Origin of the sequence: Citrobacter sp. Cpo015 (assembly GCF_030333035.1) — a bacterium.
GTDB classification, from domain to species: domain Bacteria; phylum Pseudomonadota; class Gammaproteobacteria; order Enterobacterales; family Enterobacteriaceae; genus Citrobacter; species Citrobacter portucalensis.
In genome coordinates, this window is the sequence record NZ_JAOWGS010000035.1 from 124,274 (window position 1) to 227,498 (window position 103,225).

Annotated in this window: 105 protein-coding genes, 1 rRNA gene, 1 other RNA gene, 2 pseudogenes and 1 other annotated feature; of the genes and pseudogenes, 80 read left to right on the forward strand and 29 right to left on the reverse strand. The window is 51.6% G+C overall.

Annotation, left to right across the window (positions count from 1 at the left end):
• The 26 genes from OGY67_RS14600 to OGY67_RS14725 all read left to right on the forward strand — a co-directional run.
• Positions 1-388 (forward strand): DUF2514 domain-containing protein (locus OGY67_RS14600; protein WP_286497469.1); only part of this gene is annotated, 388 nt, incomplete at its 5' end.
• Entirely contained in the window at positions 385-615 is a 231-nt protein-coding gene (locus OGY67_RS14605) for a hypothetical protein (protein WP_088903340.1), read from the forward strand. The genes OGY67_RS14600 and OGY67_RS14605, both read left to right, overlap by 4 nt.
• 351 nt (positions 616-966) lie before the next feature.
• Positions 967-1,404: a hypothetical protein gene (locus OGY67_RS14610; RefSeq protein ID WP_071667536.1), complete on the forward strand. Its 438-nt coding sequence runs from the start codon at positions 967-969 to the stop codon at positions 1,402-1,404.
• A 252-nt stretch (positions 1,405-1,656) separates the two neighbouring features.
• Positions 1,657-2,145 carry a DUF1441 family protein gene (locus OGY67_RS14615; RefSeq protein WP_137348429.1) on the forward strand — a complete coding sequence of 163 codons (489 nt, stop codon included), beginning with the start codon at positions 1,657-1,659 and terminating at the stop codon, positions 2,143-2,145.
• Positions 2,145-4,247, forward strand: coding sequence for a phage terminase large subunit family protein (locus tag OGY67_RS14620; protein ID WP_286574082.1), 2,103 nt, complete (start codon positions 2,145-2,147; stop codon positions 4,245-4,247). The genes OGY67_RS14615 and OGY67_RS14620 overlap by 1 nt, the downstream gene beginning before the upstream one ends.
• Positions 4,244-4,459: a DUF6148 family protein gene (locus tag OGY67_RS14625; RefSeq protein ID WP_001082414.1), complete on the forward strand. Its 216-nt coding sequence runs from the start codon at positions 4,244-4,246 to the stop codon at positions 4,457-4,459. The genes OGY67_RS14620 and OGY67_RS14625 overlap by 4 nt, the downstream gene beginning before the upstream one ends.
• Positions 4,456-5,964 (forward strand): phage portal protein, encoded by a 1,509-nt coding sequence (locus OGY67_RS14630; protein ID WP_286574083.1) that lies wholly within the window; start codon positions 4,456-4,458, stop codon positions 5,962-5,964. The genes OGY67_RS14625 and OGY67_RS14630 overlap by 4 nt, the downstream gene beginning before the upstream one ends.
• Positions 5,891-7,924 carry a ClpP-like prohead protease/major capsid protein fusion protein gene (locus OGY67_RS14635; RefSeq protein WP_353622379.1) on the forward strand — a complete coding sequence of 678 codons (2,034 nt, stop codon included), beginning with the start codon at positions 5,891-5,893 and terminating at the stop codon, positions 7,922-7,924. The genes OGY67_RS14630 and OGY67_RS14635 overlap by 74 nt, the downstream gene beginning before the upstream one ends.
• A gap of 91 nt (positions 7,925-8,015) precedes the next feature.
• Entirely contained in the window at positions 8,016-8,342 is a 327-nt protein-coding gene (locus OGY67_RS14640; protein ID WP_048217461.1) for a DUF2190 family protein, read from the forward strand.
• Complete coding sequence (locus OGY67_RS14645) at positions 8,335-8,610, forward strand: ATP-binding protein (RefSeq protein ID WP_286574084.1); 276 nt, start codon at positions 8,335-8,337, stop codon at positions 8,608-8,610. The genes OGY67_RS14640 and OGY67_RS14645 overlap by 8 nt, the downstream gene beginning before the upstream one ends.
• Positions 8,611-8,622: 12 nt before the next feature.
• Positions 8,623-9,177, forward strand: a complete 555-nt coding sequence (locus OGY67_RS14650) for a phage tail protein (RefSeq protein ID WP_103849301.1) — start codon at positions 8,623-8,625, stop codon at positions 9,175-9,177.
• The gene (gene gpU / locus OGY67_RS14655) at positions 9,174-9,572 is read left to right on the forward strand and encodes a phage tail terminator protein (protein ID WP_008784478.1); all 399 of its coding nucleotides are present in this window, start codon (positions 9,174-9,176) and stop codon (positions 9,570-9,572) included. Before OGY67_RS14650 ends, gpU begins: the two co-directional genes overlap by 4 nt.
• A gap of 7 nt (positions 9,573-9,579) precedes the next feature.
• The gene (locus OGY67_RS14660) at positions 9,580-10,317 is read left to right on the forward strand and encodes a phage tail tube protein (protein ID WP_048240898.1); all 738 of its coding nucleotides are present in this window, start codon (positions 9,580-9,582) and stop codon (positions 10,315-10,317) included.
• A 36-nt stretch (positions 10,318-10,353) separates the two neighbouring features.
• Positions 10,354-10,761 (forward strand): phage tail assembly chaperone G, encoded by a 408-nt coding sequence (gene gpG / locus OGY67_RS14665; RefSeq protein WP_286574085.1) that lies wholly within the window; start codon positions 10,354-10,356, stop codon positions 10,759-10,761.
• Positions 10,762-10,811: 50 nt separating this feature from the next.
• Positions 10,812-11,090 (forward strand): phage tail assembly protein T, encoded by a 279-nt coding sequence (locus OGY67_RS14670; RefSeq protein WP_008322441.1) that lies wholly within the window; start codon positions 10,812-10,814, stop codon positions 11,088-11,090.
• Complete coding sequence (locus tag OGY67_RS14675; protein WP_286574086.1) at positions 11,068-13,584, forward strand: phage tail tape measure protein; 2,517 nt, start codon at positions 11,068-11,070, stop codon at positions 13,582-13,584. The genes OGY67_RS14670 and OGY67_RS14675 overlap by 23 nt, the downstream gene beginning before the upstream one ends.
• 3 nt (positions 13,585-13,587) lie before the next feature.
• On the forward strand, positions 13,588-13,935 hold the full coding sequence (locus OGY67_RS14680; protein WP_048216155.1) for a phage tail protein: 348 nt from the start codon (positions 13,588-13,590) through the stop codon (positions 13,933-13,935).
• Positions 13,932-14,687 carry a phage minor tail protein L gene (locus OGY67_RS14685; protein ID WP_048216156.1) on the forward strand — a complete coding sequence of 252 codons (756 nt, stop codon included), beginning with the start codon at positions 13,932-13,934 and terminating at the stop codon, positions 14,685-14,687. The genes OGY67_RS14680 and OGY67_RS14685 overlap by 4 nt, the downstream gene beginning before the upstream one ends.
• Position 14,688: 1 nt before the next feature.
• Entirely contained in the window at positions 14,689-15,399 is a 711-nt protein-coding gene (locus OGY67_RS14690) for a C40 family peptidase (RefSeq protein WP_182279951.1), read from the forward strand.
• 31 nt (positions 15,400-15,430) lie between these two features.
• Positions 15,431-15,853, forward strand: a complete 423-nt coding sequence (locus OGY67_RS14695; protein WP_003826218.1) for a hypothetical protein — start codon at positions 15,431-15,433, stop codon at positions 15,851-15,853.
• 35 nt (positions 15,854-15,888) lie between these two features.
• Complete coding sequence (locus OGY67_RS14700) at positions 15,889-16,479, forward strand: tail assembly protein (protein WP_048217469.1); 591 nt, start codon at positions 15,889-15,891, stop codon at positions 16,477-16,479.
• A 54-nt stretch (positions 16,480-16,533) separates the two neighbouring features.
• Positions 16,534-19,719 (forward strand): TipJ family phage tail tip protein, encoded by a 3,186-nt coding sequence (locus tag OGY67_RS14705; protein WP_286574087.1) that lies wholly within the window; start codon positions 16,534-16,536, stop codon positions 19,717-19,719.
• Positions 19,719-20,033 carry a hypothetical protein gene (locus OGY67_RS14710; protein WP_181510865.1) on the forward strand — a complete coding sequence of 105 codons (315 nt, stop codon included), beginning with the start codon at positions 19,719-19,721 and terminating at the stop codon, positions 20,031-20,033. Before OGY67_RS14705 ends, OGY67_RS14710 begins: the two co-directional genes overlap by 1 nt.
• Positions 20,034-20,708, forward strand: coding sequence for a hypothetical protein (locus OGY67_RS14715; protein ID WP_180566173.1), 675 nt, complete (start codon positions 20,034-20,036; stop codon positions 20,706-20,708).
• Between the two features lie 108 nt (positions 20,709-20,816).
• On the forward strand, positions 20,817-21,053 hold the full coding sequence (cor, locus tag OGY67_RS14720) for a phage exclusion lipoprotein Cor (protein ID WP_286574088.1): 237 nt from the start codon (positions 20,817-20,819) through the stop codon (positions 21,051-21,053).
• A 63-nt stretch (positions 21,054-21,116) separates the two neighbouring features.
• Positions 21,117-22,484, forward strand: a complete 1,368-nt coding sequence (locus tag OGY67_RS14725) for a phage tail fiber protein (RefSeq protein ID WP_286574089.1) — start codon at positions 21,117-21,119, stop codon at positions 22,482-22,484.
• A gap of 134 nt (positions 22,485-22,618) precedes the next feature.
• On the opposite strand, the gene OGY67_RS14730 is transcribed toward OGY67_RS14725, so the two are convergent.
• On the reverse strand, positions 22,619-22,861 hold the full coding sequence (locus OGY67_RS14730; protein WP_038642073.1) for a DinI family protein: 243 nt from the start codon (positions 22,859-22,861) through the stop codon (positions 22,619-22,621).
• A gap of 77 nt (positions 22,862-22,938) precedes the next feature.
• On the opposite strand from OGY67_RS14730, the gene OGY67_RS14735 reads away from it, so the two are divergent.
• Complete coding sequence (locus OGY67_RS14735; RefSeq protein ID WP_008784491.1) at positions 22,939-23,358, forward strand: translesion error-prone DNA polymerase V autoproteolytic subunit; 420 nt, start codon at positions 22,939-22,941, stop codon at positions 23,356-23,358.
• 1 nt (position 23,359) lies between these two features.
• The gene (locus OGY67_RS14740) at positions 23,360-24,628 is read left to right on the forward strand and encodes a Y-family DNA polymerase (protein WP_286574090.1); all 1,269 of its coding nucleotides are present in this window, start codon (positions 23,360-23,362) and stop codon (positions 24,626-24,628) included.
• Here OGY67_RS14740 and OGY67_RS14745 read toward each other — a convergent pair.
• From OGY67_RS14745 to OGY67_RS14765, 5 genes are all read right to left on the reverse strand, one after another.
• Positions 24,621-25,292 (reverse strand): SOS response-associated peptidase, encoded by a 672-nt coding sequence (locus tag OGY67_RS14745; protein WP_048241101.1) that lies wholly within the window; start codon positions 25,290-25,292, stop codon positions 24,621-24,623. The genes OGY67_RS14740 and OGY67_RS14745 overlap by 8 nt on opposite strands.
• 325 nt (positions 25,293-25,617) lie before the next feature.
• The gene (locus tag OGY67_RS14750; protein WP_079223055.1) at positions 25,618-26,538 is read right to left on the reverse strand and encodes an AbiTii domain-containing protein; all 921 of its coding nucleotides are present in this window, start codon (positions 26,536-26,538) and stop codon (positions 25,618-25,620) included.
• Positions 26,539-26,862: 324 nt separating this feature from the next.
• A complete protein-coding gene (locus OGY67_RS14755; protein ID WP_286574091.1) occupies positions 26,863-27,831 on the reverse strand; it encodes a hypothetical protein in 969 nt (322 codons plus the stop codon).
• A gap of 1 nt (position 27,832) precedes the next feature.
• Complete coding sequence (locus OGY67_RS14760) at positions 27,833-28,852, reverse strand: phage integrase (protein WP_230121690.1); 1,020 nt, start codon at positions 28,850-28,852, stop codon at positions 27,833-27,835.
• Complete coding sequence (locus OGY67_RS14765; RefSeq protein WP_286574092.1) at positions 28,849-29,427, reverse strand: phage repressor protein CI; 579 nt, start codon at positions 29,425-29,427, stop codon at positions 28,849-28,851. Before OGY67_RS14765 ends, OGY67_RS14760 begins: the two co-directional genes overlap by 4 nt.
• Positions 29,428-29,578: 151 nt before the next feature.
• Between OGY67_RS14765 and OGY67_RS14770 the strand changes: the two genes are divergently transcribed.
• The 11 genes from OGY67_RS14770 to OGY67_RS14820 all read left to right on the forward strand — a co-directional run bounded on the left by OGY67_RS14770 (position 29,579) and on the right by OGY67_RS14820 (position 35,424).
• Positions 29,579-29,767 carry a hypothetical protein gene (locus tag OGY67_RS14770; protein ID WP_230121688.1) on the forward strand — a complete coding sequence of 63 codons (189 nt, stop codon included), beginning with the start codon at positions 29,579-29,581 and terminating at the stop codon, positions 29,765-29,767.
• 57 nt (positions 29,768-29,824) lie between these two features.
• Complete coding sequence (locus OGY67_RS14775; protein WP_286574093.1) at positions 29,825-30,328, forward strand: phage regulatory CII family protein; 504 nt, start codon at positions 29,825-29,827, stop codon at positions 30,326-30,328.
• Between the two features lie 9 nt (positions 30,329-30,337).
• Positions 30,338-30,565: a phage filamentation protein Fil family protein gene (locus OGY67_RS14780; protein ID WP_286574094.1), complete on the forward strand. Its 228-nt coding sequence runs from the start codon at positions 30,338-30,340 to the stop codon at positions 30,563-30,565.
• Complete coding sequence (locus OGY67_RS14785) at positions 30,555-30,983, forward strand: hypothetical protein (protein ID WP_071257801.1); 429 nt, start codon at positions 30,555-30,557, stop codon at positions 30,981-30,983. Before OGY67_RS14780 ends, OGY67_RS14785 begins: the two co-directional genes overlap by 11 nt.
• Positions 30,983-31,384, forward strand: coding sequence for a hypothetical protein (locus OGY67_RS14790; protein ID WP_114675665.1), 402 nt, complete (start codon positions 30,983-30,985; stop codon positions 31,382-31,384). Before OGY67_RS14785 ends, OGY67_RS14790 begins: the two co-directional genes overlap by 1 nt.
• Before the next feature lie 67 nt (positions 31,385-31,451).
• Positions 31,452-31,685: a DUF2732 family protein gene (locus OGY67_RS14795; RefSeq protein WP_032950234.1), complete on the forward strand. Its 234-nt coding sequence runs from the start codon at positions 31,452-31,454 to the stop codon at positions 31,683-31,685.
• Complete coding sequence (locus OGY67_RS14800) at positions 31,676-32,005, forward strand: DUF3850 domain-containing protein (protein WP_114675664.1); 330 nt, start codon at positions 31,676-31,678, stop codon at positions 32,003-32,005. Before OGY67_RS14795 ends, OGY67_RS14800 begins: the two co-directional genes overlap by 10 nt.
• Positions 31,995-32,864, forward strand: coding sequence for a DNA adenine methylase (locus OGY67_RS14805; protein ID WP_286574095.1), 870 nt, complete (start codon positions 31,995-31,997; stop codon positions 32,862-32,864). Before OGY67_RS14800 ends, OGY67_RS14805 begins: the two co-directional genes overlap by 11 nt.
• Positions 32,861-33,073: a hypothetical protein gene (locus tag OGY67_RS14810; RefSeq protein WP_286574096.1), complete on the forward strand. Its 213-nt coding sequence runs from the start codon at positions 32,861-32,863 to the stop codon at positions 33,071-33,073. Before OGY67_RS14805 ends, OGY67_RS14810 begins: the two co-directional genes overlap by 4 nt.
• A 1-nt stretch (position 33,074) precedes the next feature.
• The gene (locus OGY67_RS14815; protein WP_286574115.1) at positions 33,075-35,090 is read left to right on the forward strand and encodes a replication endonuclease; all 2,016 of its coding nucleotides are present in this window, start codon (positions 33,075-33,077) and stop codon (positions 35,088-35,090) included.
• A gap of 136 nt (positions 35,091-35,226) precedes the next feature.
• Entirely contained in the window at positions 35,227-35,424 is a 198-nt protein-coding gene (locus OGY67_RS14820) for a hypothetical protein (RefSeq protein ID WP_001742468.1), read from the forward strand.
• On the opposite strand, the gene OGY67_RS14825 is transcribed toward OGY67_RS14820, so the two are convergent.
• The 3 genes from OGY67_RS14825 to OGY67_RS14835 are packed head-to-tail and all read right to left on the reverse strand — an operon-like array spanning position 35,398 to position 38,551.
• On the reverse strand, positions 35,398-35,721 hold the full coding sequence (locus tag OGY67_RS14825) for an Ogr/Delta-like zinc finger protein (protein ID WP_012602735.1): 324 nt from the start codon (positions 35,719-35,721) through the stop codon (positions 35,398-35,400). The genes OGY67_RS14820 and OGY67_RS14825 overlap by 27 nt on opposite strands.
• Positions 35,718-36,779: a phage portal protein gene (locus tag OGY67_RS14830; protein WP_286574097.1), complete on the reverse strand. Its 1,062-nt coding sequence runs from the start codon at positions 36,777-36,779 to the stop codon at positions 35,718-35,720. The genes OGY67_RS14825 and OGY67_RS14830 overlap by 4 nt, the downstream gene beginning before the upstream one ends.
• The gene (locus OGY67_RS14835; RefSeq protein ID WP_048225943.1) at positions 36,776-38,551 is read right to left on the reverse strand and encodes a terminase large subunit domain-containing protein; all 1,776 of its coding nucleotides are present in this window, start codon (positions 38,549-38,551) and stop codon (positions 36,776-36,778) included. Before OGY67_RS14835 ends, OGY67_RS14830 begins: the two co-directional genes overlap by 4 nt.
• Before the next feature lie 161 nt (positions 38,552-38,712).
• On the opposite strand from OGY67_RS14835, the gene OGY67_RS14840 reads away from it, so the two are divergent.
• From OGY67_RS14840 to OGY67_RS14950, 24 genes are all read left to right on the forward strand, one after another.
• Positions 38,713-39,516 (forward strand): GPO family capsid scaffolding protein, encoded by an 804-nt coding sequence (locus OGY67_RS14840; protein WP_000018794.1) that lies wholly within the window; start codon positions 38,713-38,715, stop codon positions 39,514-39,516.
• A gap of 61 nt (positions 39,517-39,577) precedes the next feature.
• Positions 39,578-40,600 carry a phage major capsid protein, P2 family gene (locus OGY67_RS14845; RefSeq protein WP_003838043.1) on the forward strand — a complete coding sequence of 341 codons (1,023 nt, stop codon included), beginning with the start codon at positions 39,578-39,580 and terminating at the stop codon, positions 40,598-40,600.
• A gap of 3 nt (positions 40,601-40,603) precedes the next feature.
• Positions 40,604-41,305, forward strand: coding sequence for a phage terminase small subunit (gpM, locus tag OGY67_RS14850; RefSeq protein ID WP_032950218.1), 702 nt, complete (start codon positions 40,604-40,606; stop codon positions 41,303-41,305).
• 96 nt (positions 41,306-41,401) lie between these two features.
• Entirely contained in the window at positions 41,402-41,854 is a 453-nt protein-coding gene (locus OGY67_RS14855) for a head completion/stabilization protein (protein WP_024143839.1), read from the forward strand.
• Positions 41,851-42,357, forward strand: a complete 507-nt coding sequence (locus OGY67_RS14860; RefSeq protein ID WP_048225937.1) for a phage tail protein — start codon at positions 41,851-41,853, stop codon at positions 42,355-42,357. Before OGY67_RS14855 ends, OGY67_RS14860 begins: the two co-directional genes overlap by 4 nt.
• A complete protein-coding gene (locus tag OGY67_RS14865; RefSeq protein WP_048998139.1) occupies positions 42,354-43,061 on the forward strand; it encodes a hypothetical protein in 708 nt (235 codons plus the stop codon). Before OGY67_RS14860 ends, OGY67_RS14865 begins: the two co-directional genes overlap by 4 nt.
• On the forward strand, positions 43,058-44,185 hold the full coding sequence (locus tag OGY67_RS14870) for a DUF2586 domain-containing protein (RefSeq protein ID WP_239042701.1): 1,128 nt from the start codon (positions 43,058-43,060) through the stop codon (positions 44,183-44,185). The genes OGY67_RS14865 and OGY67_RS14870 overlap by 4 nt, the downstream gene beginning before the upstream one ends.
• A complete protein-coding gene (locus OGY67_RS14875; RefSeq protein ID WP_000044253.1) occupies positions 44,182-44,637 on the forward strand; it encodes a phage protein in 456 nt (151 codons plus the stop codon). The genes OGY67_RS14870 and OGY67_RS14875 overlap by 4 nt, the downstream gene beginning before the upstream one ends.
• 9 nt (positions 44,638-44,646) lie before the next feature.
• Positions 44,647-44,940, forward strand: coding sequence for a phage holin family protein (locus OGY67_RS14880; protein WP_048225932.1), 294 nt, complete (start codon positions 44,647-44,649; stop codon positions 44,938-44,940).
• A complete protein-coding gene (locus OGY67_RS14885) occupies positions 44,937-45,278 on the forward strand; it encodes a M15 family metallopeptidase (RefSeq protein WP_000175561.1) in 342 nt (113 codons plus the stop codon). Before OGY67_RS14880 ends, OGY67_RS14885 begins: the two co-directional genes overlap by 4 nt.
• Positions 45,278-45,658: a hypothetical protein gene (locus OGY67_RS14890; RefSeq protein WP_000017542.1), complete on the forward strand. Its 381-nt coding sequence runs from the start codon at positions 45,278-45,280 to the stop codon at positions 45,656-45,658. The genes OGY67_RS14885 and OGY67_RS14890 overlap by 1 nt, the downstream gene beginning before the upstream one ends.
• Positions 45,588-45,776, forward strand: a complete 189-nt coding sequence (locus OGY67_RS14895) for a hypothetical protein (protein ID WP_286574098.1) — start codon at positions 45,588-45,590, stop codon at positions 45,774-45,776. The genes OGY67_RS14890 and OGY67_RS14895 overlap by 71 nt, the downstream gene beginning before the upstream one ends.
• A complete protein-coding gene (locus OGY67_RS14900) occupies positions 45,763-46,020 on the forward strand; it encodes a putative phage tail assembly chaperone (protein WP_001738732.1) in 258 nt (85 codons plus the stop codon). Before OGY67_RS14895 ends, OGY67_RS14900 begins: the two co-directional genes overlap by 14 nt.
• A gap of 47 nt (positions 46,021-46,067) precedes the next feature.
• A complete protein-coding gene (locus OGY67_RS23805) occupies positions 46,068-46,211 on the forward strand; it encodes a DUF6890 family protein (protein ID WP_370922079.1) in 144 nt (47 codons plus the stop codon).
• Positions 46,208-48,268, forward strand: a complete 2,061-nt coding sequence (locus tag OGY67_RS14905) for a phage tail tape measure protein (protein WP_286574099.1) — start codon at positions 46,208-46,210, stop codon at positions 48,266-48,268. The genes OGY67_RS23805 and OGY67_RS14905 overlap by 4 nt, the downstream gene beginning before the upstream one ends.
• Positions 48,265-48,594, forward strand: a complete 330-nt coding sequence (locus tag OGY67_RS14910) for a DUF2590 family protein (RefSeq protein ID WP_000004502.1) — start codon at positions 48,265-48,267, stop codon at positions 48,592-48,594. The genes OGY67_RS14905 and OGY67_RS14910 overlap by 4 nt, the downstream gene beginning before the upstream one ends.
• Positions 48,591-49,775 carry a baseplate J/gp47 family protein gene (locus OGY67_RS14915; protein ID WP_230121676.1) on the forward strand — a complete coding sequence of 395 codons (1,185 nt, stop codon included), beginning with the start codon at positions 48,591-48,593 and terminating at the stop codon, positions 49,773-49,775. Before OGY67_RS14910 ends, OGY67_RS14915 begins: the two co-directional genes overlap by 4 nt.
• Positions 49,768-50,355: a phage tail protein gene (locus OGY67_RS14920; protein ID WP_003838073.1), complete on the forward strand. Its 588-nt coding sequence runs from the start codon at positions 49,768-49,770 to the stop codon at positions 50,353-50,355. The genes OGY67_RS14915 and OGY67_RS14920 overlap by 8 nt, the downstream gene beginning before the upstream one ends.
• A 10-nt stretch (positions 50,356-50,365) precedes the next feature.
• Positions 50,366-52,459, forward strand: a complete 2,094-nt coding sequence (locus OGY67_RS14925) for a phage tail-collar fiber domain-containing protein (protein WP_286574100.1) — start codon at positions 50,366-50,368, stop codon at positions 52,457-52,459.
• A gap of 12 nt (positions 52,460-52,471) precedes the next feature.
• On the forward strand, positions 52,472-53,005 hold the full coding sequence (locus OGY67_RS14930; RefSeq protein ID WP_286574101.1) for a tail fiber assembly protein: 534 nt from the start codon (positions 52,472-52,474) through the stop codon (positions 53,003-53,005).
• Positions 52,995-53,720 (forward strand): hypothetical protein, encoded by a 726-nt coding sequence (locus OGY67_RS14935; RefSeq protein ID WP_286574102.1) that lies wholly within the window; start codon positions 52,995-52,997, stop codon positions 53,718-53,720. The genes OGY67_RS14930 and OGY67_RS14935 overlap by 11 nt, the downstream gene beginning before the upstream one ends.
• Positions 53,692-54,237 (forward strand): baseplate complex protein, encoded by a 546-nt coding sequence (locus OGY67_RS14940; RefSeq protein WP_137397120.1) that lies wholly within the window; start codon positions 53,692-53,694, stop codon positions 54,235-54,237. Before OGY67_RS14935 ends, OGY67_RS14940 begins: the two co-directional genes overlap by 29 nt.
• Positions 54,237-55,940 carry a hypothetical protein gene (locus OGY67_RS14945; protein ID WP_286574103.1) on the forward strand — a complete coding sequence of 568 codons (1,704 nt, stop codon included), beginning with the start codon at positions 54,237-54,239 and terminating at the stop codon, positions 55,938-55,940. Before OGY67_RS14940 ends, OGY67_RS14945 begins: the two co-directional genes overlap by 1 nt.
• A gap of 570 nt (positions 55,941-56,510) precedes the next feature.
• Entirely contained in the window at positions 56,511-57,101 is a 591-nt protein-coding gene (locus tag OGY67_RS14950; RefSeq protein ID WP_286574104.1) for a hypothetical protein, read from the forward strand.
• A gap of 62 nt (positions 57,102-57,163) precedes the next feature.
• Here OGY67_RS14950 and OGY67_RS14955 read toward each other — a convergent pair whose 3' ends face one another.
• The 7 genes and pseudogenes from OGY67_RS14955 to smpB all read right to left on the reverse strand — a co-directional run bounded on the left by OGY67_RS14955 (position 57,164) and on the right by smpB (position 75,556).
• A complete protein-coding gene (locus OGY67_RS14955) occupies positions 57,164-57,901 on the reverse strand; it encodes a hypothetical protein (RefSeq protein ID WP_286574105.1) in 738 nt (245 codons plus the stop codon).
• An 86-nt stretch (positions 57,902-57,987) separates the two neighbouring features.
• Positions 57,988-58,351: a transfer-messenger RNA gene (gene ssrA / locus OGY67_RS14960) on the reverse strand.
• Between the two features lie 72 nt (positions 58,352-58,423).
• On the reverse strand, positions 58,424-59,587 hold the full coding sequence (locus OGY67_RS14965; protein WP_085951585.1) for a beta-barrel domain-containing protein: 1,164 nt from the start codon (positions 59,585-59,587) through the stop codon (positions 58,424-58,426).
• A gap of 7 nt (positions 59,588-59,594) precedes the next feature.
• On the reverse strand, positions 59,595-61,781 hold the full coding sequence (locus OGY67_RS14970; protein ID WP_286574106.1) for a type I secretion system permease/ATPase: 2,187 nt from the start codon (positions 61,779-61,781) through the stop codon (positions 59,595-59,597).
• A complete protein-coding gene (locus OGY67_RS14975; RefSeq protein WP_286574107.1) occupies positions 61,778-63,187 on the reverse strand; it encodes a TolC family outer membrane protein in 1,410 nt (469 codons plus the stop codon). The genes OGY67_RS14970 and OGY67_RS14975 overlap by 4 nt, the downstream gene beginning before the upstream one ends.
• 100 nt (positions 63,188-63,287) lie before the next feature.
• Positions 63,288-74,489: pseudogene (locus tag OGY67_RS14980) on the reverse strand (BapA/Bap/LapF family large adhesin).
• Between the two features lie 584 nt (positions 74,490-75,073).
• Positions 75,074-75,556 carry an SsrA-binding protein SmpB gene (smpB, locus tag OGY67_RS14985; RefSeq protein WP_003031211.1) on the reverse strand — a complete coding sequence of 161 codons (483 nt, stop codon included), beginning with the start codon at positions 75,554-75,556 and terminating at the stop codon, positions 75,074-75,076.
• 154 nt (positions 75,557-75,710) lie between these two features.
• Between smpB and ratA the strand changes: the two genes are divergently transcribed.
• Both ratA and OGY67_RS14995 read left to right on the forward strand, forming a co-directional pair.
• Entirely contained in the window at positions 75,711-76,154 is a 444-nt protein-coding gene (ratA, locus tag OGY67_RS14990) for a type II toxin-antitoxin system toxin RatA (RefSeq protein ID WP_003826396.1), read from the forward strand.
• Positions 76,138-76,434, forward strand: coding sequence for an RnfH family protein (locus OGY67_RS14995; RefSeq protein ID WP_008785525.1), 297 nt, complete (start codon positions 76,138-76,140; stop codon positions 76,432-76,434). Before ratA ends, OGY67_RS14995 begins: the two co-directional genes overlap by 17 nt.
• A 50-nt stretch (positions 76,435-76,484) precedes the next feature.
• Here the strand turns inward: OGY67_RS14995 and bamE are convergent, their stop codons facing one another.
• The 3 genes from bamE to nadK all read right to left on the reverse strand — a co-directional run bounded on the left by bamE (position 76,485) and on the right by nadK (position 79,604).
• Positions 76,485-76,829 (reverse strand): outer membrane protein assembly factor BamE, encoded by a 345-nt coding sequence (bamE, locus tag OGY67_RS15000; RefSeq protein ID WP_008785524.1) that lies wholly within the window; start codon positions 76,827-76,829, stop codon positions 76,485-76,487.
• Positions 76,830-76,978: 149 nt separating this feature from the next.
• Entirely contained in the window at positions 76,979-78,640 is a 1,662-nt protein-coding gene (gene recN / locus OGY67_RS15005) for a DNA repair protein RecN (protein WP_286574108.1), read from the reverse strand.
• Positions 78,641-78,725: 85 nt separating this feature from the next.
• Positions 78,726-79,604: an NAD(+) kinase gene (gene nadK / locus OGY67_RS15010; protein ID WP_003826406.1), complete on the reverse strand. Its 879-nt coding sequence runs from the start codon at positions 79,602-79,604 to the stop codon at positions 78,726-78,728.
• A gap of 122 nt (positions 79,605-79,726) precedes the next feature.
• Here nadK and grpE point away from each other — a divergent pair, with 122 nt between their 5' ends.
• Positions 79,727-80,320: a nucleotide exchange factor GrpE gene (gene grpE, locus OGY67_RS15015; RefSeq protein ID WP_003826408.1), complete on the forward strand. Its 594-nt coding sequence runs from the start codon at positions 79,727-79,729 to the stop codon at positions 80,318-80,320.
• A 49-nt stretch (positions 80,321-80,369) separates the two neighbouring features.
• Here the strand turns inward: grpE and OGY67_RS15020 are convergent, their stop codons facing one another.
• Both OGY67_RS15020 and OGY67_RS15025 read right to left on the reverse strand, forming a co-directional pair.
• Positions 80,370-81,659, reverse strand: a complete 1,290-nt coding sequence (locus OGY67_RS15020; protein ID WP_008785520.1) for an HlyC/CorC family transporter — start codon at positions 81,657-81,659, stop codon at positions 80,370-80,372.
• Positions 81,660-81,677: 18 nt separating this feature from the next.
• Positions 81,678-82,469, reverse strand: coding sequence for a cytochrome C assembly family protein (locus tag OGY67_RS15025; protein WP_003031224.1), 792 nt, complete (start codon positions 82,467-82,469; stop codon positions 81,678-81,680).
• A 165-nt stretch (positions 82,470-82,634) separates the two neighbouring features.
• Between OGY67_RS15025 and ffh the strand changes: the two genes are divergently transcribed.
• The 8 genes and pseudogenes from ffh (at position 82,635) to OGY67_RS15060 (ending at position 88,372) form a co-directional block, all read left to right on the forward strand.
• A complete protein-coding gene (ffh, locus tag OGY67_RS15030; protein ID WP_003031226.1) occupies positions 82,635-83,996 on the forward strand; it encodes a signal recognition particle protein in 1,362 nt (453 codons plus the stop codon).
• A 249-nt stretch (positions 83,997-84,245) separates the two neighbouring features.
• On the forward strand, positions 84,246-84,494 hold the full coding sequence (rpsP, locus tag OGY67_RS15035) for a 30S ribosomal protein S16 (RefSeq protein WP_286574109.1): 249 nt from the start codon (positions 84,246-84,248) through the stop codon (positions 84,492-84,494).
• Between the two features lie 18 nt (positions 84,495-84,512).
• Positions 84,513-85,061 (forward strand): ribosome maturation factor RimM, encoded by a 549-nt coding sequence (gene rimM, locus OGY67_RS15040; protein WP_003031230.1) that lies wholly within the window; start codon positions 84,513-84,515, stop codon positions 85,059-85,061.
• A 44-nt stretch (positions 85,062-85,105) separates the two neighbouring features.
• Positions 85,106-85,873 (forward strand): tRNA (guanosine(37)-N1)-methyltransferase TrmD, encoded by a 768-nt coding sequence (gene trmD / locus OGY67_RS15045; protein ID WP_003031232.1) that lies wholly within the window; start codon positions 85,106-85,108, stop codon positions 85,871-85,873.
• A 39-nt stretch (positions 85,874-85,912) separates the two neighbouring features.
• Positions 85,913-86,260, forward strand: a complete 348-nt coding sequence (gene rplS, locus OGY67_RS15050; protein ID WP_002914145.1) for a 50S ribosomal protein L19 — start codon at positions 85,913-85,915, stop codon at positions 86,258-86,260.
• Positions 86,261-86,776: 516 nt separating this feature from the next.
• Entirely contained in the window at positions 86,777-86,953 is a 177-nt protein-coding gene (locus tag OGY67_RS23810; protein WP_459208802.1) for a YdcA family protein, read from the forward strand.
• 18 nt (positions 86,954-86,971) lie between these two features.
• A pseudogene (locus OGY67_RS15055) lies at positions 86,972-87,328 on the forward strand (tyrosine-type recombinase/integrase); the annotation flags it as partial.
• Between the two features lie 51 nt (positions 87,329-87,379).
• Positions 87,380-88,372 carry a GTP pyrophosphokinase gene (locus OGY67_RS15060; protein ID WP_080685931.1) on the forward strand — a complete coding sequence of 331 codons (993 nt, stop codon included), beginning with the start codon at positions 87,380-87,382 and terminating at the stop codon, positions 88,370-88,372.
• Positions 88,373-88,648: 276 nt separating this feature from the next.
• Here the strand turns inward: OGY67_RS15060 and OGY67_RS15065 are convergent, their stop codons facing one another.
• The 4 genes from OGY67_RS15065 to OGY67_RS15080 all read right to left on the reverse strand — a co-directional run bounded on the left by OGY67_RS15065 (position 88,649) and on the right by OGY67_RS15080 (position 91,414).
• Positions 88,649-89,131 carry an OmpA family protein gene (locus OGY67_RS15065; protein ID WP_032944605.1) on the reverse strand — a complete coding sequence of 161 codons (483 nt, stop codon included), beginning with the start codon at positions 89,129-89,131 and terminating at the stop codon, positions 88,649-88,651.
• A gap of 12 nt (positions 89,132-89,143) precedes the next feature.
• Positions 89,144-90,370: a diguanylate cyclase DgcN/YfiN gene (gene dgcN / locus OGY67_RS15070; protein ID WP_003826449.1), complete on the reverse strand. Its 1,227-nt coding sequence runs from the start codon at positions 90,368-90,370 to the stop codon at positions 89,144-89,146.
• Positions 90,363-90,881, reverse strand: a complete 519-nt coding sequence (gene yfiR, locus OGY67_RS15075; protein WP_003826451.1) for a regulatory sequestration protein YfiR — start codon at positions 90,879-90,881, stop codon at positions 90,363-90,365. The genes dgcN and yfiR overlap by 8 nt, the downstream gene beginning before the upstream one ends.
• A 158-nt stretch (positions 90,882-91,039) precedes the next feature.
• Positions 91,040-91,414, reverse strand: a complete 375-nt coding sequence (locus tag OGY67_RS15080; protein WP_008785516.1) for a DUF2799 domain-containing protein — start codon at positions 91,412-91,414, stop codon at positions 91,040-91,042.
• 215 nt (positions 91,415-91,629) lie between these two features.
• On the opposite strand from OGY67_RS15080, the gene aroF reads away from it, so the two are divergent.
• Both aroF and tyrA read left to right on the forward strand, forming a co-directional pair.
• A complete protein-coding gene (aroF, locus tag OGY67_RS15085; RefSeq protein ID WP_008785515.1) occupies positions 91,630-92,700 on the forward strand; it encodes a 3-deoxy-7-phosphoheptulonate synthase AroF in 1,071 nt (356 codons plus the stop codon).
• A 10-nt stretch (positions 92,701-92,710) separates the two neighbouring features.
• Complete coding sequence (gene tyrA / locus OGY67_RS15090; protein WP_003826456.1) at positions 92,711-93,832, forward strand: bifunctional chorismate mutase/prephenate dehydrogenase; 1,122 nt, start codon at positions 92,711-92,713, stop codon at positions 93,830-93,832.
• A gap of 96 nt (positions 93,833-93,928) precedes the next feature.
• On the opposite strand, the gene pheA is transcribed toward tyrA, so the two are convergent.
• The 4 genes from pheA to bamD all read right to left on the reverse strand — a co-directional run bounded on the left by pheA (position 93,929) and on the right by bamD (position 96,685).
• A complete protein-coding gene (gene pheA / locus OGY67_RS15095; protein ID WP_003826458.1) occupies positions 93,929-95,089 on the reverse strand; it encodes a bifunctional chorismate mutase/prephenate dehydratase in 1,161 nt (386 codons plus the stop codon).
• Positions 95,090-95,111: 22 nt separating this feature from the next.
• Positions 95,112-95,237 (reverse strand) — a sequence feature (Phe leader region).
• The gene (gene pheL / locus OGY67_RS15100; RefSeq protein ID WP_100250063.1) at positions 95,189-95,236 is read right to left on the reverse strand and encodes a pheA operon leader peptide PheL; all 48 of its coding nucleotides are present in this window, start codon (positions 95,234-95,236) and stop codon (positions 95,189-95,191) included. Its footprint overlaps the feature before it by 48 nt.
• Positions 95,238-95,339: 102 nt before the next feature.
• Entirely contained in the window at positions 95,340-95,678 is a 339-nt protein-coding gene (gene raiA / locus OGY67_RS15105) for a ribosome-associated translation inhibitor RaiA (RefSeq protein WP_003031244.1), read from the reverse strand.
• A gap of 269 nt (positions 95,679-95,947) precedes the next feature.
• Positions 95,948-96,685 carry an outer membrane protein assembly factor BamD gene (gene bamD / locus OGY67_RS15110; protein WP_003826460.1) on the reverse strand — a complete coding sequence of 246 codons (738 nt, stop codon included), beginning with the start codon at positions 96,683-96,685 and terminating at the stop codon, positions 95,948-95,950.
• Positions 96,686-96,816: 131 nt separating this feature from the next.
• Here bamD and rluD point away from each other — a divergent pair, with 131 nt between their 5' ends.
• From rluD to OGY67_RS15130, 4 genes are all read left to right on the forward strand, one after another.
• Complete coding sequence (rluD, locus tag OGY67_RS15115) at positions 96,817-97,797, forward strand: 23S rRNA pseudouridine(1911/1915/1917) synthase RluD (protein ID WP_003826464.1); 981 nt, start codon at positions 96,817-96,819, stop codon at positions 97,795-97,797.
• Positions 97,794-98,525 carry a purine nucleoside phosphorylase YfiH gene (gene yfiH, locus OGY67_RS15120; RefSeq protein WP_286574110.1) on the forward strand — a complete coding sequence of 244 codons (732 nt, stop codon included), beginning with the start codon at positions 97,794-97,796 and terminating at the stop codon, positions 98,523-98,525. The genes rluD and yfiH overlap by 4 nt, the downstream gene beginning before the upstream one ends.
• A gap of 129 nt (positions 98,526-98,654) precedes the next feature.
• A complete protein-coding gene (gene clpB, locus OGY67_RS15125; protein ID WP_020996274.1) occupies positions 98,655-101,228 on the forward strand; it encodes an ATP-dependent chaperone ClpB in 2,574 nt (857 codons plus the stop codon).
• Positions 101,229-101,671: 443 nt separating this feature from the next.
• Positions 101,672-103,213: ribosomal RNA gene (locus OGY67_RS15130) — 16S ribosomal RNA — on the forward strand.
• The last annotated feature ends 12 nt before the right edge of the window (positions 103,214-103,225 follow it).

Genomic DNA, 103,225 nt, shown 5'->3' on the forward strand with positions numbered 1-103,225 from the left:
AACAGCGAACGCGCAGACCGCCGCCCGCATGATTGAGCAAGGGCGCATAATTGCCCGTGATGAGGCTGTAAAAGATGCACAAGCGCAAGCCGCTAAATCTGCTGCCACTGCTGCTGGCCTGTCTGCCACTGTTAACCAGCTGCGTACCGAAGCAACAAAGCTTGCCACCCTCCTGGACGCCGCAAAGCATACCGCAAATCTTGCCACTGCCGTCAGAAGCAAAACAGCCGGAGCCGACGCCGCAGTGCTCGCCGACATGCTTGGACGCCTTGCAGAAGAAGCTCGATATTATGCTGAACGATCTGACGAACGCTACCGGGCAGGAATGACGTGTGAGCGCATTTACGACTCAGTGAGGCAGTCAAACAACAACAGGGTTAGACGATGAACGCAGAAAACCTAAGTGAAGCGTATTACCTCAATAACGATATAAAAGAACTACAGCGTCAGAAAAGCATACTGGAAAGTGGTGCCGGACTTGGTGTGACAATCCAGTCTACCTATCAGGATAACGCCTTTCTTGATGCCATACGACCGCATGCAGTGACCGAACTGGATAGACGCATTCAGCAAAAGATAGAAGCGCTTGCGATACTCGGGGTGACATTCACTTAAAGGTTTTGTTGCTGTAGCGTTTAGTGAGTTCAAGGGTTATCCAAAAGCATATTACATCAATGATTTTCTCAATGTGTGGAGCGTATGCAAGTGCGAGTTCGAGCGCGATTTGGTGATTCATTTTATCTCCTTGGCTATATATGAGGAGATAGTCACGGGTCGCCATCTCCCATTGTAGCGTCTAAAGCTCGCACAGCAGGTAGAAGCAGCAGTCTAGTGTACTAGACTGCTTGAATACTCTGAATCAACTAAACACTTAAGCCCGACTGGATTGGCATTACAGCAGGCATTCACTGAGTGCGCGCGATATTTACTTACGATAAAATAGCTCCTCATTCCAAGGAGGTTTTCATGTTGCAAGTCGTCTATAACTGGCCCTGGGCAACTATATGGGCGGCGGCATCCGCATTATTTACTGCTACAACTGCCTTTATTGCTTTTTGGGCAATGAGGGTATGGCGTCAGCAAGAGGCTCTGAAGGCTAAAATGGCTTTAAAAATGGCTGTGGCTGAATATTCAAATTCACTTTCCCAGCTACCTGTAAACTTTGGCTCAGCTGCAATACGCATTGAAAAAAGGGCAGAGTTAAGAGAATTAAGGCATAAACTAAATGCCATTTTAAATGCTGTTCTAATTTGCGAGCAAATGCTGGAAGAATATCCTCGGGTAGTCAGTTGCTGCCGTTCTTTACCAGAGGCTCATAAAGACTATGTTAGGGGGCTGGATAACAATATCCACGTGAAATATTGCTGTCACCTTATCCTTTCTCAACAATTCGTTTTCAAATAAAAATGGATTGCATGGGAATATTTGAGAGCCGCCTTCGGGCGGTTTTTTGTTGCTCGCCATTCACTATTGCAAGTGAAAATCATTATTATTTAACGGGTCCTCCCGGCGGTGCGGCCTGCCACGGGGCGGGAGCGGCGCGGAAAACGGCTAGTTTTTCGGATCTAAGGTCATCATCATCATTTGCGCAGGTTATTGATCTAATTAGAGGCTATTTCGCGCAGATGTCGAATCGTTTAAAAAGTGTTCACCATCATGGACCAGGAAATTGCCGCTTTAAAACTGAACATCAACCAACTGGCAGGGATTACTGGCGTACACCGTCAGACGGTCGCCGCCAGGCTGAAAAATATTGAACCGGCCCCAGGTAGCAACAGCAAATTAAAGCTTTACCTGATAACCGATATTCTGACCGAACTGATGATCCCCACTGTGTCAGCCAATATCGATGATATGCCGCCATCGGACAGGCTTTCCCACTGGAAAGCAGAGAATGAGAGACTCAAGTTCGAGCAGGATACGGGGCAGCTCATTCCCGCCGATGAAGTTGCGCGTGAATTCTCATTGATGGCGAAAGCCGTCGTCATGGTACTTGAAACCCTCCCTGATGTACTTGAGCGTGACTGTGCATTAACGCCTGTTGCGGTTTCTCGCGTGCAGAGCGTTATTGATGACCTACGCGATCAGATGGCGGAGAGGGTGCAGGACGCTGAAGCAGAGGAGGAAGAGCCAGAGGAGGACTGATGGCAAAGCGGGCATCCGCCAGAGGCATCCGCCGCGATGTTTCCGGTATCTTACGTGCCCCGCGTCGAATGCAGGTGGCCGATGCGGTCAGTACTTATATGCGCGTGCCAATGGGGGCTGGTAACTCTGTTCCATGGGATCCGGATCTGGCACCTTACGTGATTGAACCGATGAACTGCCTGGCATCGCGTGAATATGACGCGGTAGTGTTTGTTGGTCCGGCGCGAACGGGTAAAACCATTGGTCTGATTGACGGCTGGATTGTTTACAACGTTGTCTGTGATCCGGCTGATATGCTCCTGATTCAGATGACTGAGGAAAAGGCGCGCGAGCATTCCAAAAAGCGTCTTGATCGTACATTCCGTTGCAGCCCTGAAGTGAAATCCCGACTGAGTCCGCGACGTAATGATAACAACGTATATGACCGCACGTTTCGTGCCGGTAACTATCTGAAAATAGGCTGGCCATCGGTCAATATCATGTCCTCATCGGACTATAAGTGCGTCGCACTGACCGACTATGACCGTTTCCCGGAAGATATTGATGGGGAAGGTGACGCATTTTCCCTGGCATCAAAGCGAACAACAACGTTCATGTCGTCAGGTATGACACTGGTTGAGAGTTCGCCGGGCCGCGATATACGTGACACAAAATGGCGCCGTAGCTCACCGCATGAAGCACCTCCCTCAACGGGGATTCTGGCGCTGTACAACCGCGGTGATCGCCGTCGCCTTTACTGGCCGTGCCCACATTGCGGTGAATATTTCCAGCCTGAAATGGACAATATGACAGGTTACCGCGATATCGCGGACCCTGTTCAGGCCAGCGAGAAAGCCTGTCTTCAATGCCCTGCCTGTAAAGAGCATATCACTCCGGATATGAAGCGTTCGCTGAATATGAAAGGGAAGTGGCTGCGGGATGGGCAAACCATCGACAACGATGGTGTTATCACTGGGGAAGGGAGACGCTCGCGCATTGCCTCCTTCTGGATGGAAGGCCCTGCCGCCGCGTACCAGACATGGGCGCAGCTCATCTATAAATTTCTTACCGCTGAGCAGGACTATCAGGCTACTGGCAGCGAGGAAGCACTGAAGACGGTAATCAACACCGATTTTGGGCGTCCGTATCTTCCCCGCTCCAGCATGGAACAGCGCAAGAGTGAACTTCTTGAGCAGCGTGCGGAGGTTGTACCAAAGCGCGCTGTTCCGGACGGGGTTTGTTTCCTAATGGCGACCGTCGATGTTCAGGCGGGCCGCAACCGGCGTTTTGTTGTTCAGGTTACTGGCTACGGCAGCATGGGAGAGCGCTGGCTGGTGGACCGCTACAATATCCGGCAGTCGATGCGCTATGACGCCAATGGGGAGAGCCAGCAGATTGACCCGGCAAGCTATCCGGAAGACTGGGATTTATTGCTGACCGATGTGTTTAACAAAGCCTGGCCATTGGCATCGGATCCTATCCGGTGTATGCGACTGATGGCGATGGCCGTTGACTCCGGCGGTGAGGATGGTGTGACCGACAACGCTTATAAATTCTGGCGTAAGTGTCGTCGTGAAGGACTCGGAAAACAGATCTATCTGTTCAAAGGCGACAGTGTCCGCCGTTCAAAACTCATCTCCCGAACCTTTCCTGATAATACCGGACGTTCAAGCCGGCGGGCACAGGCTTCTGGTGACGTCCCGCTTTATCTGATCCAGACCGATGCTCTGAAAGACCGGGTGAACAACGCTTTGTGGCGTGATTCACCAGGCCCTGGCTATGTGCATTTCCCTGACTGGCTCGGCAGTTGGTTTTACGATGAACTGACCTATGAGGAGCGATCGACCGATGGCAAATGGAGTAAGCCTGGACGTGGTGCAAACGAAGCATTTGACCTGCTGGTCTACGCAGATGCGCTCGCCATTCTCCACGGCTACGAGAAAATCAAATGGCCCGCTGCTCCTGAGTGGGCGAGGCGGGAAACCTGGCTGGAGAACGCGCCGCCGGAAGCTGGCGAAGCGTCATCCCAGACACCAGAACCAGTACCCACCAAAAAACGGAAGCGGAAAAAGCCCGTAACCGATGATGCTAACCCCTGGAGTACATCAGGAGGATGGTTGTGAACCGTGTTGATATTGAAGCCATGATCCAGCGATATACCGAAGCAGAAATGGCGGTACTGGATGGCAAAACTATTCGTTTCAATGGGCAGGAAATGACGATGGAGAACCTGTCGGAAATCCGAAAAGGGCGTCAGGAGTGGGAGCGTCGGCTCTCTTCTCTTATTTCTCATCGCCGCGGGCGACCCGGTTACCGACTGGCGAGGTTTGAATGAGCCTTTTAGATGATGCGATTGGGGTCTTTTCGCCTGGCTGGAAAGCAGCCCGTCTGCAGGCGCGCGCGAAAATCAGGGCATATGAAGCCGTTACCCCGACCAGAACGCACAAAGGGCGCCGTGAAAATCGTTCAGCTGATCAGCTCAGCAAAATGGGGGCGGTATCACTGCGGGAGCAGGCCCGGTGGCTCGATAACAATCACGATCTGGTGATTGGGGTGTTCGATAAGCTGGAAGAGAGGGTGGTGGGGAAAGCCGGAATTATTGTTGAACCCCATCCCAAACTGATGAACGGTAAAATCGCCAAAAAGCTGGCAGATCAGATCCGTAATAAATGGGCAGAATGGTCTGTCAGGCCTGATGTCACGAACCAGTTTACCCGCCCGATGCTTGAGCGCCTGATGTTGCGCACCTGGCTGCGGGATGGCGAAGTGTTTGCCCAGCTTGTCAGTGGAACCGGGAATGGTCTTACGCCAGCAGCCGGTATCCCCTTCTGGCTTGAAGCGCTTGAACCAGATTTTATTCCCATGAACAGCGATGCTGCCAGCCAGCTTAATCAGGGGGTATTCGTCGACAACTGGGGCAGACCAAGGAAATATCAGGTTTATAAAAGCCTGCCCATTTCAGGCCGTCAGCTTGATACCAAAGAAGTGGATGCGGAAAACATGCTGCATCTTAAATTTGTCCGCCGTCTGCACCAAACCCGGGGCGTATCGATGCTATCCGGTGTACTGATGCGTCTGAGCGCACTTAAAGAGTATGAAGATGCTGAGCTCACCGCCGCACGTATTGCTGCTGCGCTGGGTATGTACATCAAAAAGGGGGACGGGCAAAGCTTCGAAGAGAGTAACAGTTCTTCCGATGATGATGATCGGGAAGTGATGATTCAGCCAGGCATCATTTATGACGATCTGAAGCCTGGTGAAGATATCGGCATGGTGAAATCTGACCGGCCCAATCCTAACCTTGAAACCTTCCGTAATGGGCAACTTCGCGCTGTCGCAGCAGGCAGCCGACTCAGCTTTTCAAGCACAGCCAGAAACTACAACGGCACCTACAGCGCGCAGCGGCAGGAACTGGTGGAATCAACAGATGGCTATCTCATTTTACAGGACTGGTTTATTGGCGCGGTGACCCGGCCAATGTACCGCGCCTGGCTGAAAATGGCGGTGGCTGCTGGCGAGATTAAATTACCCCGCGGTCTGGATATGGAGTCGCTGTACTCGGCGGTGTATTCCGGCCCTGTTATGCCGTGGATCGATCCGGTTAAAGAGGCCAATGCCTGGAAGTTACAGATCCGGGGCGGAGCGGCAACGGAATCCGACTGGGTCCGCGCCAGCGGACGTAACCCGAACGATGTGAAGGCGCGCCGGAAGGCAGAGATCGACGAAAACAAAGAGATGGGGCTGGTGTTTGACACTGACCCTGCCAATGACAAAGGAGGCACAAGTGCCGAAGCCAAAGAACCGGGCGTACCACCGTCCGAAAGCCAGCGCAAAAAGTAATTCCTGGTTCCGTATGCAGGCCAGCGCCGACAACGAAGCGGATATTTATATCTACGACGAGATCGGCTACTGGGGGGTGACGGCGCGCCAATTTGTGAATGACCTTAAGGCGCTGGGCGACATTACCCATATCAACCTTCACATCAATTCGCCCGGTGGTGATGTCTTTGATGGCATCGCCATTTTTAATGCCCTGAAGCATCACGGCGCGGCGATCACCGTTCACATTGATGGTCTGGCAGCTTCAATGGCTTCGGTGATTGCGATGGTTGGCAACCCGGTAATTATGCCGGAAAACACGATGATGATGATCCACAAACCATGGGGATTCGCAGGTGGCGATGCCAACGACATGCGGGATTATGCCGATCTGCTGGATAAGGTCGAGTCTGTCCTGATCCCGGCGTACGCGGAGAAAACAGGAAAAACGACCGATGAAATCGCCACCATGCTGGACGATGAAACCTGGATGGATGGTAAAGAATGCCTGGCGCATGGCTTTGCTGATCAGGTCACAACATCTCTGCAGGCGATGGCCTGTATTCAATCAAAACGTATCGAGGACTTTGAAAAGATGCCAAACAGCATTCGTAACATGATCACCCCGCCGCGCAATACAACCCAGCGCGAACCGCAACCACAGGTGGTGGCAACGACGACCACAACGCCAGCGACCACTTCTGATGAGGCCACTATCCGTGCACAGGTGCTTGCCGAGCAAAAGAACCGTGTTAACGCGATTAACGATCTCTTTGCGATGTTCGGCGGCAAGCATCATGAGCTGCAGAATAAATGCATCGCGGATCCGGAATGCACCGTTGCACAGGCAAAAGATGATTTACTGGCGGCGCTGGGTAAAACTGCCACGCCGTCGAATAAAACCACCGATGCGCACATTTACGCCGGGAACGGTAACTTTGTTGGTGATGGTGTCCGCCAGGCGCTGATGGCGCGTGCAGGCTTCGAAAACATGGAACGTGATAACGTCTATAACGGCATGACGCTGCGCGAATATGCCCGTATGGCACTGACCGAACGCGGCATCGGCGTTTCCAGCTATAACCCGATGCAAATGGTCGGCATGGCTCTGACGCACAGCACGTCTGACTTTGGTAATATCCTGCTCGACGTTGCTAATAAAGCGTTACTGCAGGGCTGGGAGGAAGCAGCAGAAACTTTTGAGCAGTGGACCAAGAAAGGCCAGTTGTCTGACTTTAAAACGGCGCATCGTGTCGGTCTGGGCGGCTTCTCATCCCTGCGTCAGGTACGCGAAGGTGCTGAATATAAGTATGTGACCACCAAAGATAAAGGTGAAAGCATCGCGCTGGCCACCTACGGTGAAATCTTCTCTATTACCCGTCAGGCTATCATCAACGACGATTTGAGTCAGTTAACCGATGTACCTATGAAGATGGGCCGTGCGGCAAAAAGAACGATTGGCGATCTGGTGTATGCCGTCCTGACCGAGAACGCGAAATTATCTGATGGTAAGCCGTTGTTCCATGCAGATCACAACAACCTGTCCGCGGGTGCCATTTCGGTTACCAGCCTTGATGATGCACGCAAGATGATGCGTCTGCAGAAAGATGGCGAGAGCGTTCTGAATATTCGTCCGGCATATATGCTGGTGCCGGTGGCGCTGGAAACTCTGGCAAACCAGACGATCAAGTCTGCCAGCGTAAAAGGTGCGGATATTAACTCCGGAATTAATAACCCGATTCAGAACTTTGCTGAAGTTATCGCGGAACCGCGTCTTGATGCCAAAGACCCCAGTGCCTGGTATCTGACCGCCGCTAAGGGCACGGACACCATCGAAGTGGCTTACCTGAACGGCGTTGATACTCCGTATATCGATCAGCAGGAAGGCTTCACGACCGACGGTATTGCCACCAAAGTGCGCATCGATGCCGGTGTATCTCCTCTGGATTATCGCGGCCTGGCGAAATCAACCGGGAAATAATCCCTTCCACTCAAGCAGCACATCACAGCCCATAAGGGCTTTTTTTGTATCTGAATTCGGCCCCGTACGGGGCTGGTTGGAGACTGAATTTATGGCGAAGAATTTTGTACAGCATGGCAAAACTATTGAGATTGCCAACACGGGCAGCGGTGCGATCCTGAGTGGTTCGCCGGTGATGGTGGGGAAAGTCGTGGCGATTGCCATTACTGATATTCCGGCAGGCCAGACGGGGGACGGTTTTGCCGAAGGGGTTTTCCTGCTTCCTAAGCTGACTACCGATGCGATCACCATCGGTGAGCAGGTTCATATCAAAGATGGCAAAGTGCAGAACGATGCGACAGGAGCCGATCTGGCCGGGGTAGCCTGGGAAGATGCTGCTGCCAGTTCCGCAATTGTAGCCGTGAAAATCAATGCTTAATCCCTTTGACAGACTTGTCAGCCGCATGGATGCGGTCACGGTAAACAAAATGGGCAAGCCAGCGATCATCAACGGGGAGCCCATGATTGTTATTCCGGCTGAGTTTCTGGAAGAAATGGGGCCTTTGAGCGGAACAGGGCGATCGCTGGTGGTGTTTACTGCAGGATACAGGCCGCGTCGTAATGACGTGGTGATTTTTGAAGGGGAGGAATTCCATCTTACCCGTCACGAACGCTTTAACGGCAAACCGCGCATCTTTATCGAGTAAGCAGGAGGGAGTATGTCGATTAAGGGGCTGGAGCAGGCCATTGCTAATCTGAACAGCATCAGTAAAAGAGCTGTACCGCGCGCTTCCGCCCAGACGGTGAATCGTATCGCCACGCAGGCGGTCAATCGCAGTGTGTCCGCTGTCGCGAAATCAACCCGCGTTCCCCGAAAACTGGTCAGGCAGCGTGCACGGATACGTCGGGCTACGGTGGAGAAGCCGCGCGCTCTGATTCGCATAAACCGCGGGAATCTTCCCGCTATCAAACTGGGACCATCCAGTATGCGTCTGTCACGGCGTAAACGTGATAAGTCAGGTACGAACAGTGAGCTGCGTGTGGGGCGTTTTCGTTTTCCCGGGGCCTTTATTCAACAACTGGCAAACGGTCGCTGGCATGTCTTGCGGCGTACCACAAAGAGTCGGTATCCCATTGAAGTGGTAAGTATTCCCCTTTCCGTTCCTCTGACCGAAACGTTCCGGGCTGAAGTGCCAAAACTTATGGACGAACGTATGCCGCAAATTATGCGACAAAACCTGTCTAACCAACTGAGGCTGATCCTTAAACGATGAAAAACAGTGATATCCGCAAAGCCGTACTAACCGCGCTCCAGCGCAATATCTCAGATGCAGTGACATGGTTCGATGGTCGTCCTGGGTTTCTGGATGAGCAGGATCTTCCGGCGGTTGCGGTTTACCTTTCTGACGCCCGAGCCTCGGATGAAAGTGTTGATGAAGATATGTGGACAGCCGTGCTGCATGTTGAGGTGTTTCTAAAAGCCACGGCTACAGACAGTGCTCTGGATTCCTGGATGGAGGACCGCATCTATCCGGCAATGGCTGATGTTCCCGAACTGGCAAATCTTCTCGAATTGATGGCGGCTCAGGGGTATGACTATCAGCGCGATGAAGAGGCCATGACGTGGGGATCTGCCGACCTCAGTTATTCCATCAGCTACATTATGTGAGGACGTAATGACTACACCAAACCCACTGGCGCCGGTAAAGGGTGCCACCACCACGCTCTGGATTTATTCCGGATCGGGTAACCCGTTCGCTAACCCATTATCGGATGTTGACTGGACGCGCCTGGCAAAGATTAAAGACCTGCAGCCCGGTGAACTGACTGCCGAATCAAACGACGACACCTACCTGGACGACGAAGATGCCGACTGGACTGCTACCGCGCAGGGGCAGAAATCGGCGGGGGAGGCCAGTTTTACGCTGGCCTGGAAACCTGCCGAGAGCGGGCAGCAGGATCTGGTTCGCTGGTTTGATGACGGTACCGTGCTGGCGTACAAAATCAAATACCCGAATGGCGCCATCGATGTGTTCCGTGGATGGGTAAGTAGCCTGGGTAAAACGGTGACGGCAAAAGACACCATTACCCGCTCTGTCAAAATCAGCAACAACGGCAAACCAGGTCTTGCTGAAGACAGCGCTGCTGCAGCGATTGCCGTAACCGGCGTCAGCCTGGATAAATCGACCACCACTGTTGCGGTTGCTGCCACCACCACGCTGAATGTCACCGTGGCGCCAGCCAGCGCAAGCGATCCATCTTTCCGGGCCACCACCACGGATGCAGGCAAAGCCACGGTGACTGTCGCTGGTACGGTTCTTACGGTAACCGGCATTGCCACCGGAACCGCCGACATTATCGTGATGACCAACGACGGGCTTTTTGTCGCGACCTGTAAAGTCACCGTTTCCTGACTTCCGGGGCTGTGGCCCCGCTTTCTGGAGTAATGCATGTTTTTAAAAAGTGAGCCGTTCGAACGCAACGGCAAGACCGTCACGCTCTACGAACTGTCGGCGCTGCAGCGTATTGAGCATCTTGAACACCTGAAGACGCTGGAAAGTATCACCGATGCCGACATGCAGGCGGCGATGGATATGACGATTAAATCCGGCGCACTGCTGGTGGCCATGTCTTTATGGCATGGACATCCCCTGAAAGGGGCGCACAAAACGCCGAAAGAAGACGTTGAACAGATCCAGAATGAAGTGCTGATGACCTGGCCGCTGGAGATTGTTTCCGCAGCAGAGTACAGCGTGAAGCTGTTATCCGGCATGGTGCCGCTGCAGGAAGCGAAAGATCCGGAGGATGTTGCTGTGACTGAGCCGGTCAGTCTGGAAAAGTCCTCGCCAGCGAGCTGACATTCGTCCTGAAACTGGCGCGTGAATTTCGCCGCCCGGACTGGCGCGCCATGCTTGCTGGTATGTCGTCAACGGAATACGCCGACTGGCGAACGTTCTACCAGGACAATTTTTTTAATGATGTGCAACTGGATGCACATTTTTCCTCGCTGATGCATATCGTCATTACCGCGCTTGACCCCAAAACCACATCAACCCCTGCCAGCTTCAGTCTTCTTTCACCTTCTGCGGAGGATATTGCCGACGATGAACCCGGTGACGCTGTGCTGATGGCAAAGGCCGAGGGCATTTCAGGAGGTGTTCGCTATGGCCCAGACGGCAGTGGGTGACCTGGTCGTTAATCTTGATGTTAACTCGTCAAAGTTCAACGAGCAGATGGAGTACGTAAAAAGGCAGTTTAAGCAGACGGGTGACGCAGCGAATGACTCTGCGCTGAAGGTACAGCAGTCATTTACCCGCCAGGAGAGCGCCGCGAAGAAGGCCGGTATTTCAGTCGGCCAGTACAACGCGGCGATGCGTATGCTGCCTGCGCAGTTTACGGATATCGCCACCCAGCTGGCCGGTGGGCAGAGTCCGTGGCTTATCCTGCTGCAGCAGGGCGGTCAGGTGAAAGACTCCTTCGGTGGTATTATTCCGACCTTTCGGGCGCTGCTGGGCACCATATCGCCGGTGATGGTAGGTGTTGGCGCGCTGGCTGCCGCCACTGGCGCGGTGGTTTACGCCTGGTATCAGGGCTCGTCCACGCTGTCTGATTTCAACAAAACGCTGGTTCTGTCCGGTAATACTGCCGGGCTGACCTCAAACCGCATGCTGGTGCTGGCGAAATCCGGCGAGCAGGCGGGACTCACGTTTAACCAGACCAGCAGCGCGCTGACGGAGCTGGTCAACGCCGGAGTGCGCGCCGGTGCCCGGTTCGATGAGATGAGTCAGGCGGTAGCGAAATTTACCGATGCGTCGGGTGTGCCGGTCGATAAGGTGGCGGCGGCATTCGGCAAACTGACGAACGATCCGACCTCTGGTCTGATTGCCATGGCGCAGCAGTTCCACAACGTTACCGCGGAACAGATTGCTTATGTGGCGCAACTGCAACGCGCCGGGGATGAAGCCGGGGCGCTGCAGGCAGCTAATGATGCGGCGACGAACGGTTTTCGTGAGCAGACAAAGAGCCTGCGCGACAATATGGGGTCGATTGAGTCTGCTGCCGACAGCCTGAAGCGTGCCTTTAAATCGATGTGGGATGCGGCGCTCGATATCGGGCGGCCTGACACCACGCAGGAGATGGTTGCCAAAGCGGAAGCGGCCTTTAAGCGGGCGGATGAAATCTGGAATCTGCGTAAAGGTGATGGTTATGTCAATGATGATGCGCGCGCCAGCTACTGGAACGATCGGGAATCTGCCCGCCTTGCACTGGAAATGGCGCAACAGCAGGCCAGTGTGGCAAAGGCAACTGAGGATAACGCCGCGCGCGAGGCGGTGATTGAATCTGACCGCCAGAAGTATGCCGCGCAGGCGCAGTCGAATTATGCAAAGACGCAGACTGCGCTGGAGAAGTACACGGCCCGTCAGAATGAACTGAACAAAGCGCTGAAAGACGGTCGGATCCTCCAGGCTGACTACAACATCAATCTGGAAGCTGCGAAAAAAGAATACGACGACTCGCTGAAGAAACCCAAAGCCCCTTCAGCGGTAAAAACACCCGCAGGTGTAAAAAGTGTCGATACTGCCAGCGCACAGACGCTGGAGCTGGAGGCGCAGTTACGCACTCTGCAGGAGCATAAGAGCATCACAGATACCATCAGCCAGCAGCGGCAGGAATTGTGGAAACAACAATCCCGCTTTTCGGTGCTGGAAGAGGCCGCCAAAAAGCGCGCGCTGACCGCCGATGAAAAATCGGTGCTGGCGAACAAAGACGAGGTACTGGCGCGGGCCGAAGTGAATGCCCGGTTGGGCGATCAGATTGTTGCTCAGGAACGGTTAAACCGTCTGCAGGACAGCTCGCAGAAGTACGTTACCCAGATTGGGGAGAAAACTCGAGCGCTTGTGGCCGGGGGCAGCATGAGCAGTCGCGGCGCGCAGCGGCAAAACGAAGAGGCACAGCTGCGGCAGGGCTGGATGAATGCCGGCGGTACGGACACCGATCAGGGTTATCAGAACGAACTGGATGCACTGAAGAAATATTATGCCACACAGGACGAGCTCCGCGGCAACTGGCAGGCCGGGGCGAAATCAGCGTGGGCTGACTATGCCGATTCAGCAGCTGATGCCTATGGCTCGATGAAGTCCGCTGCTTCAGCCACATTCGATGGTATCAGCCAGAATATGGCCGATATGCTGACGACAGGGAAAGCAAACTGGGCAGATTTCACCCGTTCCACGTTGTCGATGCTGACGCAGATCCTGATGAAGCAGGCCATGGCCGGCCTGGTCAGTTCTGCCACGTCAGCGCTGGGTTTTGCTGGTGGTGGTTATACCGGGTCCGGCGGCAAGTATGAGCCTGCAGGTGTGGTGCACCGTGGAGAGTTTGTCTTTACTCAGGAAGCCACCAACCGAATCGGTGTCGGCAACCTTTATCGCATGATGCGCGGCTATGCGACTGGTGGTCTGGTTGGGGGGAGTGGCGGTGGCGTTGCTTCTCCTTTTGGTGTCAGCGTGTATGCGCCGGTTTCGGTTACAACAGGCCAGGGGGATTCCGGTCAGCAGAAAGGAAGCGGCGATGCGCTGGGGAAAGCCTATCAGCAGGTGATCAATAGTTCCATCAGGGAAGGTATCACCAGAGAGGTCCGGCCCGGCGGCATTATCTGGAATGCAACAAAACAGAGGTAAGCAATGGCGATCGAGCATTTTGCGTGGCGGATTAAAGCATCCAGCCAGCCGACCTTGAAAAGTAAGGATACCGTCCGCACGGCACAGTTTGGTGATGGCTATAAGCAAGTATCAGGGGCCGGGATGAATGATGAAACGCTCAGCTATGAGTTTTCATTTACCGGCGAACCGGGAACCGTCAAGGATATCTATGCTTTTCTGCGGCGCCATAAGACGAAATCATTTTCGTTTACCCCACCAGGCGGTGATCTGGCGCTGTGGCGCGTTGAGGCAGACAGCCTGCAGCGCGTCACCAAAAGTAAAACGGTGGAAACCGTATCAGCCACCTTTGAACAGGCGTTTGCACCATGAGCTTAAACAGTGATTATCAGAAACTTGAGCCGGGCAATGTTGTCCGGCTTTTTGATGTCGATGGCACCGCATTTGGTGTTTCCGACGTTCTCCGCTTCCACGCCCACAATATTGCCCACACTCCCGATGAAATTGCCGCTGCTGGTGGAGATGAAAATAAGCTACCGGCGAAATCGATCTGGTGGCAGGGGCAGGAATATAAAGCCTGGCCCTGCCAGATCGAGGGTATTGAGACGGCGACCGACGGGACCAGCGCGCAGCCGACGCTGTCGGTCGCTAACCTGGACAGTTCCATTACGGCGCTGTGTCTTGCTTATGATGACCTGCTGCAGGCAAAGGTCACGATTCATGACACGCTGGCGCAGTATCTGGATGCGAAAAACTATCCGGAGGGCAACCCGTCAGCGGATCCGCAGCAGGAAAAGCTGAAGGTGTTTTACATTGACGCCAAGAGCACTGAAACCAACGAGGTGGTGGCGTTTACGTTGTCCAGTCCAATGGACCTGCAGGGGTTGATGATCCCGACGCGCCAGCTACATTCGCTTTGTACCTGGTGTATCCGTAACAAATATCGCTCAGGTGATGGATGTGACTATGCCGGAACGCGTTATTTCGACAAGCACAACAACCCGGTTAACGATCCGTCACTCGATGAATGTCCCGGTACGCTCACTGCGTGCAAGTTGAGGCATGGCGAGGGGAACGAGTTGCCGTTCGGTGGCTTCCCTGGCACATCCCTGATCAGGAGCTGATATGCGTCAGAAAATTATCGACACCATTATGGCGCATGCTGCTGCTGAATATCCGCGTGAATGCTGCGGCGTAGTGGTGCAAAAAAGCAGGGTGCAGCGGTACATTCCCTGCCGTAATCTGGCAACCGATCCGACAGAGCATTTCCACCTGTCGCCGGAAGATTACGCCGCTGCTGAAGACTGGGGAACAGTGATTGCCATTGTCCACAGCCACCCGGATGCCACGACGCAGGCGAGCGAACTGGATAAGGCACAGTGTGACGCTACGTTACTTCCGTGGCACATCGTCAGCTGGCCGGAGGGGGATCTGCGTACCATTCAGCCGCGGGGCGAGCTTCCGCTACTGGAGCGCCCATTTGTGCTCGGTCACTTCGATTGCTGGGGGCTGGTGATGAGCTATTTCCGGCAAACGCACGGCATTGAGCTGACGGATTACCGCGTGGATTATCCCTGGTGGGAAGACAGTTATCCCGAAAACTTCTACCACGATTGCTGGTATGAATGCGGATTCCGTGAATTCAGTGGCGTACCGCAGCCAGGTGATATGGTTATCATGCAGGTCCAGGCTAATAAGTGGAACCATGCAGGGATCCTGCTGGAAGGCAATATGCTACTCCACCATCTTTATGGCCATTTGAGTCAGCGTGTGCCTTATGGCGGCTACTGGCAGGAACGGACGATGAAGGTTCTACGGCATAAATCTCTGTGCTAACCTTTATGGACGTTTACTCAGGGAATGGATTATGAACAAAATACTTTTAGTCTTGTCTATTGCGTTATTGTCTGGATGTTCAACTGAGGTGGTTCCTCCAAGTAAAGCAAAACTTGCTCCGGCAAATCAGCTCTATAAATTTCAAGAGACTAATCCGAATGATGGTGTACTTACTGTTGTGCGTGACAGCGGATTTATCTCTGCAGGCTGTGCAGCAAGTTTGTATATCAACGGTGAGAAAGCCGCAATTTTAAACCAGAAGGAAAAGGCTATTTTTCATCTGCCTCCAGGTGAATGGGCGGTCGGAGCTACATTTGATGGGAAAGGTATGTGTAACTCCGGAATTGAAAGGCAAGAACGCTATATAAATATAAAAACTGATGATAGTAAGACTGTCAGAATATATATAGACAATGATGCCAATGTAGATATAAAACCTACTACAGTGCAATGAAACCACCTCCTGGTGGTTTTTTTTATGGAGCGATTATGTCTGAGGTTATGACGCAAATAGAATTAGGTGGTGTTCTTGGGAAAACATTTGGTAAACAACACTATCGATTAGTCGGAAGCACATCCGAAGCAGTAAGAGCCCTATGCTGTACAATTAATGGATTCGAAAAGTTTCTGAATTCAAGTAAGCTGCGTGGTCTTACTTATGCGGTGTTCAAAGGTAAAAAAAATCTGAGTGAATCTGATCTTGGATATCCTGTTTCAGGTGAGGTTATTCGCATTATTCCTGTCGTTATAGGCAGTAAAAAAGCTGGCGTGTTACAAACCATATTGGGAGCAGCTTTAGTTGTAGTTGGTGCTGTAGCAACATATTTTGGGGGCGGCGCTGTTGGCGTGCCTATGATGAAAATTGGTGCGGCAATGGCACTTGGCGGCGTTGTTCAGATGCTCTCACCTCAACCGTCAGGTCTTGCCAGTAAGCAAAGTGCAGATAACCACGCTTCATATGCTTTCGGTGGGGTGACAAATACTGCCGCACAAGGTTATCCGGTCCCGCTGCTTTATGGTCGCAGACGCATTGGCGGGGCGATCATCTCTGCTGGTATATACGTCGAAGACCAGCAATAACAAAATAATCTTCCTTTCAGGCTACCTTATGGTGGCTTTTTTTATGGGCGCAATATGGCTACAGCAACCCCGATTAAAGGCCGCAAGGGCGGCAGTTCCAGTTCACGAACCCCTACCGAACAGCCTGATGATCTGCAATCTGTAGCGAAGGCCAAAATCCTCGTTGCGCTTGGGGAAGGGGAATTTGCAGGGCAATTAACCGGAAAAAATATCTACCTGGACGGCACGGCGTTGGAAAACTCCGATGGCTCCCAAAACTTTAGCGGCGTGACGTGGGAATTTCGCGCGGGAACTCAGGCACAAAATTACATTCAGGGCATTCCCGGTACCGAAAACGAAATCAACGTTGGAACTGAAGTATCAAGCGCAACAGCCTGGACGCGTACTTTCACCAACACCCAACTATCAGCCGTTCGCCTGCGACTGAAATGGCCTTCTCTGTTTAAGCAGGAGGACAACGGCGATCTGGTAGGGTATTCCATCAATTATGCAATAGACCTGCAAACTGATGGTGGGACCTGGCAAACCGTTCTTAATACCAGCGTAACCGGCAAAACGACGTCTGGTTATGAGCGCAGCCACCGTATTGATTTACCGCAGGCTGGCAGCACCTGGACAATCCGACTGCGTAAGATTACCGCTGACGCAAACAGCGCCAAGATCGGCGACACGATGACGCTGCAAAGCTTCACGGAGGTGATTGATGCCAAGCTGCGCTATCCGAACACCGCGCTGCTGTACATCGAGTTCGACTCGAGTCAGTTCAATGGTTCGATTCCACAGATATCCTGTGAACCACGTGGCCGGGTGATCCGAGTTCCTGATAACTATGACCCCGATACGCGGACTTATAGTGGTACATGGCAGGGCGCGTTTAAGTGGGCCTGGACCGATAACCCGGCGTGGATATTTTACGATCTGGTTATTACCGATCGCTTTGGTCTGGGTAATCGCCTGAGTGCAGCCAACATCGATAAATGGACGTTGTACCAGGTATCGCAGTATTGCGATCAGCCGGTACCGGATGGAAAGGGTGGAAGCGGGACAGAGCCACGCTATACCTGTAACGTCTATGTTCAGGACAGGAATGACGCTTACACTGTGCTGCGTGACTTTGCGGCTATATTCCGGGGTATGACGTACTGGGGCGGTGATCAGATTGTTGCGCTTGCCGATATGCCGAGAGATGTGGATTACGCTTACACCCGCGCTAACGTTATCGACGGACGCTTTACCTATTCCAGCAGCACGACAAAAACGCGGTATACCACCGCGCTGGTTTCCTGGTCTGATCCGGGTAACGCTTATGCGGATGCGATGGAGCCTGTGTTTGAGCAGCCTCTGGTGGCCCGGTACGGATTTAATCAGCTGGAAATGACAGCCATCGGCTGTACCCGGCAATCAGAAGCGAACCGAAAGGGGCGCTGGGGTATTCTCACCAACAATAAGGATCGCGTTGTTTCGTTTGATGTTGGCCTGGACGGAAACATTCCGCAACCGGGATACATCATCGCCGTGTCAGACGAGCTTCTGTCCGGCAAAGTTATGGGCGGCCGCATAAGTGCTGTTAACGGTCGCGTGATTAAACTTGACCGCGTAGCTGATGCATCAGCAGGCGATCGCCTTATTCTCAATCTTCCCTCCGGTGCGTCACAGAGCAGGACTATTCAGGCGATTAACGGGGAATCAGTCACAGTCACCACGGCATACAGTGAGACACCACAGGCCGAAGCTGTATGGGTGGTTGAGTCAGACGAGCTCTACGCCCAGCAGTATCGTGTTGTGAGCGTCTCCGATAATGATGATGGCACTTTCTCTATTACCGGCGCATGGCATGACCCGGATAAATATGCCCGTATCGATACCGGAGCCATCATTGACCAGCGGCCTGTGAGTGTAATCCCGCCGGGTAACCAGTCGCCGCCGGCTAACATTGTGATCAGCTCGTTTTCAGTGGTGCAGCAGAATATCAGCGTCGAAACCATGCGTGCGAGCTGGGACCAGGCGCAGAATGCCATCGCCTATGAGGCACAGTGGCGCCGCAATGACGGTAACTGGGTAAATGTGCCGCGCAGCTCCACCACGTCATTCGATGTTCCGGGGATTTATGCCGGGCGTTACCTTGTGCGCGTGCGCGCAATAAATGCCGCTGAAATATCCTCTGGCTGGGGCTACTCCGAAGAGAAAACGCTGACGGGTAAGGTGGGAAATCCGCCAAAACCTGTCGGCTTTGCGACAACGCCGATCAACTGGGGGATTCGCCTGAACTGGGGATTCCCGGCTAACACCGGGGACACGCTGAAAACGGAAATTCAGTACACCGCGAACAGTGATTTCTCAAATCCCCTTTTGTTGTCGGATGTGCCTTATCCGTCTGCCGAATACACCCAACTTGGTTTAAAAGCGGGGCAGGAATTCTGGTACCGAGCGCAGCTGGTAGACAGAACGGGTAATGAATCAGGCTGGACCGACTGGATTCGTGGTGAATCCAACGCGAATGCTGACGACTACCTGGGCGATATTGCCGATGATTTTCTGACGTCTGCCGATGGTGACCGCCTGACAAGCGACATTGATACCAACCTGGAAGCTGCGTTGCAGAATGCGCTGGCCAACCATGGAACGGTGGAACACCAGTGGGCGCAGTACGGCGAAGTACGCGCGGATATTCTGGTGGTTAAAACGACCATTGCGCAGGTGGATAAAGCCATGGCTGAAATGTCGACGCAGGTGCAGGCGCAGTTCAATAATGTAACTGCCGCACTGGAGGACAAGCTTACTGCCGTGGTTGATGCTACCGGAGCCTCTGCGATTTACACCCTCAAAACAGGAGTCCGGATTAACGGTGTGATGTATAACGCCGGAATGTCGATTGCGGTGCTGGCGGAAGCGGGTAAGCCGGTAGTCACCCGCGTCGGGTTTAACGCCAACCAGTTCGTCCTGATGAGTGGTAGCGGTGATACGCAATATTCACCCTTTGCTGTTGTTAATGGTCAGGTGTTTATCAGCGATGCGTTTATCCAGTATAGCCAAATCACGCTGGCAAAAATTGGCGAACTGCGCTCCGCTAATTATGTTCAGGGACAAACGGGCACCATCATGAAATCGGACGGAACGTTTGAAATGAATGGGGCAGTTTCCGGGGAGGGTGCAACGAAAATGACCAATCTGAATTACAGCGTTAAAGATGGCAATGGCGTTCTCCGCGTGCAGATTGGCAAATTAACAGGGGTATTCTGATGGCATGGGGAATTCAGACATGGGACGCTAACGGCGTCCCGAATAACTATGGCATTAAACCTGTAACCGTGGTGGGCATCATCGATCTTGCTTTAGGTCAGAAAACAGGAAGCTACCAGTTCAACCTTGAGCCTGGCTTAAAGGTTGGGTTTGCAGTTGGTACTCTGGAGGATAAAGGGACAATAAGTTACACAGATAAAAGAAATATTATTGCATCTGGAAACACCATAACAATACAGCCTTCAGGTAGTGATGGGATTAATGATTACCCGGCAATCAAAGTGCAGTTAATTGTTTTTGCGGAGACTGCGTAGATGGCTAAATATGGCGCATTGATTTCATTACCTAACGGGAACCCTTTTATCACGCCTGATTCCACACCAATGACGCTTTACCGAAAAGTAACGGTAAACTCAACTTTTGGGGGGAATTTTAACAGTGCTTCGGCGTCCGTTACTATCGACGGTCAGAAGGGAGGGATTGCATTTGCACGAACCAGCGCCCCGGCGAAGATATCAGCTTCAAAAAGTGGCAATACGTTCAGTGTTGATGCGTCTAATTACAGGGGATCGGCTTTTGTCCTTGAGGCCTATTTTTTTGCCATATATCCGCTTACGCTTCCTGCCTGGGGGGTGGCTATATGGGATGCCGAAGGGACACTGGTACTTACGAATGAGTCCCGGGTATTAAGCGACCTTACAACTATTGGTTCACCAGGTGCTGTAAGTGGTGGGCTTAACATTGATACATACATGGCAGGCAAATGGGCCATAAATCCGATGGGGCTGGGATCTGTTCTCCTTCATGCTGGTTCGGCACCCGGTGGACAGCCAATCATTCAGTCTGTGGATGTGGGTACAGGTTGCTTCAATGAAGGTGCGGGAACGAGAATAAAAGGACTTACATCAACAACAGCAAGCGGCTCTTCAATCGGTACGACAAATAGTGGAATTGTGATAACGGCTATAAACACAGCTGCATATGATTAAACTGATCGATTTAAACGATCAATTTTAGAATATTGATCTATTAAAACTATTTTTATTATTCAATGCCATTGGTTATTTTTTGTTTAAATAATTAACTCTGGTGTCGAAATGAAAAATATAATTATTCCAGTAATTGTCTGTCTGGTGCTTTCAGCGTGTTCAGGTCCTGCTCAGGAGAAACAGAAACCGGTTTGTCAGGCTGAGTTTGCGCCTGGCGGGTTGCCACAGTCGGTACACATTTACGGTGTGCGAAAAGTTGCTAATCAGACTGAGTACAGGGCCGGTTATCCATTTAACTGGCGATGGGTGAATAAAAATAATTTCACCCGTTCGAATTGCCCATAATGAATCACTAAAAAAATAACCCGCTCCGGCGGGTTTTTTATTATCTGAATTCAGGAGATATCCATGTCAGCAGGAACATTAACCCTGACGAATAACGACCGTTACGTTACTGGCACAAATACGACGTTTACGACAGATTTAAAAGCCGGTGATTTCATTGTCTCGGTGGTAGGTGGCGTCACGTATACGTTACCAGTAGAAACCATTGATGATAATGCGGGCCTTGCTCTCGTCAGTCCTTACACGGGGCCAACTCAAAGTGGGCTAGCTTGGTATGCTGTTCCCCGTGTGGCGCTGAATATGGTGACTGCCGCGATGGTGGTGCAGAACACAGAAGCCCTTCGCGGACTTAACTACGACAAACAGAACTGGCAGCAGGTATTCAGTGGTACGGGAAATATCACGGTAAGGCTGCCTGACCAGTCGGAGTTTAGCGGACCTGCATGGGGGGGGATTACCGCGACACTGAGTAATATTTCTCAGGCTCTGCAAGGGAAAGCCGGGAGCGGAGCAAACTCCGATATAACCAGCATAACGGGGCTAACCACGCCGCTGAGCCTGAAACAGGGCGGTATGGGCTCAGATAATGCTGCCGGAGCAAGGGTTAATTTAGAGGCGGCGAGTATCTGGAACTCATTCTCATCGAACATTATTAACAAAAATATTCAGAATTACCCCCCCAGGACGGGTTACTGGCAGGCTGTTAATAATCAATGGACCCCTGCACAATATGGTGGGGTACTGTGTTTCAACAATTCAGGAAATGAGAAGAACGATTTTGTCGAAGGTCAGGTATCCAGATGGATGTTTATTTCTGACGACAATAAAATATACCTCAGAATGACATACACAGCGTCGGGTCAAACTGTTGACACGCCATGGATTGCACAGTGGGGACAGGCAAACACTACAATTGATGCAAACGGGGCTCTGAAACCGGCATCACCGATAGTTAAAATATTTGGCAACGGGTCTGCAGAACTGAATGATGAATCGGAAGGCGTTACTGTAAAACGCGAGTCAACCGGGGTGTACCTGATCTTTGGTGTTGTTGGGCTTAACGCCGATCCGCTCTGGGGCGGGATTGATGGTGGTGTAGTGATACCGACGGATATCAATAACCAGCCGCTGGTCTGGGCTGATTTTAGTGTGAAACCTGACGGTGCTATCCTGCTGAAAACGTATCACCGCACCCACCCCTGCGCGCCGGAATTCGCGCGAAACCTGATTGGCATTAAGAATAACGATGGATCATTCACTGAAACGGTGCTGGATGGCGAGCCGGTTGATATTCCTGCAGGTCGGTGGGTTGATGTGCGTGTTCAGATGCCGGAGGACAGTCTCTGGAATCAGAAGCAACTGGCAATACGGGAGGCCATGGAAAAAGCTGAGCAGGAGCACCAGCAAAAGCAGCAGGATATTCAGTCGTAAAAGTTACAGCTGCCGCAACCACGCCGTATGCAAGAGCATGATTGCGGCCGACTGGCGAACGTTCGATAGTGCGAGTATTGAATGATTGCCAGTCACCGCGGATTGTACTTAAGCAATATGACGGTTCAAGGCGTTTAATCTGAAACCAGCCACATATCAGCCTCTTCAAACATTTCCTGAACCGTTCGGCTTATCTGTTCTTTCTCATGTTTGCTGGCGTCAGTGTTGATCGCCGGCAGAGTCATCATCGGTTTAACCCGAACATCAGCATCGGGGAAAATCCGGTGAACCCTCTTACTCAATTCGCCCAGAATAATATCTTTTGCACCAGGCAGACCATCAAAATTCCTTTTGTCATAAACGAGTTCCACGAACATGCTTTAACTCCTCTTTACTGTGTTTGATGTCAGTATATACTGTATGTATAAACAGTATAAATGCGAGTGAGTTTATTATGAAGTTTTATTCACCAGCTGAGTTGCGCCAGATAGTTGCGCTTCCCTTATTTAGTGATCTTGTTCCATGCGGTTTTCCCTCTCCAGCGCATGATTACGTTGAACAACGTATTGATCTCAATGAGCTATTAGTTCAGCACCCATGTGCAACATATTTCGTGAAGTCGTCTGGTGATTCTATGACTGGAGCGGGGATCGGAAATGGCGATTTGCTTGTCGTCGACCGTTCCAGAAAGCCTTCACATGGAGATATTGTTATCGCTGCCATCGATGGCGAGTTTACGGTTAAACGTCTTCAGTTACATCCGATACTGATGCTTGTTCCTGAAAACAATGCTTATGCACCCATTACGATAAACAGCGAAGATACGCTGGATATCTTTGGGGTGGTGACGTTTATCGTGAAAGCGGCAAGCTGATATGTTTGCCCTGGTTGATGTGAACTCGTTTTATGCGAGTTGCGAGACTGCATTCCGGCCAGATCTGAAAGGCAGGCCGGTAGTTGTTCTGTCAAATAACGATGGCTGCGTTATCGCCCGTAACGCTGAAGCCAAAAGAGCTGGTGTGAAAATGGGGGATCCGTATTTCAGGCAGAAGGACTTATTCCGTCGATATGGTGTGGTTTGTTTCAGCAGCAATTACGAGCTTTATGCAGATATGTCCAGCAGAGTAATGTCCACGCTGGAGGCAATGTCTCCCCGCTGCGAAATATATTCAATTGATGAAGCCTTCTGTGACCTGACAGGTGTAAGAAACTGCCGGGTTCTGCAGGAGTTTGGGCAGGAATTAAAAGACGCTGTTTATCAAAATACGGGTCTGGCGGTTGGCGTTGGTATTGCTCAGACAAAGACGCTGGCGAAACTGGCGAATCATGCCGCCAAAAAATGGCAGAGACAAACGGGTGGGGTGGTGGACTTATCTAACCTGGATCGCCAGCGCAAACTGATGGCTGCACTTCCGGTGGAGGAGGTCTGGGGAGTAGGGCGCCGTATCAGCAAAAAGCTGGAGGCAATGGGGATTAAAACGGTTCTGGATCTGGCTGATACTGATATTCGTTTTATCCGGAAGCACTTCAATGTTGTCCTCGAGAGAACGGTGCGCGAACTGCGCGGCGAACCCTGTCTTGAACTGGAGGAGTTTGCCCCCGTAAAACAGGAAATTGTCTGTTCCAGATCATTCGGGGAACGTGTTACGGATTATGACGCTATGCGACAGGCCATCTGCAGTTACGCGTCGCGCGCAGCAGAAAAGTTACGTGGAGAGCATCAGTATTGCCGCTTCATATCTACTTTTGTTAAAACGTCACCCTTCGCGTTGAACGAACCGTACTACGGTAACAGCGCGTCGGTGAAGCTGCTCACCCCGACACAGGACAGCCGGGATATCATTGCAGCAGCGACGAGGAGTCTGGATGCAATATGGAAAGACGGACACCGATATCAGAAAGCCGGGGTAATGCTGGGGGACTTCTTCAGTCAGGGCATCGCCCAGTTGAATCTGTTCGATGATAATGCGCCGCGCCGGGGTAGTGAGAAATTGATGGAAGTTCTGGATCATCTGAATGCAAAGGAAGGAAAGGGGGCGCTTTATTTCGCCGGACAGGGGATCCAGCAACAATGGGCGATGAAGAGAGAGATGCTTTCACCACGATACACGACCCGCTATGAGGACCTGCTTCAGGTTAAGTAACAGGCTTAATTAAATCTGCTCCCTGATTTTTCACATTCCCGACGGCACGTGTAACGGCATGCCATATAAATTTATCAGCCGACACTGAACCGTCGGCAGCAATTTCCGCAGCATCTTTCCCTCCAATGTCCTGCCTCATCCATTCGCGAGCGGCTTCTGGTGAAAGTACCAGAGGCCGCCTGTCGTGTATATCTACCAGCCCTTTGTCGGCCGCAGCTGTCACTATCAGGAAACCTTCTGCTTCATCTCCACGTTCGAATGGTGTGCTGCCGATCGCCGCCATAAAAATTGGCTGACCGTCTGCCCGGTGAATAAAGTAGGGTTGCTTCTTGTCCCCTTCCTTTTTCCACTCAAACCATCCATCAGCAAAGCAAATCGCGCGGCCATGCTGCCAGAGTGGTTTAAACATTCTGCTGGTGGCCGCAGTTTCAGACCGTGCGTTAATGAGCGGCGGTTTATCCCACCAACCGGGGGCGTATCCCCAGATCACTGGATCAAGATGCAGCTGCTCATCACGTTCGCTCAGAAGCAGAACTTTTGTTCCTGGCGCTACATTGAATCTTCCAATGGGTTCTGGATCGTATGGAATATCGCGTACTGATTCATCAGCGAGCAGGGCAAGATAATCTTCACGCGTCATTGACTGTGAAAAGCGTCCACACATAGAAACCTCCAGCCATATGTCAGACTGAAAGTATAGGGCAGTAAGAAAAAATGGTGCGCACCGTTAAAGATTTAAAAGGAGCTTGTAAGGTAAATTGGAATGATGGTTTTGTGAATTGATGAATTCCGAAAGTGAAAAGGTTACTTAATCTTTGTGTGGTAGCGATCCGTGGGGGCATTTGACGGGATTATTCCCCCGTAATTCCCCGTTGCTTCCCCGTTCAGAAAACAGGCATAAAAAAACCAGCCGTAACAGGCTGGTTCTTAGAGGATTTTTGGTCGGCACGAGAGGATTTGAACCTCCGACCCCCGACACCCCATGTCGGCTACTCTAAGCCGTAGTATTTTTTTAAGGCTAACGTGGCCACTTCTGTAACGACGGCAATTCCTATTCCCATTGCACCATGCGCTGCTTTTCCAACGACATTAGCAAGCCAGTTACTTACGGATTGCCCATAATTTCCGTTTCTGGGTGCAATTGGACCATCTGAAGTAATCGCTATTTCTAAATCTCGGACATCATCTTGAGAGAATCCTTGTTCCGTTAAATATTTTTTTAACGACTCAAGATCATTCTTTGAAATGTTATTTGTAACCGAGATATTATTCTCATTACCAAAATTAATAACTGTATTATCACCAAAAATAGAGTTATGAAATAGCGATGCGGTATCAATATTTTTAAGCTTTTCCATCATTGATTTTTCTCCAGGAATTTCATCAACATGATCTGAAAGCTCAAGGGTAAAGTCCAATAACCTTGATCTAACTTGTGTTAAAATTGATACAAAATTATGTAGTGCGATTTCTTTATAGCACCGAGTCATTTCATACCCCCGTTCGATACTTTTACAGTATTTTAAGTATGCAATATCTAAGGGGATTGGCTGCTGAAGTGTATGGTTATCGCCTGCATTCAGCACTAAGTTTTCTACTTGGCTTATGGATAACCGGACTTCACTTTGAGTTGCATCCTCATAGTCATCGTCTTCAAGATAACCGATCGGCAATGGGAAGGCATTATAGTGGCGAACCCCGTTGTTGAGATCCGCTAGTATTCTGGTGGATACGATTCTGTAGTCAGGAAGTTGAGCATTATCTGGATAGCCATTGATCTCATAATTGACCCACGCAGCAAGCTCTTTTTTGCCTATTGAAAAAAGAAGGATCTTAGTTTTCAGAAGAGCGTTTGTTACGCCTTCGTTTCCTGAACTGAGTATCTGTATGATTTCTTCAAGCTGATTCATGGTCGTTACTCCCATAAAAAAGCCCGCGTAAGCGGGCTTTCATGTCACTCGGGAGCCGCGGCTCCTTTGCGTATCCTTTTTTGTCCCCTCACCGTCTGGTCGGTGTCCTGCTGAGACTGCTAACTTCCTGTTTTTGTTAGTGCTGTCCTAGCACTGTCCAATCATGATTGGTGGAGCTGGCGGGAGTTGAACCCGCGTCCGAAATTCCTACATTCTCCATTCCATCTAGTGAAATCATATGTTTATGTTGAATAACAGTAACATATATGACAATGGTTAACAGTCATTGACAGCCGTTTACAACCCGGATGGACAAAATGTGGATCATAGTTTCAGGAGCTGCGGGAGAGGTGCCTTAACTTCATTACCATCAGTCCATTTTTCAAACCGTTTCTCGAACCCTAGGATGTAGTCTATCATTGGCCTGGTCTTTTGCTTAAATTCATCGGAATATTGATATTCAAATAGTTCCATTATTGAAATATATGCATGCCAGTAACCGCTAATACTTCTTTTAAAGGAATATTCAGAGGAAAATCGTGTTCTTAATTCCCATGAATCACCTTTGCTGTCCAAAAAAATGATTGAAAATATTTTTTGATTGTCAAAGTCTTTAAACAAACAGGCGAGGTGAATTTGGAAAAGAGCATTTTCCATGATATTAAGATGGGAATAATAATGATGCTGATCATTAAAGTGAGGTTTTTTGATTAAGCTTGCCATTTCTAACCATAACCTTTCTAGTTTGGAAGTGAAAGTTGGTGAGGCATTAAAGTCCAACTTTGATTCGGTAGCGAAAGGAAAAAACACCCTATAACAAGAATAGCAATTTCTAAATTGTAACTCATATTCTTCCCCTAAGATGTTTATCGGGGTGAACTCTAAGTTTTGTATTACTTCTACGGTATGTTTTCTATGCGAGTAAAATCCATCAGTGATATTCTTTCTTTCAGCTTCTTTAATTTGCTTATCGGTTTGAATGGTTCTGTGGATATTGTTGACTATTACTCCAAAAGGAATGCAAAGCGATAGTACGGCCAGTGGAAGTTTACTGATTGTCAGAAAGTTGTTGAAGCCGTCGTCGTCGATTTGAAAACTATGCCCTTGCCACACAATACTACCTAATAAAGTAAAACTCACAATTGGCATTATTAATGCAGCTTTGAATAAGGGTTGGTGTGTTAATGGTTCAGCATTCATTTTAAATGCTTTTATTTTAAATAAATATGCCAGATAAAAAATTATAAAAATAACATTGGCTGTAATGATATAGTTGTTTAATGAAGTAAGCATATTAAATATCCCTAATCATTGTTAATGGGTTTTTTGTTATTGCATCTTCTAAATGGGTAGGGGCAAAATGGGCATATATCATAGTCATTTTTATATCTGAATGACCGAGAATTTCTCTTAATACAAGAATGTTTCCACCATTCATCATAAAGTGACTGGCGAACGTATGGCGCAGAACGTGTGTGCACTGTCCTTCCGGTAAATCAATTCCAGCCTTTGCAACTACTCTCTCGAAAGTTTTTCTACATGGAGTGAATAGTCGCCCGCGCTTTTTCGGAATTTCATCATACAGTTCTTTAGATATAGGTACTGTTCTCACTTTTCTACTTTTTGTATTTTTATATGTAATCCTATACTCTGTGATTTGAGAGCCTTCTAAATTTTCGGCTTCACTCCATCTAGCACCAGTAGCTAAGCAAATTTTTGCAATAATCATAACGTCCTTGCTATTAGACTCTGATAGAAATTGCAAGAGTGTCTTAATTTCTTGGGCATAAAGAAATGTAACCATTTTTTCGTCTACTTTGAACGTTGGGATCCCTGCAATTGGATTTGGTAAAGACCAGTGCCCAAGTTTTTTTAGAGTTCCAAATACCGCCGATAAATTCCTTTGTTCATGATTCACTGTTTGTGGTTTTATAGGCATGTAACGCCCATGAATATCTGGTATCTCTCCTTTTAATCTCCCTTCACGATATGCGCTAAAATCGGCTGCCGTAATATTTGATGCAATGGGATCTCCCATTCCTGCACAAATTCCTTTGAGCTTAGACATCATCCGGTCTGCATCCGAGAGAGTTCTGCCGTAAAGCGAATACCACTGCTCAATCAAATCAGAGAGACGGCGGTTATCTTGTTTTTCTCCTAACCAGGGTTTGTCTTCTAATTCACTAGATATGTATTTTTCATAAGCTAAGGCCTCTCCTTTGGTTGCGAATTTTTTCCGAATCCGTTTCCCCTTTGCACCGTTTGGGCGCAAATCACAAATCCATTCCCCTTCAGTTGTTTTTCTTACGGTCATGACTCATTAACCAAGTAGATGGCAATCACTTTGCCAATTAGTTTCACATCTGAAACATCACAATCTAAAGGATACTTGCCCCAATCGATTCGCAATTTATTACCTGGTAGAAGGGTTATCTCTTTGATGCTCTTAGCACCGGAATATTCAAGGAGGAATTTTCCATCCGCTATAGAATGATTAGCCACATCAATAAAGTAACTAGTATTGCCTTCTGTAATGATTTGGAGTTCGCCTTTGTAATTAGGCAGCATTGCCTTATCAAAAAGGAAAGAGGCCTGCCTAACAACATCTGCCCCATCAATTTTATAGGCTGGGATGCGACAAGTATCACTGGTTGCCGGATCGAATCTTACACCCTCGCCAGTCGTTAGCCACTCGATAGAAGCCCCTGTTTGTAAAGCACAAAGCAAGACCAGGTCCGCAGGAAAATTATCGCGCATGATTCTAGTGCTTAGAGCGCTAGCGGACATTCCAAGGTAGTTGGAAAGCTGAAGTCTTGATGTAAAGCCATATGCTTCACAGATTCGTTCTACTGCTTCCCGAGCGCCTGTTTTGATGTTGTACGTTTTCATGTTTGTAGTTCGCAGTGGTTGACAAACGACAAAATCAAAAATACTCTCTGCAATGTTTCGTTTGTAGTTAGTATGTTTTGTCGAATGTAGTTTGTTAACAATGGTTGTCACTAGTAGCCGCTGGTGACAACTGAGCAGGAGATTTTGCCTTATGAAAACTAGTGCTGCAACACATCCAGAAAATCGTTACGTCCCGCTAAAAACTTTTTGTGAACGCGCTGGCATCAAAATCCGTACAGGTCGTTATTGGGTGTCGATTGGTCGTGTACGAATCCTACCCAAGTCAAAGCCGAAAGATCATGTCTATGTCGATTGGTTCGATTGGGTGAACGGCAAATAAAAGTCACGAATAGTGACTTTTCGCTATCAATTCTGTTTCTTTAGGATGGGGCTGACAATGTTTGATTATCAAACTTCTAAACATGCTCACTTTGATGCAGCTTGCCGGGCGTTTGCGCACTCGCACAACTTGGAAGATATAGCCGCTGCCGTTGGTATGAGGCCGCAGATCCTGCGCAACAAATTAAACCCAGCACAGCCACACCGTTTAACCTGTGACGAGCTTTTAGCCATCACGGATTACACCGAAGATGCGCGTTTACTGGATGGGATGCTGGGGCAGATTAACTGCCTTCCATCTGTACCGGTGAACAATGCCACAGAAGGCAACATGCAGCTGTGTGCACTGAGTGCCACAGCCAGTGTGGGCGCAATTGCTGGGGAAGCCGTATCTTCTGGTCTTATGACCGCCGCCCGCCGTACACAAATTCTGGATCGCGCTCGCGATGCAATCCGTAGCTTATCCGTACTGGCTTATACCGTTGAAAGTCGTATCCAGTCTGCGCCCGTTCTGGCCGCAGCGGTGGATCTGGTGACGGCTAACGCCACCGGCTTGATGTGAGGGAGCGCCATGAAAGCGTTTGTTACTTACCTGAAAAAAGAATCACCCGCCATGCAACGGCCAAACGGTTCAACGGGCTGGATAGAACTGCCGAACGGTCAGCGCTGGAACCCTGGCCACACGTATAAATTCAATGCGCATGAGTCTGTTCGAATGAAAGGCGGGATGGTTTTACGTTTCTTGTCTACAAAAGTCCGTCACCTGGTTGGGGCGATAGGGGGGCGCTATGGCGATTAGCCAGGAACAACAAAAACGCGGACTGGAACATTTAAAACAGATCCGCCGCAAATACTTCAGTGAAAGCAGTGAGGCCGCTGAATGGTGGGACAACCTGACACCGGAGTGGCGCGGCGTGGTGCTTCATGCCGCTGCGGTTACTTCTGGCGCTAGGGCATTTAAAGCCCACTTAAGCAAGTGCTGCTGGCGTGAGCTTTATGAACGCCTGGGCTATCGGGACATGATTCTGCTGCGCCAAGGCATTTCACGGGCGCGGTTAACGTTTGAAGGTTTCGGCAGTTTACGTGACAGCGATTTTTCGAAGCGCACCGCGAACCGTCCGATCAAAAAAGTACATCCAATTTATAGCAGTAGCGGGGTGCAGATGGTTATCGCGCCTCATATCGTCCATAAGTTGCAGCAGCAGGGGAATCACTAATGACCATTATTTCCGTCGAGGGTAAATCGTTGGGGGCAGAATTGGCCGCGTGGGGAGTCCCGCATAACTACGCTTTAGCGTTTGCAGAGAAAAGCACCAGTAAAAATGGTCGCATTGCGTTGCATCCGTTTTTCTTCAATGACACCGAACACATGACAAACCCGCGTCACTGGCTGGCGATCAATGCCGCTTTCTGGTGCTGCGTGTACCGCGAGGCAGAAAGCAAAGAAGCACAGATTGAAGCGCTGGCCGGAATCCGAGCAATTTTCTATACGGCCGGAGCGCTGGGTGTTGGCGAAATTAAAGCACTGATCCAGGAGTGGTGGCGGACAACGTACGAGCTGCACCTTATTCCAGCACCGAACTATTCAGCCGTCACTGTACAACCCGCTTTTCACTAATTAACAACCTGAAATTTTTGGCCACGGTTCAAGTGGCCGGGGATTCTTTTGCCTTAAGGAAACCAAAATGCACATGACACGTCAGGATTTACCCGCAACAAAATCAGGCACTGACCTGCTGGCCATGCTCACTAAAGCCACACAGGAAGGTAAAGCCGCAGCTGCTGATCTGTGTTCCACCCGTCTGGATAAGCTGGCTACCCATGCAGCCAATGAAGGTTTAAGCGCAACGGAAATCGTTGAGTTAATCCGCGAAGAAGCTGCGGCGATTTGCAGCAAAGGCGGTGCCGCATGGCAGTAAAAATTCATACGATAAAAATCGCGCCCAAGTACCTTAACGCAGTAGTCGCTGGCCAGAAAAAAGCAGAACTGCGTAAGAATGATCGTAACTATAAAACCGGTGATGTTCTTTCGCTGTGCGAGTGGAAACACGGGAATTACACCGGGCGAGAGTGGGCGGCGGTTATTACCCATGTTTTGCCGGTGAATGAAATCATTGCCAATACGGATAACTGGGTAGTGTTGTCTGTTCAACCATTGTCACCCCTTGAAGTGCTGGAATACATCATTTCTGACGGCGTATCAGAATTGCTTTTAAGTGGGGTTGAATATGGCCGTTAAAACTCCGCTTAAGTGGGTGGGCAGTAAAGCCCGCCTTATGCCACAGTTGCTTCCCCATCTGCCGGAAGGTAAGCGCCTGATTGAACCTTTCGCCGGTTCCTGTGCTGTCATGATGAATACGGATTATGACGAGTACCTGATCGCTGATGTGAATCCTGACCTGGTTAATCTGTATAAGACAATGGCCTATCAGACTGATGCATTGCTCATTGAGCTGGAGGCTTTATTTTCTGCCGGTTCATTAGGCGATGAAGAAAGCCGCGCTGTTTTCTATTACGCGGTGCGTGATGCCTTCAACCAGTCCGGCAAATCCTTTGGTTCTGAATCTGTGGAAGCTGCGGCGCGTTTTCTTTATCTGAACCGTCACTGCTTCAATGGCCTGTGCCGGTACAATCGCCGTGGCCAGTTCAATGTTCCGTTTGGTAAGTATAAAAAAACCTACTTTCCTGCTGATGAAATCCGCGCTTTTGCTGAAAAAGCGAAACGTGCAACGTTCGTTACTGCCCACTATTCAGAAACGCTTGATTTGGTAAGGGACGGGCATGACGTTGTTTATTGTGATCCGCCTTATCTGACTGATACCGACAATTTCACCGCTTACCATGAGCGTGGTTTTTCGCACATGGACCAGGGACGGCTGGCGCGTAAGCTGCGCCGCCTGACTGAGCGTGGGATTAAGGTTGTCGCGTCAAACAGCGATCTGGAAATGGTGCATTACCTGTATGCAGGATTTGAAGCGGTTCGGGTAAATGCGCCACGTAGTGTGGGTGCAGCAGCTGCAAGCCAGAAAGTTGCCGCAGAGCTGATTCTTAAGTCACCTGCAAACCCGGCGAACGACGTTAGGGCGGTGATGGCATGATGGCGGAGATTATCACCGGCTTTTATGCCTTGTTTGCCAGTATCACTTTCGCCTTTCTCTTATGGGACGAGTGCCAGGATGAGTTTGATCACGATGCTGAGGATTTAGGGTTAATCACACTGAGCGCGGTTTTCTGGCTACCACTGGTAGCGGCCGTGCTTGTGGCCTTCCTGATTGATTTCTGGCGAAAGTGGGTTAATCGTGGTTGATATGCTGGAGCCTGGACAACACCACGCCGTCAATGCCTGGCGGCGTGAAACTTTTGCGCCTGGCACCCCTTCAGATGCAACGATCACAGAACGCCGTTTGTGGGCTGTAAACCCACAGGACTATGAGTGGCGTTCCCAGTACCTGCATGAGATTCCCGACTGGTTAGCCGGGTATTTTGGCAACCGTTACGAAAAGCTGCTGGCTGGTCGTGACGGGCGTCGCCGTGCCAATACATTCCTGCGTAAAACTATCGGCGGGAATGTATTGCCACGTCTGCGCAAAGTGGCTGCACGTTACAAACTGGCCGCTGATGCACTTGATCTTCCTTTCGGTAAGTCGCTGGAGCGACTGCCGTCACTTGACCGCCCGGAACTCAAAAAACTGGCTGGCCAGATATCTGGCTGGATCTCCCAGTCACTGTATGACTTTACCGATCAGTTTGTGGGCAGCACTGACGATGCCGCAGAGCTGCGCCGCCGTACGCTGGAGTCTTACCGCCATTTATGCTCGTGTTCCCTGATGCTGAACAATCAGCCGCCGTACTGGGCTGAACATGAAGCCAATGGCGGGCAACTGGAAACGCGTAAGGCTGAATCCGGGATCCTCCGCATGATGGCACCTGAATGGTGGTATCTGCGTCTTAAGCGGGCGCGGGATATGCAGCGTGAGCATATGGCCATTGCAGTGGGGCAAGTACAGAAAGCGGCCAGCGCTTATGTGTCCCGTAAAACCCTGGGTGAATGGATAGACCAGAAAAAGCGGAACCTTGAGTTCTTCAAAAAGTTTGACCTGCTGAATGATGAAGGGCTGCGTATTGCACTGGACAGCATGGTGCACCGCAGCGTTGCTAATCCGGCGATCCGTCGCTGTGAGCTAATGGTAAGAATGAGAGGATTTGAAGATATGGCCAATGAAGAAGGGCTGGCCGGCGAGTTTTACACCATCACCGCGCCATCGCGATTCCATGCGGTACACAGCAAAGGGGGCTTTGTTTCGCAGTGGGATGGCTGCACCCCGCAGGACACCCAGCGCTACTTATGTGGTGTATGGGCGAAAGCCCGCGCCGCTATTTCCCGTGCAGGTATCCATGTTTTTGGTTTTCGCGTGGTGGAGCCTCACCACGATGGGACACCGCACTGGCACATGCTGCTTTTTATGCGTCCTGGTGACGTGGATACCGTGCGCGATATTCTTTGTTATCACGCCAGAATTACCGACTCCGAAGAACTGCAAACGCCAAACGCGCTAAAGGCACGCTTCCACGTTGAAGCTATCGATCCTGCCAAAGGTTCGGCTACGGGTTACATCGCCAAATACATTTCTAAAAACATTGATGGGTTTGCGCTGGATGGTGAACAGGACGACGAAACAGGGGAAAACCTGCGGGATATGGCCAAATCCGTTTCTGCATGGGCTTCACGGTGGCGCATTCGCCAGTTTCAGCAGATTGGTGGTGCGCCGGTGACTGTCTGGCGCGAGTTGCGCCGGTTGCGTGATCAGGTGCTGACTGACCGCCGAATGGATGCGGTTCTGGCTGCTGCTGATGTTGGGGACTGGGCTGCATACACCCAGGCGCAGGGTGGCGCACTGGTTGCTCGCCGTGATCTGGTTGTTCGTCTGGCTTATGAAATCACTGAGCAGGGTAATGAATACGCAGAGGACGTGCAGCGCGTTCAGGGTGTTTATTCTCCATTGGTTCCAGATTCAGCGGTATGTACGCGCCTGGTGAAGTGGCAGAAGGTTGCGAAGTTGGCCAAAGCGCCAGCGGAGGCGGGTTTTTCTGGCGGCAACGCCGCCCCTTGGAGTTCTGTCAATAACTGTACGGAGGGTGGAACCCGCAGACGGTTAAAACTGGAATTGCGCAGCCGGGGTTTTGAAGGTTCTGACGATGAAATAGCCATTCTCATGCGGGGTAGTGGTTTGAGATTTGGCCAGGCGGCATTGATTTACCGTAATGGTCGGTTACAGGAGACACGAAACGAGCCAATGCACGAGCTGTGGCCGGGGTGGTTGTAGCCTCGTAAGTCTGTGATACGTCACTGTTTGTCAGCGAATAGCAGGAAAAATCACTTTCACATTTTGTGCTTAAATGTATACTGTATGAATATACAGTTATTCTGTTTTTAGGAGGATGCTTGTGCAGGATTTGTTTATGGAAACTATCGCATTGCAGCGGATTGCGTTGTTTACCAGGTTGATCGCCAAAAGTAATTGCACTGGCTGTGAAAAGGACATTGCACTTGCCTGGCTAAGCGAGCTGACTTCAGATCTGGAAAGTAAACTTGATGAATATGAAAGTAAAAACCCCCGTGAAGGGGGCTTATCAGGCGGCGGGAGTCGCTTTCAGTAGGTCTAATGCCATTTGACGCTGATCGGGTGACAGTGCATTCAGTATTTTCTGCACCATTGCATCACCCGTTTTCGCGCTGGGGCTGAGAGTGTGGGAGAACGTCAGGTTCATCACAAACGTATGGCCACACTCCACATCTGAACAGGCGCAGTAAATATCCGCAATCTGCCGGTGCTTCCGGTTTGTTTTACGAATAACAGCCTTTGAGCCGCATTCCGGGCATTCGATTTTCAGAACTCGCATATTCCATGCTCCAGCTGTTAAATGATGCCTGGATTTTAGCCTTTTTCGCCTCATGCCGCATCCTTATCCGTTGATTCTGTGTAACTTAAATCAAAGTGAAGGTGCAGACGTTCCGGTATTTCGGGATCGTTGTTCACGGCAGTCATAAACCGGCGCTGAATAGGTGCTATTTCGCTTTTCTTGTAAATCCTTTCCGCCTTTTCAACATCCCCCAGGCCAGCGGTGTTCTGCGGGACAATTCCGGCCAGCCCAGCGGGAAAGCGGTGTGCGTTGAGAATGTCCTGTGCGCTGATGTTTTTGATGTTGGCAAATTCATCTTTTGCAGAGATATCCCCCATTTCAATGAACTTGATCGCATCCCCATCCCCGCCAGGAATGTTCACCAGAATGGTGGAGAAGTTGCCGATACCTTTGCTGTCACGCAGCTGCTGTTCAATTTCTTCTTCCATTTCATCCGTCATGCTGGGATCGCGTGTATAGAGAATGCCGCCAGTATGAGCGCCGTTGTGGTAGTAGCGGCGGCGGAAAATGACGGCTTCACTGTTCAGCAAGGCCGAGTGTACGCCACCGATATAGTCGGGCAGCCCGTAAATATGCTGCTGCGGGTCGTACATCTTGATAAAGATGATATCTTCCTGCGGCCAGACCTGCGGTTCACCGTCCTGCAATACCACATAATCGCCGGGCTGGTCTGTGGCGTTGTCTCTGACTTTACGGCGGCGAATATACAGGCCGGGTAAAGGTTCCAGGTCAATCACATCCCCCCAGCCGTTGCGGATTTTGCCAATCGCAATATCCCCGAAGGTTGTATAGTCAAACGCTGCGGCTTCCAGCTGGTCGTAAGTCAGGCCTCCGCCCAGATAATCAGACACAATCATATTTTTCCGGGCGTGGATGATGCCGCCATGCTGACCGTTCAGATTGATAAGCTGTGCCAGTGCCAGCCGGTCAATCGGCTGGGTAAAGTGATCGGCGGCATTGTCGTACCAGATATCGCGGTAATCCGTGCCGGTGGTCAGCACAGGTTCCGGTTTGCCGAATGTAATGATGCTCATTTTTTTGGACTTATCGCCGCGCGGGTTGCGCTTAACGAAGCGGTTTTTTTTACTCATGCAGCCTCTTTCCTTACACCCCAGCGGGATTTCGGTTTGTTTTCGTAGTTGAGTGGTTCGTTATGCAGGGCGTGGGTAATTGCCCAGAACGCCTCTGCGTGGCCAGTGTCCTGGCTGCGGTCAGCAACAAATGTCATGGCGTTACCGCTTTGCGTGGTGGTGCGGCGTACAGCCATAAAGCTGGCCGGGATCTCTTTCAGGTTCTTGTCCCATTCAATACGCTGGCTTTCCACCACGTCCGCCGCTTTCAGTACCAGCTGATTTTTCGTGTTCATGTCGTAACGAATGGCGACGGCCACGCGCATGGCAAAATGCTGGATGTTGTCAAAAACACCCTGGCCAATACCGGTAACGTCCACTCCCAGATAGGTGAAGTTGTATTTTTTAAACAGGAGTTCGATCTGCCTGGCCTGATAGCGGAAGTTCATGCCCTTCCAGTTAATGACCTTCAGAACGCGGAATTTCTCTGCGGCGTACATCGGCGGGGCAATAATCACAAAACACGACAAATCGCCGCTGCGTGCCGGGTCAAATCCTCCCCATACTGGCCTGTCACCAAATGGCCGCGCAGCGTCCGGATTGTGATCCTGCCAGGTATCCACCTCCACGCCGCAGGCTTCTAGGTCTGAAAAGCTGAATACGGAATCCTTGCTGTCCACGAACACGCACATATAGAGCATGTTGAAGGTGGCTGTGTTGTAGCGGTTGCGCAGCTTCTCGATGTTGGCCAGGTTGAAGCCGCCCGCAATGGCATCCTCCATCGTGATGACATAGCGCCACTGACCATCCGGGCAAAGCCGTCCGCCGTTGCGCATTTCATCAAAGGACGGGAACTGTGCGGCCGCGCGTTTTTTACTGCCCTGTTTCCATTCTTCACCCGTCCAGAACGGGTAAGCCTGGTGCGTTTTGGCCGATGGCGTTGAAAAGTAGGTGGTGCGCCATTTGTCATGGGTTGCCATTGCGCTGGCCACTTCGTTAAGCCTGGCGAAGTTAGGCACCCAGAAATATTCGTCACAGTACAGGTGGCCACTGTAGGACTGTGCCGTGTTTTTGTTGGTTGAGAGAAAACGCAGTTCAGCGCCGTTGCTGAGGCGGATCGGGTTGCCGGTCAGCGTGATGCCAAAATACTGTTCTGCAATGTTGACGATGTAAGACCGGAAGTATTCCGCCTGGACTTTGGAGGCAGACAGGAAGATTTGCGGATCGCCTGTCATGACCGCGTTTTCAAAGGCTTCAAATGCAAAGTACCAGGTGGCACCAATCTGGCGGCTTTTCAGGATGTTCCTGACCTGCTGGCCAATATTCCTGCGCAGGTGTTTCTGGTATTCAAAAAGATGTTCTTCCGCCCAGGTGTCAAAATCCGCCTGGGTCAGAGAAGAAATATCGTTTTTCCTGTTTTTGCGTTTGGGGCGGGGTTCATCGTTGTTGCTGTCCCGCGCAGCTGCCTGCCCGTTACTCTGGCCGCTGGCCATCTTTTCTTTATGCTTATTACTTTGAGCACGCAGCTTTGTGGCGTGGGCAATCAGCATGTCCATTTCTTTCAGGTCGAGATCGGTTTTGTTATCGCGGCTGGCCAGTAGCTGGTAGCGGCGTTCAATTGCCTCCTCTGTGCTTTCAAAGCTGAGTAAATCAGCCCAGCTGTATTTCTCAGCCCAGTAGTAAACGATCCGCGCATTCGGCAGATTTAATTCTGATGCAATTTCTTTTGGCGTATAGCGGCGCAAATAAAGTGCGCGGACAACGCCTTTTAGTTCTTCTGAGTATTTAGCCATGCGGATAATTATGCCGTGGCTGTTATGAAAAAACGGCGGTGTTAATTCGCGTCTGTTCGGTAATACGTGATAACCGAACTGTTCAGAATAAAGCGTGATGCGGTGGTGGTTTTATTTGGCAATAATTGATTTGCAGCGTCGGTGAATAAATCAGGGGAGATATGTCGCATTTAAAAACTGACTGGCTGTGTGTTGCTACCGAAGGGGATACCGTTGACGGCAGGGATATTAAACGCCAGTGGATTATCGATATGGGGGAAACCTATGACTATAACCACTATGTCGCTTTAATCTGGCCAGAACACGAGGATGATTGCGGTAATTTTGGGGAGGTACTGGAAGCCACCTGGCATGATGGTGAGGACGGACTGGCGCGGCTTTATGTCAGCCTTTGCCCGAATATGCGATTAATATTCGCCAACCATGAAGATCAGCTCCTGTTCTTCTCGATTGAACCGGAAGAAAACTGGCGCGGTAGTGGGCGTACATACCTCAAGGGGCTGGCGGTAACAGATACTCCCGCCAGTGTTGGCACCACACGGCTGCGCTTTAGTAGTCGGCGCAAAAAATTATCTAAGCAGGGATATTACAGTTGTGTGATTTCCCGTGACGGAAAAATTAAACAGGATATACGAATGAAGAACTGGCAAAAATTGTTTGGTATTAAACCGAAGTTTGAAGATGAAACGCCGCCTGATGATACCGCGCAGGGTGATGATAAGTTACAGGCGCTGGCCAACGCGGTAAACGAACTGGAAGGCCGGGTGGCCAAAATTGAAAATCAGCTGAATGATGTTCAGGGTGATGTGGATACCATTGCGGAAGTGGTCGATACCGAAGAATTTGCGGCTATTCGTGATAATGCAAAAGATATCGTTAAACGTTTTAACGATCTGGGTAATAAATCCACCCGTACACCGGGGCGTAAGATTTCAGAAAAAGCGGGTAAATTTAATTTCCTGTAATACGTTCTGACGTTAATTAGTACAAAACATTTTTATTATCGCTTAATCGCGAGGGAGTTTTATGCACCTTAATAATCGTGCACGGGATTTACTGGATAAATATTCGAGTGGTATGGCGCAGCAGTTTGGCGCACGTGATACCAGTCGTTATTTCTCCCTGAATGACCCGCAGGAAAACGCGCTGCGTCTGGCGCTGCTGGAGTCCGTGGAGTTCCTGAACATGATCACCTGTCTGGATGTTGACCAGCTGAGTGGCCAGGTGATTTCTGTCGGTTCCTCCGTGCTGCATACCGGCCGCAGTGAAAATGGCCGCTTTGTTCGTCAGGTTGGCGTGGATGGCAATGACTATTCACTGGTTGAAACGGACAGTTGCGCCGCACTGCGCTGGGATCTGCTTTCGGTCTGGGCCAATGCCGGTAAGGACGAAAACGAGTTTTACAACCTGGTCCAGGCGTTTACCACACAGGCGTTTGCGCTGGATATGCTGCGTATTGGTTTTAACGGTAAGAGCCGTGCCAAAACGACGAATCCAACGGATAACCCGAACGGCGAAGATGTCAACATCGGCTGGCATGAGCGTATGAAAACGCTGCTGGGTGGTAATCAGATTATGACCGATCCGGTCGTGCTGGATGAAGCCGGGGATTACAAGTCACTGGATGCAATGGCTTCAGACCTGATTAACGCCAAGATTCCTGCCCAGTTCCGCAATGACCCGCGCCTGGTGGTTCTGGTTGGTGCCGATCTGGTTGCTGCTGAACAATACCGACTGTATCAGGCCGCAGACCGCCCGACTGAGAAAATCGCGGCGCAGATGCTGGGCAGTACTATTGCTGGCCGTCCTGCTGTTATCCCGCCGTTTATGCCGGGTAAACGTATGGTCGTCACGCCACTTTCTAATCTGCATATCTACACCCAGCGCAACACCCGCATGCGTAAGGCGGAATTTGTTGAAGACCGTAAGCAGTTCGAAAACAAATACCTGCGTAACGAAGGCTACGCGGTTGAAGTGCCGGAGCTGTACGCGGCCATTGATGAATCTGCCGTAACCATTGGCAAGGTTTCCGAACCAGCAGAGGGCTGATAAATGGCACTTTCTCCCGCGCAGCGTCACAGCCAGCGCATTGCGATGGAACAAAAGCTGAAACGCAGCCAGGCACTGGAAACCACGGAAAGCATGCACCTGCTGATTAAGGCGCTGGAAACGGATGTGGAGCATGCCCGTAACCTGCCAACAATCGCGGATCGCGTTGAGTTTAAGCGGGATGTGTTGCTGCCGCGCTGGACACCGACTGTGGAAGCGTATCTGGAAAGCGGGCAGGTGTACGCCAACCCGGTATTTGCCTGGTGTGTTATCTGGCTGTTTGACGTGGGCGATCTGGATAAGGCGCTGGACTGGGCTGATATTGCAATCAGCCAGCAGCAGGCAACCCCGGATCGGTTGCGCAGTAATTTTCCCACGTTCGTGGCCGATACGATGCTGGCCTGGGCGCAGGAAACATCAGGGCGCGGGGAAAGTGTTGAGCCGTATTTTTCCCGCACATTTGAGCGTGTCGCCAGTACCTGGCGGCTGCATGAACAGGTTACGGCCAAGTGGTTCAAATTTGCCGGGCTGGAGCTGCTGCGCGGCGAAGATGGCCAGACAACGGCCGCGAGTGTGGACGACATTGAAACGCTGGAGAAAGCCGATCAACTGCTGGCCACCGCAGAAAAATACTATTTAAAAATCGGCGTCAGAACGGCACGGCAGACGATTGCCGCCCGTATCCGAAAACTGACGCAGGGGTAAAGACTACCGCAAGCCAGGCGGACGCGGTGGAGGGCAGAACACTCCATGTGTCACTGTGCCGTGGAAACCGGTCAGTCCGCCTTTTTCGGGGGAATTATGTTTAGCGGAAAACCGCTGGATTATCAGGATGAACCGCTGACGAATAACGGGTTCTGGCCGGATCTGAATCTGAAGGACTTTCAGGCGCAGCGGTCACTGCCAGCCGATATCGACGCGGACACCATCAGTCAGGCGCTGCTGGCCGCAGTCGCGGAGGTGAATGCCGAGCTGGAAAACGTGGAGGCCAGCTGGAAAGCAAAAGGCCACACGCTGGCAGCAGATGTTCCGGGCGTAAAAATGGGCGGGCTTAACAGCCTGTGCGCCCAGTACATGAAAGCGGTATTTGCCAGGGCAAAAGCGGATTTGCTGGGGGAGTTCGCCACTGTAGGGCGACGTGAAACCCATCCGGGACAGGAAAGTATGGAAACCCGCGCCGGGTTACTGGCTGAGGCTTCAGTGGTGATCCGCCGCATGAAGGGACTGAAACGGGCAACGGTGAAAAAAGTATGAGCCAGACGCAGCTTGAGAGCCTGACTGCATTTTTTCAGCAAAACGTGCCGCCGCGCGCCATGCAGTCATTTGACAGTGTGCTGGATGAAATGAAGTTCATCCCTGCTGCGAAGGATTACGGGCTGGGGCAGTACCGCCAGGCGGTGATTCGTTATGACGCGGTAATCAGCTGGCAGCGTTTCCCGTATCGCCTGTGTCCGCCGCAGTTGCTTATGTCGCTGCTGGCCGCGTGGCTGGATGAGGCTGACAGGGAATTACTGGATGAAGTCGGCCTGACTGAAGCTGAACCGGACTGGGATGTGTCAGTGGAGGATGAAGAAACCGCCACCATTGTGCTGACGGTACCAATGGCGGAAGAACTGGTGATCAGGGAGGACGAAAACGGGGTGATCCCGTGGCAGGGGAAACGCTGGTCGCTGGTTAACCCTGAAGTCTGGATAGCGATCACCGCCAATATTTATGGCGTGGATGAAACCGGTGCGCCGGTAGGCGGTAACGAATGATTGCCGGTGGCGAGCTGAATAAAAAGCAGCTGGCAGAGTTGCGTAAATCACTGGCCAGCATGGAGCTGCCGCCCAAAAAGCGCCAGCGTCTTATCTGGAGGCTGGCCAAATATGGCGTGATTGCCGCAGCAAAACGGCACGTTCGCAATCAGGAAGCACCGGATGGCCAGAAGTGGCCGGGGCGTAAAACGAAGCGCAAAGGGAAGATGCTGCGGAACCTGCCAAAACTGCTGCATATCCGTGAAATGCCAGAAATTCAGGCGGTACGGATCTATTTGCAGGGTGGTGGCTACCGGAACGGGGAAACGCCGGTACCGGCCGGGACAGTCGGATATGCGCAACAAAACGGGATGCGCGTCAGTGTCAGCCGTCGCAGCCAGCCACGGAAGGTGGAGGCCGGAAAAATGGCCACGCCAGCCCAGGCCAAAAAACTGCGGGCGCTGGGGTACCGGGTACGCACCGGTAAACGCTGGAAAAAGCCCACGCTGGGCGAGTTAACCCAAACGATGCCATACAGCCGGGCGGGGCTACTGATTCGAAAACTCAGCGGTAAAGCGGTGAAAACCAGCTGGACAGTGGATCTTCCTGCCCGTGTCTTTCTGGGCATGAGTGACGATGAATTTGATAACGCGCTGGCGCGTCAGCTTCAGGCCATCGGCTTTGGCTGGGATGTTAAGGCGCAGGATATTAAGGGGAAAACATGACCTGGCCAAACGTGACCGTGAACCAGGTAAACCAGCTGCTGGGTGAAACCAATGAAGTGGAACGCACGCTGCTGTTTATCGGTACGGGTACCAAAAATGTGGGGAAAACGCTGGCGGTGAATGCCCAGAGTGATTTTGATGCACTGCTGGGAGAAGGGGAAAGCCCGCTGAAAAACGATGTTCTGGCGGCACTGGCAAACGCCGGTCAGAACTGGTGGGCATTTATGCATGTGCTGCCCGCAGATGCTGAGGACGATGCCTGGGTAAAAGCGGTACTGGCCGCACAGGTGGTGTGTTCGGTGGAAGGGGTGGTGCTGTCCAGTGATGTGACGGCAAAAGCCCAGGTGAATCAGGCGGCGACGTTACGATCCACGCTGATTTCTAAATATGGGCGCTGGGTGTGGTTCATCCTGGCCGTGCAGGGAATGCAGGAAGAAGAAGCCCAGGCGGATTACCTGACCCGTGTGTCTGCCATTCAGGACGGTATTGCAGAGAAGGCCGTGCAGCTGGTCCCGCGTCTGTGGGGAAATGAGCCGGGTGTGCTGGCTGGCCGTCTTTGCAGTCGTGCCGTGACTATCGCAGACAGTCCTGCTCGTGTGAAAACCGGGGCGCTGCTGAATTTGGGCAGTGATGAAATGCCGGTTGATGGTACCGGGGCGGTACTGGAGCTGGCCACGCTTCAGGCACTGGAAGCCCAGCGCTTTAGTGTGCCGATGTGGTACCCGGACTATGACGGTTTTTACTGGGCTGACGGGCGGACGCTGGATGTGGAAGGCGGCGATTACCAGTCGATTGAAACCCTGCGTGTTGCCGATAAAGCGGCGCGTCGTGTACGTCTGCTGGCTATCAGCAAAATTGCGGATCGTTCACTGAACAGCACACCGGGCAGCATTGCTGCACACCAGACGCTGTTTGCACGCCCACTGCGTGAAATGTCCACGGCGGCCAGTATCAATGGCGTGTCATTTCCGGGGGAAGTGAAGCCGCCGCAGGATGGTGATGTGACCATTGTCTGGAAGAACAAAAAGACGGTGGATATTTATCTGGTGGTACGCACCTGGGAAGTCCCGCTGCAAATCACCATCAGTCTGTTACTGGATGCCAGTCTGGAGGGCGCTGCATGAGTAAACGTATTTCGGGTATGTCGTTTGATACCTATCTTGACGGCGATCTCATCCACATAGAGAAAATCACACTCGATATCACGGATAACAGCGCTGCCGCCCAGACCCGTGGTGTGCCGGATGGTCATGTTGATGGCGATGTGGCCGCAGAGGGAGAAATTGAAGTCAGTTCCAAAGTGCTGGGCGTACTGACGGCCAAAGCCCGCGCCGCAGGTTCATGGCGTGGTATTCCGCCGCTGGATTTTCTTTTCTATGCCAAAGCGGGCAGCGAAGAAATGAAAGTGGAATCGTTCGGCAACAAACTCCAGCTAAGTAATCTGCTGGATATCGATCCAAAGGGCGGCGGTGTGGCGACGCACAAAATCAAATATTTTGTGACCAGTCCCAAGTTCGTGAACATCAACGGTGTGCCGTATCTGGAAGCGGAAGCCACGGAAAACCTGATCGGATAGGGGGCAGGGATGCAGGACTATGAGAAAGGGTTTATTGCCCTGGCGGTGATGGGGGCGCTGATTGCGCTGGGCAAAATGTTGAGCAGTGGGGAGCCGATAACTCTGCGGCTGGTTGCGGGGCGCGTCATTGTCGGTAGCGCCCTGTCGGTTGCGGCTGGGGTGGCACTGTACTTTGTCCCGGATATTCATCCACTGGCGCTCGCCGGGATTGGTTCCGCGCTGGGTATTCTCGGTCTGAATGGCGTTGAAGCCTGGCTGCGCCGAAAGGGGATCGATTTTTTAGGTAAAGGGGGCAGCAAGTGACGTTAAGTGAAAAGCAGCAGCTGTTTACTGTCATGGTGGCCAATCTGATCCACTGGGCGGAAGAACGCGGCTACCGGCTGACGTTTGGCGAAGCGTACCGCACCCCGGAACAGGCGGCGCTGAACGCGAAGAAGGGCAGCGGTATTTCGAACAGTCTGCACACCCAGCGTCTGGCCGTGGATTTTAACCTGTTTGTTAATGGTCAGTACCAGACCCGTACAGAGGACTATCTGCCGCTGGGTGAATACTGGGAATCACTGGGCGGAAGCTGGGGCGGGCGCTTCAAATCCAGACCGGATGGTAATCATTTCAGCCTGGAACATAACGGGGTGCGCTGATGAGTCACGCGCAGTGGCTGGTTGTGGTGGCGCTGGCGTTTGTGTGGGGCTGGCTGACCGCTGACTGGCGGCGCGACAGTCTGGAGCTGGCAATCAACACGGCGGCGCAGGTGGCAGGAAATGAATCGCGAAAGGTGATGCAGGGCATTGCCAGTGATTCCGCCAGGGAGCTGGAAGATAAACTGGAGGCGCTAAGAAATGCGCAACCGCGAGAGATCCGCACGGAAGTGCTTAAGCCGGTTTTTACTAACAGGTGCCTGTCTGATGAGTTTGTCAGCATGTACAACAGCGCCGTCGCCGGTACCGAACGTGCATTATCAGGAAAACCTGAAAACACGATGCGCCACGCAGCTGCCGCGCCTGAACGGGGCAACAGGTAAAGATGCAGCGGAACTGCTGACTGTTTACCTTGAAATATATGGTCAGTGTGCAGCGCGTCATAATCAGTTAGTTGATGAAATTAATTTAAGAGAGCGTGTTATTTATGGAACAAATTAAACTGTGTGTTTGTGGTGCAGATATTGTTTTTGAACCTAATCAGACTGCCTACAATAAACTGATTAATGAAATGGCGATGGATAATAAAGTTGCACCTGCAAATAATTATCTGATGCGTATTGTTACCCCGGAAACGAAAGAAGCACTGATTGACGTATTAAAACGTCCGGGTGCAGCGTTGCAACTGGTCAGTAAGGTTAATGATATTTACGCGCCGGAACTGGAGATTGAAGTAAAAAACTGACAAAGCGAGTCCATGATATTGAACGAAATGGACTCGAACAGTATTTAATTCTCCGTCGTCATTATTTACCACATGGTCAGGATTCTGTTGACGATATTGCTGCCGCTATATGGCTGGATAACCGTCACTGGGAATATACGGGAATAGCCGTGGCTAATGGTGTGGCTAAAGCATTTAAAGGCACTGAATGAAACAGTTAGATTTTACATTAAGCCTTATTGATAAATTGTCCCGCCCGTTAAAACAGGCGCAGGGCAACGTAACGGGCTTTGCTGAAAAATCAAAAGAAGCCTTTATGCAGATTGGCGGCGGTGTTCTGGCGCTGGCGGGTACAGGGATGGCCATTAAAGGTGTGCTGATGCCCGCCATTGAAATGTATGACGCGCTGAATGATGCGGCCGCAAAAGGGATCGATGATTCTGCGCTTAAGGCCGTTCAGCGTGATGCGCTGCGCTTCAGTACGACCTACGGCGCCAGCGCAGTGGAGTTTGTACAGTCCACGGAAAGTATAAACGCCTCTATTGCCGGGCTGACCGGGAATGAGCTGCCGAAAGTGACGAAAGTCGCTAATACCCTGGCGTTTGCGCTTAAATCCACCGCTGCGGAAACCGCTGAGTTTATGGGGCAGATGTTCGGTAACTTTTCCGCCGATGCCAACCGGCTGGGCAAAGTTGAGTTTGCTGAACAGCTGGCCGGAAAAATGGTGTATATGCGCAAAACCTTTGGCACGGAAATGGCCGCTATCAAGGATTTGATGGAAGGGGCGCGCGGCGTGGGTACTAACTACGGCGTGGGGCTGGATGAACAGCTGGCCGTGCTGGGACAGCTTCAGCGGACACTGGGCACGGAAGCCAGCAGCGCTTATGAAGGCTTTATGACCGGAGCCATTGAGGGCGGTAAAAAGCTGGGGATGTCCTTCACGGATTCCACCGGCAAAATGCTGTCCATGCCTGAAATGCTGATCAAGTTACAGGGCAAGTATGGCAAAAGCCTGGAAGGGAACATGAAAGCCCAGGCTGAACTGGATGCGGCATTTGGTGACAGTTCGGCAGTGGTAAAACACCTGTACGGTAATGTGGCGCTGCTTCAGCGCAATATCACAGAACTGGGCGGTGCTGATGGTCTGAAGCGTACCCAGGAAATGGCGCAGAAAATGGTGAAGCCGTGGGATCGGTTTGTCGCAATCCTGAAGGCTATCCAGACCGTAATCGGCCTGACGTTGATCCCGGTGCTCTATCCGGTTCTGAACCGCCTGGCTGATATGGGACAGACCTTTGCCCGCTGGATGCAGCTGTTTCCCAACATTGCGCGTGTTGTCGGGTATGCGGCAATGGCCTTACTCAGCTTTGCAGCTGTGGGGGCAGTCGCCAATATTGTGATGGGTGTCTCCAGATTCATCATGATGGGGTTGCGCGGGATCTGGGTAGCGCTGACGGCCGTCACGAAAATCTACACCGCCACTGTCTGGCTGGGGAACATTGCCGTGGTTGCCTGGAACGCCACGCTGAAATTTCTGCGCGGTACGTTGCTGGCGGTTCGTATGGCGGCAATGATGGCCGGGATAGGTATCAATCTGATGAGCTGGCCGATCCTGCTTGTGATTGGTGCCGTTGCCTTGCTTGCTGCCGGTTGCTGGCTGTTGATTAAACACTGGGACACGGTAAAGAACGCGGTCATGGATACCGCTGCATTTCAGGCATGCGCCAGGGTAGTGGCATGGCTTGCCGGTGTGTTTGCTTCAGCCTGGCAGTTTATCAGCGAAGGCTGGAACAGTTTTATTTCCATGCTGACCGGGTTTTCTCCTTCTCAGGCATTAAGCGGACTGGCCATGGGCATTGTGTCATTGTTTGATAATGTCTGGCTGTCGGTTAAAAACGGCTTTCTGAAATCATGGAACTGGATTGTAAGTAAATTAAATAATATTCCGGGTGTTGATATTGAACTGGCGGGCGCTGCTTCAGCAGGTATCCCTAAAAATGAAACAGCGGTGTATCCGGTACCGGAGTTAAAACAATCCGCGAAAGCTGAAGGCGCACTTCCTGCGGTGACGCAAAATAGTTTCACCCCAGACAGGCTTTTAACCGGAGGCGAATTAAAAGGCATTGAGAAGGGCGGAATTACCAAAACGATTAACAGTAATGCTAAGTCCGTGACCGACAATAGCCGGAAAATTGACACGGTAAACATTTATCCGAAAGAAATGATTACACCCGGTCAGTTAATGGAATTTCAGGAGCTGGGCGCATGAGTGAGAGCCTTTATATTGATTTGCTTATTCAGGGCGGCGATTTTGTTCTGAATACCGGATATGAACCTGAACTGTGTAATAACCGTAAAAGTATCGGACAGGACATTATTCATTCCATTATTGAAAGCGGGCTGGCAACGGAACTGATTGCCGAACGCAGCCCAACAATGCGGGCAGATATTTTTACCCGTATGGAGTTACTGATTGAAGATGATGAACGGATTATTCCGGGAACAGTGGAAATCAGTGAGGAAAGCCAGAAACGATTATGGATAACGGCCAGCACCTATGACTTTGGCGGCATATCTGCGCAGGTGGATTTATGACGGAAAAACCGCAGGTTGATTTTGAGGAAGTGGTGAAGGCCAGCGGGATGCCGGTGACGGAATCTGAAGTGCGGGATCGCTTTAATGCGATTGCGGCTGAGGAGGGCATGATCACTAACACATCCCGTATGTCACCATTCTGGCGGTTAATTACGGCCATTGTGACTGCGCCGGTGATGTGGCTGAAAGAGGTTCTGGTGTCCACGGTGCTGGCCAATATGTTTGTGGCCACGGCCAGCGGGAGCATGCTGCGCCTGTTGGCCTGGGCGGTGAACGTGACGGCGAAACCGGCCAGCGCTGCGCAGGGTGTGATCCGCTTCTTTAAGGAGGATGCCAAAGCTGTTGTGACGGTGAAGGCCGGAACGGTTATCCAGACTGAACGCATTAACGGCAGGGTGTACGAACTGGCGACCACAGCCGATGTGGTGATCCCTTCCGGCACGGCCAGCGCATTGCTGCCGGTGAAAGCCACCGGAACCGGGGGAGCCTATAACCTTGCGCCAGGGTATTACCGCATTTTGCCTGTGGCCGTGGATGGTATCAGCCATGTGGCCAGCGAGGAAAACTGGCTGACGGTGCCGGGTGCCGATGAGGAAAGCGATGATGAACTGCGTGAACGCTGCCGCAACCAGTTCAATCTGGTGGGCAATTACCACACGGATGCGGTTTACCGTTCAATGATTGCCGGTGTTGCCGGGCTGAGTATTGACCGGATTTTCTTTGAGCATGAAGCGCCGAGGGGACCGGGTACCGCAAACGCCTATCTGTTGCTGGACAGTGGGGTGGCTTCCGCACCGTTCGTGAATGCGGTGAATGATTACATCAACACGCAGGGACACCACGGCCACGGCGACGATATGCAGTGTTATGCCATGCCGGAAACCCGCCACGATCTGGCGGTGACGGTGTACGTCAGAAATCTGGCCAACCTGACAGACGACGAACGTAACAGCCTGAAGGACGGGATTGAAAACATGATCCGCTGTGCTTTTCGTGAAAACGCTGATTTTGACGTCAGAAAGACGTGGCCATATTCGCGGTTCTCGTTTTCTCAGCTGGGACGGGAGATCCACAAAACCTTTGCGCTGGCGGATTCGCTGTCCTTTTCACTGGGTGACATTACCAGTGAGCTGAATGTGCCGCGTCTGAAGTCACTGGTAGTGAGTCTTGAGAATGAATGAGTTCATGAAAAAGCTGGCCGGGATGGTGCTTCCTTCCTGGATGAATCAGGGGGAGCCGAACAAGCTGCTGAAAACAGCGCGGCGATTCTGGGCGGAGGTTTACGGCTGGATAACCTGGCCACTGAACCAGTTTGATCCGCTCACCTGCACACCGGCATTACTGAACCTGCTGGCGTATGACCGGGACATAACCCGCTTTGATGGTGAGCCACTGAGTCTGTTTCGTAAGCGTGTGGCGTATGCCTTTGTCAATGCCCGTGATGCCGGTTCCGTAGAGGGATTTATCAACATCTTTGAACGGCTGGGCATTGGATATGTGGAGCTGCGGGAGCGTCAGCCGGGTATTGACTGGGATGTGATCCTGGTTCGTGTGACGGACAGCCAGATAGCAGACAACACGCAGCTGCTTATCCAGATAATCAGGCAGTACGGGCGAACATGCCGCCGCTATCAGTTTGAGGTGATCACATCGGAAAAAATGGCCATCAGAGCCGGATGGGATCAGGGGGAATATGTGGTTTATCCGGCTTCGTTAGCAGGGACGGAAACCCACAGCGCGACATTCAGCGCAGGTTTGTAAGGAGTTTTTTATGTCACAGACAGCTATCACGCTGGCGTTTGAACACTGGAAAGCGCGGCAGGGTGCAACCGGCGAGCCGGTGTTACTGGATGAATTTGTGTTTGCGAATGTACCAGGACTAAACCCGGATACACCAGTTGATCGCAGTGAAGCAATGCCGCAAGTGGAGCAGATTGTGCACCGGCAGCCTGTTACCCGCACTGGCGTGGTGAATGAAAACGGGGTGGTGTATTCCGCCGTTCTGGGCGCTGATGTGGGTGATTTCAGCTTTAACTGGATCGGTCTGCTGAATAAGGCCAGCGGCACCCTGGCCATGATTGTTCATGCGCCCTTACAGCAAAAGCTGAAAACAGCGGAAGGGCAGCAGGGGAATGTGCTTACCCGTTCGTTTCTGATGGAGTACAACGGCGCACAGACTGAAACCGGGATTAATACACCGGCTGAAACCTGGCAGATTGACTTCACGGCGCGGATGGTCGGAATGGATGAACGCCAGCGCCTGGAAAATACGGATATTTACGGCGCTGCGGCATTCTTTGGCGATGGCTGGCTGGTCGGTAAAACGGGCAATCAGTTCTTTGTTACCAAAGGCACCGGCTATGTGGCGGGACTGCGTACGTCACTGGCTGACAATCAGAATATCACCGTGACGACAAAGCCGGTCAAAGTCTGGCTGGATGTGTGCTGGACGGGAGCACTGACCAGTGTCTGGAATGTTCAGAACAAAATCACCGTGGCGGAAAGCCTGGCAGATTACGTGCAGAACGGCGTACAGCATTATGTTTTTGCCGTGGCCAGCATTGATGTGAATGGCAATATCACGGATTTACGGCCAAAAGGGACGCTGAACGAACAACAGGCCAGTGATGCGCTGAAAAAGCATGAGCAATCGCGTAATCACCCTGATGCCACGACCAGCGAGAAGGGATTCACCCGGTTAAGCAGTGCGACAGACAGCACCAGTGAAGAACAGGCCGCAACGCCGAAAGCAGTTAAAATCGCGATGGATAACGCAAACGCGCGTCTTGCAAAAGAGCGTAATGGTGCCGATATCCCGAACCCGCCGTTGTTTGTTCAAAATATTGGTTTGCAGGATACGGTTAACAAGGCTGCCGGATCACTGCAAAAAGAGCAGAACGGCGCGGACGTACCACAACCGGATTGGTTTGTGCGTAATCTCGGAGCTGCGCGGGCTTTCAGCGGAACTGTAAGCATAGGCGGGGGTGGAAACTGGACAACAGCAGATTTTATCGCCTGGCTGGAATCTCAGGGAGCATTTAATCATCCGTACTGGATGTGTAAAGGTTCGTGGTCTTATGGTGATAACCGAACCATTACTGATACAGGGTGCGGAAATATCCAGTTAGCCGGTGCGGTCGTTGAGGTTATGGGCGTTCGTGATGCGATGACCATTCGTGTCACGACACCAACTGCCTCAACAACTGGTGTTGTAAATGCTCAGTTTACCTACGTTAATCATGGTGGGGGGTATCCGGCTACCTGGCGCCGCGATTTCAATACCGCAAACAAGCCAACGCCCGGAGATGTTGGCGCGTTTCCAATAACAGGAGGTAATTTACAGGGGCAACTTTCATTTTCATTATCTCAGCCCAGATCTGGCGCTAACCACTTAATATACAACGGCGATGATAAAGGAATACTGGCTTGCGGATATGGTTATTATCAGGACAGATTTGATATTCATTTTTATGATGAAGAAGGTACGTGGGCATCAAATCCATTAACCATTAGTCGAGATGGTAGTACATCAATTCATGGATATCTGGCTGTATTTGGCGCAGTAGATAGCACAGTCGGCATTTATGACAAAGGTAATCGAGTCTATTCACCTATAAACCCGCCGCCAGCTACTGATTTATCGGCATACGCCACACAACAATGGGTATTGCAGAACTTTGTCCAGAATATCGACCTGACAGCACCTGCTGAAGTTGGATTTCGTGATGGGTGGGGGTATCCACGAGGGACAGATGGTGCAGCCATGTACAACTTTAATATGGTTGGCGGTAGCAGTAACGTTGGTAATTTTATCATTCGTTATATGCGGAAACAGGTGAATAACACTTGGTATGTGATTAATTAAAGGTAAATAAAAATGCAACGCTTCGGCAAATTCACCCCATATACACCAGACACTACTGACAGACCAAAAATTATAGATGGTCAGAATGTTATGTTTTTGCAGGATGATAAAGGTAATGACTGGTATGACGTTATTGAATTATTTGATGAATCAAAAACCCTAAAAATTGGATATGACGATGATGGTCGTGTAAGAACGTTCACGACAAATATTCATGCGCTTTTCCCGGTCAATCTGAGTGTTGTTGAGCTTCCGGCAACAAAAGCTAATCTGCGCGTCACGTTGGGTGATGACTGGTTTTATAAAGACGGCAAATTGCAGCAAATCCGCAATCACCTGGCTGACGCTGAAGCGGAACGTGACAGCCGCATGGCGGAGGTTACAACGCGTATTGACTGGCTGGAGGACGCACAAAAAGACGGTGATATTTCATCCGATGAGGAAACAGAGCTGGTGACACTGCGCGCTTACCGTACTGCGTTGCGCCGTCTGGATCTGAGCACTGCACCAGATATTAACTGGCCGGAGGTACCTGATGTGGCGTGAAGCGCGTCTGGCTTTCACTGACTCACTGGCCGCACTGAATTGTTCCGTTGTTCCGGCGCATCCGTGGATTAATGGTCTGGGGCAGCAGACGGATAACGGGGCATACCTCAGCCCGGTGAATGCCGTCCGCTATCTTGCTGAAAGGCTGGCCGGAACGGGCGGGAATGCCGATGTGATGATCATGATGGTGACAGGCCAGACGCATGAGAATTTTATGACCCGCCTCAACGGTCTGGTAGATGTTTTCCCGGCACCGGCATTCACGCAGGTAAAACGCCTGGCACAATCCGCTGCGGCGCTGGCCATCGAAAAAATGCAGATCCCCGCTAAAGCCGGGGCGGGGTTGCCGGTGGCCATTCCGCTGTCAGTTCCAACCACCAGGGCGGCATTGTCTGCGGCGGCTGTCAGCCAGGCACAGAAAGCAGCCAGTGCGGGATTCAGCCTGGACGGATTAAAGCAGCAACTGGGTGAGTTCGCGCAGCTGCGTGAAAGCCTGATCAGTGATGTGGCCAGCGGGCTGAATGATTTGCAGGGGAAAAGTGCCAGAGCATGGGTGTTTACCAGCACCGGCGATACGGCCACCACGCTGCTGGAACTGGTAAAGGATATCCCGCAACCGTCTGCCGTCTATACCGCGGCGGTGATGCTGGTCGGTGACAATCTGGATGGAATAAAGGGAATGATTCATGACTTCGATCCCAACACTGGCGCTTAATGGTGAGGCTATCCAGCTGAAAAACATGCGCGTGACTGTATCGCAGCAGTTTCAGGATAAAGACCAGTCCGGCCAGACAAGCGCCACAACCAAATCAGAGCAGGGGGCAAAAGGGAAAGAGCTGCGTATCAGTGGCGAAATTCCGTTTAAAAGCCCGGAGATCCTGAAGCGTATTTTCGAACTGGCCAGCGCCACGGATGCCGGAGGCAACCGCCAGAAATACCGCGTGGCGCATGAAGTGGCCAGAGCCGTGAATTTTCGTGAGGCGACATTCAGCGGGATGCTTGATGCCCCGCAGCAGGACGGGAAAATGGCCTGGCTGGTCACGTTCACCCTGGCAGAACATATCAGCGTGCAGGAAAAGCGGGAAGCCCGGGCAACAGGTAAAACGTCTGCCAAAAAACAGACGGCCGGTAATGCCGGACAGCCTGGTGGCCAGAGTGCCGGAGAAGATGAAGAAAAACTGACGTGGTTTGAAAAACGGGTGCTGAAACCCGTCAATGATGCTTTGGGTTAATGATGAAGCCAGTTAAACGCCTGTACCTTTCAACGGATGAAGTTCACCTGGCTGATGCCAGCCTGGTGCTGGAGCTGAACAGCTGCGGCCGGGGATTTATCACAGCACAGACAGCCACGGATTACACCGGGAAACTGGTGCGTCTGGATGTTGGGTATTCCGATCTGCTGTTGCGCTGGTTTACTGGTTATGTGGAACGCTCACAACCCGCCGAAAACGGTTTTCAGCGTCTGTTTGTGCGCGAACTGGTCGGCGTATTTGAAAGGATGTGGCCATGTTCATTTCAGCACCCCACTTTGCGCAAGGTAGCCAGCTGGCTGGAGGAAAACAGCGGAATTGCTGTCAGTGTGCCGGATGCCTCTTACAGCGATAAACCGATCCCCCATTTTACCCATAACGGCACGGGCTATCAGTTGCTGAATAATCTGGGCAGGGCGTTCAGTATCCCGGATTACATCTGGTACCAGTTACCGGATGGTTCCCTGTATGTGGGCGGTGCGGAAAAAGCGATGTTTGCCGGTCGCCCGGTAGATATTCCGGCTGAGTTCAGCCAGGGGGCTGCTGGCGGTAATTCCATTACACTGCCGGTGATCCAGAGTCTGCGGCCGGGTGTGGAGCTGAACGGGGAGCGCGTGACCAAAGTTCATCTTACCAATGACACCATGGCCATCACCTGGACACCCAGAAACCGCGCGACAGGTCAGCCATTACAGAAAACACCGGCACAGCGCCAGATTGAAAGCCATTACCCGGAGCTGGCTTCCGGGCTGCACCTGCCAAAACTGGCCAGAGTGGTGGCACCCAGTGAAACTGTGAAAAGCGGTAATTTTGCCGATCCGTTCCGGCCGCGCTATGCCGTTGATGTGCAGCTGCTCGATGCAGACGGCAACCCGGATAACCAGACACCGGTGTATTCTGCGGTGCCGCTGCCGGTACCTATGGCCGGGAATGACTCCGGCATGTTCCAGTTCCCGCCAGAAGGGACGCTGGTTGAAGTTGCGTTTACCGGAGGTCGCCCGGATAAACCGTTTATCAGGCAGACATTGCCGGATGGTACCAGTCTGCCGGATATTAAACCCGGCGAGCAGCTGCAACAGCAGCGGGCGGAAGTGTCGCAGCGTGTCACCCAGGCTGGCGACTGGGTGAGGCAGACCGATCAGACCATCAGCGAAACATCGATGGCGCGGACGGTCAAGGCCGATACGGAACAGCGTGATCTGGTCAGCCGTGAAACGACAGTTAAAGCCACTGACAAAACCACTGTACTGGGTACTGCCACCCTGATGGCCGGAGCCATTCAGCAGGTCAGTGCAGGGGATTACAGCCAGGCCGTGAAGGGCAACCGGCTGGCCAGCATTGAAGGGAATGACGAAACTGACATAACCGGGAAACAATCCACTAAGGTGGCCGGAGCCGTGGATGTGGATGTGGGTGGAACCCTGACTGAAAAGATTGCCGCATTGCGTAAATCGGTGGCGGCGGGCGGTCAGCAGATTATGGGGCCAACCGTCCATATTGGCAGCGAGAGTGTAAACACCTTGACTATGATGCTGGACACCATTGATTTACTGGCAGAGCTGGCGCAGCAGTGTGCGAGCCATTCACATCCCAACGTTGGTACGCCAACCAATGCCGGCGCATTCACACAGACGGCAGAGAAGGCCGGACAGACCCGGCGTAAGTATCAGAAAATAATCGCCTGATCATCCCATCAGCCCGCGCATAATGCGGGCTTTTTTGTACCCATTCCCAGACCTCACCAGACGCATTCTAAGCGCCTCTTTTATCTGACCGCGACAGCGTAACTCCACAAAAGGATCTGTGCTATCACGTGACGCTGACGGCGCTACACGCTGACAAAATAAATCTTTCGCAGACAAAAACGGCACTACACCGCACCCGCCTGCGGTTTCTGGATCGATAAAATTTTTCAGTTTTATTTTTCTACAAACTAGTACCCCGGATAGCGCCATTACTGGCGGGTTCACGGAAAACGCGAACTGAAAAGATTGAAAGTATTTTCATTTATTTTCAGTTTGAAGGATCAGTGGAGGATCTAAGCTAGTGTGTAATTAATTGAAATTTTGAGAGATATTTGTTTTTTTGTGTGTGTAAAGATCAAATTCACGGTGGGTTAGTGCTAATGAAAAAGCTGTGAAGCCTCAGCTGGCGCGGATTTCTTGGGGGGGGGATAGTTGGGAAAACTGAAATTCTTACATTGGAGGTGATGCTGGGTTATTCTTGGCTAAAATAATTTTTGTACGGTGATTAAAGTGAATTGGGCGGATATGCTTTCTTTTGGTGAAAAAATGTTCCCTGCTTTAGTGGGGTTTGTAGGCGCATGGGCTGGTAGTCGGTGGGGGGTGACGAAATTTAAGCGAGAGAAATACTGGGAGGCAAAGGTTAAAGCATATGAGACAGTTTTGAATCATTTTGAGCAGATTGCGTTTTGGGGGCGTAATAGTAGGGCACAAGCTTACTGCGGTATTACGGTCGGTACTAATGATCTCCATTTTGGGCTTTTTGATGAGTCAATGCGTAATCTTTCACGACTAGAAGTAACAGCCCTTGTCTATTTCTCTAATGAATTTAGTGAGTTAATTAAAGAATTTAGATATGAAATGGAGACTGTATATATTCTAGGTGTTGAAAAGTTACAGGGTGAACCGCAGCAAGAGTCATTCCATGCCTATGCAGATCTAAAAGGAAATATTGGAATGATGGCCTACGGTGCTTTAGAAAGCTTGAATCAGCAGGCACATGAAGACATTGGAATGAAATGTCGGTGGTATATGCTGCTTTGGCAGCATTTAAAAGAAAAAATTAATAGGGATTGGGTCAGTTTTAGAAAGGATCTCCAATAAGCTATTAATGGGATTGTTTGTTAAAATTCAATTGACTAAAAGAGTTCTGTTTTATTGGAGGACTATTTTTCAGCGATTTTCTCTAAAGGTTTAGCGTTTTGTTCTTTAGTTAAGGTTAAAAACTCATACTTCTGAATACAAAGAGAATTATTTGCTAAGTTTATTGAAAAAACCTTATCTGATAGCGTCGCGATGTATCGAAATTTTTCGTGGTCGTTTTTTGAACAACTTAAGTTACTAGAAATTAGGTAAGTGCTTTGACCGTCAATGATGCTTGTTGCGTCACCAATAGCCTTGTTCATAAAGTGTGTAGGAAAATAACAAAGGAAAGCGATTATAATAAAGCGTGGTTTCCCCAATTCCTCGAATAGCTTTACTTGGAACATCAGATAGTAAGCAGCAAAACAACTGATGAGCAGAGCTACGCTGGCGTATTTACTTGGAAGATTCCCTGTGAAAGCATTATAAACTGCGATACCTAGTATTACTGCTGTACTCGTTAATATGCATAGAATGTAGAAGGTGGCAAAGTAACTATAGACTTTAAATCCCCCGCCAGCAGCTTTGTATTGTTTTCGCGTATCTGTATCCACAATATTGTATTGTTGCAGGAAGATACTGACTAGCGTTATACAAACTAGAGGAATAGCTGGTAATGCTGAAGCCTTAATAATATCTGAAACATCAATGAATTGAAGTATATTGATATCAAAATGTAGCCAAAATATCCATAGATAGAGAGAGCTACAAACAAGAAGGTATGTAGTCGCGATAGCACCTGAAAGTAAGTTCATCTTCATTATCTAACTAATCGCCTCTGTGTGGACGCTAAGTGGACACTGGACAAAAAAAAGGGTCACGTTTTCACGTAACCCCTTGTTTTATTTGGTGGAGCTGGCGGGAGTTGAACCCGCGTCCGAAATTCCTACATCCTCGGCACTACATGCTTAGTCAGTCTTTACATTCGCCTGGCACCTGCGGACAGACACGCCACTACCAGACTAGCCTGATTAGTTTTAACGCTTCAACCCCAGGCAGGGCCTCCACGCGATCTCTTTTGGGTTTGACCTCTCTTTGATCCCCGTCTTAAGAGCGGAAGCTAGGGAGAGAGGGCTCAGAGCAGGTTATTAAGCTGCTAAAGCGTAGTTTTCGTCGTTTGCGACTATTTTTTTGCGGCTTTTTACGAGGCCAACCGCCCCTCGGCATGCACCTTGGGTTTCGCGAATCCCGTCGAATCCAGAATCAGCCCCAATGTGTTAGAGCAAGTATAACAGACTTGTGACACGCGTGACCAGCCCCCGCAACCCCTAATCCTCAAGGATTTAGCGCTCGCGCAGCGCTTCTTTTGCGCGATTAAACGGTTTGATTAAATAGTCGACGATGGTTTTTTCACCTGTTTTTATATCCACTGTGGCAATCATGCCCGGTACTATGGAGAAATGGCGTCCCAGTTTGTTCTGTAAGAAGTCCTGATGGGTGCGGATAAACACGCGGTAATAGAAGATTTCCGGTTTCACTTTGTCCTGAATGGTGTCCGGAGAGATGGTTTCGACTACGCCTTCCAGTCCGCCGTAAATGGCGTAGTCATAGGCGGTTATCTTTACCAGCGCCCGCTGGCCGGGATGGATGAAAGCGATATCACGCGGCGACAGGCGGGTTTCTATCAGCAGATGATCGTCCAGCGGCACAATCTCCATCATCTCGCCGTTGGGCGGGATAACGCCGCCGATGGTGGTGACCTGGATGTTTTTCACAATACCGCGCATCGGCGCGCGTACGGTCAGGCGGGTGACAGAATCCTCACGTCCTTTTAAAATCGCCGCCAGCATATCCACTTCGGCGTTGGCCTTTGACAGCGCTTCCCGCGCCTGCACGAAATATTGTGAGCGCAGGTCGGTGATTTTTAATCCCAGATCGCTTTTTTGTCGTTGCAGGCGCAGCACTTCTACGTGGCTGGCGGCACCGCTTTTCTCCAGCCGTTGGGTGATGGCCAGTTCTTTATTTACTGAGACCAGTGCATCCTGAAGTTCTGCCATTGAATCCGCAAGCTGCGCGCGACGGCTTTTATACAGGCGAGTTTCGGAGGCGATGAGATCCGGCCAGGCGCGCAGTGAATCGGGAAAGACCAGCGGCAGATCGTTAACTTCGGCATTAAGCCTTGCGCTGGAAGCCAGTGAGGCGCGATAACGGGCTGCACTCTCCCCAACGTTGGACTCAGAACGGGTGGGGTCGAGGCGGGCGACTATTTGATTGGCCTGCACTTTATCTCCCTCGCGTACCGTAAGCTCGGCGAGAATGCCGCCATCCAGCGACTGCAAGACTTGCTCTCGCGAGCTGGGGATCACTTTTCCGCTGCCGGTTGAGACTTCATCCAGCTTGCCGAAATATGCCCAGATACCCAGGACGGCAAACAGCAGCGTGCTGAGCAGAATAATACGGCTGGCCCCGGAAAAACGGTGCTCGCGGCGGATATCGAGGTCGTCCATGGCGGCATCATGCGGATTGGTTTTCATTTTTCCACTCCCGACCGTGAGTTGGGGCGGGTGCCCGGCTCGCATTTAATGCCTGCGCTTTCGGGGCATCCATAACCAGTTGGCCTTCTTTTAATACCACCACGCGTTCGACCAGCTCCAGAACCGGTACGCGATGAGTGGCGACAATCAATGTGCGGTTGCCCAGCCACTGGTTCAGGCGCTGAATAAACTCCCGCTCGGTATGTTCATCCAGCGAGGCGCTGGGTTCGTCGAGCAGCACGATATTGGGCGATCGCAGCAGCATTCTTGCCAGCAGGATCGACTGCCGTTGTCCACCGGACAAACCGTTGCCGCCCTCCATAATGGGATGCGCCAGCCCTTTGGCGAGCTGTTTAACGAAAGCTGCCGCGCCGCTGACATCCAGCGCTTCGAAGATCTGCGCGTCGCTGGCATGCGGTGCGCCGAGGGTCAGGTTCTCGCGCAGGGTGCCGAAAAACAGCCGCGCGTTCTGGCTAAGAAAACCGATGTTGCGGCGTAAATCAGCCATATCGATCTGCGCCAGACTCAGGTTGTCGAGCCGGACATCGCCCTGGATAATCTCCACACCGCCCGCCATGGCCTGCAGCAGGGTTGATTTCCCGGCACCGTTACGCCCGAGGATTGCCACGCGCTCGCCGGGCATGACCTCCAGGCGCGAGATGCGCAGCGGAACGCGCTGATCGTCGCTGTGGTAGCGAAAGTGTGCGTTCTCAAACAGATAATGGCCGTGAAAAATCTCCTGATGCACCCGGTCTTCGTCGTACTGCGTTTCGGTGGGAAGCTGCATGATGCTGTCTAACCCCATCTTCGCCGCCTTGACCTGTTGCCAGCGGGCCAGCACGCCGCACAGATTTGCCATTGGGGCAATCATTCTGGAACCGAGCATCGAAGCGGCCACCACGGCGCCGGTGGTCATCGTGCCTTCAATGACCATCGGCGCGCCGAACATAATGATCGCGGCGTAGACCAGGCTTTGTACCGACATGCCCCAGCCAATCAGCCCCTGAGTCAGCCTGCGCGTGCGCAGCCCGGACTCTCCGGTAATGCGGATGTAGCTGTTCCACTGCTGTAAAAAGCGGTTTTCCGCCTGCATCAGCTTGATGTCTTCCAGCCCCTGAACGCTCTCGACCAGCACCGCGTTGCGCAGGGTGGATTCATGGGCAGCCTGGTTGGCGAGCACCGCCAGCTTCTTCTGTAACAGCAAACCGGGCAGGATCATCAGCAGGGCCGCGACGGGCGCTATCCATGCCAGCGGCGGGGCGATAAAAGCCAGCACTACGATAAACAAAAAGAAAAACGGCAGATCGACAATGGTCGACATGGTCGAGGAGGTGATCATCTCGCGAACCTGTTCCAGCTCGCGCAGTTGAGAAATGAAGCTCCCCGTCGAGCGGGGGACGGCGCTGTTGCGCAGGCGCAATGCATGGCTGAACACGCGATCGGAAATGCGCATATCGGCGCGTTTGCCGAGCAGGTCCATTATGTGGGTACGCGCTTCGCGCAGCAAAAAGCCAAACAGCACCGCCACCAGAACGCCAGTGGAGAGAACATACAGCGTTGGATAAGACTGGGCGGGGATCACCCGGTCATAAACCTGCATGGAAAAGATAATCCCGGCGAGCGACAGAACGTTAATCAGAAAGGCGGCAATCATGACCGGCAGATAAGGACTAATGTCTTTTAACACCAGTTCGCGCATCCAGTCGGGCTTGAAGCGCGAAATATAGCGGTCTACCCGACTGTCCTTCAGCGCCGACAGCGGGCGCATCGCGGTAATACTCACGATCTCCGGCAGAAGCTCTGCGACCGTGAGCCGGTTACGCTGGCCCTCTTCGGCGATGATAAACACATCCAGTGCATCTTCGCCGTTGAAATGTTCTATCACCATTAGCTGGCCGTCGCGCAGTTCCGCCACCACCGGCAGACGCCACTGACCGAATACCTGCGTGGCGGTATTCAGCGCATGAAATGACAGTCCCGCCTGACGCGCCAGTTGCGACAGGGCTGTGGCCCGGCTTTTTCCCGCAAACCACGGGGCGTTGGCCTGGATTGCGCCGGGAGAACAGGCCACGCGATAGTGATTGGCAATATGCGTCATCGCCTGCGCCCACTGGCTAAGATCGTGTTCAGTAATCGCATCTTCTGCATGTGAATCGAGGTCGCTCATAGCTTGATCTCCACCGATTGAATGCTGCGATTATTTAAGGCGAACGCCTGGCGAAGCGAGCCAGTGTTATAGAGGCAGTTCAGCTGGAGCTGGCGCAGCTGGTTTTGAGTCTGGAGTTCCGCAAAACGGGCCTGATACACCTCTTGCTCGGCGTTAAGCACGTCGAGCAGCGGGCGCGAACCGAGGTCCAGATACTGCTGTTGATAAAGCTCGCGCGTTTGTTCACTCAGTCGCTGCTGGCGGCGCAGAATCTGCAGGGCGGTGGCGAGGCTCATTGCCTGGCTGCGGGACTCCAGTAATTTTTGTCGTACTTCGAGTCGGGTGCGCTGGATGGAGTATTGTGCAGACTCTACCGCATGGCTGGCGGCGTTGCGCCTGGCGGTGAGTCCGCCCCCCTGATACAGCGGCATCTCAACTTTTACCCACGTGGAGTACTGGGTTTTGTCGAGCACCTCATGGCTGGGGTATTTGTCGTTGAGATAATGCTGAACCGACGGTTCCAAAGAGATGGTGGGCGTCATCTGCGCGTTGGCGTAATCGAGATTTGCCTGTGCCACATTCGCTTGCGCCCAGGCCGCCAGAACCGCGGGAACCAGTTTATCTTCCGGTTTGACCACATCGCAGCTGCTGTCCAGTTTGGCCGGGAATTCGTTGCTGATGCCGTTAAGTGAGTTCCAGCCGAGGTAACTCATCAATGTGGCCTTACTGCTGTCGAGATTGGCCTGATACTGCGCCAGCTGAGAACGCGCAGACTCGATACGCGCATCGGTTTGCACCACGTCGGACAGCGAGGTTGCCCCTTCATCATTGCGTTGTCGGGTCAGTCGACCAATGTCGTTTAAGGCGGTGAGCTGTTCTTCGGCGGCATCCACCATTTGTTGCCACGTCTGCACCTGGACTATCGCGTTGGCGGTTGCGTGGGCGATGGTATCAATACTGAGTAACACATTCGCCTGCTGTTGTGCGGCTCCGGCGGTCTCGGCGCGGACCTGGCTTGCCACTTTGCCGAAGTCGTACAGCATTTGTGACACCGAAATAACCAGCGCCGGGCTAAAGCCGTGGTCGGTATAGGTATTGCCGTAACCGTTATTCATTCCGGCAGAAACCTGCGGGTAATATTTCGATTTCGCCACGTCGATCTGTTCGTTTTGCGAAAGCAGTTTGCCGATCGATTCACGAATAGAAGGATGCCAGCTCACGGCACGACTTACCGCGTCGTTGAGCATCAGGTTGCCGGGGGCGGCAGCGCTCAGCGGCAGATCGGCAACCGCGCCGTCCAGCGAGGGAAGCATCTGGCTGGTGGCCAGTCCTTCCGGCGTAATAATTTGCGGTTCATCTTCGGCAATCACCCGCAGGGTACAGAGCGTTAATGCCAGAAGTAATGCAACAGGCGCGACATTTCTCATAGTTTATCCCTTACAAAATACGGCAGCGACGACTGTTATTGCCCCGGACGTCATGGCATCCGGGGCTGTAGTTATGGCGCTTTAACGCATTGCGTTAACGTCAGGGCACGATGTGATTTTGTTGCACCAGCTCATCGAGCGTGGTGTGTACGTTCTCCAGCGTTATGAGATTGGTTGAGTGATATGTGTTGCCCGTACCGTCGCGGTCGATGGCAATCACCGTGTTGTTACCGCTGGTGGTTACGGTGAGGTAGTTGCCGAGCGTAGCGTTCTGCCCGTTCCAGCCCACCAGCAGGTCGCCGATATCGATTTTGTCACCCTGGGCCAGTGAGAAGTTGGTCCAGGTGTCGGTAGCACCATTGCTAATGTTGCCGCCGGTAGCGTCGTTGGCGTTGAGCAGGTGATAAATCAGCGTATCGCCGTAGGCGCTGCCAGTCAGGCGATCGGCATCGACGGTACTCACCACTTGCGGATTCATATTGATGGTCAGCGTAGCGGTATCGGTATGGCCATTCTGGTCGTTAAGGGTGTAGGTAAATGTCTCTTTGGTGACGATGGTGGAGAGCGAGACATCGCTGTTGAGGGCATAGGTGTAATGACCATCAATGCCAATGGTCAGTTTGCCGTACAACCCGTTAATGATGGCGCTGGTCGTGCTACTCAGCGGATCAAGTGTGACGGTACTGCCGCCCGTGCCGTTCACCGTCAGCAAGGTATGCACGCTGGCAATATGGTCTCCGTCATAAATATTGCCGGTGACGCTGTTCGCTGTGGAAGTCTCGAAGTTTTGCAGGTCGATTATCGTACCTTTCACGCTGGGGGTGATGGTGATATTCCCCAGCCCCAGCCCCCCGACGCTTCCGGTATAGTCGAGGCGATAGTTGCCGGGGTGCAGTACGATCCCGCTCAAGGCTATATCTATATTGCCACCAACCAGCAATCCGCCATTGAAAGAGTTACCGGCAATCTTGATGTTGTTGCTGTCATACAGCGCCCAGGTGACGGTCAGCCCGCCCAGCATCAGACCTGACGCGACGTTAAAATGCAGTATGGCGTTTTGCACCGCCGTTCCCGTAGCGATTTCAATGACGCCAGTACCACTTTTTGAGGTGGGTGAAAGGAGTTGGGCACTCCAGCTGGCGTTCCCGACGCTGTCGTCGGTAAACGACCGGGAAGTATCCGCCTGGGTACTAACCGCCATCGTGCTGCTGACGTCATTTACTGCATCCAGCGCCTGTGGGGTTGGTTTGATATTCAGCGATGCACTGCCGGTATCGCCGTTTGGCGCTTTGACCTTATACACGAAACTGTCCGGCGTATTGATACCGTCTGCGCCCAGTCCGCTTCTCAGCGTGTAGGTATAGTTCCCTTTCGCATCAATAGTCAGCGTGCCGTACTGCCCGTTAATGGTGGTAGTGCCCGTTCCGTTTACGGTGACACCGTTAACTTCGGTGATAACGGTATTGGCCGGAGCTGAGTCGTTGACCAGCAGGTTTCCATTGGTTGTCGCACTCAGGCTGTCGACGGCGTAGGTGTGATCGGCCTGGATATTCAGGGTATAGCTGGTCAGCAGCGTCAGACCGCCGGAGGCGTTAAGCAGGAACAGATAGTCACCGCCAGGCAGGGTGATGGTGTAATCCGTTGAGCTACCTCCTAGCAGCGCCGTGACCCAGTTGGGCTTCACGCGGAACTGCTCATACTGCTGAATGGACTCGTTGAAGCGATAAACATAGAGGTCAAAACCGCCAACCGTGACGCCGAGAACGCTGGCCTTGACGGTCAGCGTGCGGGTTGCGCCATCATCCACATTAAATTTGATCGGATTGGTTAAACCGTTAACCAGACTGACATCCAGCACATTACCCAGTCCGACGTTGGCGAGGGTGAAGCCGGTTTGCTGTGATGTGCCATGATCAACCGCGATGACCTGCGTCCCGTAAGTCAGCGCAGCCACATCGTCTGCCGCGGTTACCGTACTGGTGGTGGGCGCCTGACCGAGCGTTACCACCAGTTTTGCCGAGGAGTGATCGCTGCCATGCGTCAGCGTGTAGGTGAAACTTTCGGAACGGCCATACACCGAGATTGACGTATTGGTCAGGGTATAGGTGTAACTACCGTTCTGATTGATATGCAAGATGCCGTATTTCCCCTGCACATCAATGCCGCCCGCCGGGATGTTCACGACGTTGCCGTTACCGTCGGTGATGGCGGTGACCAGCGTGCCGGAAGGGGCATTATCCTGCCCGTTGGCGGGATCGATATCGGTGATGATATTGCCAGACTCAGTAGTACCGCCGGTGATGGTTCCTGCGCTGGCTTTTACCACTGAGACATCAAGGCTGGTGTATGCCCCGGTCGCCAGCAGGTTGGTGTTGTAGCTGACCACGCGGTAATCACCACCAGTCAGTCCGCTGTAATTGAGCGTTACGCCTGAGGCGCCCAGAGTGAGGAGGCTGGCAAAGTCTGGTTTTCCGGTATCCACCACCGTCACCCAGGCATTCAGCGCGGTGTCAAAGCGCTGGATGACGACTTCAAGTGTGTTTAACAGCGACAGCACTACGCCGGTCGCTGCGGCATTGATTGTAATGGATCCGCTGCCACCAGAAGCGATGCTGAAATTCACGCTTGCCGTATCGTTCCCCAGCACGTTGGCGACATTTCCCAGCGCATTGACCAACAGGAAACCATAATCGCTTTGATGCTCGGTGCTGACGGTGACATCGGTTTGTAGCGGTAGACTGGTGATATTGTCTTCAGCCAGCAGCGGCAATACTGGTGCGAGAGCGCTTGTCGGCGATGAGGTATTTCCCGCCGCATCGGTCGCCGTGGCGGACAGCGACTGCCCTTCAATCTGGCGAACCGGCAGGTTGACGCTGTAGACACCGCTGCTGTTGGCGATTGCCGTCACGCTGGTGCCGCCGGGCAGAGAAATGGTGACCGTGCTTCCCGCTTCGGCGACGCCGCTGACGGTACCGCCATCGGCGCTGATCAGGAGCGTTGGCGCGGTCGGTGGCGTGGTGTCCACGATCACGCTGAACGAACCGGACAACCCACTTGCGCCGTTGGCGTTGGTTGCCGTGGCGGTAAACGCATGGTTACCTTCGCTGAGTGCACCGGATGGGGTAAAGCTCCAGATCCCGTTACCGTCTGCGGTCGTGAAGCCCATTAGCACGCCGTTGTTGTACAGATTGATGACGGCGTTAGCCTGCGCCGTTCCGCTGAGCGTTGGCAGGGTGTCATTGGTGGTTTTACCGGGAGCGACGGGTCCCATGATAGTGCCGACGTCATCGAGCACGCTGGCAATAACAGGCGCAGGCGGTACGCCGGTAAACGGTGCCAGCACGTTACCCGCCGTACCGATGTTGCCTGCGGCATCCTGTGCGCTGACCATCAGAGTTTGCCCACTGATTTGCGGTGGGTTCAGAGTGAAGGTGAAATTACCGGAGGCGTTGGCGGCTGCCGTGCCGAGCACCGTTCCGCCGCTGGAGGTAATAATGACCGTGCTGTTTGGTTCGGCAACGCCGGTGAGCGCGGTGCCGTTGGCGTTTACCGCCAGCCCGGTTGGGATGCCCGGGGCAACGGTATCGACCACGATCGCTGCCGCAGACGATATGCCACTGGTATTACCCGCACTGTCCGTTGCAGTGATGGTAAACGAGTGGGTACCTTGTGCCAACGCGGTAGTCGGGGTGTAGCTCCAGTTGCCGCTGCCGTCCGCCGTTACGCTGGTGACAAAGCTGCCGTTATCATAAATATCAACTCGCGCGTTGGCTTCCGTGATGCCGTTTAACGTTGGGCGCGCGTCGTTGGTCGGCTGATTGCTGCCAATCGGTCCGGTGTTTGGCCCGACATCGTCAATAATGCTGCTGATTGAAGGCTGCGTCGGCGCCGTGGTGTCAACCACCACGCTAAAGCCTGCCGTCGCGCCGCTGGTGTTGCCCGCCGCATCAGTGGCGGTGACTGTGAAGGTGTGCGATCCATTAGCCAGCGGTGTGGTTGGGGTAAACGACCAACTGTTATTGCTTTGCACCAGCGCGGTACCCAACAGGGTGCTTCCGTCATAGATGCTGATGGTGCTGCCTGCCTCGGCGGTGCCGTTCAGCGTCGGGCGCGCATCGTTGGTCAACTGTCCGTTGCTGAGCGCTGCATTGAACACGCCGCCTGCGATATCATCCACCACCGAGACCAGCAGCGGGACGGATGGTGCAATGGTGTCGACATTAATCGTAAACCCGTCTGAGACAGGGCCCACGTTCCCGGCGGCGTCGGTGGCGATGGCGGTAAACACATGCTGACCGTTGCCAAGTGTGGTGGTCAGATATTCCCAGGTGCCGTCTATCGTCGCAGTCACCGTTGCCAGCAGCGCGCCATTATCGTAGATGGCTACCCGGGCACCGGCTTCCGCTGAACCGCTGAGTACGGGACGGGTGTCGTTGGTAAAGGCTCCGTTCGATAGCGTTCCGGTTCCCGGCTGCACGTCATCAAACGCCTGGATAATCGTTGGCGCAAGCGGGGCGACGGTATCAACAACGATGTTAAATCCCGCAGACGTCGGGCTGACGTTTCCGGCCGCGTCGGTGGCTGTTACCGTCAGCGCGTGGTTACCGTTGCCAAGTTGGGTTCCCGGAGTGAAGCTCCAGGCGCCCGTACCATCTACAGGAGCAGATCCGATCAGCGCTCCGTTATCGTAAATTTTCACCATGGAATTGGCTTCTGCCGTACCGCTAAGCGTCGGAAGTGGATCGTTCGTGGCCTGACCGTTGTTCAGATTTCCAATCAGTGGGCCGACATCATCCGCAACCTGAGTAATCACTGGTGCTGTCGGTGCCAGAGTATCGACGGTGAAGGTAAAGCCACCAGAAGGCAGGCTGGTATTGCCTGCGCTATCTGTAGCCGTGACGGTCAGAGTATGCTGGCCGTTACCCAATGCCGCAGAGGGCGTAAAACTCCAGCTTCCGCCTGCGCCGACGATGGTGGTGCCAATCGGCTGACCATCGCTCAGCACGGTAATGGTCGCGCCAATTTCACCGGTACCGCTGAGCGCCGGGCGACTTTCGTTGCTGATTTGCCCGTTGGAGATTGGCCCGGTTGTCGGCGCGGTATTGTCCTGAACGGTCAGAATTACCGGTGCAGACGGGGCAATTGAATCCACCAGTACCGTGAACGAAGAGGAGGCTCCGCTGGTGTTGCCAGCCGCATCCGTCGCCGTCACGGTAAAGATATTTTCCCCCTGCGCCAGCGCGTTTGTCGGGGTGAAGCTCCAGTTACCGGAGATATCGGCATTTGCGGTGCCAATGATCGTACCATTACTGAGAATAGTGACAATGGCATTGGGTTCGGTAATGCCATTCAGCGTGGGTTGGGCATCATTGGTCAGTTGACCGTTGGTCAGCAGAGTGCTTCCCGGCTGATCGTCGATGACTGACACAATCGTTGGCACTACTGGTGGGAGTGTGTCGACCAACAGCGAGAATGGCGCTGTTGCCGGGCTGACGTTACCCGCGGCGTCCGTGACCGTGGCGGTCAACGCGTGATTGCCCTCGCCGAGCGCCGGAGAAGGCGTAAAGCTCCAGTTGCCGCTTCCGTCGCTGGTGGTTGTGCCAATCACCGTGCCGTTATCGCGGATGGTGACTACGCTATTCGCTTCGGTAGTACCTGCCAGGGTTGGCGTATTATCGTTGGTAGTCTGCCCGGAAATGAGCGTGGTTGTTCCACCTACATCGTCGGTTACTGAAACAATAACTGGCGCACCAGGCAGGCCTGTGTCCACCGTTATTGGGTAGGATGCGGATGGGGCCCCCTGATTGCCAGCCGCGTCAGTGGCGCGCACGGTAAACGTGTGAGGGCCGTCATTCAGGGCATTTTGCGGGGTAAAGCTCCAGTTTCCGCTGTTGTTAACGGTAGTGGTGCCGATGGACACGCCGCCGTCATAAACCGTAATGGTCGCCCCAATCTCGCCAGTACCACTCAGTGTTGGGCGCGTGTCGTTAGTGCTTTGTCCACTGCCGACATTGCCCGTCACCGGAGCCACATCATCAGTAACGGCGGTGATGCTTGGCGCGAGCGGCGCGGTGGTATCGATGGTAATGGCATAGTTTGGCGACTGGCCGCTGGTGTCGCCATTCACCGTTTGAGAGACAGCGTAGTTCCAGGTCGTGCCGTCCGCCAGCGCGCTGGGGATGGTGTAGCTCCAGGCTCCGGTGCTCGCATCAGCCGGGACGGTGATCAGCAGGATTCCGTTTTGGTAGATATGTACATCAGCTCCGGCTGTTGCCACGCCTTGTAAAGTTGGCTGCGTGTCATTGGTGGTTTTTCCGTTTGCAATGATGCCAACAGTAGGGGCGAAGTCGTCAAAGATTTCAAGAGTGGGTGGAATAGGTTGCCCCGAGTTTGATGCCGTAAACGAAGTCTCAACGCTTTGATTACCCGCGGGATCCTGCGCGATAGCTGTTAGCAAAGCACCTGAGGTCTGTGCCGGAGAGAGCGTGACGGTAAATTGCCCTGTCTCGGCATCAGCGATTGCGCTGCCTAATACCGTAGAGCCCTTCGAGATAATCACAGTACTTCCAGGTTCTGCTGTTCCCTTAACGTTTGTTCCGTCAGGGTCAACAGTTGTGATCAATGGTGCATTTGGGGCATTAGTATCAAGGTTTAACGTTACTGGCGTTGCAGCGGAGATATTGTTTCCATTGCTGTCTTTTGCGATAAAAGTGAGATTATTCACGCCTTCACTTAGTGGCACGTTGATACTCCACGTGCCGTCAACACCGACCTGAACAGTTGCTATGGCGTCAGGAAGACCATTGTCATAGATGTATACAGTACTGCCTGCAATGCCGGTCCCGCTGATGGTTGGGAGGGTATCGTCCGTTACGCTACCGTTGCTTAATGAGCCAGTAAAGACACCCTGATCGTCTTCAATGTTGCTAACGACCAACGGTGTCGAATTCACCGTAAACGAGATGCTATTTGAGGTACCGCTGGGGTTGCCTGCGGCATCGGTGGCGACTGCCGTCAGCGTGTAGGTGCCATTGGGCAGCGCCGTCGTCGGTGTGATACTCCACGAACCATTCACTACGGTAGTAGTGCCGATGACGGTAGTGCCGTTATACAGAGTAATGATCGAGCCGCTTTCCCCGGTTCCGCGCACGGTTGGCGTGCTGTCATCGGTTGTGCCGTTCTCTGCGATATCTCCCTGAACTGTGCCTGCGTTGTCATTTGCAGCAGTGATTGTAGGCGTTGCGGGAGGTGTAATATCAATGTTCAGGGTGATGGCTGTCGACGGCTGGCTGACGTTGCCTGCCGGATCGGTTGCGGTGAGGGTAACCTGGTAACTATCCGGGTTAATAGGCATGGTCGGCGTAAAGCTCCAGGTGCCGTCTGCGCCAACCGTTGTGGTACCCAGCGGTGTAGTATTGCCGTCGAGATACACCGAAATAACATCACCCGCCGTACCGGTGCCGCTAAAGGTTGGCGTGGTGTCATTGGTATTGCCATTCGTGACCACGCCCGTTACCGGAGCCACATCGTCGGTAATGACAGGCGCGCCAGGCTGCACGGGGGGCGTATTGTCAACCGTCAGGGTAAAGCTCGCCGACGGGATCCCCGTATTGCCTGCTGCGTCAGTCGCTGTGGCGGTGAATTTATGCGGTCCTTCAGGCAGCGCATTCGGTGGCGTAAATGTCCATGTACCGTCAGGCTGGACGGTGGTGCGACCCAACGTTGTGCCGTTATCAGCAACGGTGATGGTTGCTCCCGGCTCGCCAGTACCAGAAAGAACAGGGGTGGTACTTTTCGTACTGCCGCCGTTTGCCAGGGGGAGGGTAGCGCCGCCTATCAGTCCCTCTCCGGCGACAATAATCGGAGCAGCAGGTGGCGTGGTATCGATGGTTAACGCAAAGCTTGCGGGTGTGCTGGCATTACCTGCGGCATCTGTCGCCACGGCGGTCAGCGTGTGCGGCCCTTCGCTTAGCGGTTGAGTCACCTGAATGCTCCAGTTACCGTCCGCCGGTACCAGCACGCTGCCAATAGGCGTCGTGCCGTCATACAGCGTGACGGTTGAACCGGCAACACCCGTGCCGTTAAGTTTTGGTAGCGTATCGTCCGTACTCTGGTTGGTAAGTAGATCGCTTTTAATGCTGCCGACATCATCCGTCATGCTGAGAATGACTGGCGTGGCGGGCGCTTGTGTATCAACCGTGATCGTCACAACCGTTGGCGAGGTGGTGACGTTACCTGCCATATCTGTAGCCAATACCGTGAAATTATGCACCCGGTCAGTGAGCGGAGCGCCATTTGGCACTGTATAGCTCCAGGAACCTGAGCTAGTGACGAGGATGGTGTCCAGTAAAAGGCCATTGTCAAAGAGGCTAACTAACGAACCTGGTTCACCGGTGCCTGAAATCGTCGGCGTGTTGTCGTTGGTGATGCCGCCGTTGCTCGCAACGTCGCCGGTTATCGTACCGACGTTATCGTTCACCAGCGTGATTGCGGGAACAATTGGCGCAATGGTATCGACAATTATTTTCCAGCTTGCCGCGCTGCTGGTGTTATTCGCGGCGTCTGTGGAGGTCACCGTGAAGATGTGAGCGCCCTCGCTTAGCGCCGAGACTGGCGTATAGTTCCAGTTACCGTTGATATCAGCGACAACGGTCGTCAGCAGGGTGCCGTTATCGTAAATTTTGACCTGAGAACCTGCTTCGGCGGTGCCTTCCAGCTTAGGTTTGCTATCGTTGGTGACATCGCCGTTATTGAGAGGGCCCTGGTACATGGGCTGGTCATCCGTCACGGCGGTGATGATGGGTGTTCCGGGGGCGGTAATATCCGGAGCCACCGCGGAAGTTGGCTGACTCTCGTTATTGCTACTGTCCGTTGCGGTAACTTTTACCGTTTCGCCGTTCATTTTCGACGGCGTAATCGACACCGTGAAGTTGCCGCCGCTGTCTGCCTGGCCTGTGCCGATCTGATTACCATTGCTGTCTTTTACGGTGACGGTGCTTCCCGCTTCAGCATGTCCGCTTACAGAACCACCGTCCCCGGCGACGGTGACGCCGGTTGGCGCGTCAGGCGCCGTGGTATCCGGGGCGGTAATCGCGCTGTTGCCGCTGGTATTGCCAGCAGCATCCGTCGCGTTGGCGACAAGATGTTCTCCGTTGGTCTGCGGCGGAACCAGCGTGGCGGTGAATTCTCCGTTCGAGCCGGCGGTTACTGTTCCAATTATCGCGCCACCAGGATCCAGAATATGTACCGTACTGTTGGGTTCCGCCATGCCGGTAACCTGATCGCCTGTAGGATTAATCACCAGATTAGCTGGCGGCAGCGGGGCCGTGATGTCTGGCGCGAGCGCGGTTTCCGGTAGGCTTGGGTTCCCGGCAGGATCGGTGGCGATAGCGGTAATGGTTTCACCATTGGTCTGAGGCGGGTTAATGGTGATGGTAAATGAGCCATCCGTTCCGGCGACGCCGCTGCCGATCTGAAGACCGTTATTATTATTGATGGTCACGGTACTTCCTGGTTCGGCTGTACCGGTGACGACAGAGCCGTCGGCAGATACGTTCAGATCGTCCGGCGCTGGCGGTGGCTGAGTATCGATAGTGATATTGAATGCCGCTGACGTTCCTCCCGTGCCCAGGTGGTTGGTTGCTGTGGTGGTGAAGGAGTATGTGTCGTCCTGCAAGTTGGTGTTGGAGGTCCAGGTCCAGTTGCCGCTGGAATCGGCAAGCACGCTTACAACAAGCGCGCCGTTGTTATAAATGTTAACCGTGCTGTTGGCGTCTGCGGTACCCGAGATCGTAGGCGTTGGGTCGTTGGTGGCCTGATTATTGTTCAATGGCCCAGTTGAGGGGGTAACATCATCCACAATGCTGATGATAACAGGCACGCCCGGGTAGCCAGAGTTGGTGGCATTGAAGGACGTGTCTGGCCCGACGTTGCCTGCCTGGTCCTGAATCTTCGCGATCAGCGCTTCACCGTGCGTCTGTGAAGGTGAAATCGAGATGACGAAATTGCCGGTTTGATCAACGGTAGTTGAACCCAAAACCTGATTATTACTACCGATGATAATGACCTAGCTTCCCACCTCTGCACTACCGGTTACCGCGGTGCCTTGCAGGTTTACGGAGGAAATGACCGCGCCTTCAGGCGGGGTGGTATCAACGGTGAATGTCGGTACACTCGTTTCCGTGCTCACGTTACCCGCATCGTCAGTTTGCGTCAGCGTCAGATTGTGAACACCGTCGCTAAGCGGCGTGTCAGGTGTAAACGTCCAGTTACCATTGTCATCCACCTGAACCATCCCAATCAGAATGCCATTATCAGAAATGCTGATGTAAGAGCCCGCTTCACCAGTGCCTGTGAGTGTTGGCGTGGCATCGTCGGTTACACCGTTATTACCTATCAAGCCTTTAATGGAACCTGAATCGTCAGTTACTTCCGTGACCACAGGGGCGTCGGGGGCAAGCGTATCGACAATAATCTCCCAACTGTCCGACATGTCGCTGCTGCCTGTACCGTCTGATGCACTGACGGTAAACTTGTGGGTACCGTCTGCGAGTGGAGAGGATGGCGTAAACGACCAGTTGCCGTTGGCATCGATAGTGACCTGGCCTATTTCGACGCCGTTATCAAAAATATGCAATGTGGCATTTGCGGGGCCGGTGCCCTGAAGAGTGGGCGTATTATCGTTGGTGGATTCCTGCTGATTAACAGGGCCAGTAATCAGCTCCTGGTTATCGATTACGCTGGTGATAACGGGTACGTCAGGCATGTTAGGGGTTGTTGTTGGCGGTGAACCACCATCCCCATTACCACCGTTGCCATCACCGTTGCCATTTCCGCCATTTCCGTTGCCGGCGTTATTATCACTCCCGCCGCCACCACCACCGCCACCTCCACCACCCGCCGCGAGGCCAATTCCGCCTGCGACCGCGATCCCACCAAGAACCCACGGCCAGACGGCGCCGCCTTCATGGCTTCCCTCGGCAGTCATTAGCGGAGTGAGATCGTCCAGATGCTGGAAATGGAATGCCCCATCAGTATCCTGAACCCACCACAGCGCGCCATTACTGTCTTCCAGAACAAGCTGGTTTTGCGCATCACCTTTTCCGACATAGAAGTTCTTAATGGTGATGGTTTCACCTGAGCGGAGTGTGACAACCAGATCCTGATTCACGCGAGTCAGTTGACTTACCTCCTCACGTGACACCGACAGTTTCACGATAGAAGGCGAACTGAGCGTAACTTCAGAGGATTCAACATTTGTGGAAACGCCAGTTAATTTTGATACAACGGCGAGTAGACGCATATGTTCACTCCTGATGGCATGTCGGGAGTATTAATCCGCAACAGCGCGCTGGGAAAATGAGCAGACAGGGGCCCCGTTCACCATAAAGATGAATTTACACATGTAATTACATTGATTAGGTCATGCAGAGGTTCATTTACTTATCAAATACGTTCGGGCCCTGTTAGCTGAATAGTTCTTTCGTATTAGATGATATAGTCAGAAAGAATGTATTCTGCAACTTATCCATATTAAAAATATATTTGGCTAATTGAAAAGTATACTTTCCGGTGTGTATTTAATGATTTATTTTTAGTTAACTTATTGTATTTAAAGGTTTTGTATTTTAATTGAAATGAGAAGTGATATAATAAACAACAGTAATAATAGTGTTATTAAATAAGTTTGAATATAGGTGGCATGGTCTTGAAGTTTTATTTTATTAGACTATGGGGCGCTACGGTAATGCCAGGGGAGTTTATTTCATACCTGAACGATTCAGCACAAATAAACCATAAACCTGATGAATGTATTGGGTGGGTTTCAATAACTAAAAAAATAAGAACCAGTCTCGGGATGAGAGACTGGTCACAGGAGAATAGCGTTTAGCGACCAGCATTTTTCATAATACGCGCTTTATCTAACTGCCATTCGCGTTCTTTCACATCGGAGCGCTTGTCGTGCTGTTTCTTACCTTTCGCGACGCCAATTTTCACTTTGCACCAGGCATTTTTCCAGTACAGTGAAAGCGCAACAACGGTATAACCGTCACGATTCATTCGACCATACAGGGAATCGAGTTCACGTTGGTTTAACAACAGCTTACGGGTACGGGTGGGGTCACATACCACATGCGTTGAGGCAACAGCCATTGGCGTGAAGTTGGCGCCAAACAGGAACGCTTCGCCGTCTTTAAGGATGACGTAACTGTCGCCGATGTTAGCTTTACCCGCGCGCAGGGATTTGACTTCCCAACCTTGCAGAGCGAGTCCTGCTTCGAACTCTTCTTCAATAAAGTATTCGTGTCGTGCGCGCTTGTTAAGCGCGATTGTGGCTGAGCCAGGTTTGTGTGCTTTTTTCTTCGTCATAATGCCGCTCAGTATAGGTAATCTGGAATCGAAAAACACCCCATTTCATCCAGCGGGGCGCAAGGCGCTATCTTAGCACGAGTTAGGCTATAGCGTTTTTTTTAGCGGGGGATAAATGGTATTATTTGTGTGATTGATATTGATGGAAATTGTTATGCCTCAGATTAGCCGGACCGCTTTAGTACCTTACAGTGCGGAACAGATGTATCAGCTAGTGAATGATGTTAAATCCTATCCCCAGTTTTTACCGGGATGCACCGGTAGCCGTGTGCTGGAGTCGACTCCGGGACAGATGACCGCGGCGGTGGATGTCTCGAAAGCAGGGATTAGCAAAACATTCACCACGCGCAATCAATTGACCAGTAACCAGAGCATCCTGATGCATCTGGTCGACGGACCGTTCAAGAAACTCATTGGCGGATGGAAGTTTACGCCACTGAGTCATGAAGCGTGCCGCATTGAATTTCATCTCGATTTTGAGTTTACCAATAAGTTAATCGAGCTGGCATTTGGTCGTATCTTTAAAGAGCTGGCTTCGAACATGGTGCAGGCCTTCACGGTCCGCGCGAAAGAGGTTTACAGTGTCAGCGTCAGCTAAAATTGTCGTTGAAGTGGCGTATGCGCTACCCGAGAAACAGTATCTACAGCGTGTGACGCTGCAACAGGGCGCTACGGTGGAAGAGGCTATCCGCGCTTCCGGGCTGCTGGAATTGCGTACCGATATCGATCTCAGCAAAAATAAAGTGGGCATTTACAGCCGTCCGGTAAAGCTTGCTGATGTTCTCCAGGACGGTGATAGGGTGGAAATTTACCGGCCACTGATTGCTGATCCGAAAGAGCTGCGCAGACAGCGAGCAGAGAAATCTGCTAAAAAATAGCAGACAATAAAAAAGGTGCTCATTGAGCACCTTTTTTTAATCTGTTAATCCTACTTGTTGTCGGTCAAAGCAGGTTTGTTATCAATGTTCGTCAAAATGCCGCTGCTGTTAAAGGTCAGCGTCAGTGTTTGCTGGGTTACGCCTTCATGACCAGGTTGCTGACGGAACACATAAAACCAGGTGTTAGTGCCAAAAGGATCGGACATCATTGGTGTACCCAGAGCATAAGCAACCTGCTGTTGCGTCATACCCGTGCGCACTTTGGCGACATCGGTAGGTGTCAGATAATTTCCCTGGTTGATGTCAGGGCGGTAAACCACTCGCTCCAGAGTGGAACAGCCTGCAGTCAACATCAGTAGTACTGCTGCAGCAGCAGTCAGCGTTTTACAGCGCATAGTGATTTGATTCCTTTTCGGGCCCGAGCAGTACGCGGCTCATATGTAATATGCCGATGATAATAGACCTTTCACCACTTTAAAACCTTTTGCTGTCGGGTCGGTCGGCGATTTTATGTTGAACTCAGACCTTAACAAGGTAAAAAAGTTTATGCCGCCAGCAGTTCTTTTGCATTTGCGAGGGTATTGCGCGTCACTTCGCTACCGCCAAGCAGGCGGGCTAATTCCTGCAGGCGAGCGCGTTTATCAAGCGGCTGCATGTGTGTTTCGGTCATCGCGCCATCCGTTTCTTTGCAGACGTAGAAGTGTTGATGACCACAGCCAGCAACCTGCGGCAAGTGAGTAACGCACATTACCTGAGTTGACTCGCCCAACTGACGCAGCATTTTTCCCACTACCGCAGCAGTCGGGCCGCTGATACCGACATCCACTTCATCGAAAATCAGCGCCGGTGTTTCCATTTTGCGTGCGGTAATAACCTGAATAGCCAGCGCAATGCGCGACAGTTCCCCACCTGAAGCCACTTTCGCAATCGGCTGCAACGGCTGGCCTGGGTTAGTGGTCACTTTAAACTCTACGCGATCGGCACCGTCTGCGCTCAAATGATGTTCCTCAAATTTCACATCAATGCAAAAGACACCGTGCGGCATTGAGAGAGTATGCATGCTCTCTGTAATCAGTTGTCCCAGCTCCTGAGCATAATGCTGGCGCTGTTTGTGCAGCATTTTTGCCGTTTCCAGAGCCTGCTGGTGGTGATTGTTCACCGCCAGGGTTAAGGTTTCGAGCGAGTCGGCCTGATCGTCTAACTGCTGTTGTTCATCCAGCAATGACTGATAGAACTGTGGCAGCGCTTCAGGGGCAACATGATGCTTGCGGGCCAATGAGATTTGTTTGGAAATACGCTGTTCAAGTTCGAACAAACGGTTAGGGTCCAAATCCAGACGATCGCAATAGTGGCGCAGCTCGTCGCTGGCTTCGCTGAGTTGAATCGTGGCCTCTTCCAGCATATCCAGGATACCGGAAAGTTTGCCGTCCATGCCTGCCAGTTCAGTGACCAGTTGCTTTGCAGTGTACAGCTGGCTTTGCAGGTTGATGTCTTCGCCATCCGCCAGGATAGCCAGCGCCTGTTGGCTGGTGGTGAGCAATTGCCCGCTGTTAGCCAGACGCTTGTACTCTTCATCAATTTGCTCAAATTCACCCGGCTGCGGGTTGAATTCGTTCAGTTCTTTTAACTGGTATTGCAACAGTTCCGCCCGGGCTGCGCGTTCCTGACTCTGTTGTTGATGATGCGCCAGGTCACGGCAGCTTTGGTGCCACAGCTGGTAGCGCGCAGCCATTTCCTGAGTCAGGGGCGCTTCATTGGCGTAACCATCCAGCAGAGACTTTTGGTGTTCTGATTTTGTCAGGAGCTGATGCGCATGCTGACCGTGGATTTGAATAAGCAACTGGCCCAGCTTGCGCAGCTGTGACAACGGTACGGCAGTGCCGTTAATGAAGCCGCGTGAACGTCCATCGCTGCTGATAACACGACGCAGCAAACATTCACGGCCTTCCTCAAGCTGGTTTTCTTCCAGCCAGCGCAGAGCTGCGGGGGTGTCTTTTAAGGCGAATCGCGCGCAGAGGTCGGCTCGCGTGGCGCCTGCACGTACCATGTCGGCGTCTGCGCGTCCGCCCAGGCACAAACCGAGAGCATCAATGGCAATGGACTTACCCGCACCGGTTTCACCGGTAATAACGGTCATTCCGTTCTGGAAATCGATCTCAAGTTCACGAACGATAGCAAAATTGCTGATGGTCAGTTGTGCCAACATAGCTGTTTTCCTGTATGAAAAACCATAACTGTAATTACATACAGTATAAACTGGTTTTTTATACAGTAAAGAGGTTGGCGTTAAATTAAAATAATTTTTTTGACCAGCCTAGTTTAGTGCTTAATGTGTTGAAATAGCTGTAATCTTTTGGGTGTATCAGGTTCAGATGATAATCACAGCGGCGAATTAATACGTCTTCACCTTCCTGTATAGGCAGGGCGATCTGGCTGTCGCAACTGATTTCCAGATCGTTACGGCGATGAGAGAAGCGCAGGCGAATGGTGCTGCTACTGTTGATCACCAGCGGTCGTGCGGAAAGCGTATGCGGGAACATCGGGACCAGCGTAATAGCATCCAGTGAAGGCGTCAGGATCGGACCTCCGGCAGAGAGCGAGTAGGCGGTAGAGCCGGTCGGTGTGGAAATAATCAAGCCGTCCGAACGCTGGGAGAAGGCAAAAATTTCATCGATATAGACTTCAAATTCAATCATGTGCGCCACTTTTCCGGGGTGCAACACAACTTCATTGATCGCAGTGCTAATACGCTTCTGGCAATCCTGTTGGCACACCTGGGCTTCAAGTAAAAAGCGCTTTTCGCTGATGTAGTGGCCTTCCAGCACGTCAGCTAACTGTTGGTGGGCATTGTCTGGGTCAAGGTCGGTCAGAAAACCAAGATTACCGCGGTTAATGCCAATAACCTTGATGTCATAACGTGCCAGGGTGCGTGCGGCGCCCAGCATATTGCCGTCGCCGCCGACTACCACGGCGAGGTCTGCCTGCTGGCCAATCTCTGCAAGCGTACCGGTTTTCACATTTTTCAGCTGCAGCTCGTGGGCGATTTGTTGCTCAACGATAACCTCATAACCTTTGGCGCACAGCCAACGGTAGAGCATTTCATGTGTGGTCAGTGCAGTGGGGTGACGTGGATGCCCCACAATGCCAATACACTTGAAATGTTTGTTCATTTTCTCGAGGTCCTTGTAACGAAGATTAGTGACAATGTGAGTACTTCCCTTGAATCCCTGAATCTGATCCCCATAATAAGCCAAGTTAGCGAGATGAATGCGAAAAAAACGCGGAGAAATTCATGAGTAGTAAAGAACAGAAAACGCCTGAGGGGCAAGCCCCGGAAGAAATTATCATGGATCAGCACGAAGAAGTTGAGGCGGTTGAACCAGACGCTTCTGCTGAGCAGGTGGATCCGCGCGATGAAAAAATTGCGAATCTGGAAGCTCAGCTTGCTGAAGCCGAAACGCGCGAGCGCGACAGCGTGTTGCGTATCAAAGCGGAAATGGAAAACCTGCGTCGTCGTACCGAACTGGACGTAGAAAAAGCGCATAAGTTTGCACTGGAAAAATTCGTCAACGAACTGCTGCCGGTGCTGGATAGCCTGGACCGTGCGCTGGAAGTTGCGGACAAAGACAATGACGCTATGGCGGCTATGGTCGAAGGTATTGAGCTGACTCGTAAGTCAATGCTGGATGTTGTGGCGAAGTTCGGCGTACAGGTAGTTGCGGATATCGACGTGCCGATGGACCCGAACGTGCACCAGGCGATTGCAATGGTAGAGTCTGACGACGTTGCTGCCGGTAATGTGCTGATGGTTATGCAGAAAGGCTATACCCTGAACGGACGTACCATCCGTGCGGCGATGGTCTCTGTGGCGAAAGCCAAAGGCTAATCAGCCTCAGACCGGGTAATGCTGATGCGCTACCCGGTCTGGATTACTCTCACTGGTCCGATACGCTTTCCCGCAGCGGTTTGACGGGCAACACCTGCACCTGTTTAATCATATTATCCTGCACGTCGAGAATATCGATATCGTACTGCCCAATACGCACACGTGTGCCAGCAACCGGGATCTCTTCCAGCGCTTCAAGAATAATACCGTTCACGGTACGAGCGTCATCTTCCGGCAGGTGCCAGTTAAACGCCTTATTGATTTCACGAACGTTGGCGCTACCGTCAATGATCACCGAACCGTCATTCTGCGGCGTGACTTCTTCGGCAAGCGTCGGTGACATTGAGGTCGTGAAGTCACCAACAATCTCTTCCAGAATATCCTCGACCGTAACCAGTCCTTGAATATCGCCATATTCATTAACGACCAGGCCCACTTTCTTCTTATTGCGCTGAAATTTAATGAGCTGGGTGCTGAGTGGTGTGCCTTCCGGAACGTAATAAATTTCGTCGGCGGCGCGTAACATGGTCTCTTTGGTGAACTCTTTTTTCTCGGCCATCAATCGCCAGGCTTCACGTACGCGCAGCATACTGATGGCATCGTCGAGCGAGTCGCGATACAGCACAATACGACCGTGCGGGGAGTGCGAAAGCTGACGCACGATTGATTTCCAGTCATCGTTAATATCAATGCCGATGATTTCATTACGCGGGATCATGATGTCATCGACGCTGACTTTTTCCAGGTCCAGCACTGACAACAGCATATCCTGGTTACGGCGTGAGATTTGCGAGCGCGATTCATTCACCAGCGTTCGCAGTTCATCTTTACTCAGCGAACCGCTCACTACGATATCCGTTTTGATGCCCATCATGCGCATCAGAAGCCGCGTAATGGTGTTGAGTAGCCATACTAACGGCATCATCAGAATCTGCAGCGGAGCCAGCAGGACGCTGCTCGGATAGGCAACTTTTTCCGGATATAGCGCGGCAATCGTCTTTGGTAGCACTTCGGCAAAAACCAGCACCACAAACGTCAGTACCCCGGTGGCAATGGCGACGCCAGCATCGCCATACAGGCGCATACCGACAATGGTGCCGAGTGCGGAGGCCAGAATATTCACCAGATTATTACCGATGAGCACCAGGCTTATCAGGCGATCCGGCTTGCGAAGTAACTTTTCAACGCGTTTTGCCTGGCGATTTCCCTGTTTGGCCCGATGGCGTAGGCGGTAGCGATTCAGGGTCATCATTCCAGTTTCAGAACCGGAAAAATAGGCGGAAATGACCACCATGATGAGGAGCGTGATAATGAGCGTGGTGGTGGAGATGTGTTCCACGTAGGGTTCCTTAAAGATTTAACTCACGAACTGCTGCAGGATACGGCTGCCGAAATAGGCCAGCGTCAGAATGCCAGCGCCTGCGACGTTAAACCATACGACGCGACGTCCGCGCCAACCTTCATGGTAATGCCCCCACAACAGAACGATATAGACAAACCATGCCACGATAGAGAGAACGGCTTTATCAATGTTCTCGGTACTGAACAGGTTATGCATGTAAAACAGGCCAGTGCACAGGGTGAGCGTCAGCAGAACCACGCCAATTTGGGTGATATGAAACATCTTCCGCTCAATACTCATCAGTGGCGGCATCTCATTGCTGAAGGCCAGTTTTTTGTTTTTCAGTTGGTAATCGATCCATGCCAACTGTAGCGCGTAGAGCGCGGCGATAATCAGCGTGGCGTAAGCGAACAGTGATAGCCCGATGTGAATCATCATGCCTGGCGTAGCTTCGAGATGGGTGATGAACTCGTTAGGCATAAACGTGGCGAAGGCCAGGTTTATCAGCGCAAAGGCGTAGACAATGGGCAGCAATAGCCAGCCACGATTGCGGGACGCGACGATGGTCATTACCGTACAGATCATCAGGCTTACCAGCGAGCCGACGTTCAACAGACTCAGGTTTTGTCCGCTTTCACCGCCGGGTAGGATACGCGCTTCCAGGGCGATAGCATGGCTTACCAGCGCAACGACCGCAGAGAGAATAGCCATACGCCGCCAGCCGCTGTTTTTTTGCAGCAGAGCGGGAATAATCAGCGCGAGGCTGACTGAGTAGGCGACAAGGGCGAGCAGAGCAAAAACGGGCATATAGGTGTCGACAGTTGGCCAGTGATAAAGAAAAGCAGTATAGCGTTACGTGACCGCTGCTCCAACCGTTGCATAACAACAAAGGCGGCTTCATGTTATACTGCGACAAATTTCTGTTGATGTGTCGCTGTCGCGACCGACCGTTTCCATCCCAGGCGAGAGACAATGTTTGATAATTTAACCGATCGTTTGTCGCGCACGCTGCGCAATATCAGTGGCCGTGGACGCCTTACTGAAGACAACGTTAAAGAGACGCTGCGCGAAGTGCGCATGGCGCTGCTGGAGGCTGACGTAGCGCTGCCGGTAGTGCGTGAGTTTATCAATCGCGTAAAAGAGAAAGCGGTTGGTCATGAAGTTAACAAAAGCCTGACGCCGGGTCAGGAGTTCGTCAAGATTGTCCGTAACGAACTGGTTGCGGCAATGGGCGAAGAAAACCAGACCCTGAATCTGGCTGCACAGCCGCCAGCCGTGGTGCTGATGGCGGGCCTGCAGGGTGCGGGTAAAACGACCAGCGTCGGTAAGCTGGGTAAATTCCTGCGCGAGAAGCACAAGAAGAAAGTGCTGGTGGTCTCTGCGGACGTTTATCGCCCGGCGGCGATCAAACAGCTGGAAACGCTGGCCGAGCAGGTCGGTGTCGACTTCTTCCCGTCGGATGTCGGCCAGAAGCCGGTCGATATCGTTAACGCCGCGCTGAAAGAAGCCAAACTCAAATTCTACGACGTGCTGCTGGTGGATACCGCCGGTCGTCTGCACGTTGACGAAGCGATGATGGACGAAATCAAACAGGTCCACGCTTCTATCAAGCCGGTAGAAACGCTGTTTGTGGTCGACGCCATGACCGGTCAGGATGCCGCAAATACCGCAAAAGCCTTTAACGAAGCGCTGCCGTTAACCGGCGTAGTGCTGACAAAAGTTGATGGTGATGCCCGTGGCGGTGCGGCGCTCTCTATTCGTCATATTACCGGTAAGCCGATTAAATTCCTCGGCGTCGGCGAGAAAACCGAAGCACTGGAGCCGTTCCATCCGGATCGTATTGCTTCGCGCATTCTCGGCATGGGTGACGTGCTGTCGCTGATCGAAGATATCGAAAGCAAGGTTGACCGCGCACAGGCAGAAAAATTAGCCAGCAAGCTGAAAAAAGGCGATGGCTTCGATCTCAACGATTTCCTTGAACAGCTTAACCAGATGAAAAACATGGGCGGTATGGCAAGCCTGATGGGCAAGCTGCCGGGCATGGGTCAGATCCCTGACAATGTGAAATCGCAGATGGACGATAAAGTGCTGGTGCGTATGGAAGCCATCATCAACTCGATGACGATGAAAGAACGCGCTAAGCCGGAAATTATCAAAGGTTCCCGCAAACGCCGTATCGCTGCCGGTTGCGGTATGCAGGTACAAGACGTAAACCGCCTTCTGAAACAGTTCGACGACATGCAGCGCATGATGAAGAAAATGAAGAAGGGCGGAATGGCGAAGATGATGCGTGGTATGAAGGGGATGATGCCCCCAGGATTCCCTGGCCGCTAATCGGCCTGGCTTGTTTGCCATTTCGGCACCGGGGTGTGCTCGCCATCCTCACGTACTGCGTGTACGCTCCGGTGGCTGCGCGCACGCCGGCACCGAACTGACGGCACCGCCAACGGCCTTTTATAGCAGAGTTATCAACTGCTGATTGCATTTTCCCCAGAAATCAGTAAAATTTTCGGGCTTTTAATATGACACCCGGGCTCCGTTCCTCGATGGGGCCTGGGTGTTTTATTCACACAAGAGGATGTTATGGTTACTATTCGTTTAGCTCGTCACGGCGCTAAAAAGCGTCCGTTCTACCAGGTTGTTGTTACCGACAGCCGTAATGCACGCAACGGTCGCTTCATCGAGCGCGTTGGCTTCTTTAACCCAATCGCTAGCGAAAAAGAAGAAGGCACTCGCCTGGATCTGGATCGCATCGCTCACTGGGTTGGCCAGGGCGCGACTATTTCTGATCGCGTAGCTACGCTGATCAAAGTAGCAAACAAAGCAGCTTAATCTGTCACGGTGGTCATGATGAGCAAGCAACTCGCCGCACAGGCTCCTGTGGAACCCATCGTTTTGGGGAAAATGGGGTCTTCTTACGGTATCCGTGGTTGGCTCAGAGTGTTTTCTTCCACTGAAGACGCCGAAAGCATTTTTGACTATCAGCCCTGGTTTATCCAGAAGGCGGGTCAGTGGCAGCAAGTACAGCTGGAAAGCTGGAAGCACCACAATCAGGATCTGATCATCAAGCTGAAAGGCGTTGACGATCGTGATTCGGCGAATCTACTGACTAATTGCGAAATTGTCGTGGATTCCTCGCAGTTGCCAGCGCTGGAAGATGGTTCCTACTACTGGAAAGACCTTATGGGCTGCCAGGTAGTGACTACTGAAGGCTACGATCTCGGTAAAGTCGTCGATATGATGGAAACCGGTTCGAATGACGTCATCGTCATCAAGGCAAACCTGAAAGATGCGTTTGGTATCAAGGAACGTCTTGTGCCGTTCCTCGATGGGCAGGTTATCAAGAAAGTCGATCTCGCTACTCGTACTATCGAAGTAGATTGGGATCCTGGTTTTTAAACCACCGGATAAACGGTAAAAGTCGGCGTTATGGGGATTGGCTTGTGTTTATAGGTATCGTTAGCCTGTTTCCAGAAATGTTCCGCGCAATTACCGATTACGGGGTAACTGGCCGGGCAGTAAAAAATGGCCTGCTGAACATCCAGAGTTGGAGTCCTCGTGACTTTACTCATGACCGGCACCGTACCGTGGACGATCGTCCTTACGGCGGCGGACCGGGGATGTTAATGATGGTGCAACCTTTACGGGACGCCATTCATGCAGCAAAAGCTGCGGCTGGTGAAGGCGCAAAGGTGATTTATCTGTCACCTCAGGGACGCAAGCTTGATCAAGCGGGCGTCAGCGAACTGGCCACGAATCAAAAGCTGATTCTGGTATGTGGTCGCTATGAAGGAATAGATGAGCGCGTGATTCAAACCGAAATTGACGAAGAATGGTCAATCGGCGATTACGTACTCAGCGGTGGTGAGTTACCGGCAATGACGCTGATCGACTCCGTGTCCCGGTTTATTCCGGGAGTTCTGGGTCATGAGGCTTCGGCAATCGAAGATTCGTTTGCTGATGGGTTGCTGGATTGCCCGCACTATACCCGACCTGAAGTGTTAGAGCAGATGGAAGTACCGGCGGTGTTACTGTCGGGGAACCACGCTGAGATACGTCGCTGGCGTTTGAAGCAGTCGCTGGGCCGGACCTGGCTTAGAAGACCTGAACTTCTGGAAAACCTGGCTCTGACTGAAGAGCAAGCAAGGTTGCTGGCGGAGTTCAAAAAGGAACACGCACAACAGCAACATAAACATGATGGGCAGGCGTAAGCCCCCAATATCAGTTTACCCAGGATAAGAGATTAAATTATGAGCAACATTATTAAGCAACTTGAACAAGAACAGATGAAGCAGGACGTACCTTCCTTCCGTCCGGGTGATACCGTGGAAGTGAAAGTATGGGTTGTTGAAGGTTCCAAAAAACGTCTGCAGGCATTCGAGGGCGTGGTTATCGCTATTCGTAACCGCGGTCTGCACTCTGCATTCACTGTTCGTAAAATTTCCAACGGCGAAGGCGTTGAGCGTGTCTTCCAGACTCACTCTCCGGTAGTTGACAGCATTGCTGTTAAACGTCGTGGTGCTGTTCGTAAAGCTAAACTGTACTACCTGCGTGAGCGCACTGGTAAGTCTGCTCGTATCAAAGAGCGTCTTAACTAAGATTCGCGCAAGCGACATCCTGTTAGAAAAGGGCTGGCCGAAAGGCTGGCCCTTTTTTTATTGATGCTGCCCATAATATGTCGAAATATTGTGGGGTGTGGTTAATAAATAAATTATCCGATATTTTGGCGGGAACTGAAGTTCAGAAAGCATTGTTTATTGTTGTTACGGTTGTAATGGTGGATGCAGTGCGGTTGATTACATGTTGATGGTGATTATAATAAAAATAATTATATTGATATGGTTGCATCGCCTTGTTTTTACGACATATTAGAAACGGATCACAAACGGTAAACATTGTTTTGATAGTATGTGGTCTGTAATTGCGAAACCCAATGCATCTATATTTACCAAGATTATTGTTTGGGTGATTATGCTGGGTTTGGTTCTGTAACTGGCTAGTGCTCGATAAGGATTTTAGTACCTAACTGGTGCTAAAGCGTGCGAGGAATGTCAGGCAGCAACAATAAAAATCATGAGTAATATTTGATGTTCTCTATTTAAAGGATAATACTAATGAAAGTATGCTTTTCTTTTCTAATAATAGTACTGCTCTCAATTTCATCTTCTACTGTATCTGCAAAAAATTACCCATGTTCTAAATCTAAAGGTGGAGTATCGCATTGCACCGCTGACGGAAAATTTGTTTGTAATGATGGTAGTATTAGTCGCTCTAAGAAAAAGTGTTCTTAAAAGTATCGTCTCGTGAGGCGTACTAGATGGGGTGAAGCCAAACGTCTGATTCGTTCACATCTTTTACCCCACAAGCTGACCTTCACGAAAACTAAAGGTAAGAAGAATCGCACGGTGCTGATCCCTCGGTGGCTGTATGACGAGCTAGCTCCTTTGCAGGGAATAATGTTTCATCCTTGCTATCAAGAGTTCAAGAAAATGCTCTCACTGACCGATATTGTGTTGGCTGAAGGGCAGAAGATGCATGTTTTACGTCACACGTTTGCAAGCCACTTTATGATGAATGGTGGCAATATCTTTGTATTACAGAGAATATTTGGTCACTTGTACATACGAGAAACTATGCGTTATGCGCACTTTGTTCCTAGCCATTAGGAAGAGGCAGTAATTTATAATCCCATAGCCAAACTATAATTTAGAGGTGAGATGATGAATAATTATTTAGATGAATATAGGCGTAAGATTCCTTTATATAATGAATTGATGGATCAAACTCAACGCACTCTTCATAAGATTTTAGAGGAGGAGGGGGTTGCCCTATTTTCCATCGATGGACGCGTTAAAACTACCGAGTCATTAGAATCTAAGGTGTCAAGGAAAACTTACGTTAACCCTGTGAATGATATTGAAGATTTATGCGGGGTTAGAGTGATTTGTTATTATGAGTCGGACTTGAATAACATTGAAGCTGTTATAAAACGAGAATATGATGTAATTTCTGAGTCTGACAAGCAGAAGGAAATGGACGTAGATAGATTTGGATACTCCTCTAGACACTTTATAGTTAAAGTCAAGGATGAGTGGTTAGGTGTTCCCAGTTATCGTGGTTTGGGCGGTCTTAAGGTTGAGATCCAAGTTAGGACGATGCTTATGCATGCTTGGGCAGCAATTAGTCATAAATTGCTCTATAAGCAGGAGGATGATGCTCCTAGAGAAATAAAAAGAAATTTAAGCAAACTTAGTGCATTAATTGAACTTGCAGATGAAAGGTTTGATTCTATTAGAAAAGAAAAGTTGAACTATAAGGAGAGGTTTGATGAATTAAATAACGCTAATTTTGTTAATGAAATGTTAAATTCTGACAGCCTTGTTGCCTTGGTAGAGAAGTACTCACCTGGCCGTGAACTAAATGAAGTACATTTGCCTGAGGTATTAAATGAAATTCGAAAATATGATAGTACCGTCTCTGATTTCGAATTGAGAATTAAAAAATGTTTGCCATTCATAGACGCTATGGAGTTAGAAGAAACAGATTTTGTTGAGCCGGGAGAACTACCGTTATGGGGGATAGTAGGTTTTTGCCGAACGATACTGGATTTAACATGTGAAGATTACTTCAATCAGCGTTGGGGAGAGGATTCATACACTGAGGCTCTTGAAATTACGGAACGTTACCGAGCCATGGTGAGTGAGACGTAGTAAAATTATTTTTTCTGTATTTGTCCATCAAATGTCCACACAGCATGTTTTTGACCGCATTTGGCTGCACCAGAGATAGGTATAACAAACTAATTATAATAAAAATGTATGTTTACCAATGAATCAGGTAAAGCGTCTTAACTAAGATTCGCGCAAGCGACATCCTGTTAGAAAAGGGCTGGCCGAAAGGCTGGCCCTTTTTTTATCCAGACGTTTACTCTTTTGTTCTTTATGGCAATGGAAGGACTGCGCGGTGCGCAGCCAGTTGGGGGACGATTATGGTGTCGTGATCACGACCGCCACGCGGCGGTTTTCAGCGCGACCTTTTGATGTCTGGTTGCTGGCAATGGGATATTTCTTCCCGAGTCCTTGAGTAGTCAGGTTGCTGCGGGGAATATTAGCGCCCTGCGCCCAGGCATCGGCAACGACATTAGCGCGTTTGAGTGACAGAGCTTCATTGTAGCTGTCTTCGCCGTAGTTATCAGTATGACCATCCAGGCGAGCATGATTAAGCCCGGTAGCTGCCAGTTTGGATGCCATTTCCTTGATCTGTTTTTCACTTTCAGGTCGGAGTTTATAGTCATTTTTGTCAAACAGGATAGTGTCAGACAGGCCGAGAGACCAGTCTCCTGATGCTTCAGTAAATCCGTATGATTTCATGGCTGCAATTTGCTCTGGGGTAAATTTTCCCTGAGGTGCCTGACAGCCAGCCAGAATCAGTAAAAGCAGAAGAAACGGGGATAATAAACGTTTTAGCATGTGTGTAATTCCTTATTTTTTAATAATGCGTTCAGAACGCAAATGTTTAGCCTGATACATATTTTGATCGGCAAGTTCTTGTAATTTTTCGGCAGAGGCATGTTCCCACGTCAGCGCAAACCCAATGCTGAGCGTCATGCTTGCCAGATGACCATTATGCAGGTCAAAAGGTCGGTTAAACTCTTGTGACAGTGCCGCGCAGATCCGCTGAACCTCATATTCAGAATGAACGCTGTACAGCACCATGGCGAACTCATCGCCGCCAAGTCTGTATGGGTAATGGCGACTCCCCCCAAACTCGGATAACCTTTTTGCGACTTCAATCAGGACCCGATCCCCCGCTGCGTGGCCCCAGGTATCATTAATAAATTTAAAATTGTCGCCATCAAGGAATAACAATGCCGAGCTGCTGTGGGCGGCATCATCATTCATTAAGGCATTAATGCTGCTGCGAAATGCGGCGCGATTTGCCAGACCCGTCAGAGGATCATGTAGTGCAGTACGCAACAGCTGAGCGTTTTTTGCCTGCAGTTTAAGTTGCCACTCCTCCATCTCGTCCAGCAGACTATTAAAGTCCAGGGCAAAGAGATGAAACTCTTCAATGCGTTCCTCTGATACGCGCCGTGAAAAGTTACGGTTGGTACGAACATCATGTACCACCTCGGTAATGTTTTGCAGTGCATCCACAACGCCATTGTGTAAATAGCGAGTGAGCATTAATGCAATACCGGATGCCAACAGAATGCACCCGGTAAGGACGGCCAGCGACAAATAGATGAAATGACTGATAACGCTATCGCGTGCAGTCAATCGTACTTCGCCGATGACGTTGCCATTATGCAAAATCGGCTGAGTGACCGGTTGTGGGAACAGCCAGTGGCTGATCATCCCGCTGATCTTTTCAGTCGTATCCTGCGCGTTATAGCGCCAGGTGGCGATCACCTTCTGGTTTTTATTACGAACTTCTGCAACGGAAAATTGCCCCTGCTGACCCAGTGCCGCCAGCGTTTCAGTTGCTGCAACACTATCAGAAAAGACTAATGCAGCTTCGAGCGTACGGGTCATGGTAGCGGCAGTCAGATCCAGATTCTTTTGCGCATACTGTCTTAATGCCAGCACGGAAGAAATGCTGAGCAGCAGCCAGATCAGCATCATGGTTACCAGAACGCTGATTATGCTGATACGCCGTAATGTTCGCTTAAACGTCGGGCGTGCTATGGGAGAATGGCCCTTATCCATGCTTATTATTCCGTGCAAGCATCAATACGTCTGGACTGACCCTTACGCCGCTGCGTGAAAGGGAATCCATATTTACGGAAAATCTCACATCTTCGTCTTTAATTATGAGGCAAAAGGCGCTGCCAATAACGCATTCGGGGTTCTGTTCAGCAATTAATAACAATGCCTTAGTCGGATATTTATTCTTTAATTCCACCTGATAAGTAGGGGATTCTTTTCCAAAATAAAAACCGTCACACTGCGAAACTAATATTTCTTGTTCCGTACGGATGATGACGGGAAGATAGGGTAATGCGCCTGCACTGGTATCTTTCAGGACACTGGAAAAACGCGATGAAGAGAAAATACACAGTTTTGGGGGCCCGGAAAGTGCAGGCCAGCGTGTATAACTGACGATGCCGGAAACCATAGCGCGTACCGATTTTGCTTCTTCCGTAACGCTTTGGGCATACAGCGGTAATCCGGTCAGGAGCAGTGCCAGTAGAAGTATGAGTCGGTAAGAATAGCTCATGAATAGTTACCTACCAGCGTTTGCTGTAAAACGTCGAAATACATTCAAGATTGTTTGCAACAAAATAACATTATTTTCCTAAGCCGTCATTATTCCTGGAATAATGCTATTGGTGATTTAAGTTAAATCTTAATGGTTTATAAAATATAAACCATTGTTTAATTTAACCTTATCGAGGCAGCACCCTCGTTTGCCCCTTGCTGCCAGGCGCTGTGTAACTGGTCAACATTTTCGACAGTATCGCAACTGGGCGGAAAAGTTTTCCCGGTCAGGCCTCTGGCATAAACAAAATCCTGCTGGCAGGTTTTACGTTGTCCCTCGGCGTAACCCTTAAGGTATTCCGTACGATCGACGTCGGGGTCATTGTAGTTGTCGGCAAGCGTTTCATTATCTTTAACGGCATAACCCGAAATGGCATCTTGTATCCCGGCGTCGTACCAGTCGGTACCAGTCCAGGTAGGGGCATGGGTGTAGGGGTCTATCTGACATCCGCTAAGAAGTAATAGAAACAAGATGCTGATGAGTTGCTTCATTGCCTGTGCTCCTTCGTTTTTTTAAGCATAGTGGATCTGAAAATTCGGTGGTGTAAATTTAAATGTACATTTGCAAGGGCTGTTTTTGCCTTTAAATAACATCATGTAAATTAAAATTTACGGATTGTGGATTGAAATCTTTACCTGTTGTGATATCGTTATTTCCTCCTCGCTGAGGATCAACTATCGCAAACGAGCTAAACAGGATCACCATCATGCAAAAAGACGCGCTGAACAACGTACATATTACCGACGAACAGGTTCTGATGACTCCGGAGCAGCTGAAAGCTGAATTTCCGCTGAGCCATGAGCAAGAGGCGCAAATCGCCCAGTCGCGTAAAACCATCTCAGATATTATCTCCGGTCGCGATCCGCGCCTGCTGGTCGTATGTGGCCCATGCTCCATTCACGATCCTGAAATGGCGATTGAGTATGCTCGTCGATTTAAAGCCCTTGCCGCAGAGGTCAGCGATAGCCTCTACCTGGTGATGCGCGTCTATTTTGAAAAACCCCGTACCACTGTCGGCTGGAAAGGGTTAATTAACGATCCTCATATGGATGGCTCTTTTGATGTTGAAGCAGGTCTGAAAATTGCGCGTCAGCTGCTGCTTGAACTGGTAAATATGGGACTGCCGCTGGCAACTGAAGCGCTGGATCCAAATAGCCCGCAATACCTGGGCGATCTGTTTAGCTGGTCCGCAATCGGTGCCCGTACTACGGAATCGCAGACTCACCGTGAAATGGCTTCCGGTCTTTCGATGCCGGTTGGCTTTAAGAATGGTACCGACGGTAGCCTGGCGACCGCCATTAACGCCATGCGTGCGGCTGCGCAGTCGCACCGCTTTGTCGGTATTAACCAGGCCGGGCAGGTTGCACTGCTGCAAACACAGGGGAATCCGGACGGTCACGTGATCTTGCGCGGGGGTAAAGCGCCGAACTACAGCCCGGCAGATGTCGCCCAGTGCGAAAAAGAGATGGAGCAGGCGGGACTACGACCTTCTCTGATGGTAGATTGCAGTCATGGTAATTCCAATAAAGATTACCGCCGTCAGCCTGCCGTGGCTGAATCCGTGATTGCACAAATCAAAGATGGCAATCGCTCGATCATTGGCTTGATGATTGAAAGTAATATTCACGAAGGCAACCAGTCTTCCGAACAGCCGCGCAGCGAAATGAAATACGGCGTATCCGTAACTGACGCCTGCATTAGCTGGGAAATGACGGATGCGCTGCTGCGTGAAATTAGCCAGGATTTAAACGGCCAGCTGTCGGCGCGTGTAGCATAAGAGGTTGGTTATGGTTGCTGAATTGACCGCATTACGCGATCAAATTGATGAAGTCGACAAGGCACTGCTGGATTTACTGGCACGCCGCCTGGAGCTGGTTGCCGAAGTTGGTGAAGTAAAAAGCCGCTTTGGGCTGCCGATCTACGTGCCGGAACGGGAAGCCTCTATGCTGGCCTCTCGTCGCGCGGAAGCGGAAGCCCTTGGCGTGCCGCCGGACCTGATTGAAGATGTGCTACGCCGCGTTATGCGTGAGTCCTACTCCAGTGAGAACGACAAAGGGTTTAAAACGCTTTGTCCTTCTCTGCGGCCGGTGGTGATTGTCGGCGGCGGCGGTCAGATGGGGCGTCTGTTCGAAAAAATGCTCACCCTGTCAGGTTACCAGGTGCGGATCCTGGAACAGCAGGACTGGGATCGCGCGCCGGAGATCGTCTCTGATGCCGGCATGGTGATCGTCAGCGTGCCGATCCACGTCACCGAGCAGGTGATCGCCAAACTACCTCGTCTGCCGTCTGACTGCATCCTGGTGGATCTGGCTTCGGTGAAAAATGGTCCTTTGCAGGCGATGCTGGCTGCACATGATGGCCCGGTGGTGGGGTTACACCCAATGTTTGGTCCGGATAGCGGCAGTCTGGCCAAACAGGTCGTCGTTTGGTGTGACGGACGTCAGCCGGAAGCTTATCAGTGGTTTCTGGAACAAATTCAGGTATGGGGTGCGCGACTGCATCGGATCAGCGCCGTTGAACATGACCAGAACATGGCGTTTATTCAGGCACTGCGTCACTTTGCGACCTTTGCTTACGGTCTGCATTTAGCGGAAGAGAACGTTCAACTGGAGCAGCTGCTGGCGCTCTCTTCGCCGATTTACCGCCTTGAACTGGCGATGGTTGGCCGTCTGTTTGCCCAGGATCCGCAGCTCTATGCTGATATTATTATGTCGTCTGAGAGCAACCTTGCGCTGATTAAACGCTACTACCAACGTTTTGGCGAGGCAATAGGTTTGCTGGAGCAGGGCGATAAGCAAGCGTTTATCGACAGCTTCCGTAAGGTGGAGCACTGGTTTGGCGATTATGCGAAACGCTTCCAGAGTGAAAGCCGTACTTTGTTACGCCAGGCGAATGACAGCCGTCCTTAATTAAGATGCCGGATGGCGGGTTTGCCTTATCCGGCCTTCAAAAATCGTATGAACCGTAGGCCGGATAAGCGTAGCGCCATCCGGCATTGCCAAACGTTAGCTCGGATCGACTGGCACCACGTTCTCACTTGGATAGCATCCCAGTACTTTCATCGAACGCGTAATCTCACCCAGCTCTTTCAATGCTTTTTGCATCTGGGGCGATTCCAGGTTGGCCTGGATATCAAGATAAAACATCTCTTCCCACGGATTGCCGTGAATCGGGCGTGACTCCAGTTTAGTCATAATCAGATTATGGTTACGCAGCACCAGCAGCGCCTCAACCAGCGCACCGGCTTGTTGCCCCGTCGCCATCAACAGGGTTGTTTTTGCCGGAACCTGATCGGAAACATTAATTGCTTTGCGTGCCAGCACCACGAAGCGGGTGATGTTTTGCGACTGGTTAGCCTCAATATGCTCGAGAACCTGTAATCCATACAGTACGCCTCCGGCTTCGCTCCCCAGGGCCGCCACGCGCGGTGAGTTAGCCTGCGCAACTTTTTCCATCGCCGCAGAGGTGCTTTCAGTGTACTCAATCTTCCAGTGCGGGTAGCGATTCAGGAATTTGCTGCACTGCTGGAACGGCTGCGGATGGCTATATACCGTTTCAATAGTCTCAAGATCCGTCGTGCCAGACACCAGTACACAGTGGTCTATCGTAATGGTCATCTCGCCAACGATAGACAGGCTGGTGTGCTGCAGCAGGTCGTAAACGTCGTTAATCCCACCGGAGCTGGTGTTTTCAATCGGTACCACAGCATAGTCAGCCTGTCCGGTTTCGACCTGATTAAAGATATCGGCAAATTTTGCGCAGCCGCTTTCAATAAATTGTTCAAAATGGCGGGCAGCGTACTGACGTGCGGCGAGATGGGAATATGACCCTTTTGGCCCAAGGAAGGCCACGCGCGCGGAGTGTGGGTTAATTTTGTTCAGGTGCTGCTGGAGCAGTGCCTGTTGAGTCAGGACGGAGTCTTCGATTATGAGCTGGAACAGGCGAGTAATGTAGTGAGCGTCAAGATGATGTGCTTTGCCAAGCTGAATGAGTCGGTCCAAAAGGTCACGTTCACGATCGATATCACGAACCGGACGATGCGAAAGCAGTTTGGCTTTACCAACTTCTACGGCCAGTCCACGTCGCTCAGCCAGCAGGGCCAGTAATTTTTCATCCAGCGTGCTGATCTTATCGCGCAGCGCCAGCAATGGGTTTTCCGATGTCATAGTGTTGCCTTTCTTGTTATCAATAAAAAAGGCCTCCCGTTGTGGGAGGCCTTATTGTTCGTCTTCGCATTCTTTATCACACGACGAAACGCCTCCCATTCAGGGGAAGGTAAAAAAGAATGCGAAGAAGAACGGGACAAGTTTCATGTAATTTTCCTTTGGCTACGTCAGTAAAGTACCCGTACTGTTTTCACCCTGTCAACAAAAAACGCGCCCGAAGGCGCGTTGGCGATACACTCAATGTAAGGGACTACTCTTCTTCTGCTTCGACGAAGTTGGCGTCTTTGACTGAAGTTGTTGCACGACGGGCTTCGCCTTTGTGCTGCACTTTATTGAGCTGCCGTTCCAGCTTGTTGATCAAATCGTTAATTGCGGTGTACATATCCTCGTGTTTTGCGCTGGCGACCAGATGTCCGTTCGGTGTATTGATGGTGGCATCAGCAATGAACCCCTGTGGCTCCTTAGACAGAATGATATGTGGATTAATCAGATGAGTTTGCCATTTTTCTAGTTTGGCGAGACGGTCTGCGACATGCTGGCGAATTGCCGGAGTAATTTCCATTTGTTTACTGGTAATGTTCATTGTCATAAATTTTACCTCTTGTCTTTCCCGTCTTGGTGATTCCAGCATACCGTTCCTAATGTCAAAATGTGTGATCCGAATCACATTATTTTGTCGCTTTTTGTCAAGAAAACCTTTTTGTGAGGCACCGCAGGAACAGGCGATTTTTTACTTGAGGAATAACTGAAAGCAGGCCATATTTGATGAGATGCGTCGGAGCTAAACCGCTTCAGTTGTGGCGTTAACGGATAAAAAAACGGCAGCCCTTGGGCTGCCGTTTTGCATTCTGAGGCAAATCAGGTATTGCTGCTGTTGGCGGCAATGATTTTCGCGACTTTTTCTGCCTGCGCATTCATCTGCATCTGACGATAAGCGTTTTCCATCAACGGCAGGGCATTACGTGTTGCCTGGGTATCCGGGTAGTCGCGCAGCATGCCTTCCACACGGTTTACCACGGCAACCCATGCGCCGCGGGCAGTGTAGTATTCTGCAACGGAGTATTCATACTTCGCCAGGCGGTCTTTCAGGAACACCAGACGTTTGGTGGCGTCAGTGGTGTACTGGCTATTCGGATACCCACGCACCAGTTTGGAAAAGTCATTAAACGCAGCTCGGGCATGTTGCGGATCGCGATCGCTACGATCAACACCAAAGAATCCTTGCAGTGCGCTATCATCCAACGCCATATTGGTCAGGCCACGCATATACATGACATAATCAATGTTAGGGTGTGTCGGGTTAAGACGGATAAAACGATCGATGGCAGCCTGAGCAAGTGGCAGATCGGCGTTTTTGTAGTAGGCGTAGATGAGATCTAATTGCACCTGCTGAGAATACGGTCCAAATGGATAACGGTTATCCAACGCTTCCAATTGCGTTATTGCCTGTTTCCAGTTACCGTCCTGCAGCTTTTGCTGAGCAGTCGCGTAGATTTCATTTGGCGGATTATCGGGCACCTCTTCCTTTGAACCAGAGCAACCCGCCAAAAACAGGCTCAACGTGGCTGCTGCCACCAGATATTTCATGCGCGTCATGACGTTTTGACTTTCCTCAAAATGTAATACGGGAGATTCTCTGTTCCTGCTCCCGGTTAAGACCAGCTACAATAGCACACTATATTAAACGGCAAAGCCGTAAAACCCAACGTTAAACGAAGAAGCAGTTTATGGCACAACGAGTAGAACTCACCGCAACAGTCTCCGAAAATCAGCTCGGTCAACGCTTAGATCAGGCTTTGGCCGAATTGTTCCCTGATTATTCGCGATCGCGCATAAAAGAATGGATCCTCGACCAGCGCGTACTGGTAAATGACCAACTTTGCGATAAACCGAAAGAAAAAGTGTTGGGTGGAGAGCGTGTCTCCATCAATGCAGAAATTGATGAAGAGGTTCGTTTTGAACCTCAGGATATCCCACTGGATATCGTTTATGAAGATGACGACATTCTTGTCATCAACAAACCCCGTGACCTTGTAGTGCATCCGGGCGCCGGGAATCCTGATGGTACGGTATTGAATGCGTTACTGCATTACTACCCGCCAATCGCGGATGTTCCTCGTGCAGGTATCGTGCACCGTCTGGATAAAGACACGACCGGATTAATGGTGGTGGCAAAAACGGTTCCGGCGCAAACACGTTTGGTGGAGTCGTTGCAGCTGCGTGAAATTACCCGTGAGTACGAAGCAGTGGCTATTGGTCACATGACTGCTGGCGGAACCGTTGAGGAACCGATTAGCCGTCACCCGACCAAGCGTACGCACATGGCGGTACACCCAATGGGGAAACCGGCGGTAACGCACTATCGCATTATGGAACACTTCCGTGTGCACACGCGTCTGCGGTTGCGTCTGGAAACCGGACGTACGCACCAGATCCGCGTGCACATGGCACATATCACTCATCCGCTGGTGGGCGATCAGGTTTACGGCGGTCGTCCACGTCCACCGAAAGGCGCTTCTGACGAATTTATCTCCGTACTGCGTAAGTTCGACCGTCAAGCGCTGCACGCGACCATGCTGCGTTTGTATCACCCGATTTCCGGTATCGAAATGGAATGGCATGCGCCGATCCCACAAGATATGGTGCAGTTGATTGAAGTGATGCGCGCTGATTTCGAAGAACATAAGGATGATATTGCCTGGCTATGAGTAAGCTAATTGTCCCGCAGTGGCGGATACCGCAAGGTGTCGCGGCGTGTAGTTCTACCCGTATTGGCGGAGTTAGTATGCCGCCTTACGATTCGCTGAATCTGGGCGCCCATTGCGGCGATAACCCGGAACATGTTGAAGAGAACCGCAAACGACTGTTTGCTGCGGGCAATCTGCCGTCAAAGCCAGTCTGGCTGGAGCAGGTCCACGGTAAGGATGTCCTGAAACTGACCGGCGAGCCTTACGCCTGCAAACGCGCAGATGCATCGTACAGCAACACGCCGGGTACCGTGTGTGCGGTGATGACCGCTGATTGTTTGCCGGTGTTGTTTTGCAACCGTGCCGGAACCGAAGTTGCTGCGGCCCATGCGGGTTGGCGCGGATTATGCGCCGGCGTGCTGGAAGAGACGGTGGCGTGTTTTGCCGACAAACCTGAAAACATTATTGCCTGGCTAGGCCCGGCGATAGGTCCAAACGCGTTTGAAGTTGGACCAGAAGTCCGCGAGGCGTTCATGACGAAAGATCCGCAAGCGGACCTCGCATTTGTACCGCGTGGCGACAAGTATCTGGCGGATATCTACCAGCTTGCGCGCCAGCGTCTGTCCAGTGTCGGGGTAGAGAACATCCACGGCGGCGACCGTTGCACCTTCAGCGAAAGTGAGACGTTCTTCTCTTATCGTCGCGACAATACCACGGGTCGTATGGCAAGTTTTATTTGGCTGATATAACCTAAAGAATCAAGACGATCCGGTACGTGTAATTTTCTTTTCACATAATTCAGGTCATTCACCTTGAATAATTGAGGGATGACCTCATTTAATCTCCAGTAGCAATTTTGACCTGTTATGGGAGGAGTTATGCGTCTGGATCGTCTTACTAATAAATTCCAGCTTGCTCTTGCCGATGCCCAGTCACTCGCATTGGGGCACGACAATCAATTCATCGAACCACTTCATCTAATGAGCGCCTTGCTGAATCAGGAAGGGGGATCGGTACGTCCTTTATTAACATCTGCTGGCATTAATGCTGGCCAGTTACGTACAGCCATTGACCAGGCGTTGAGCCGTTTGCCACAGGTAGAAGGTACCGGTGGCGATGTGCAGCCTTCTCAGGAACTGGTGCGTGTACTGAATCTTTGCGACAAGCTGGCGCAAAAACGTGGGGACAACTTTATTTCGTCAGAACTGTTCGTTCTGGCGGCGCTTGAGTCACGCGGTACGCTGACCGACTTATTAAAATCAGCAGGCGCGACGACCGCCAATATCACTCAGGCAATTGAACAAATGCGTGGAGGTGAAAGCGTGAATGACCAGGGGGCTGAAGACCAACGTCAGGCCTTGAAAAAATATACCGTCGATCTGACCGAACGTGCCGAACAGGGCAAACTCGATCCGGTCATCGGCCGTGATGAAGAAATTCGCCGTACCATTCAGGTGCTGCAACGTCGTACTAAAAATAACCCGGTGTTAATCGGTGAACCCGGTGTCGGTAAAACCGCCATCGTTGAAGGGCTGGCCCAACGCATCATCAATGGTGAAGTGCCGGAAGGCTTAAAAGGCCGTCGTGTACTGGCGCTGGATATGGGCGCGCTGGTTGCTGGGGCCAAATATCGTGGTGAGTTCGAAGAACGTTTAAAAGGTGTGCTGAACGATCTCTCGAAACAGGAAGGCAACGTCATTCTGTTTATCGACGAATTGCATACCATGGTTGGGGCGGGTAAAGCCGATGGCGCAATGGACGCCGGGAACATGCTGAAACCAGCACTGGCTCGCGGGGAACTGCACTGCGTAGGCGCAACAACGCTTGATGAGTATCGCCAGTACATCGAAAAAGATGCGGCGCTGGAACGTCGTTTCCAGAAAGTGTTTGTGGCTGAACCTTCAGTGGAAGACACCATCGCAATCTTGCGTGGCCTGAAAGAACGTTATGAACTGCACCATCATGTGCAGATTACTGACCCGGCGATTGTTGCGGCTGCTACGCTGTCTCATCGATATATTGCCGATCGTCAGTTGCCGGATAAAGCTATCGACCTTATTGACGAAGCGGCATCCAGCATTCGTATGCAGATTGACTCCAAGCCGGAGGAACTCGACAGACTCGATCGCCGTATTATCCAGCTCAAACTGGAACAGCAGGCATTAATGAAAGAGTCTGATGAGGCAAGTAAAAAACGTCTCGATATGCTCAACGAAGAGCTGGACGACAAAGAACGCCAGTATTCTGAGTTAGAGGAAGAGTGGAAAGCTGAAAAAGCTTCCCTCTCGGGAACGCAAACTATCAAGGCTGAGCTGGAGCAGGCAAAAATCGCCATCGAACAGGCGCGCCGCGTTGGCGACCTGGCGCGGATGTCTGAACTGCAGTACGGCAAAATTCCTGAACTGGAAAAACAACTGGAAGCAGCCACCCAGTCTGAAGGCAAAACCATGCGTCTGCTGCGTAATAAAGTTACGGATGCAGAAATTGCTGAGGTGCTGGCGCGCTGGACCGGGATCCCAGTTGCTCGCATGCTGGAAGGCGAACGAGAAAAACTGTTGCGTATGGAGCAGGAGCTGCACAGCCGCGTGATTGGTCAGAACGAAGCGGTGGAAGCCGTTTCTAACGCCATCCGTCGTAGCCGTGCGGGCTTGTCCGATCCGAATCGTCCGATTGGTTCATTCCTGTTCCTTGGTCCAACCGGTGTCGGTAAAACCGAACTGTGCAAAGCGCTGGCAAACTTTATGTTCGACAGTGACGATGCAATGGTGCGTATCGATATGTCCGAGTTTATGGAGAAACACTCGGTGTCTCGTCTGGTTGGGGCACCTCCGGGATATGTCGGTTATGAAGAGGGGGGTTACCTGACGGAAGCAGTACGTCGTCGTCCTTACTCTGTCATCTTGTTGGATGAAGTGGAGAAAGCACACCCGGATGTGTTCAACATTCTGCTGCAGGTGCTTGACGATGGTCGTTTGACTGACGGACAGGGGAGAACGGTCGACTTCCGTAATACGGTTGTCATCATGACCTCGAACCTGGGGTCCGATCTGATCCAGGAACGCTTCGGCGAGTTGGATTACGGTCACATGAAAGATATGGTGCTGGGCGTCGTGAGCCACAACTTCCGCCCGGAATTCATCAACCGTATAGATGAGGTTGTTGTATTCCATCCGCTGGGTGAGCAGCACATTGCTTCTATTGCTCAGATCCAGTTGCAGCGTCTGTACAAACGTCTGGAAGAGCGTGGCTATGAAATCCATATTTCTGACGAGGCGCTTAAACTGCTGAGCGCGAATGGTTACGATCCGGTGTATGGCGCGCGTCCATTGAAACGTGCTATCCAGCAGCAGATCGAAAACCCGCTGGCGCAGCAAATTCTGTCTGGTGAACTGATTCCGGGCAAAACGATTCGTCTGGAAGTGAATGACGATCGCATAGTGGCAGTGCAGTAAGTCACAAAACAACAATAAACGGGCCCTGCGGGGCTCGTTTTTGTTTAAAATCCAGGCAGAAATGGATGTGTTGATTGAAAAGTAATCGCTTGATAAGTTTTTTATATTTTTAACTTGTCAGCCTGAAATAACTCCCTATAATGCGCCTCCACTGACACGGAACAACGGATTACAAGCCGCCGGGTCAGCGGGGTTCCACTGAGAACTCCGGCGAAGAAAGCGAAATTAAATGCTTGACTTCGTAGCGGGATGGCGTAATATGCACACCCCGCGCCGCTGAGAAAAAGCGAAGCGGCACTGCTCTTTAACAATTTATCAGACAATCTGTGTGGGCACTCGAAGATACGGATTCTTAACGTCGCAAGACGAAAAATGAATACCAAGTCTCAACGAGTGAACACGTAATTCATTACGAAGTTTAATTCATTGAGCATCAAACTTTTAAATTGAAGAGTTTGATCATGGCTCAGATTGAACGCTGGCGGCAGGCCTAACACATGCAAGTCGAACGGTAGCACAGAGGAGCTTGCTCCTTGGGTGACGAGTGGCGGACGGGTGAGTAATGTCTGGGAAACTGCCCGATGGAGGGGGATAACTACTGGAAACGGTAGCTAATACCGCATAACGTCGCAAGACCAAAGAGGGGGACCTTCGGGCCTCTTGCCATCGGATGTGCCCAGATGGGATTAGCTAGTAGGTGGGGTAACGGCTCACCTAGGCGACGATCCCTAGCTGGTCTGAGAGGATGACCAGCCACACTGGAACTGAGACACGGTCCAGACTCCTACGGGAGGCAGCAGTGGGGAATATTGCACAATGGGCGCAAGCCTGATGCAGCCATGCCGCGTGTATGAAGAAGGCCTTCGGGTTGTAAAGTACTTTCAGCGAGGAGGAAGGCGTTGTGGTTAATAACCGCAGCGATTGACGTTACTCGCAGAAGAAGCACCGGCTAACTCCGTGCCAGCAGCCGCGGTAATACGGAGGGTGCAAGCGTTAATCGGAATTACTGGGCGTAAAGCGCACGCAGGCGGTCTGTCAAGTCGGATGTGAAATCCCCGGGCTCAACCTGGGAACTGCATCCGAAACTGGCAGGCTAGAGTCTTGTAGAGGGGGGTAGAATTCCAGGTGTAGCGGTGAAATGCGTAGAGATCTGGAGGAATACCGGTGGCGAAGGCGGCCCCCTGGACAAAGACTGACGCTCAGGTGCGAAAGCGTGGGGAGCAAACAGGATTAGATACCCTGGTAGTCCACGCCGTAAACGATGTCGACTTGGAGGTTGTGCCCTTGAGGCGTGGCTTCCGGAGCTAACGCGTTAAGTCGACCGCCTGGGGAGTACGGCCGCAAGGTTAAAACTCAAATGAATTGACGGGGGCCCGCACAAGCGGTGGAGCATGTGGTTTAATTCGATGCAACGCGAAGAACCTTACCTACTCTTGACATCCAGAGAACTTAGCAGAGATGCTTCGGTGCCTTCGGGAACTCTGAGACAGGTGCTGCATGGCTGTCGTCAGCTCGTGTTGTGAAATGTTGGGTTAAGTCCCGCAACGAGCGCAACCCTTATCCTTTGTTGCCAGCGGTTCGGCCGGGAACTCAAAGGAGACTGCCAGTGATAAACTGGAGGAAGGTGGGGATGACGTCAAGTCATCATGGCCCTTACGAGTAGGGCTACACACGTGCTACAATGGCATATACAAAGAGAAGCGACCTCGCGAGAGCAAGCGGACCTCATAAAGTATGTCGTAGTCCGGATTGGAGTCTGCAACTCGACTCCATGAAGTCGGAATCGCTAGTAATCGTGGATCAGAATGCCACGGTGAATACGTTCCCGGGCCTTGTACACACCGCCCGTCACACCATGGGAGTGGGTTGCAAAAGAAGTAGGTAGCTTAACCTTCGGGAGGGCGCTTACCACTTTGTGATTCATGACTGGGGTGAAGTCGTAACAAGGTAACCGTAGGGGAACCTGCGGTTGGATCACCTCCTTACCTTAAAGAACC

Bases quoted from the DNA above. Each gene is read 5' to 3' on its own strand.
- OGY67_RS14605 (WP_088903340.1), top strand. From the start codon at position 385: ATGAACGCAGAAAACCTAAGTGAAGCGTATTACCTCAATAACGATATA.
- OGY67_RS14610 (WP_071667536.1), top strand. From the start codon at position 967: ATGTTGCAAGTCGTCTATAACTGGCCCTGGGCAACTATATGGGCGGCG.
- OGY67_RS14615 (WP_137348429.1), top strand. From the start codon at position 1,657: ATGGACCAGGAAATTGCCGCTTTAAAACTGAACATCAACCAACTGGCA.
- OGY67_RS14620 (WP_286574082.1), top strand. From the start codon at position 2,145: ATGGCAAAGCGGGCATCCGCCAGAGGCATCCGCCGCGATGTTTCCGGT.
- OGY67_RS14630 (WP_286574083.1), top strand. From the start codon at position 4,456: ATGAGCCTTTTAGATGATGCGATTGGGGTCTTTTCGCCTGGCTGGAAA.
- OGY67_RS14635 (WP_353622379.1), top strand. From the start codon at position 5,891: ATGACAAAGGAGGCACAAGTGCCGAAGCCAAAGAACCGGGCGTACCAC.
- OGY67_RS14640 (WP_048217461.1), top strand. From the start codon at position 8,016: ATGGCGAAGAATTTTGTACAGCATGGCAAAACTATTGAGATTGCCAAC.
- OGY67_RS14645 (WP_286574084.1), top strand. From the start codon at position 8,335: ATGCTTAATCCCTTTGACAGACTTGTCAGCCGCATGGATGCGGTCACG.
- OGY67_RS14650 (WP_103849301.1), top strand. From the start codon at position 8,623: ATGTCGATTAAGGGGCTGGAGCAGGCCATTGCTAATCTGAACAGCATC.
- gpU (WP_008784478.1), top strand. From the start codon at position 9,174: ATGAAAAACAGTGATATCCGCAAAGCCGTACTAACCGCGCTCCAGCGC.
- OGY67_RS14660 (WP_048240898.1), top strand. From the start codon at position 9,580: ATGACTACACCAAACCCACTGGCGCCGGTAAAGGGTGCCACCACCACG.
- gpG (WP_286574085.1), top strand. From the start codon at position 10,354: ATGTTTTTAAAAAGTGAGCCGTTCGAACGCAACGGCAAGACCGTCACG.
- OGY67_RS14670 (WP_008322441.1), top strand. From the start codon at position 10,812: ATGCTTGCTGGTATGTCGTCAACGGAATACGCCGACTGGCGAACGTTC.
- OGY67_RS14675 (WP_286574086.1), top strand. From the start codon at position 11,068: ATGGCCCAGACGGCAGTGGGTGACCTGGTCGTTAATCTTGATGTTAAC.
- OGY67_RS14680 (WP_048216155.1), top strand. From the start codon at position 13,588: ATGGCGATCGAGCATTTTGCGTGGCGGATTAAAGCATCCAGCCAGCCG.
- OGY67_RS14685 (WP_048216156.1), top strand. From the start codon at position 13,932: ATGAGCTTAAACAGTGATTATCAGAAACTTGAGCCGGGCAATGTTGTC.
- OGY67_RS14690 (WP_182279951.1), top strand. From the start codon at position 14,689: ATGCGTCAGAAAATTATCGACACCATTATGGCGCATGCTGCTGCTGAA.
- OGY67_RS14695 (WP_003826218.1), top strand. From the start codon at position 15,431: ATGAACAAAATACTTTTAGTCTTGTCTATTGCGTTATTGTCTGGATGT.
- OGY67_RS14700 (WP_048217469.1), top strand. From the start codon at position 15,889: ATGTCTGAGGTTATGACGCAAATAGAATTAGGTGGTGTTCTTGGGAAA.
- OGY67_RS14705 (WP_286574087.1), top strand. From the start codon at position 16,534: ATGGCTACAGCAACCCCGATTAAAGGCCGCAAGGGCGGCAGTTCCAGT.
- OGY67_RS14710 (WP_181510865.1), top strand. From the start codon at position 19,719: ATGGCATGGGGAATTCAGACATGGGACGCTAACGGCGTCCCGAATAAC.
- OGY67_RS14715 (WP_180566173.1), top strand. From the start codon at position 20,034: ATGGCTAAATATGGCGCATTGATTTCATTACCTAACGGGAACCCTTTT.
- cor (WP_286574088.1), top strand. From the start codon at position 20,817: ATGAAAAATATAATTATTCCAGTAATTGTCTGTCTGGTGCTTTCAGCG.
- OGY67_RS14725 (WP_286574089.1), top strand. From the start codon at position 21,117: ATGTCAGCAGGAACATTAACCCTGACGAATAACGACCGTTACGTTACT.
- OGY67_RS14730 (WP_038642073.1), bottom strand. From the start codon at position 22,861: ATGTTCGTGGAACTCGTTTATGACAAAAGGAATTTTGATGGTCTGCCT.
- OGY67_RS14735 (WP_008784491.1), top strand. From the start codon at position 22,939: ATGAAGTTTTATTCACCAGCTGAGTTGCGCCAGATAGTTGCGCTTCCC.
- OGY67_RS14740 (WP_286574090.1), top strand. From the start codon at position 23,360: ATGTTTGCCCTGGTTGATGTGAACTCGTTTTATGCGAGTTGCGAGACT.
- OGY67_RS14745 (WP_048241101.1), bottom strand. From the start codon at position 25,292: ATGTGTGGACGCTTTTCACAGTCAATGACGCGTGAAGATTATCTTGCC.
- OGY67_RS14750 (WP_079223055.1), bottom strand. From the start codon at position 26,538: ATGAATCAGCTTGAAGAAATCATACAGATACTCAGTTCAGGAAACGAA.
- OGY67_RS14755 (WP_286574091.1), bottom strand. From the start codon at position 27,831: ATGCTTACTTCATTAAACAACTATATCATTACAGCCAATGTTATTTTT.
- OGY67_RS14760 (WP_230121690.1), bottom strand. From the start codon at position 28,852: ATGACCGTAAGAAAAACAACTGAAGGGGAATGGATTTGTGATTTGCGC.
- OGY67_RS14765 (WP_286574092.1), bottom strand. From the start codon at position 29,427: ATGAAAACGTACAACATCAAAACAGGCGCTCGGGAAGCAGTAGAACGA.
- OGY67_RS14770 (WP_230121688.1), top strand. From the start codon at position 29,579: ATGAAAACTAGTGCTGCAACACATCCAGAAAATCGTTACGTCCCGCTA.
- OGY67_RS14775 (WP_286574093.1), top strand. From the start codon at position 29,825: ATGTTTGATTATCAAACTTCTAAACATGCTCACTTTGATGCAGCTTGC.
- OGY67_RS14780 (WP_286574094.1), top strand. From the start codon at position 30,338: ATGAAAGCGTTTGTTACTTACCTGAAAAAAGAATCACCCGCCATGCAA.
- OGY67_RS14785 (WP_071257801.1), top strand. From the start codon at position 30,555: ATGGCGATTAGCCAGGAACAACAAAAACGCGGACTGGAACATTTAAAA.
- OGY67_RS14790 (WP_114675665.1), top strand. From the start codon at position 30,983: ATGACCATTATTTCCGTCGAGGGTAAATCGTTGGGGGCAGAATTGGCC.
- OGY67_RS14795 (WP_032950234.1), top strand. From the start codon at position 31,452: ATGCACATGACACGTCAGGATTTACCCGCAACAAAATCAGGCACTGAC.
- OGY67_RS14800 (WP_114675664.1), top strand. From the start codon at position 31,676: ATGGCAGTAAAAATTCATACGATAAAAATCGCGCCCAAGTACCTTAAC.
- OGY67_RS14805 (WP_286574095.1), top strand. From the start codon at position 31,995: ATGGCCGTTAAAACTCCGCTTAAGTGGGTGGGCAGTAAAGCCCGCCTT.
- OGY67_RS14810 (WP_286574096.1), top strand. From the start codon at position 32,861: ATGATGGCGGAGATTATCACCGGCTTTTATGCCTTGTTTGCCAGTATC.
- OGY67_RS14815 (WP_286574115.1), top strand. From the start codon at position 33,075: ATGCTGGAGCCTGGACAACACCACGCCGTCAATGCCTGGCGGCGTGAA.
- OGY67_RS14820 (WP_001742468.1), top strand. From the start codon at position 35,227: ATGGAAACTATCGCATTGCAGCGGATTGCGTTGTTTACCAGGTTGATC.
- OGY67_RS14825 (WP_012602735.1), bottom strand. From the start codon at position 35,721: ATGAGGCGAAAAAGGCTAAAATCCAGGCATCATTTAACAGCTGGAGCA.
- OGY67_RS14830 (WP_286574097.1), bottom strand. From the start codon at position 36,779: ATGAGTAAAAAAAACCGCTTCGTTAAGCGCAACCCGCGCGGCGATAAG.
- OGY67_RS14835 (WP_048225943.1), bottom strand. From the start codon at position 38,551: ATGGCTAAATACTCAGAAGAACTAAAAGGCGTTGTCCGCGCACTTTAT.
- OGY67_RS14840 (WP_000018794.1), top strand. From the start codon at position 38,713: ATGTCGCATTTAAAAACTGACTGGCTGTGTGTTGCTACCGAAGGGGAT.
- OGY67_RS14845 (WP_003838043.1), top strand. From the start codon at position 39,578: ATGCACCTTAATAATCGTGCACGGGATTTACTGGATAAATATTCGAGT.
- gpM (WP_032950218.1), top strand. From the start codon at position 40,604: ATGGCACTTTCTCCCGCGCAGCGTCACAGCCAGCGCATTGCGATGGAA.
- OGY67_RS14855 (WP_024143839.1), top strand. From the start codon at position 41,402: ATGTTTAGCGGAAAACCGCTGGATTATCAGGATGAACCGCTGACGAAT.
- OGY67_RS14860 (WP_048225937.1), top strand. From the start codon at position 41,851: ATGAGCCAGACGCAGCTTGAGAGCCTGACTGCATTTTTTCAGCAAAAC.
- OGY67_RS14865 (WP_048998139.1), top strand. From the start codon at position 42,354: ATGATTGCCGGTGGCGAGCTGAATAAAAAGCAGCTGGCAGAGTTGCGT.
- OGY67_RS14870 (WP_239042701.1), top strand. From the start codon at position 43,058: ATGACCTGGCCAAACGTGACCGTGAACCAGGTAAACCAGCTGCTGGGT.
- OGY67_RS14875 (WP_000044253.1), top strand. From the start codon at position 44,182: ATGAGTAAACGTATTTCGGGTATGTCGTTTGATACCTATCTTGACGGC.
- OGY67_RS14880 (WP_048225932.1), top strand. From the start codon at position 44,647: ATGCAGGACTATGAGAAAGGGTTTATTGCCCTGGCGGTGATGGGGGCG.
- OGY67_RS14890 (WP_000017542.1), top strand. From the start codon at position 45,278: ATGAGTCACGCGCAGTGGCTGGTTGTGGTGGCGCTGGCGTTTGTGTGG.
- OGY67_RS14900 (WP_001738732.1), top strand. From the start codon at position 45,763: ATGGAACAAATTAAACTGTGTGTTTGTGGTGCAGATATTGTTTTTGAA.
- OGY67_RS14905 (WP_286574099.1), top strand. From the start codon at position 46,208: ATGAAACAGTTAGATTTTACATTAAGCCTTATTGATAAATTGTCCCGC.
- OGY67_RS14910 (WP_000004502.1), top strand. From the start codon at position 48,265: ATGAGTGAGAGCCTTTATATTGATTTGCTTATTCAGGGCGGCGATTTT.
- OGY67_RS14915 (WP_230121676.1), top strand. From the start codon at position 48,591: ATGACGGAAAAACCGCAGGTTGATTTTGAGGAAGTGGTGAAGGCCAGC.
- OGY67_RS14920 (WP_003838073.1), top strand. From the start codon at position 49,768: ATGAATGAGTTCATGAAAAAGCTGGCCGGGATGGTGCTTCCTTCCTGG.
- OGY67_RS14925 (WP_286574100.1), top strand. From the start codon at position 50,366: ATGTCACAGACAGCTATCACGCTGGCGTTTGAACACTGGAAAGCGCGG.
- OGY67_RS14930 (WP_286574101.1), top strand. From the start codon at position 52,472: ATGCAACGCTTCGGCAAATTCACCCCATATACACCAGACACTACTGAC.
- OGY67_RS14935 (WP_286574102.1), top strand. From the start codon at position 52,995: ATGTGGCGTGAAGCGCGTCTGGCTTTCACTGACTCACTGGCCGCACTG.
- OGY67_RS14940 (WP_137397120.1), top strand. From the start codon at position 53,692: ATGACTTCGATCCCAACACTGGCGCTTAATGGTGAGGCTATCCAGCTG.
- OGY67_RS14945 (WP_286574103.1), top strand. From the start codon at position 54,237: ATGATGAAGCCAGTTAAACGCCTGTACCTTTCAACGGATGAAGTTCAC.
- OGY67_RS14955 (WP_286574105.1), bottom strand. From the start codon at position 57,901: ATGAAGATGAACTTACTTTCAGGTGCTATCGCGACTACATACCTTCTT.
- OGY67_RS14965 (WP_085951585.1), bottom strand. From the start codon at position 59,587: ATGGACGACCTCGATATCCGCCGCGAGCACCGTTTTTCCGGGGCCAGC.
- OGY67_RS14970 (WP_286574106.1), bottom strand. From the start codon at position 61,781: ATGAGCGACCTCGATTCACATGCAGAAGATGCGATTACTGAACACGAT.
- OGY67_RS14975 (WP_286574107.1), bottom strand. From the start codon at position 63,187: ATGAGAAATGTCGCGCCTGTTGCATTACTTCTGGCATTAACGCTCTGT.
- smpB (WP_003031211.1), bottom strand. From the start codon at position 75,556: ATGACGAAGAAAAAAGCACACAAACCTGGCTCAGCCACAATCGCGCTT.
- ratA (WP_003826396.1), top strand. From the start codon at position 75,711: ATGCCTCAGATTAGCCGGACCGCTTTAGTACCTTACAGTGCGGAACAG.
- bamE (WP_008785524.1), bottom strand. From the start codon at position 76,829: ATGCGCTGTAAAACGCTGACTGCTGCTGCAGCAGTACTACTGATGTTG.
- recN (WP_286574108.1), bottom strand. From the start codon at position 78,640: ATGTTGGCACAACTGACCATCAGCAATTTTGCTATCGTTCGTGAACTT.
- nadK (WP_003826406.1), bottom strand. From the start codon at position 79,604: ATGAACAAACATTTCAAGTGTATTGGCATTGTGGGGCATCCACGTCAC.
- grpE (WP_003826408.1), top strand. From the start codon at position 79,727: ATGAGTAGTAAAGAACAGAAAACGCCTGAGGGGCAAGCCCCGGAAGAA.
- OGY67_RS15025 (WP_003031224.1), bottom strand. From the start codon at position 82,469: ATGCCCGTTTTTGCTCTGCTCGCCCTTGTCGCCTACTCAGTCAGCCTC.
- ffh (WP_003031226.1), top strand. From the start codon at position 82,635: ATGTTTGATAATTTAACCGATCGTTTGTCGCGCACGCTGCGCAATATC.
- rpsP (WP_286574109.1), top strand. From the start codon at position 84,246: ATGGTTACTATTCGTTTAGCTCGTCACGGCGCTAAAAAGCGTCCGTTC.
- rimM (WP_003031230.1), top strand. From the start codon at position 84,513: ATGAGCAAGCAACTCGCCGCACAGGCTCCTGTGGAACCCATCGTTTTG.
- rplS (WP_002914145.1), top strand. From the start codon at position 85,913: ATGAGCAACATTATTAAGCAACTTGAACAAGAACAGATGAAGCAGGAC.
- OGY67_RS23810 (WP_459208802.1), top strand. From the start codon at position 86,777: ATGAAAGTATGCTTTTCTTTTCTAATAATAGTACTGCTCTCAATTTCA.
- OGY67_RS15060 (WP_080685931.1), top strand. From the start codon at position 87,380: ATGATGAATAATTATTTAGATGAATATAGGCGTAAGATTCCTTTATAT.
- OGY67_RS15065 (WP_032944605.1), bottom strand. From the start codon at position 89,131: ATGCTAAAACGTTTATTATCCCCGTTTCTTCTGCTTTTACTGATTCTG.
- dgcN (WP_003826449.1), bottom strand. From the start codon at position 90,370: ATGGATAAGGGCCATTCTCCCATAGCACGCCCGACGTTTAAGCGAACA.
- yfiR (WP_003826451.1), bottom strand. From the start codon at position 90,881: ATGAGCTATTCTTACCGACTCATACTTCTACTGGCACTGCTCCTGACC.
- OGY67_RS15080 (WP_008785516.1), bottom strand. From the start codon at position 91,414: ATGAAGCAACTCATCAGCATCTTGTTTCTATTACTTCTTAGCGGATGT.
- aroF (WP_008785515.1), top strand. From the start codon at position 91,630: ATGCAAAAAGACGCGCTGAACAACGTACATATTACCGACGAACAGGTT.
- tyrA (WP_003826456.1), top strand. From the start codon at position 92,711: ATGGTTGCTGAATTGACCGCATTACGCGATCAAATTGATGAAGTCGAC.
- pheA (WP_003826458.1), bottom strand. From the start codon at position 95,089: ATGACATCGGAAAACCCATTGCTGGCGCTGCGCGATAAGATCAGCACG.
- raiA (WP_003031244.1), bottom strand. From the start codon at position 95,678: ATGACAATGAACATTACCAGTAAACAAATGGAAATTACTCCGGCAATT.
- bamD (WP_003826460.1), bottom strand. From the start codon at position 96,685: ATGACGCGCATGAAATATCTGGTGGCAGCAGCCACGTTGAGCCTGTTT.
- rluD (WP_003826464.1), top strand. From the start codon at position 96,817: ATGGCACAACGAGTAGAACTCACCGCAACAGTCTCCGAAAATCAGCTC.
- yfiH (WP_286574110.1), top strand. From the start codon at position 97,794: ATGAGTAAGCTAATTGTCCCGCAGTGGCGGATACCGCAAGGTGTCGCG.
- clpB (WP_020996274.1), top strand. From the start codon at position 98,655: ATGCGTCTGGATCGTCTTACTAATAAATTCCAGCTTGCTCTTGCCGAT.